We start from the raw sequence: 112,550 nt of genomic DNA, 5'->3' as shown, positions 1-112,550 counted from the left end.
CGAGCACCCAGAACAGCGGCGTGCGGACGAGCTCGGCGAACTCGGCGGTGTCGAGCCTGAGCAGGGCGACGACGAGCGCGGTGAAGCCGATCACGGTGACGCCCGCGAGGAACGCCCAGAGGGGCGTGCCGACGCGCGGTCCTGTGTCGCGGGTGTCGGTTGGGTCAGTCATCGGTAACAGAACCCCCATTAGGTCACTATGGGAGGGTACGACCTTAACCCCACTTCGCGAAACCAAGCGCGTACGTTCCGTCACGTCGCCTTCCCGGCATATACCCACCCAGCGTGTCATTAGCCCAACGCTACGTAGGCGGGGTTTCTTCCTTGAAGGCCAGCTCGGCGGCGGCTTCGGGGCCCTGTTCGAGCAGGGCGCGGAAGCCCTCGGCGTCCAGGATCGGCACCTTCAGCGAGAGCGCCTTGTCATACTTCGACCCGGCGTTCTCCCCCGCGACCAGGAACGACGTCTTCTTCGACACCGAGCCGGCCACCTTGCCGCCCCGCGCGGCGATGGCCGCGCCCGCCTGCTCGCGGGTGTGGTCGGGCAGCGTGCCGGTCACCACGAAGGTGAGCCCGTCGAGCGTCTGTGGCAGCTCCTCGACGTCCGCGGGCGGCTCGTCGCGCATGCGCACCCCCGCCGCCTTCCAGCGGGTGACGATCTCGCGGTGCCAGTCGACCTGGAACCACTCCCGGATCGTCGCCGCCACGCGCGGGCCGATGTCGGGAACCTCGGCCAGCTCCTCCTCCGAGGCGTCCATGACGGCCTCGATCGACCCCATCGCCTCGGCCAGCGCCTGGGCAGTGGGCGGGCCGACGTGCCGGATCGACAGCGCGACCAGGACCCGCCACAGCGGCGCCTCCTTGGCGCGGGCGAGCTCGTCCATCAGCAGGTGGGCGTTCTGGCTGGGCCGGCCGTCGACGTTGGAGAAGAACGAGACGACCTTCTCCTCGCCGGTCTTCTCGTCGAGCTTGGGCAGGCCGGAGTCCTTGTCGCGCACCACGGACCTGATGGGGACGAGCTGCTCCAGCGTGAGGTCGAACAGGTCGGCCTCGGTGCGCACCACCGGCTCCTGCGAGGGGATCGGCTGGGTGAGCGCGGTGGCCGCGACGTAGCCGAGGCCGCGGATGTCGAGGGCCGAGCGCCGCGAGGCGAAGAACAGCCGCTCGCGGATCTGCGCCGGGCAGCCGCGCGCGTTGGGGCAGCGCAGGTCGGCGTCGCCCTCGCGCTCGTAGGCCAGCTCGGTGCCGCACTCGGGGCAGTGGGTCGGCATCTCGAACGGCCGCTCGGTGCCGTCGCGCAGCGCGGCGACGGGGCCGATGATCTCCGGGATCACGTCGCCCGCCTTGCGCAGCACGACCGTGTCGCCGATGAGCACGCCCTTCTTGACCACCACGGCCGCGTTGTGCAGCGTGGCCCGCTCGACCGTCGAGCCGGACACCACGACCGGCTCCATCACCGCGAACGGGGTGATCCGCCCGGTGCGCCCCACGCCGACCTGGATGTCCAGCAGCTTGGTGTTGACCTCCTGCGGCGGGTACTTGTACGCGATCGCCCAGCGCGGCGCCCGCGAGGTGGAGCCCAGCTCGCGCTGGATGCGGAACCTGTCGACCTTGACCACCACGCCGTCGATCTCGTACGCCGGGTCGTGGCGGTGCTCGCGGTAGTGCTCGATGTAGGCGTTGACGCCGTCGAGGTCGTCGACCACCTTGTACAGGTCGCTGACCGGCAGCCCGAACTCCCGCAGCCGGTCGTAGACCTGCGACTGGGCCTGCGGCTCGGCCGCGCCCTCCCAGACGCCGACGCCGTGCACGAGCATGCGCAGCGGCCGCTGCGCGGTGACGCGCGGATCCTTCTGGCGCAGGGTCCCGGCGGCCGAGTTGCGCGGGTTGGCGAACGGCGCGACGCCCTGCTCGACGAGCTGCTCGTTCAGGATCTTGAAGTCCTCGACCGGGATGTAGACCTCGCCGCGCACCTCGACCAGGCTCGGCACGTCGTCGCCGGTGAGCCGGTGCGGGATGCCCTTGATCGTGCGCACGTTGGCCGTGACGTCGTCACCGGTGCGCCCGTCGCCGCGGGTGGCGGCCCGCTCCAGCCTGCCGTCACGGTAGACCAGCGCCACGGCCAGCCCGTCGATCTTCAGCTCGCACAGGTAGGGGCCCGGGTCGTGCTCGGCCAGCCGCTCGGCCCTGGCCGTCCACTCCGCCATGCCCTCGGCGTTGAAGACGTTGTCCAGGCTCTCCATCCGGGCCAGGTGGTCGACCTTGGCGAAGTCGCCGGCCGCCGGAGCGCCGACCTTCTGCGTGGGCGAGTCGGGCGTCTGCAGCGACGGATGCTCCCGCTCCAGCTCCAGCAGCTCGTTGAACCACGCGTCGAACTGGGCGTCGCTGACCGTCGGCTGGTCCTCGACGTAGTAGCGGTAGCGTGCGTCCTCGACCAGCTCGCTCAGCTCGGCGTGCCGCTCCAGCGCGGTCACGGGCACGCCCCCTGCCTGCTCGCTCACCCCGTGCACTCCCCTCCGTAGCCGCTCCAGCCTATTCGCTGCCAGGATCGTCCCGCAGCACGTCGGCGGCCCGCCGGCACGCCGCCAGCGCCGCCTTGGCGTAGGCGGGCGAGGCCCCGGCGAGCCCGCACGACGGGGTCAGCACGACCTGCCCGGCCAGCCGCTCCGGCGCGAACCCGAGCCGCCGCCACAGTTCCAGCGCCGGCTCGGCCACCACGCCCACGTCGGGCAGCCGCGCGTCCCTGCCGGGCACCACCCCGAGCAGCAGCCCGATCCCGGCCTCGACCAACTCGCCGACGGCGTCCTCGTCGCGCCGCCTGATCAGCGCCGCGTCCACCGAGACCGCCCGCACGCCGGCCCGGCGCAGCAGCGCGAACGGCGTCGACGGCGCGCAGCAGTGCACCACCGGGTCGGTGAAGGAGCGCAGCGACTCCTCCACCCGCCACTCCTCGACCGCCGCCAGCCGCCCGAACCCCGACGCCGTCGGCACCGTGCCCGCCAGCACGCCGGGCAGCCCCGGCTCGTCGAGCTGCAGCACGATCCCGGTCACGCCGGGCAGCCGCCGCCGCACCTCCGCGCAGTGGTCGGCGACGCCCTGGGCCAGCGAGGCGATCATGTCGCGCACGGCCCCCGGGTCGGACAGCACCTTGTCGCCGTGGCGCAGCTCGATCGCCCCGGCCAGCGTCCACGGCCCGCACACCTGCAGCTTGAGCGGCCCGGCGTAGTCGTGGCCGACCTCCTCCAGGCCGTCGAGGTCACGCCGGAGGTGGTCGAGTGCCCGCTGGTGGTCGCGGCCCGGCCGGCCGGCGATCCGCCACCCGGAGGGCTGGACCTCGACGGGCAGGTCGACGAGCAGCGCCGCCGTACGGCCCACCAGGTCGGCCCCCACCCCCCGCGCCGGCAGCTCCGGCAGGTAGGGCAGCCCCGGCACCTCCCCGAACACGACGCGCAACGCCTCAAGATGATCCTCGCCCGGATGCGACCCGACTCCGGTGGCTCCCCACGTCAGCATGGGACAAGCGTAGGCTCTCGAGGATGAAGCTCACGAAGTACGGTCACGCCTGCGTACGCCTGGAGAAGGACGGCAAGGTCCTGGTGGTCGACCCGGGCACGTTCACCGCCGATCCGGTGCTCGACGGCGCCGACGCGGTCCTGGTCACGCACGAGCACGCCGACCACCTCGACATCGACCGGCTGGCCGCCGCCTCGCCCGGCCTGGAGGTCTGGACCTGCGCGGCCGTCGCCGCCGAGCTGTCCGGCGTGCCGGTCCGGGTCCACGTGGTGGAGCACGGCGACGACTTCCAGGCCGCCGGTTTCTCGGTCCGGGTGTTCGGCGAGTGGCACGCCAAGAACCATCCGGACGTGCCGATCGTCAGCAATGTCGGGTTTCTCGTGGACGACGAGGTGTTCTACCCCGGCGACGCGCTGACGGTGCCGGGCGTCGAGGTGCCCACGCTGCTGGTGCCCACCAACGCGCCGTGGATGAAGCTGTCGGAGATGGTCGGCTATCTGCGGGAGGTGCGGCCCGCACGGGCGTTCTCCACTCATGACGGGCTGCTCAACGACTTCGGGCTGGGCCTGGTCGACAACTACCTGCGGCTGGAGTCGGACGTGCAGAAGGCCGACATGCGGCGGCTGAAGACCGGCGAGTCGGTCACGCTCTAGGCGGCCGAGGCAATGGTGGCGGAGCCGATCACCGTGGCGCCCGAGTAGAGCACCGCGGCCTGGCCCGCCGCCACCCCGGTCGCGGGCCGGTCGAGGTCGATGACCAGACCGCCGTCGCGCTCCTCGAAGCGGCACCCGTAGACCTCGCCGTGCGCCCTGAGCTGGACGGTCAGCTCGCCGTCGGGCTCGGGGCCGTTCCACACCGGGCGCTCGCAGGAGATCGAGGTGACCTCCAGCGCCGAGCGGGGGCCGACGGTCACCGTGTTGGACACCGGCTCGATCGACAGCACGTAGCGCGGCCGGCCGTCGGGCGCGGGCCGGTCGATGCGCAGGCCCTTGCGCTGGCCGACGGTGAACCCGTGGGCGCCGTGGTGGCTGCCGACGACCTCGCCGCCCTCGTCGACGATCGGGCCCTCGGCCGAGCCGAGCCGCTTGGCCAGGAAGCCGCGCGTGTCGCCGTCGGCGATGAAGCAGATGTCGTGGCTGTCGGGCTTGTCGGCGACGGTCAGGCCGCGCCGGGCGGCCTCGGCGCGCACCTCGGCCTTGGTGGAGCCGCCCAGCGGGAAGATCGCGTGGCTGAGCTGCTCGCGGGTGAGCACGCCGAGCACGTACGACTGGTCCTTGCCGGCGTCGACGCTGCGCGAGAGCACGCCGTCGACGAGCTGGGCGTGGTGGCCGGTGGCGACGGCGTCGAAGCCGAGCGCCAGCGCCCGGTCGAGCACCGCCGCGAACTTGATCTTCTCGTTGCAGCGCAGGCACGGGTTGGGGGTGCGACCGGCCGCGTACTCGGCGACGAAGTCCTCCACCACGTCACGCTGGAAGCGCTCGGCCATGTCCCAGATGTAGAAGGGGATGCCGATCACGTCGGCGGCGCGGCGGGCGTCGCGCGAGTCCTCGACCGTGCAGCAGCCGCGCGCGCCCGTGCGGTGCGATTGCGGGTTGGCCGACAGGGCCAGATGCACACCGGTGACATCGTGACCGGCCTCGGCGATCCGCGCGGCGGCCACGGCTGAGTCGACGCCGCCCGACATGGCGGCAAGCACACGCATTCCCATGACCATCCCAGCGTACTTGCTGTGCGACCCGCGGCTGCCGTCTGGGAGTATCTACGGCATGCGACTGTTCGGGCGCAAGAACGGCGAGGACGACTCCGCCGAGCGCATCGCGGAATTCTGGCGGTGGTGGGAGGACGCCCGTCCCGGGCTCGACGCGAAGGTGGCCGCCGGCGACCGCGCCTCCCTCGCCGAGACGCTGGCCCCGGCCGTCAGCGCGCTGCACTCCGGCCTCGTCTGCGAGGTGGCGCCGGGCCGCAACGCCGTCCACGCGCTGGTCGTGACCGCCGCCGGTGACGCCGAGCTGCGGCCTCTGGCCCACCGCTGGGCGCTGGCGGCTCCGCCGGCCGACCTGGTGTGGGAGTTCCACCCGTCGCGGCAGGCCAACCCGCAGGCTGGTGAGCTCACGCTGGAGGCGGGCGGCTACGAGCTCGGGGTGGGCAAGCTGGTGCTCGGGCTGCGGGTGCCGCGCGGCGCGCCCCGGGTCGACGTGTCCGCCTACCACCCGATCTTCTCCGAGCTGGACGACGACGCCCGGCTAGACGCGGCGCTGCTGGCGCTCGACGCGGTGCTCGGCGAGGACGACGTGGCCCGCTGGGTGGGCGAGATCACCGCGGTGACGTTCCAGCCGATCGACGCGGTGCCCGCCGTCCACCTGCCCGCCGTGGTGGCCGACCTGGCCGCGGAGTTCGACGGGGAGCAGTGGGTGGCGCTGGAGGGCAGGACGGCCCGGGGCAAGCCGCTGACGGCGGCGGCCCGCTTCCCGCTGCGGCCGGTCGACTACCCGCTCTACGACGAGCACCTGGCCGTCACCCTGCCCTACGCCGGCCGCGACGCGGGCAAGCTGCCCGCCGGCGACTCCGTCGAGGCGCTGCGCGACTTCGAGGAGCGGCTGTCGCGCGTCCCGGGCGCGTGGGTGCTGGCCGCCCACCTGAGCGCCGAGGGGCACCGGATCTTCCACCTCTACGCCGACCCGGCGGGCGAGGTGCGCGGTCAGGTCGAGGAGCTGGCCGCGACGTGGGGCGAGGGCAAGGCCCGCGTCGACGTCGCCACCGACCCCGCGTGGAGCGCGGTGGCGGCGTTCATCAGCTGAGGCCGGCCCGGCGGGCGCGTTCGACGGCCGCCGGGAGCACCTCGATCAGCCGGTCGACGTCGGCCTTGGTCGAGGTGTGGCCGAGCGTGAAGCGCAGCGAGCCGCGGGCCGCCGCCGCGTCGGCGCCCATCGCCAGCAGCACATGTGACGGCTGGGCCACCCCGGCCGAGCAGGCCGACCCGGTCGAGCACTCCACGCCCCTGGCGTCTAGCAGCATGAGCAGCGCGTCGCCCTCGCAGCCGGGGAAGGAGAAGTGCGCGTTGCCGGGCAGCCGGTCGTCGGGGTCGCCGTTGAGCACGACGTCGGGGACGGCTCGCCGTACGCGCTCGATGAGGTCGTCGCGCAGGGCGGTGAGGCGGCGCTGCTGCTCGGCCTGCTCCTTGACGGCGGTGCGCACGGCGGCGGCGAGGCCGGCGATGGCGGGGGCGTCGAGGGTGCCGGAGCGCACGTCGCGCTCCTGGCCGCCGCCGTGCTGGACGGAGACCGGGGTGAGGCCCCTGGCCAGCAGCAGGGCGCCGACGCCCATCGGGCCGCCGATCTTGTGGCCGGTGAGGGTGAGCGCGTCGGCGCCGGACTCGGCGAACGACACCGGGAGCTGGCCGACGGCCTGGACGGCGTCGGTGTGGAACGGGATGCCGTGGTCGCGGGCGATGGCGGCCAGGACGTGGACCGGCTGGATGGTGCCGACCTCGTTGTTGGCCCACATGACGCTGATCATGGCGACGTCGTCGGGGTCGCGCTCGACGGCGGCGCGCAGCGTGTCGGGGTGGACGCGGCCGTGCTCGTCGACCGGCAGCAGCTCGACCTGGGCGGCCTGGCTGTCGGCCAGCCACTGGGCCGGGTCGAGGGCGGCGTGGTGCTCGACCGAGCTGATCAGCAGGCGCTGCCGGGGGCGGCGGGCCCAGTAGAGGCCCTTGATGGCGAGGTTGTCGGCCTCGGTGCCGCCGGAGGTGAACACGACCTCGCTGGGGCGGGCGCCGAGCGCGTCGGCGATGGTCTCGCGTGACTCCTCGACGACCCGGCGGACCTCGCGGCCGGCGGCGTGCAGGGAGGAGGCGTTGCCGACCCTGCCCAATTGCTCCGTCATGGCCTCGATCGCCTCGGGAAGCATGGGCGTGGTCGCCGCGTGATCAAGATAGGCCGACGGTCTGCTCACCCGGCTAGGGTATCTCGTTTGCTACTGTACCGTCCGGACGGTACAGTAGACGGCATGAGAAGGGACGAGCTGCTGGACGCCGCAGAGGATCTGCTCTGCGACCAGGGCTCGGCCGCGCTGACCCTGTCCGCCGTCGCCGACCGCGCCGGTGTGAGCAAGGGCGGCCTCCTCTACCATTTCGCGACCAAGGAAGCCCTGATCAAGGGCATGGTCGAGCGGCTGATCCAGGAGTTCGACGATCTCCTGGCCGCCCAGGACGACGCCACCTACACCGAGCGCTACCTCGGCGCCACGCTGGCCGCCGTCCGTCAGGGCAGGCTGCGACGATGGGCCGTCGTCACCGGCGCGTCGGGCAACATCTTCCTGCTCGCCCCGCTGCGTGAGGCGATGGCCCGATGGCACCGCGAAGAGCTCGCCGACGAGCCCGACCCGCTCGCCTCGCAGATCGTGCGCCTGGCCTGTGAAGGGCTCTGGGACGTGGCCAGCCACGAGCCGGAGCTCAACAGCGAGAGCGACCTGAGGGCCCTGGAGGCCCGCCTGCGGTCCATGCTCTGACCTTTCCCCCTTCTCCCTCCCCCCTTTTTCTCCTTTCCGTTCGTTCCCGCCCGGCTCGCGCGAGCCGGGCTTTTGTGAGGTGCCTTATGACGCGCGACCTGAGGATGGCCCGGTACGGGGCGGTCCTCACCTTCGTCCTGGCCGGTCTGATGGTGGGCACGATGACCGTGCGCATCCCCGCGCTGACCGACAAGCTCCATCTGTCGGAATCCATGGTCGGCACCATCCTGCTCGTGTGGGGGCTGGGCGCGCTGGTGACCATGCAGTCGATGCGCCGCGTCATGGCCCGCGCCGGCAGCCGGACGGTGTTGCGCGTGGGCGGGCCGCTGACCGCGCTCAGCCTGGTGGGGGTGGCGTTCGCGCCCGACCTGCCGGTGCTGCTCGGCGCGGTGACGCTGTTCGGCATGGCGTTCGGCATGGTCGACATCGCCATGAACGCCCAGGGCTCCACGGTCGAGCGCGCCTACGGCCGGCCGCTGATGAACGGCATGCACGCCGGCTGGTGCGTCGGCGCGATCGCGGCGGGCGGCGTCGGCAGCCTGTCGATCGCGCTGGGCCTGTCGTTCACCGCCAACGTGGCGCTGGTCGGCCTGCTCGCCCTGCCCGTGATGATCGCCGTCGGCCGGACCTACCTGCCCGAGGCCCCCGTCGCCGAGGGCGCGACGGCGGCCCGCCGCCGCATGCCGCCGGTCGTCTACCTGCTCGGCGCACTGATGTTCTTCGCGTTCATGGTCGAGGGCACGGTCGCCGACTGGAACGGCCTGTACATGCGCGACACCATGGGCGCGCCGGAGGCCGTGGCCGCGCTCGGCTACCCGATCTTCGAGCTGGGCATGCTGATCGCCCGGCTCACCGGTGACCGGCTGCGCTCCCGCTTCGGCGTGCGCGGCATGCTGACCGTCTCCGGGCTGGCCACGGCCGGGTTCTTCGCCGTCGTGCTGGCCGCGCCCGCCGCCGTGGTGGCGCTCGGCGCGGTGTTCTTCGTCGGCCTCGGCGTGGCGACGATCTCGCCGCTGACGCTCTCGCTGGCCGGCACCGCCACCCCCAACCCGGGCCCGGCGATCGCCCAGGCCGGGGCGATGGGCTACGCGGGCCTGCTGCTGGGCCCGGTGGTGATCGGCTTCCTGTCGGACGCCACGTCGCTGCGTACGGCGCTCGGCCTGGCCGTCGTGCTGGGCCTGCTGATCGCGGGCGCCGCCCGGTTCCTGCCCCGCCGGGAGAGCGCCGAGATCACCCCGCTGCCCACCAGGACCGAGCACGCGGCGGCCGCATGACAAATGTCACCGTCTGACCCCGCGATCCTCCCGGGAGATCGCTGAGAACGCACACTGCCGGGCGGGCCCCTCCGCCCGGCAGAGTGAGGTCCGTGAACACGACAGCGATCGAGGTGCGGGACCTGCACCAGAAGTACGGCGACTTCGAAGCGGTCAGGGGAATCGGCTTCGAGGTCGGCCGCGGCGAGCTGTACGCGCTGCTCGGCACCAACGGCGCGGGCAAGACGACCACGCTCGACGTGCTGGCCGGCTACGCGCCGCCGACGAGCGGCCAGGTACGCGTGCTCGGCCACGACCCGATCGGCGAGCGTGCCGAGGTGCGCCACCGGATGGGCATCGTGCTCCAGGAGGCGGGCTTCTACAAGGACCTCACGGTCGCCGAGACCGTCGACGCCTGGCGCCGCTGGACCCCGAACGCCCTGCCCAGGGGCGAGGTGCTGGAGCGGGTCGGGCTCCCCCACCGGGCGGGCGTGCGCGTCTCCCAGCTCTCCGGCGGCGAGAAGCGGCGCCTGGACCTGGCGCTGGCCGTGCTCGGCCGGCCCGAGCTGCTCTTCCTCGACGAGCCCACGACCGGGCTGGACCCCGAGGCGCGGCGCAACGTGTGGGAGCTGATCCGCGACATGGTCGCCGAGGGCACCACCGTCCTGCTCACGACCCACTACCTGGACGAGGCCGAGCAGCTCGCGCAGCGTCTGGCCATCATGCACGGCGGCCGGATCGTCACCGAGGGGTCGCTGGCCGACGTGGTCGGCGGGCGCGGCACCCGTGTCACGTTCCGGCTGCCCGGCGTCCTGCCCGGCGACCTGCCGTACGTGCCGGGCACGGCCGGGCGCTCGGTGACGCTGAGCGGCGATGCGTACACGGTGGAGACCCACCAGCCGCAGGAGGACCTGCGGGTGCTGCTGAGCTGGGCGCACCAGCACGGCAGGGAGCTGGACGGCCTGGAGGTCCGCAGGCCGACGCTCGAAGAGATCTTCCTTGAGGTGGCAGCGGCGGAGAGGGTGGCGGCGTGAACTGGTTGTCGATGGTGTGGGCGCAGGCGCGGCTCAACCAGACGGTCCTGCTGAGGCAGCGCGGCATGGCGTTCACGGTCCTGCTGCTGCCGCTGTTCCTGGCGTTCGTCTACACGAGCGGCCCGCAGGGGGCCGAGATGGTGAACGGCGTGCCGGGCGGGGTGTTCGCGGCGGTGAGCGCGATCGCGGTGGTGCTGCCGTTCTCGTACATGACGATCGCCACCGCCGTGGTGGTGCGGCGCGAGGAGCGCGTCTACAAGCGGCTGCGCGGCAGCGCGCTGCCCACCAGCGCGATCTTCGCCGGTGACATCGTGCACGCGACCATCCTGGGGGCGGTCCAGGCGGTGATCATTCTGGTGTTCGCCATGGGCGTGGCCGGCGCGCCGATGCCGAGCAACGTCCCGCTGCTGCTGCTCGCGTTCCTGCTGGGCGCCGCCGTGTTCGCCGCGCTGGCGATCGGCACGGCCGGGCTGATCCCCAACTACGAGGTGGCCCAGCTCGTGGCGCTGCCCGTGCTGTTCGTGAGCATGTTCGGCGCCGGGCTCATGTTCCCGGTGAGCGTGCTGCCCGAGTGGGGTCAGCGGGTCGCCGAGATGCTGCCGCTGTCGCCCATCGTGGCGATGATGCGCACCGCGATCCTGGGCCGCGACTTCGCCGCCGACGCCGCCCCCGCCGTGGGCTTCCTGGAGTCGTTCCAGGTGTCGGCCGTCGCGATCGGGATCGGGCTGCTGTGGATCGGCGTCGGCCTCTGGTCCACCCGCCGCTACTTCCGGTGGGACCCGCGCCGCGCATGACCGCCATAATGCGACGTGTGAGCGCGCCCGTCGTCAGCACCAGGGTCATCGCCGGCGTGGCGGTGGCCCTGTTCGCCGCTCCCATGGTGTTCTCCCTGGCGTCGGCGGTCGTCGCCTTCTCCACCGGCACCGCGGGCCGGTGGTGGCCGCTCACGCTGGCGATCCTGCTGGTGACGCTCCTCACGGTCAGCTACGCGCGGGTGCTGTGGGCGGCCTTCCTGGGCCGGCTGACGTGGCGGCACCGCCTCGACGTGGCCGCGATCGCGGTGATCGCCTACGGGGTGCCGCTGTTCGCCGGGGCCGGCTGGGTCGGGCTGCCGATGGCGTTCATCTCGGTGGCGTCCGTGGTGTTCGTCCGGCCCGCCGTGACCTGGACCGTCACGCTCGCCGCGATCGCCGTCACGCCGGTGCTCATCCTCCTCATCGGGATGCCGCTGCCGGTCGCCCTGCTGTACGGGCTGCTGGCCATGCCGACGATCGCGCCGATGACGTACGGGGTGGCCTGGCTCTGCCGCCTGATCGACGACCTGCGCGAGGCGCGGGCCGAGCTGGCGCGGCGGGCCGTGGACGAGGAGCGGCTGCGCTTCTCCCGCGACCTGCACGACACCCTCGGCCACACCCTGCACGCGATCGCGCTCCGCGCCGAGCTCGGCGAGCGGCTGGTCACGACCAGCCCGGAGCGGGCGGGCGCGGAGCTGGCCGAGATCCAGCGGATCGCCCGCACCTCCGTGCACGACGTGCGCGAGCTGGTGCGCGGCTACCGGGCCACGTCGCTGGCGACCGAGCTCGACGGCGTCGCCGCCGTGCTCGGCGCGGCCGGCATCCGCTGCGACAAGCCCGAGCTGCCCGCCGAACTGCCCGGCCACGTGCACGCGCCCCTCGGCTGGGTGGCGCGCGAGGCCGTCACCAACGTCCTGCGCCACAGCACCGCCACCTGGTGCGAGGTGACCGTCCACACCGAGGAGGGCAGCGTGCACCTGGAGATCGTCAACGACGGCGGCCCGAGCACCGGCCGCTTCAGCCGGGGCAACGGGCTGACCGGCCTGGCCGAGCGCATGAAGGCCGCCGGCGGCGCGCTGGAGGCCGAGTGCGGCGGCGGCCGCTTCCGCATCACCGCGTCGGTGCCGCTGTGATCAAGCTGCTCCTCGCCGAGGACCACCACCTGGTACGGGGCGCGTTCGTGGCGCTGCTGGGCACCGAGCCCGGCATCGAGGTGGTCGCCGAGACCGGCCGCGGCGACGAGGCCGTGCGCCTGGCCGTCGAGCTGCGCCCCGACGTGGCCATGCTCGACATCGACATGCCCGGCCTCGACGGCCTGGCCGCGGCCGAGCTGATCGGCGCGCAGGTGCCCGGCTGCCGCATCGTCATCGTCACCGGCCACGGCCGCCCTGGTTACCTGCGCCGGGCGATGGCGGCGGGCGTGCGCGGCTTCGTCGGCAAGGACAATCCGGCCACCACGCTGGCCAAGGTGATCAGGCAGGTGCACGACGGCGGTCGCTACATCGACCCCGAGCTGGCCGCCGACGCGCTGTCGAGCCAGGAGTGCCCGCTGACGCCCCGCGAGCTCGACACGCTCCGCGCCGCCTCCGGGGGCGCGCCGGTGTCGCGGATCGCCCGCCAGCTGAGCCTGTCGGAGGGCACGGTGCGCAACTACCTGTCCTCGGCGGTGACCAAGCTGGCCGTGGAGAACCGGCACGCCGCCGTCCGCCGCGCCCGGGACCTCGGCTGGCTCTGACACGACCGCCGGCTTCATACGGTCGTTGGCTTTAATGTGATCATGGAGAGAAACGTCCGCTTCGACGTCGACGCCTACGTGGCGCGCGTCCGGTCCTCGCCGTGCTTCATCTGCGCCATCGTCGCCGGCGACCCGGCCTACGACGCGGAGGAGATCGTCTACGAGGACGAGCACCACCTGGCGTTCCTGAGCCGCTACCCGACGGTGCCCGGCTACGTGCTGGTGAGCCCCAAGGCCCATCTCGAACACGCGGTGCGCGACCTGGACGAGGACGCCTACCTGGCTTTGATGCGCGTGGTCAGGAAGGTGGCGCTGGCCGTGGAGGCCGTCGTGCCGTCGGAGCGCACCTACCTGCTGACGCTCGGCAGCCAGCAGGGCAACTCGCACCTGCACTGGCACATCGCGCCGCTGCCTCCGGGCACCCCGTACGAGCAGCAGCAGTTTTACGCGCTCATGTCGGAGAACGGCCTCATCCCGTGGACCCGGGAGCAGGCGGCCGACCTGGCGCGGCGGTTGAGAGAGCACCTGTGAGCGAACCGGCGGGCCCCCGCGTGGGGAGCCCGCCGGGTCCGGTCACTTGCGCTTGTTCACCTCTTCGGTGAGCTGCGGGACGATCTGGTGCAGGTCGCCCACGATGCCGTAGTCGGCCAGCTCGAAGATCGGCGCTTCCGGGTCCTTGTTGATCGCGACGATGGTCTTCGCGGTCTGCATGCCGGCCCGGTGCTGGATGGCGCCCGAGATGCCCGCGGCGATGTAGAGCTGCGGGGACACGGTCTTGCCGGTCTGGCCCACCTGGAACTGGTGGGGGTACCAGCCGGCGTCGGTCGCGGCGCGGGAGGCGCCGACGGCCGCGCCAAGCGAGTCGGCCAGGCCCTCGATGACGGAGAAGTTCTCCGCCGAGCCGACGCCGCGGCCGCCGGAGACCACGATCGCGGCCTCGGTGAGCTCGGGGCGGGCGCCCTTCTCCTGCTTGACGCGCTCGACGATGCGGGCGGCCTTGGCGGAGTCGGTCAGCGCGACCGACACCTCCTCCTCGGCACCGGCCCCGGCGGCGGCCACGGGGGCCGTCGAGTTGGGGCGCACGGCGACGATCGGGGTGCCCTTGGCCACCTTCGCCTGGACGTTCACGCCGCCGCCGAAGATCGACTGCTCGGCCACGAAGCCCTCGCCGAGGCCGACGGCGTCGGTGATGACGCCCGAGTCGGTCTTGACGGCCAGCCGGCCCGCGATCTCCTTGCCCTCGGCCGTGGCGGCGACCAGGACGGCGGCCGGCGACTGGGCGGAGACGAGCTGGGCGAGCAGCTCGGCCTTGGGCGCGACCACGTAGCCGACGATCTCCTCGGAGCCGGCCACGTAGATCTTGTCCGCGCCGTATTCGGCGAGTTTGGCCTTGGCCTCGGCGGTGACGCCGGGGCCGGCCCAGACGGCGGACGGCGAGCCGAGCGAGCGGGCGAGGGTCAGCAGCTCCAGCGTGACCTTCTTGACCTCGCCGTCGACCTGCTCGACGAGAACGAGAATCTCCGACATATCAGTAAAACCCCCGTTCTCAGATGAACTTCTTGGACGCCAGGAAGTCGGCGACCTTCGCGCCGCCGTCGCCCTCGTCCTTGACGATCGTGCCGGCCGCGCGCGGCGGGGCGGCGGCGAAGTCGACGACCTGCGACCAGGCGGCGCCGAGGCCCACCTGGGCGGCGTCGATCTCGGCGTCGGCCACGGTCAGCGTCTCGACCGGCTTCTTCTTGGCCGCCATGATGCCCTTGAAGGACGGGTAGCGCGGCTCGTTGATCTTCTCGACCACGGACACGACGGCGGGCAGCGTGGCCTCGACCTTGTCGTAGCCGTAGTCGGTCAGCCGCTGGATGCTGATCGAGGAGCCGTCGACGTCGACCTTGTTGGCCAGCGTGAGCTGCGGCGTGCCGAGGCGCTCGGCCAGCATCGCGGGCAGCACGCCGGTGCGCGCGTCGGTGGACTCGGAGCCGAGGATGACCAGGTCGAACCCGATCTTCTTCAGCGCCTGCGCCATCGCGTAGGAGGTCGACAGCGCGTCGGAGCCGTGCAGCGCGTCGTCGGTCAGGTGGACCGCCTTGTCGGCACCCATCGCGAGGGCCTTGCGGATGGTCTCGGTGGCCTTGCCCGGCCCCATGGTCAGGACCGTCACCTCGCCGCCGTGTGCTTCCTTGAGCTTCAGAGCCTCCTCGACGGCATACTCGTCAAGCTCGTTCACCACGCCGTCGACCGCGTCACGGTCGAGCGTCTTGTCATCGGACCGCAGCTTGCGCTCGGTCGCCGTGTCGGGGACCTGCTTCACGCAGACGACGATGTTCATGGCCGGTGGCCGACCTCCCGTGTTCGCGTGCGCCACCGCGTCGTTGCGGCGGCGCCGGATGCATGCTGTCCAGACTGCCAGGTGCCCCGTGGCGTTGTGACATCGGGGCTCCAGCGGTCATGTTACGCATCAGTAGCTTGCGTGCAAACGCCAGCGACTCTCACCATACCGAACTTTATTCGGTCACGCGGAGAGCAGGAACACGACCCCCACCACCAGGGCCGTGCCCGCGAACAGCGCCAGCACCGGCGTGGTGAAGATCGCGCTCAACGCCACCGACAGCCCCAGCGCCCCCGCGATCCCCGCGAAGTCCGCCACGATCCGGCCCTTCCTGAACGGCCCGCGCGAATAGAGCCCGAACCCCGCGTCGATGACCACCACCAGCGTGAACGCCGACAGCAGGAACAGCGCCACCTCCGGCAGCGGCTCGCGCGCGGCGGCGGCCAGCAGCGAGACGAACACCCCCGAGCCGATCAGCCAGCGCCTGCGCACCCGCTCGCGGTGCCGGGCCCTGGCGACCTCCGCCGGCTCCTTGCGGGGCAGCCGCATCTCACGGGTGGACAGGTGATGCACATCACCCGCCGCGCGCCGCCGGGAGAAGCGCGGCTTCGCCGGCGCCTCCACCCCCAGCCGCTCGCAGATGCGCGCCGCCGTCGGCCGCGCCGCCGGATCGACGGCGAGGCAGTCACGCAGCAGCGGCTCCAGCCACCCCGGCGTGCCCTCCAGATCGGGCTCGTGATGGACCACCCGGTAGGCGACCGCCGAGGCGGGCCCCTGACCGTACGGCTGCCGTCCCGTGGCGGCGTAGGCCAGCGTCGCGCCGAAGGAGAACACGTCCGCCTCCGGCCCCGCCTGTCCGCCCTCCAGGACCTCGGGGGCTAAGTAACCGGGCGTGCCGACCACCGCGCCCGACGCCGTGACCGACAGGGAGTCGAGCGCGCTCGCGATGCCGAAGTCGATCACCACGGGCACCCCGTCGGCCATCATCACGTTGGCCGGCTTGAGATCGCGGTGCACCACCCCGGCCTCGTGCATGGCCAGCAGCGCGTCGGCCAGCCCGGTGGCCAGCGACCGCAGCTCCGCCACCGGCACCGGCACCGCGCTCAGCGGCCTGCCCTGCACGTAGCGGGTGACCAGGTAGGGGCGCGAGACGTCCAGCGAGGCGTCGAGCACCTCCGCCACGTGCGGCCCGCCCACCCGGCGCATGGTCTCGACCTCACGGGCCAGCCGCGCCAGCGCGCCCCCGTCGGTCACCACGTGCGGGTGCAGCACCTTGACCGCGACGGTCCGGCCGTCGGGATCGAGCGCCAGATGCACTTCGCCGAACCCGCCCGAGCCCAGCCGCGAAAGCAACTGGTAGGGGCCGAGGTGCTCGCTCATACCCCCTACTTTCCCCCCGGGCGGCTCCGGAGACACTCACGACCAGGGTGACAGGAAGCCGAGCCCCAGATCCTTCAGCAGGTCGCCGATCAACCCGGTGATGAGGCCCACCGCGCTGTCCTGGGCGCGTTCGGTCAGCTCGTTGATCACCGTCTCGGGTGCGCGCCACGGCTCCCACGACGGATCCTGGCCCAGCGCGAACATCACCGCGAACAGCGCCAGCGTGCCCACGGCCACGGTCGCGACCAGCGCCGCGCCCGGCGAGCGCAGGGTCGCCGTCAGCGTGCGGGTGACCGCCTTGCGCGGCGCCCCGCCGCCCGGCAGCAGGAACAGCCCGGCGGTGAACGCCCCGGCGGCGTAGGCGGCGGCCTCGTTGACGCCCATCCCGCCGCCCCAGCGCAGCACCCCCCACACGCACACGCCGAACAGGATCGACAGCGGCACCTGCGCCACGCTCACCAGCGCCGCCTTGACCAGCGCCCACGGCGTGCCGACGAGCACCAGCAGCGGATCGGCCGCGCTGCTGCCGCGCACCTGGCGGCGCTTGACCATGTCGCCGAACAGGTATTCGCCCATCCGGAACACCAGCGCCAGCACGATCGCGACCATGCTCACCACGACCGGCATCATCACGGCCAGCGCGACGAGCGACACCATCAGCAGCAGCCCGACGAACTGGCTGCCCACCAGATAGCGCTTGCGCTCGGCCGGCCTCGGCTGCGGCGGCGGCGTGTAGGGCCTGGCCTGCGGCTGCGCCGAGGGCCTGGTCGGCGGCGGCGCCGGATAGCCCGCGACCCGCTGGTCCGGCCTCGGCGCCGCCGGGGGCCGCGCCGAGATCGGCGCGGGGACGTAGGGCGGCGGCCTCTCCTCACGCGCCGGCGGGCGGCGGTCGTAGTCGACCGGCGGCAGCACGTCGGCGAACGACTCCATCACCCGCGTGCGGTTGAGCAGCCGCCTGGTGCGGCTCGGCGCCTCCGGCGGCGTCTCGTGGAACGTCGTCACCGACGGGTCCAGCGCCTTGGCCATCTTGAGCAGCTCGCGGGCGTCGGGCCGGTCCTCCGGCTCCACCTGGAGCGCCCGGCTCAGCCAGCCGCGCAGCCACACGGGCGCCTTGTCGAGCTGGGCCCGGCCCTCCATGATGTTGAAGCAGACCGCCTCGAACGTGCCCGTGCCGAACGGCGGGCCGCCCACCGCGGCGAAGAACACCGTCGAGGCCAGCGAGTGCACGTCCGCCTTCTGCGTGATGTCGGAGTCGCGGATGATCTCCGGCGCCAGATAGCCCGGCGTGCCGACGAACATGCCCGTCTGGGTCAGCCGCGTGGCGTTGACCAGGTGGGCGATGCCGAAGTCGATGACCAGCGGCTCCTCGCCCACCAGCATGACGTTGGACGGCTTGAAGTCACGGTGGATCACGTCGGCCGCGTGGATGGCCACCAGCGCCTGGCACAGGCCCTGCGCGAGCTTGATGATCTGACGCGCCTCCAGCGCGCCGTCGGCCAGCACGGTCTCCTCCAGCGTGCGGCCGGGGGCGAACCGGGTCACCACGTACGGCTGGCCGCCCACGAGCTCGGCGTCGAGCACCTCCGCCACGTACGGGCTGCGCACCCGGCGCATCGTCTCGACCTCGCGGGTCAACCGGTCGCGCGCCTTGAGGTCGGCGGCCACGTGCGGATGCAGGACCTTGACCGCGACCTCGCGGCCGTCGCCGTCGACACCGAGGTGGACAACCCCCATGCCGCCCTCGCCGATTCGCCTGACCAGACGGTAGGGGCCGAGCCGCTCCGGCGTCTGGGTGTCGCCGCCCGTGCTCATCGCAACCGTCCCCGCGTCATCCGTCGTCGCCCCCGTTCAGCTTCTCCAGCAGATCCGTCGCCGAGCCGACGTCGACCGGACTCCATACGGCCTCCCTCGCGTCGTCCCCGTACGTGCTGTAGGCGAGGATGAGGGAGAGGGCGGCCCCTGCCGCCAGGACTCCCGCCATCACCATCGCCGCTGTCCTCGAGGGTACGAGCGATGAGAGCGTCCTGCGCATCTGCCTTCCGGGGCCCTCCACCCCCGGGCCGGCGCAGACGGTCCACAGCGCCACCGCCGCCCCCCAGGCCAGCGCGTTCGACGGGTCCATCTTGACTACCACGGTGAGCAGGAGCGTAACGGGCAACCCCAGAATGAGAGCGTAAAGAACGAGCGCCAGCGTGATGCCCGCCGACTTGGCCAGCGCCTGCGGCAGCCCGAACACCCTGACCACGTCGAGGGCCGCCGCGCTGCTCGGGCGGCGCACGGTCAGCGACGGCTGGGCCAGGTCGGCGGCCCGCAGCAGCACCGCGACCGGCACCGCCACCACCGCCACCAGCACCGGGGCCAGCGCGGCCAGCACGATCATGATGATGAGCAGCATCGCGCCGGCCACCGCGTAGGCGGCCGACTGCTTGAGCGGCTGGCCCGGGAGCGCGCCCGGGATGAACGGCTCGCGCCGCGTCTGCGGCTCGGGCGGGAACTGCGCCTGCGCCGGGATGTAGGGCGGCGGCGGCACCGGGGCGCCGCGGCCGTAGTCGGGCGCCTCCGGGCGCACCCGCCGGGTCGGCACCTCGCCCTCCGGCGGGTGGACGGCGGGCGCCTGGTTCCACGGCAGGCTCTGCCGGCCCGCCTCGCGCTGCATCTGGCGCAGCTCCTCCGGGCTCACCCGGCGGGTCGGCCACGGGTCGCCCTGGCCGGGGAGCAGCGACACGTACTGCTGGTCGGCGGTCTGCGGCGGGGCGTGCGGCGGGCGTCCGTCGACGACCTGGCGCGGCGTCACGGGCGGCGTGGCGGCCTCCCACGGCTGCCGGTCCTGCCCGTGCGCTGCCACGTCGCTCCCGTACGGCCGCGCCACCGGCGCGCCCTGCGGGCCGCTGCCGTGGAGCGGCACCGGCGCGCCCTGGGGGCCGCTGCCGTGGGGGTGTCCTGCCGGTGCGTCCTGGGGGCCCGTCCCGTACGGGGGACGCGCGGGCGGTTCCTGCGCGCCCGTGACCGGAACGCCCTGCGGGCCGGTGCCGTAGGGCGGGCCGGGGCGGTCGGCGTAGGGCGGCGGCAGGTGCTCGCCCGTGCGCGGCGGCCCGTCGGGGCGCGGCACGGTGGAGATCTGGTCGGGCGCGCCGCCCGGCGGCCTGGGCAGCATGCGCGCGGTCTGCTCGGCCAGCTCGGCCGCCTTGGGGCGCTTGGCCGGATTGCGCTGGAAGGCGGCCTTGAGCAGCGGCTGGATCGCCTTCGGGGCGGCGCTGACGTCGGCCTTGCCGGCGGTGATGTTGTAGAAGACCATCTCCAGCGTGCCCTTGCCGAAGGGCGGCTGGCCGGTGCCGGCGTAGAGCAGGGTGCCGGCCCAGGCGTGGATGTCGACCTCGGGCCCGGCCTCCTGGCCCTCGATGATCTCCGGCGCCAGGTAGCCCGGCGTGCCGATGAACATGCCCGTCTGGGTCAGCCGGGTCGCGTCGACCGCCTGCGCGATGCCGAAGTCGATCAGCACCGGCTCACCGTCGAGGATGAGCACGTTGCCCGGCTTGAGGTCGCGGTGGATGACGCCCACCGAGTGCACGGCGGCCAGCGCCGCGGCCACCCCGTAGCCGACCTTGAGCAGCGCGGGCAGGTCGAGCGGCCCGTCGTTCTTGACGATCTCGTCGAGCGCGCGGCCGGGCACGTAACGCGTCACGATGTACGGCCGGTGACCGGTCACGTCGGCGTCGAGCACCTCGGCGATGTAGGAGCTGCGCACCCGGCGCATCGTCTCGACCTCGCGCGCGAGCCGTCGCCTGGCGACCTCGTCACCGGCGACCTCGGAGCGCAGGACCTTGACCGCCACCTGCCGCCCCTGAGGGTCGGTGGCGAGGTGGACCACGCCCATTCCGCCCTCGCCGAGCCGCCTGAGCAGCCGGTAAGGGCCGAGTCGGTCATCGTTCATGGCATGAAGCACCATACCGGCTTAATCCCCGCCCACGAGATGAACCACGAGGCCACATTCCCACTCGTACAACGTCCAGAAGGGCCTCATCGGTTTCCCAATCAACGGTCTCGAATTGGCTACGGTGACCGATCAGCCGGCCAGAGGAAGCACTTCCGCCTGCTTGAGCCCCGCCAGGGTGGCCCCGGCGACGGCGAGCTTGGCCCGCCGCACCCCGGCGCCGATGACCACCTGAGGGTGCTCGGCCACGTTGACGTCCACCAGGACCGGCCAGCCGTCGGGCAGGCCGAGCGGGGTGATGCCGCCGTACTCCATGCCGGTGAGCTCGACTGCCTCCGCCATCGGGGCGAAGCTCGCCTTGCGCGCGTCGAGGTGCTTGCGCACCACGCCGTTCACGTCCACCCGCATCGTCGCGAGCACCATGCACGCCGCGTAGCGGATCTCACCGCCGCGCTTGGCGGCGACCACCACGCAGTTGGCCGACTCCTCCAGCGTCACGCCGTAGCGTTCGCAGAACGCCGCCGTGTCGGCCAGCTCCGGGTCGATCTCGGCCACCCGTACGCCGTCGAGCTCTCCCACGGCCCGCGCCACCGGCTCGGCCAGCAGGTCGGGCCGGTCGGCGGCGGGCACCCAGTGCAACGTCATCCCCAACTCCTCGGTCGCTCTCCCAGGACCTTACGCCGGTCCCGGGAGCGGCATGCGACGTCACGGCGACCGCAGCACCCGTTGGTGCAGTTGCGTGACGGCGCCGCGGGCGGACTCCATGGCCCCCGCCTGCCAGGCGGTCAGCCGGGTGAGCCAGTCACCCGCGAAGTACACCCTTCCGCTGGGGCGTTGCAGAAGAGTGAAGGACGAATCAAAGTCGGGCCAGCGCACCCAGCCGCCCTGGATGTGCTCCTGGCGTTCCCAGGCGATGGAGACGCTGGACAGCACGCCGGTGCGGTACTTCTCGCCGTGGATCTTCTTGCCCTGGGTGAGCGCGCGGCGCCTGCGGTCCTCCGGCGTGAGCGCGCCGTAGAGCTCGGCGTGCGCGTCGGTGTTGTAGTAGCCGACCACGATGCCGCGCTCGGCGTGGTAGTCGTGCGACGGGTACCAGATGTGGGTGATGTCCAGGTCGGTCTCGGTGACGCCGCCGTAGATCCGGTCCTCCAGCTCCCACCAGCGGCTCGCGTACTCCAGGCCGATCTTGCCGGCGGCCACGGGGACGGGCCGCCGGAGCGCGGCGGTGACGGGTTCGCCCAGGTTGTGGGGGATCTTGGCCAGCAGGTGCGGCGGGAGGGTGGCGACGCAGTAGTCGGCCTTGACGCTGCCGCCGGCCCAGGCGACCTCGACGCCGTCGGGCAGGTCGGTGATGCGGGTGACGCGGGCGCCGGTGGTGATCCGGTCGGCGCCGACGGCCGCGACGAGCCGGTCGACGATCGCGTCCATGCCGCCGACGGGCTGGAACATGGGGGTGGCCTGGTCGTACCCGAAGTCGTTGGTGATCGCGCGGCCGGTGCCGGCGGCGAGGACCTGGTGCAGGGTGCCGGGCGGGGCGAGCGGGGTGCCGCCGTCCAGCGCCGGATATTTCACGAAACCGCGCCTGCCGGACCCCTCGTACTCCAACCGCGGCCCCAGGTCCCCGAACCGGCGCAGGAAGTCCAGCAGCACCTCCTGGTCGCCCTTCGACACCTTCCTGTCGAGCGCGCCGACATGGGTGGCCTTGGCGAGCAGCTCGGCGATGTATCCGTACATGTCGGCACGGGCCGTCCCGGACCGCACCGTCTGGCCGTTCGTGTGCACGTACGTCTGCGCGCTGCGGTTGACGAACGTCTCGATCGGGACGCCCAGCTCGCGGCAGTAGTCCATCGTGACCATCCACGGCGCGATCCGCGCCGGACCGGCGTTGAAGTAGCTCCCCTCGCCGAACCGCACCGCCTGCGCCGGCCCGTTCAGCTCGGTCAGCCGGTCGCCGCCCCGCAGCGTCAGGCTCCGCCCGCCCGCCTTGGGCCTGGCCTCCAGCAGCGTGCAGTCGTAGCCGGCCTTCCCCAGCTCGTACGCCGCCACCAGCCCCGCCACGCCCGCGCCCAGGATCACCACCTTCGCCGCCGCCCGGCCCTGAAGGGAGAAATCACTCTTCTTGGGCGGCGTGAACGCCTTGTCCTGCTCCGCCGGCGCCAGCCCCAGCGCGCCCATCGCCGCGTACATGGCCCCGGCGCCGCCCGCCGCACCGATCCCGACCAGCAGCCCGCGCCTGGTCAGCGCCGCGCCGTCCATCACACCTCGCCGCCGTCCCCGGTCCCTCGATCAGCCGTACGGGCCACTGCCGCACGCCACCTGACCGCCGATGGTGGCGAAGATGCCGAACAGCGCCATGATCTGGGTGTAGTCGTCCGTCGTGAACTCCGTGTGGCGAGGCCCCACCGTCTTCACCCCGGGAACCAGCGCCACAGCCGCCGCGATGGCCGTGGAGTTCCACTCCACCCCCAGCGTGTACGGAGCCTCCAAGGTGTAAGGCGTGAAGTCGCTCAACCGGTTGAGCGCCCTGACCGTCGCCTCACGAATCCGCTGCTGCGCGACGCTCGGCGGCAGCAGTTCGGCCGAGAACTTCCCGATCCCCTTCTTGACCGCCACCGTCTCCACATCGCCCAGCAGCTCCCGCGCCTCCTCACCCACGGCCTCGTCACCGGTCACCACCACCACCGGGACCCCGTGGTAACCGGCGCACGCCGCCACCACCCGCGTCTCGCCGCACACCTCGCCGTTGAGGTACACGTTCTGGATCTCCTTGCCCATCCACGTATGGTTGAGCACCCCGTCCGCCACGCCCGCCCGCGCGTGGTAGCCCACGAAACAGGCCGCCGCGAACGAGCCGTCCAGGCCCTGCGCCATCCGCTGCGACTTCCCCGGGCCCCGGATCAGGCTCGCCCTCGGGTCCAGCAGATCGATCCGCAGGTTCTTCGTCGACCCGTGCGCGTCGTTGACCAGCACGCTCTCCGCCCCGGCCGCGAACGCCCCGTCGATCGCCGCGTTGGCGTCGGCGGTCATCAGCTCACACCCGCGCTCGTAGCCGCGCTGCCCGGCGTGCATCTCCTCCGGGTCCGTCAACCCGGTCACGCCCTCCATGTCAACGGACAGATATACCTTCACGCCTTGCTTTCCTCTCCGCTCCCGAACCCGCCCACAGCCCCAGCCGGCCTAGCATCGCACCCCGGCCCCCAACACACCCACCCCATACCAGACCGCACCACCGCAAACCGGCCCCCACGGGCGCGGGCGCATCCCCATGCCCGAGGCGACAACGGCACCAGAGAGGCACGCGGCCCCCCGGGCCAGCCTGCCCCGGACGCGGGCCGTCCCCGCCGCGAGCACGCCGGCAGCAGGAGGCCGCGGACCACGCAGAAGGGGCGGCGGCCCGTCGCCGAGTCCCGGTTGGGCACCGGCCGGCTCGTTCGCTGCGTACGCGTGGGAGGGCAGCGCCGCGTGGGGGCGCACCTCTCGTCCCGTACGACGGCGGCCCCGAGGGGCGCGGCGACGCGGGGCCGACCTGCCGCACGCAGGCCGTCCCCGCCGCGAGCGCGCCGGCAGCCCGTGGCCACGTCCCGCGAGGGAGCGGGGCGCGGCGGCCGTCCTGCCCGTATGGGACGGGCGCAGCGGCAGCCGGTGGCCACGGCACACGCGGAAGCGGGCGGCGGGTCGTCGCCGAGTCCCCCGTGGGGCTGGGCACCGGCCGGCCCGTTCGCCGGGGGGCGTTCGGGAGGGTGGGGCGGCCGGGGTGTGGGGTGGCTGGGGTCAGGAGCCCCATGATTCCACCCGGTGGCGTTCCGGGTCGGTCATGAGGCCGACGTGGGTGGTCAGGAAGGCGGCCGCCTGGTCGCGCCAGGGGGGTGGGATCTCGTCCAGGGACGGGGGGTAGCAGTGGTCGAGCCAGCGGGTGGACTCCTCGGTGGCCTCGAAGTGGTCCAGGGCCTTGGCGAACATGGTGTGCTCGATGCCGGGGATGCGGGCGAGGCCGTACTCGATCATCTCCTGGCCGCCGTAGGGCGGCGGCTGGAGCCACTTCTTGGCTTTGCCGCTGGTCGGCGGGATGGGGGTGTCGAGGGGGCGGCGTTCGACGGCGGCCTGGATGATCTCCTTGTACAGGCACTTGGCGCAGTTGCGGCAGGGCCCGTCGGTGCCGATGAGGCACCAGCGGACGTAGTCCTTGAGGTCGGAGTTCAGGGCCAGGCGCATGGTGACGGCCTCGCTCACGCCGCCCACGGGGAGGACGATGTGCACGCCGGCGGCGGCGAAGAGGCGGCCCCACGCGCCGTGCGGGGCCCACATGGGGTTGTCGGGCGTGTAGCGCAGCAGGTAGCGGTCGCCGCCGAGCCAGCGTGAGCCGAGCTCGTAGCCGAAGGCGAGCCCGCCGAGGTCGAGGCGGTCGGCGAGGAGCAGGGCGCCGGCGGCGACGGCGTGGTGCTCGGGGTAGCCGGGCCGGGGTTCGGCGAGCGTGAACTCCAGGTCGGAGGAGACGGTGGTGAGGTCGCGCCCGGTCCGCGCGGCGAGTTTGGCGAGCACGTCGGAGCGGTAGTGCGGCCAGCGGTTCGGCACGCGGGGGTGCGGGACGCGGCGGAAGTGGACGAACGGCGCGTCGGGGTAGATCGCGGCGGCGGCCACGGAGTCGGCGCCGCCGCTGTAGGAGATGGCGAGGGCGCGTCCGGTACGGCGTGGCTCGGCGGCGACGGGGCCGGCGTCGACGCCCCAGCCGTCGTGCAGCGCGGCGGCGACGTCGGCGGAGACGGCGCGGTCGAAGGTGATCCGGCGGCGGGTCCAGGGGGCGACGACGGTCCAGGCGGCGACGGCGAACAGGTCGGGGTGGGCGTCGTCCGGCACGCCGGCGATCGTGCAGGTGTTGGTGGCGAGCTTGACCGGGTGCTCGTCGGCGGCCCGGCCGGTGATCTCGTCCTCGGGGTCGAGGCGGAAGGTGAGCCGTCCGCCGGTCCAGTTCACGCGCACGGGCGTGCCTCCGTTCCGCGGTCAGGCACGGCGCCGGGGCCCGCCGAGCGGAGTTCGTCGACGGCCTGCCAGAGGAGGACCTCGTTCTGCAGGAGCCCGTCGAGCGCCTGGGCGGTCTCGTGGGCCAGGCGGCAGGTGTCGGGGGCGGGCGGCGGGGGCGTCTCCTTGAGGCGTTTCACCTCGGCCCGGAGGGCGGCCAGTTCGTCGCGCAGGGCGCGGGTCTCGCGGTGGGCGTCCTGGAGGTCCCGGCGGTGGTCGGCGATCGGGACGTAGTGGGAGTCGAGCCAGGCACGCACCTTGGCACGCAGCCGGGAGGGGACCAGGACGCGCATCATGACACGCCACCATAGTGGCAAAAAGCCCCCCCAGACCCGCCCGCCCTGGCAACACCGGCATCACGGCGGCCGGGCGTGGCGGCGGCGGGCGGAGGGTGTTGACGTCGCGGCGCCGGGCGCTTACGTTTCCCGCTGACGGCGAAAATTATCGCCTTCATTCCGAAATTTTCGGAGGCCAGGCGTGATGTCACGAAGCGTTGTCGCGATCGGCCTGCTCGGGATCACAGCGGTGAACCCAGCGGTGAACCCAGTGGTGAATCCGGAGGGCCGGCCCGTCATCACGGTCCAGGAGCACGTCCGCCATCAGGAGATCGACGGGTTCGGGCTGTCGCAGGCGTTCCGGCGCAACGAGCTGGTCCGCGCCCTGCCCGAGGAGCGGCAGCGGGAGCTGCTGGATCTCTGGTTCGACCGGGAGAAGGGCGCGGGCCTGAGCATCCTGCGCCTGGGCATCGGCTCCTCCCCCGCCGGCAGCCCGTACGACCACATGGTCTCCATCCAGCCCGAGGACCCGGGCGGCCCGGACGCGCCGCCGCGCTACACGTGGGACGGCGAGGACAACGGCCAGGTGTGGGTGGCCAAGGAGGCCCAGCGTTACGGGGTGCGGCGCTTCTACGCCGACGCCTGGAGCGCCCCCGGCTACATGAAGGACAACGGCGACGACAGGAACGGCGGCACGCTGAAGCCGGAGTGGCGCGAGGCGTACGCCCGCTACCTGGTGCAGTACACGAAGTTCTACGCCCGCGAGGGCATCCGGATCACCGACCTCGGCTTCACGAACGAGCCCGACTACACGGCCCCGTACGCGTCGATGCGGTTCACCCCGGAGCAGGCGGCGCAGTTCGTCAAGGTGCTGGGCCCGATCGCCCGGGGCGTGCGGGTCGCGTGCTGCGACTCCTTCGGCTGGAGCGAGGCGAAGGCGTACACGGCGGCGATCGAGGCCGACCCGGAGGCGCGCCGGTGGGTGCGGACGCACACCGGGCACACGTACGCCAGCCCGGTGGACGGGCCGCTGCCGACCGGCAGGAAGACGTGGATGTCGGAGTGGAACCCCGGCGGCGGCACCTGGAACGAGAGCTGGGACGACGGCAGCGGCTACGACGGCCTCACGGTGGCCCGCGCGGTGCACGACGCGCTGACGCTGGGCGGGGTCAGCGGTTACGTGTACTGGTTCGGCGCCTCGCGGGGCGCGACCAGGGCGCTGACGCAGATCGACGAGGCGGCGGGCACCTACCGGGTGTCCAAGCGGCTGTGGGCGCTGGCGGCCTACAGCAGGTTCGTCCGGCCGGGCGCGGTCCGCGTCGGGGCGGAGTCGGCCGACCCGGCGCTGAAAGTTTCGGCGTTCCGCAACCCCGGCGGCCCGACGGTCGTCGAGGTGCTCAACACCGGCTCGGAGGCCGTCACGTGGCACGGCGTACGCGGCAGGGCGGCCGCCTACGTCACCGACGGCACGCACGCGCTCGACCCCCTGCCCGTCGCCGGCCGGAGCGTGACGCTCCTGCCGCGCGCCCTCACCACGATCGTGATCGGAGATCACCGATGAGAGCACTCGCCCTCGCCCTGGTCCTGCTGCTGGCCCTGCCGGGCACGGCGTACGCCCAGGGCGGGCACGACCCGCGTGACCTGCGTGACCTGGCGCGCAAGAACGGCATCAGGATCGGCTCCGCGGTGGACGTGGCCGCGCTGCGGGCCGAGCCGGACTACCGGGCCGCGCTCAACCGCGAGTTCAACCACGTCACCGCCGAGAACGCGATGAAGTGGGAGTCGGTCGAGCCGGAGCGCGGCGTCCACACCTGGGACGACGCCGACGCGGTGGTGCGCAACGCCCGCCGCCACGGCCAGAAGGTACGCGGCCACACGCTGGTCTGGCACAACCAGCTCCCGGCCTGGCTGACGGCGGGCGTCGAGGACGGCTCGATCGGCGCCGCCGAGCTGCGGGAGATCCTGCGCGAGCACGTCACCACGCAGGTCCGCCGCTACCGGGGCCAGATCCGGGCCTGGGACGTGGTCAACGAGGCGTTCGAGGACGACGGCACGATGCGGCAGAGCATCTGGCTCAAGCATCTGGGCCCGGGCTACATCGCCGACGCCTTCCGGTGGGCGCACCGGGCCGACCCGCACGCCAGGCTCTACCTGAACGACTACAACCTGGAGTGGAGCGTCCCCAAGATCGAGGCGACGCTGGCGCTGGTCAAGGAGCTGAAGGCGCAGCGGGTGCCGATCCACGGGATGGGCTTCCAGGGCCACCTGGGCATCCAGTACGGCTACCCGGGTGACTGGGCGAACGTGATGGGCCGCTTCGCCGAGCTCGGCCTGGAGATCGCGATCACCGAGCTGGACGTGCGGATGGAGCTGCCGGTGACGGCGGAGAAGCTGGCCACGCAGGCCGAGTATTACACCCGCGCGCTCACCGACTGCCTGAGCGTGCGGGCGTGTGCGGAGGTCACGGTGTGGGGCTTCACCGACCGGCACTCGTGGGTCCCCGAGTGGTTCGACGGGGAGGGCGCCGCGTGCCTGATGGACGAGAGCCTGGCCGGGAAGCCCGCCTACGACGCCCTGCTGGCGCTGGGGAAGGTCAGCGGCCGGTGAACTTGGGGGTGGATTTCTCGGCGAACGCGGTCATGCCGATCTTGGCGTCGTCGGTCGCGAACAGGCCGGAGAACTGCAGCCGCTCGATCTCCAGGCCGGTGTCGAGGTCCACCTCCAGCCCCTGGTCGACGGCCTGCTTGGCGGCCCGCAGCGCGACGGTGGGGCCGCCGGTGAAGGTCGCGGCCCACTCGCGGGCGGCGCGGTAGACGTCGGCGTCGGGGACGACCCGGTCGACGAGGCCGATGGCCAGCGCCTCGGCCGCCGGGACGTGCCGGCCGCTGAAGATGAGGTCCTTGGCGCGGGCGGGGCCGACCAGGCGGGGCAGCCGCTGGGTGCCGCCGGCGCCGGGGATGATGCCGAGCTGGATCTCCGGCTGGCCGAGCTTGGCCGACTCGCCGGCGACCCGGAAGTCGGCGCACAGCGCCAGCTCGCAGCCGCCGCCGAGCGCGTAGCCGGTGATGGCGGCGATGACGGGCTTGCCGATGCGGGCCACGGCGGTGAAGCAGTCCTGGAGGGTGCGGGAGTGGGCGGCCATGTCGGCGTAGGACATGCCGGCCATCTCCTTGATGTCGGCCCCGGCGGCGAAGACGCGCTCGCCTCCGTAGAGGATGACGGCGTGCGCGTCGGGGTCGGCGTCGGCGATGCGCGCGGCCTCGGCGATCTCGCGCTGGACCTGGCCGTTGAGCGCGTTCATCTTGGGACGGTCAAGCGTGATCGTGGCGATCTGGTCGGCCACCTCGACACTCACGAAATCAGCCATGAGCCGACCCTACTAGTTAACGTCTGAAAAATTCCTTCGCAAAACTCTCGCCGGAGAAGGAAAATGTTGAGACGCTGACGGGGTTACAGCACCCCCCAGTCAAGGAGCGGTACATGCGCAGAGCGCTGGCGATCGCCGCGGTCGCCATTCTGCCCTTAGTCAACCTCACCGGCGCCCGCGCCGCCGCCGAACCGGACGACCGGCAGGCCGCCTTCGCGGCCGCGGCCGAGGAGTTCAAGGTTCCGCAGAGCGTGCTGCTGGGCGTCTCCTACCTGGAGTCACGCTGGGACGCCCACGCCGGCCAGCCCAGCAACGACGCCGGCTTCGGGCCCATGCACCTGACCGACGCGGCCGCGTACACCGGGACGAACCACCACCACGAGGAGGGCGCGGAGGACGCGCGCGGCGACGAGAGCAGGCCGCTGGTCGTCCCCGAGCACCAGGCGGCGCCGGTGGAGATCCCCGCGTCGCTGCGCACGATGGAGAAGGCCGCCGAGCTCACGGGCGAGAGCCACGAGCGGCTGCGCACCGACCCGGCGGCCAACATCCGCGGCGGCGCGGCGCTGCTGGCCGAGTACCAGAAGGCGCTCGGCGCGCCGTTCAGCGACAATCCCGGCGAATGGTACGGCGCGGTCGCCCGGTACTCGGGGGCCGAGGAGGCCGAGGCCGCCAGGTTCTTCGCCGACGAGGTCTTCGCCACCATCGAGCAGGGCGAGCAGCGCGTCACCGACGACGGCCACCGGGTGAAGCTCGACCCGGTCCCCGGCCTGGACAAGGTCGAGAAGTGGCTGGAGAAGCTCGGCCTGCGCCCGCCGCGCCGCGACGGCGTCGAGTGCCCGCCGACGATCTCGTGCGAGTGGATCCCGGCCGCCTACGCCGAGCTGCCGCCCGACGACTACGGCAACCACGACCTGTCGAACCGGCCGCACAACCAGAAGGTCGACTACATCGTCATCCATGACATGGAGGGCTACTTCGGCCCGTCGATCGGCCTGGTCCAGCGGGCCACCTACGGCGCGAGCTGGCACTACTCGCTGCGCTCCTCCGACGGCCACATCGCCCAGCACATCAAGACCAAGGACGTCGGCTGGCAGGCGGGCAACTGGTACATCAACGCCAAGTCGATCGGCCTGGAGCACGAGGGCTTCCTCGCCGAGGGCAGCACCTGGTACACCGAGGCGATGTACCGCACGTCCGCCAAGCTCGTCCGCTACCTGGCGTTCAAGCACGGCGTGCCGCTCGACCGCGCGCACATCATCGGCCACGACAACGTGCCCGGCACGCTGCCGACCACCGTCCGCGGCATGCACGAGGACCCGGGGCCGTTCTGGGACTGGGCGCACTACTTCAAGCTGCTCGGCAAGCCGCTGCACCCGTTCGGCGGGCCCAACTCGGGCAGCGTCATGATCAGGCCCGACTTCGCCACGAACAAGCCGTACTTCTACGGCTGCGACCGCAAGAACCCCGAGGCCGCCTGCCCGCCGCTGCCCGCCGGCACCGTCTGGCTGCGCACCGAGCCGCGCGCCGACGCGCCGCTGGTCAAGGACATCGGCAAGCACCCCACGGGCGAGTCGCTCTACAGCGTGTACGACCACAGCGCGCGGGCCAGCACCGGCCAGCGCTTCGCCGTGGCCGACCGGCAGGGCGACTGGACGGCCATCTGGTATCTCGGCCAGAAGGCGTGGTTCCACAACCCGGCCGCCGCGCCGACCGCCATCCCGTCGATGGGCCTCGTCGTGACGCCCAAGCCGGGCCTGGCCACGGTCCCGGTGTACGGCAGGGCGTACCCGGAGAAGGAGGCCTACCCCGAGGGCATCCCGTACCAGGCGGTGACGCCGTTGCAGTACACGTTCTCGGCGGGCGAGAAGTACACGCTGTCAGGCACGGCGGCGGCCGAGTACTACCGGGCCGTCACCTTCGACCCGGCCGGCCACACCGTGGTCCGCGGCAAGACGAAGTATCTGCAGATCCAGTTCGGGCACCGGGTGATGTTCGTCAAGGCTGACGACGTGCGGGTGACGCTCGCTTAGTGAACTCCTCGACGGCGCGCCTGGTGCTCGCGAGAGCCTCCTGTGAGGAGTCGAACGTGCGCTGGGCGACGCCGACGAAGACGCAGTCGACGACGAGGAGCTGGCTGATGCGGCTGGCCAGCGCGCCGGGCCTGAACTCGGTCTCGCGCCCGGCCGAGATCAGCACGTGCTCGGCCAGCTCCGCGATGGACGAGCGGGGGTTGTTGGTGATCGCGACCGTGGTCGCGCCCGCCTCCCCCGCCCTCGTCAGCGGCTCGATCACGTCGGGCGTCTCACCCGAGGTGCTGATGCCGATCGCCACGTCGCCTTCCCGGAGCAGCACCGCGCTGGTCAGCGCCAGGTGGGCGTCCTGGAAGGCGTGGCTGGACAGGCCGATCCGCATCAGCTTCTGCGCCATGTCCTCGGCGACCAGGCCGGAGGCGCTCACCCCGTAGGCGTCGATCCGGCGGGCCCCGGCGATGGCGTCGACCACCAGGCCGAGCCGCTCGGAGGTGAGCTGGGCGACGGTGTCGTTGATCGCCTCGGTCTCGGCCCGCGCGACCTTCAGGATGACCTCCGACAGCGGGTCGTCGGGCGCGAGGTCACCGGGGACGAGCCGGTCCGGCTGGGCGGCGGCCGCCGCCAGGGCCAGGCGGAGCTGCGGGTAGCCGGCGAAGCCGAGCAGCCGGGCGGTGCGCACGATCGTCGCCTCGCTGGTGCCGGAGGCGGCCGACAGCTCGGTGATCGTGCTGCGCGCGACCGTCGCCGGATCCTCCAGGATCAGCCTGGCGACGGTGCGCGCGGCCGGGGTCAGGGACGGCAGCACGCCGCGGACCGTCGCCACCAGTGTGTCTGCCCGCAGGCCGTTCCCGCTGTCGTCCACAGTGCAGATTATGCCGCTGGTTCAGCACATTTCTACCGGGAGCCGCCCTACCGCAACGTCCCGTTGGTCATCCCGGCGGGCTCCTCCGGAACGGCGACCAACCCCAGCTCCGCGCTGGCGGCCACCAGCGGGTGGTGGGGCACGACGCGCACGGTGTAGCCGAACGCGCCGGTGCGGTCGAGCGGGACCACGCCGATGTAGTGGGCGCGACCGTCGTCGTCGACGCCGTCGGCGGAAAGCGCCAGGTAGGCGGGGTGCAGCAGCTCGTCGTGCGGGCCGACCCGGCCGTAGGCGGCCTCCACGCGGACGTCGCCCGGCTCCAGGTCGCCCAGCGCGACCGTGGCGCGCAGCTCCAGCGACGCGCCGACCTCCGGCGTGTCACCCACGCCGGACGCCTCCACGTGCTCCACCCGCACCCCGGGCCAGCCCTTGGTCACCTTGAGCCGCCAGGCCGCGAACGCCCTGGCCGGCGCGTGGTGATCGGCGGACAGCTCGCGCGCGGCCCGCGCGGCCGGGGTGTAGAGGTCGACCACGTAGTCGCGCAGCATCCGCCCGGCGAGCACCTTGGGGCCGAGCGAGGTCAGCGTGTGCTTGACCATCTCCATCCACCGGCGTGGCAGCCCGTCGCCCGCCCGGTCGTAGAACCGGTCGGACACCTCGTGCTCGATCAGGTCGTAGAGGGCCGCCGCCTCCAGCTCGTCGCGCCGGTCGGGGTCGCTGACGCCGTCGGCCGTGGGGATCGCCCAGCCGTTGGTGCCGTCGTACCACTCGTCCCACCAGCCGTCGCGGATGGACAGGTTGAGGCCGCCGTTGAGCGCCGACTTCATGCCGGACGTGCCGGACGCCTCCAGCGGGCGCAGCGGGTTGTTGAGCCACACGTCGCAACCCTGGGTCAGCAGCTGGCCCAGCGCCATGTCGTAGTCCGGCAGGAACACGATGCGGTGGCGCACCTCGGGCCGGTCGGCGAACTTGACGATCTGCTGGATCAGCTTCTTGCCGCCCTCGTCGGCCGGGTGCGCCTTGCCGGCGATCACGATCTGCACCGGCTTGTCGGGGTGGAGCAGCAGCTCGGTGAGCCGTTCGGCGTCGCGCAGCATGAGCGTGAGCCGCTTGTAGGACGGCACCCGGCGGGCGAACCCGATCGTCAGCACCTCGGGGTCGAGCACGTCGTCGATCCAGCCGAGCTCGGCGGGCGAGGCGCCGCGGTCGCGCCACGAGGCGCGCAGCCGCTCCCTGGCCCCTTCGACCAGGCGGCGGCGCAGCGTGCCCCGGATGTGCCAGATCTCCGCGTCGGAGATCTTCTGCACGCCCTCCCAGCCGCGCGCCCGCTCCAGCAGCGACGGCAGCTCGCGCCCGGCCAGCTCCATGAACTCGCGGCCCACCCAGGTCGGCGCGTGCACGCCGTTGGTGATCGAGCCGATCGGCACCTCGTCGAGGTCGAAGCCGGGCCACAGGTTCTTGAACATCTCCCGGCTGACCTCGCCGTGCAGCTCGGAGACGCCGTTGACGCGCTGGGCCAGCCGCATGCCCATGACGGCCATGTTGAACCGGCTCGGGTCGGCCTCGGCGCCGAGCGCCAGGATGCGCTCGACGGGCACGGTCGGCCAGGCGTTGTCGCCGCCGAAGTGGCGGGCGATCATGTCGACGGGGAACCGGTCGATGCCCGCCGGAACCGGCGTGTGCGTGGTGAACACCGTGCCGGCCCGTACGGCCTCCAGCGCCTCGTCGAACGAGAGCCGCGCCTCGGTCAGCTCGCGGATGCGTTCCACGCCGAGGAAGCCGGCGTGGCCCTCGTTGGTGTGGAAGACCTCGGGGTCGGGGTGCCCGGTGATGCGGCAGTAGGCGCGGATGGCCCGCACGCCGCCCACGCCCAGCAGCAGCTCCTGCATCAGGCGGTGGTCGGTGCCGCCGCCGTAGAGGCGGTCGGTGATGTCGCGGGCGGCGCTGTCGTTCTCGGCCACGTCGGAGTCGAGCAGCAGCAGCGGCACCCGGCCGACCTGCGCCACCCAGACCTGCGCGTGCAGCACCCGGCCGGCGGGCAGGCCGACGCGGACCTTGACCGGCGTGCCGTCGGCCTCCTTGAGCTGGCTCAGCGGCAGCCCGCCCGCGTCGAGCGACGGGTAGTGCTCCAGCTGCCAGCCCTCGGGCGAGAGCGACTGGGTGAAGTAGCCGTGGCGGTAGAGCAACCCGACGGCCAGGATCGGCACGCCGAGGTCGCTGGCCGCCTTCAGGTGGTCGCCCGCCAGGATGCCGAGGCCGCCGGAGTACTGCGGCAGGGCGGCGGCGATCCCGTATTCGGGCGAGAAGTAGGCGATGGCCCGGGCGGCGTCGGGCAGGGTCTGGTACCAGCGCGGCGCGGTCATGTATTCGCGCAGGTCGTCGGCGGCGTCGGCGAGCCGGCGCTGGAAGCGGCGGTCGGCGGCCAGCTCGGCCAGCCGTTCGTGGCCGACGGCGCCCAGCAGCGCGACGGGGTCGTGGCCGATCTGCTCCCAGAGTGCGGCGTCGACCTCGGCGAAGAGGTCCATCGTCTCCGGGTGCCACGACCAGCGCAGGTTGTGGACGAGCTCGCCGAGTGCGGCCAGCTCCGCGGGCAGGACGGTCCGGACGGTGAACCGGCGGATAGCTCTCACAATTTCGAACCCTATGGGCTAGGAGGGACCTCTGAGTCCTTCACCGGGAGGGAGGAACTTCAAACCCCTTCCAGGAGGAAGCATGAAGAGGGACTATTGGGGCAACTTCTTCCAATGTCAGTTCTCCCGGGGACACTCGGGGGTTCTATCCACTGCTGCCCGCAATTCACATGCAAGGATCGTTCCTGCCACGGAAAGCCTCCGGCGGTACCGAGTGTGCCGTCGCAACCTTTGAATGCGATGATCGGACGAATTCCCATCACGGACATCTCCCCCGTCGTCGACTGCGGGCAGTGGCCCGCCAAGGCGGTCGCCGGTGAGACCTTCGAGGTCTCGGCCACCGTCTTCAGGGAAGGCCATGACGCCGTGGCCGCCGGGGTGGTGCTCACCTCGCCCGACGGCCGCCGCGAGCGGCTGAGACGGATGCGCGAGCTCGCCCCGGGCACCGACCGGTGGGCGGTCGACGTCTGCCTGCCCGCCGAGGGCGAGTGGCTGTTCCGCGTGGAGGCGTGGAGCGATCCCATCGCCACCTGGCTGCACGACGCGGAGATCAAGATCCCGCGTGGCATGGACACCGACCTGATGTGCGAGGAGGGCGCCCGGCTCTTCGAGCGCGCCGCCAGGGCGGTGCGCCAGGCCGACTGCCCGGGGCCGAACGGGACGGGCCACCCGGCGGTCCAGGCCCGCACGACCGGCACGGCCGCCCCGGGGACCACTGCGGGAACCACCGCAGGGGCCACTGCGAGGACCACCGCCGGGAACGGGGGCGCCAACGGCCGCAACGGGGCCAACGGCGGCAACGGAAGCAACGGGGCCAACGGCAACGGCAACGGCGACGGGGCCTGCGGGCACCGGGCCGCGCTGCTCGCGATCGCCTCGACGCTGCGCAACGAGGAGCTGGACCCGCGGGCCAGGCTGTCGATCGCGCAGTTGCCGGAGACGGCCGCGCTGCTGGCCGCCCACCCGCTGCGCGACCTGGTGACCAGGGCGAAGCAGCACCGGATCAGGGTGGACCGGCGCCGGGCGCTGTACGGGTCCTGGTACGAGTTCTTCCCGCGCTCCGAGGGCGCCGTGGTGAGCGACTCCGGCATCACCAAGTCCGGAAATTTCCAGACTGCCGCCAAGCGCCTGCCCGCCATCGCCAAGATGGGCTTCGACGTCGTCTACCTGCCGCCGATCCACCCGATCGGCCACACGTTCCGCAAGGGCCGCAACAACACGCTCAGCCCGGAGCCCGACGAGCCCGGCTCACCGTGGGCGATCGGCTCGGAGGACGGCGGCCACGACGCGATCCACCCTGATCTGGGCACCATCGGCGATTTCGACGCGTTCGTCGCCAAGGCCCGCGAGCTGGGCATGGAGATCGCGCTTGACTTCGCCCTGCAGTGCTCCCCGGACCACCCGTGGGTCAAGGAGCACCCCGAGTGGTTCACGATCCGGGCGGACGGGACGATCGCCTACGCCGAGAACCCGCCGAAGAAGTACCAGGACATCTACCCGCTGAACTTCGACAAGGACCCCGAGGGCATCTACGCCGAGGTCAAGCGGGTGCTGCGGCACTGGATGGACCACGGCGTGCGGATCTTCCGGGTCGACAACCCGCACACCAAGCCGGTGGCGTTCTGGGAGCGGCTGATGGCCGACGTGCACGCCACGGACCCCGACGTGCTCTTCCTGGCCGAGGCGTTCACCCGGCCGGCGATGCTGCAGACGCTGGCCAAGATCGGCTTCCACCAGTCCTACACGTACTACACGTGGAAGAACTCCAAGTCCGACGTCGAGTCCTACCTGTCGGAGCTGGCCCACCAGACCTCGCGCTTCCTGCGGCCCAACCTGTTCGTCAACACGCCGGACATCCTGCACGAGTACCTGCAGCACGGCGGGCTGCCCGCGTTCAAGATCCGGGCCGTGCTCGCCGCGCTGGCCTCGCCGACGTGGGGCGTCTATTCGGGGTACGAACTCACGGAAAATGTCCCAGTACGCCCCGGTAGCGAGGAATACCTGGATAGTGAGAAATATCAGTACAGGCCGCGCGACTGGGCCACGGCCGAACGTGAGGGCCGCAGCCTCGCGCCTTTCATCACACAGCTGAATTTGTTCCGAAGAGCCCATCCGGCGCTCCAGGAATTGCGTAATCTACGGTTCCACATGGTCGACCAACCGGACATCATCTGCTTTTCCAAACGACTCCCGGGCGCCTATGACACGGCCACACGAAGGCACGGGCTGGGCGACGTCGTTCTGGCGGTGATCAATCTGGATCCGCACCACACCCATGAGGCCACGGTCGAACTCGACCTGCCCGCGATCGGTCTCGACTGGAACGCCGAGTTCGTCGTCGACGACGACCTGTCGGGCGAGTCGTACCGCTGGCGGCAGCGCAACTACGTGCGCCTCGACCCTCACATCCAGCCAGCCCACATTCTGACCGTCCGGGCCTCGCCACGGTAGAACTGAATTCAGCGGGGAGTCTTCAACGTGTGTGAAAGCGCCTCCCTCATGAGCAACCCTGGGGGTCGCTCATGAGCTCCACACCCATTCCCAACTCCTTCGACGAGGAGAAGCCGCGCGATCCGCAATGGTACAAGCGCGCGGTGTTCTATGAGGTGCTGATCAGGGGCTTCGCCGACTCCAACGGCGACGGCACCGGCGACATCAAGGGCCTGATCGGCAAGCTCGACTATCTCCAATGGCTCGGCGTCGACTGCCTGTGGCTGTTGCCGCTGTACGAGTCGCCGCTGCGCGACGGCGGTTATGACATCGCCGACTTCATGAAGATCCTGCCCGAGTTCGGGGATCTGGGAGACTTCGTGAAACTGGTCGACGAGGCGCACAAACGCGGCATGCGGGTCATCGCGGACCTCGTGATGAACCACACCAGCGACGCCCATCCCTGGTTCCAGGCGTCCCGCCACGACCCGGAGGGCCCGTTCGGCGACTTCTACGTCTGGTCGGACTCCGACAGCGCCTACTCCGACGCCCGCATCATCTTCATCGACACCGAGACCTCCAACTGGACCTACGACCCGGTGCGCGGCCAGTACTACTGGCACCGCTTCTTCCACCACCAGCCGGACCTCAACTACGAGAACCCGGACGTGCAGGACGCGATGCTGGAGGTGCTGCGCTTCTGGCTCGACCTGGGCATCGACGGCTTCCGCCTGGACGCGGTGCCCTACCTGTTCGAGGAGGAGGGCACCAACTGCGAGAACCTGCCGCGCACGCACGAATACCTCAAGCGGGTGCGCGCCGAGGTGGACCGGATCTACCCGGACCGGGTGCTGCTGGCCGAGGCCAACCAGTGGCCGTCGGACGTGGTCGAGTACTTCGGCGACCCGGTCGGCGGCGGCGACGAGTGCCACATGGCCTTCCACTTCCCGCTGATGCCGCGCATCTTCATGGCCGTGCGCCGCGAGTCCCGCTACCCCATCTCCGAGATCCTGGCCCAGACGCCGAAGATCCCGGAGAACTGCCAGTGGGGGATCTTCCTGCGGAACCATGACGAGCTGACCCTCGAGATGGTGACCGACGAGGAACGCGACTACATGTACGCCGAGTACGCCAAGGACCCGCGCATGCGCGCCAACGTCGGCATCCGCCGCCGCCTGGCGCCCCTGCTGGAGAACGACCGCAACCAGATCGAGCTGTTCACCGCCCTGCTCCTGTCGCTGCCCGGCTCACCCGTCCTCTACTACGGCGACGAGATCGGCATGGGCGACAACATCTGGCTGGGCGACCGCGACGGCGTCCGCACGCCCATGCAGTGGGACCCCGACCGCAACGCGGGCTTCTCCGACTGCGACCCCGGCCGCCTCTACCTGCCGGTCATCATGGACCCGATCTACGGCTACCAGGGGCTCAACGTCGAGGCGCAGCAGAAGAACGCGGGCTCGCTGCTGCACTGGACCCGGCGCATGATCGAGATCCGCAAGCGCCACCCGGTCTTCGGCCTGGGCGAGTTCGCCGAGCTCAACTCCTCCAACCCGAGCGTGCTGGCGTTCGTCCGCGAGCTGGGCGACGACCGCATGCTCTGCGTGAACAACCTGTCCCGCTTCCCGCAGCCGGTGGAGCTGGACCTGCGCAGATTCGTCGGCGTCTCCCCGGTGGAGACGATGGGCGGGGTGCCATTCCCGGCAATTGGCGAACTTCCGTATCTTTTGACGCTTCCTGGGCATGGGTTCTACTGGTTCACCCTCCCGCCGGCCATCACCCAGGAGGAGTAAGACGTGCTGGATGAGCTCCTTGCCGCATGGATCAGCAGACAGCGCTGGTTCGGTGGCAAGGGGCGCCCGATCGACTCCCTGTCGATCGAGTCGGACGTCGTCATCCAGTCCGGCGACCCCAGCCTGCGCCACCTGATCGTCTCCGTGTGGCAGGACGGCTCCCGCGAGCGCTACCAGCTCCTGCTCGGGCTGCGCACCGAGCTGCCCGACACGCTCAACCACGCCCTCATCGGCCCGTACGCGACGGGCGGCGCCGAATGGTCGGCCTACGACGCCGTCCACGACAACGAGCTGACCCACTGGATGCTGGAGTCGATGGCGGGCGGCACCGGCCAGGACGGCGTGCGGTTCCGCCACCTGCCCGGCGTCGAGATCGACACCTCGCCGCGCAGCCTCGTGCTGGGGGCCGAGCAGTCCAACACCTCGCTGGTCTTCGGCGACGCGTACATCTGCAAGCTTTTCCGGCGGCTCATTCCCGGCGTCAACCCCGAGCTGGAGGTCGTCACCGCGCTGGCCGAGCGCGGCGCGCCGCACGTCGCCCAGCCGTACGGGTGGATCGAGACCGACCTGGACGGCACGCCCACCACGCTGGCCATCATGCAGGAGTTCCTGTCGAACTCCACCGACGGCTGGGACCTGGCGCTGACCAGCGTGCGCGACCTGTACAACTCGCTGTCGGGGCTGTCGGCCGCCGACGCGGGCGGCGACTTCGCGGCCGAGGCGGCCAGGCTCGGCGCGGCCACCGCCGCCGTCCACCGCGAGCTGGCCGCCGCCTTCCCCACCGGCGTGGTCGAGATGCACGAGGTCAAGCGGATGGCCGAGGGCTTCAGGCGCAGGCTCGGCCGGGCGGTCGCCGAGGTGCCCGAGCTGCGCCCGTACGTCGGCGTGCTGGAGGCCGCCTACCACCAGGTCGAGGAGCTGACCACCGAGGTGCCCGTGCAGCGGGTGCACGGCGACTACCACCTCGGCCAGGTGATGCGCACCACCACCGACTGGGTGGTGCTCGACTTCGAGGGCGAGCCCGGCCAGCCGCTGGCCGAGCGCCGCGCCCTGTCCTCGCCGCTGCGCGACGTGGCCGGGATGCTGCGCTCCTTCGACTACGCCGCCCGCCACCTGCTCGCCGGGCACTCCGAGGCCGAGAGGCTGGAGCCCAAGGCCGAGGAGTGGTCCGCCCGCAACCGGTCGGCGTTCCTCGACGGCTACCTCCAGGGCGGCGGCCTCATCACGCCCGGCGACGCCGCCCTGCTGCGGGCCTTCGAGCTGTCGAAGGCCGTCTACGAGGTCGTCTACGAGGCCCGCAACCGCCCCGCCTGGATCTCCATCCCCCTTGCGGCCTTCCGCCACTGATCAGGCCCCGCGGCCGGTCAGTCGTGGGCCGGGGCGGGGGTGTCGGCGCTGAGGGCGGGGACGTGGCGGAGCACGGTGGCCGCCATGATCGCCGCCGCGAGGACGACGATGGCTCCCGCGCCCGCCGCGACCGCCAGCCCCGAGCCGAACGCCTCCCTGGCCGCGTCGGCGAGGGCGGCGGCGACGGGACCGGGCTGGCCGGACGCGACGGCGATCGCGCCGCCGAGGGTGTCGCCGGCCGCCTCGGCCGCCTCCGGCGACACCCCGTCCGGCACGGTGAGCCGCGCCGTGTAGACGGCCGCCGCGATGCTGCCGAAGATCGCCAGGCCGAGCGCGCCGCCGAACTCCTGGGCCGTCTCCGACAGGGCCGCCGCCGAGCCTGACCGCTCCGGCGGGGCGGAGCCGACGACCATGTCGGTGCCGAGCACGAGCAGCGGCGACGCGCCGAGGAAGAACAGCGTCTGCCCGGTCACCAGCGGCGCGAGACCCGGCTGGGTGAGCAGGAGCAGGCCGCCCGCGCCCAGCACCAGCCCGGCGGCGGCCACGTACCCGGGCCTGATGCGGCGCGCCAGCGGCGGCGCCGCCACGAAGCCCGCGACGACCGCCAGCGTGGACGGCAGCGTCCACAGCCCGGCCTCCAGCGGCGACAGCCCGAGGACGAGTTGCATGTACTGGCCGGCGAGCAGGCCCAGGCCGGGGCCGACCAGGATGACGAGCATGAGGCTGGCCAGCGAGCCGCTGAAGCGGCGGTCGGCGAACAGCTTGAGGTCCAGCAGCGGGGCGGGGATCGTGCGCTGCCGCCGGATGAAGACCACGGCCAGCGCCAGGCCGGCGGCGAGGGCGAGGATCGCGAGCGGGCCCGGCTCACCGGCGGCCAGCTCCTTGACGCCGTAGGTGGCGGCGAGGGCGGCCACGACCGACAGCACGACGCTCACCAGGTCGAGCCGGCCCGGGTCGGGGGCGCGGTACTCGGGCAGCAGCAGCGGCCCGGCCACGAGCAGCACGGCCATCACCGGCACGCCCAGCAGGAACGCCGACCCCCACCAGAAGTTCTCCAGCAGCGCGCCGCCGACCAGCGGCCCGATCACCATGCCGCCGCTGAACCCGATCATCCAGAAGCTGATCGCGGTGGTCCGCTGGGCCGGGTCGTGGAACATGTTCCGGATCAGCGACAGCGTGGACGGCATCAGCGTGGCCCCGGCGACGCCGAGCAGCGCCCGCGCGGCGATGAGCACCTCGGCGCTCGGCGCGTAGGCGGCCAGCGCGGAGGCCACGGCGAACGCGCCCGCGCCGATCAGCAGCAGCTTCCGGCGGCCGATGCGGTCGCCGATCGTGCCCATCGTGATCAGGAACCCGGCTATGAGGAACCCGTAGATGTCATTGATCCACAACAGTTGCGCGCCGGTCGGGCGCAGGTCCTCGCTCAGGGCCGGGGCGGCCAGGTGGAGCACGCTCACGTCAATGGACAGCAACAGGGTCGGCAGGATGAGGACGCCGAGTCCGATCCACTCCCGCCGGCCGGCACGTTCTATGTTCATGCATGGAACGTTAAGAACTCAATTGCGCTTGAGGTCAAGTTCTCCCGGATAAACCCAAGATTCCGCACTTTCGGTGATTGTCTCGGTGAAAGCGGGCAGTGGCTGGGTTGGACGGTCGTCGTAGGGCAGGGTTGGGAGCATGCCGATGAGGACAGAGCTCGACCGCCTCGCGGGCGGGGCGCACCATGATCCGCACTCGGTGCTGGGCGCGCACCCGGTTCCGGGCGGGGTCACGTTCCGGGCGCTGCGCCCGCTGGCCGAACGGGTCAGGGTGGTGCTGGACGACGGCACGGCCCACGACCTGAAACACCAGGCCCACGGCGTGTTCGAGACCACGGTCCAGGGGCTGGACAAGGTGCCCGCCTACACGCTGAGCGTCCAGTACCCGGGTCACGACCCGCACGAGACGCGCGACCCGTACCGCCACTGGCCGACGCTGGGCGAGGTGGACCTGCACCTGATCGGCGAGGGACGCCACGAGCGGCTGTGGGAGGTGCTCGGCGCGCGCGTGATGGAGCACCAGGACGTACGCGGCACCGCGTTCGCCGTGTGGGCGCCCAACGCGCGCGGCATCCGCGTCGTCGGCGACTTCAACCACTGGGACGGCACCGCCTACCCGATGCGGTCACTGGGCCGTTCGGGCGTGTGGGAGCTGTTCATCCCCGGCCTGGAAGCGGGCGAACGGTACAAGTACCAGATCCTGGGCGCCGACGGCGTGTGGCGCGACAAGGCCGACCCGATGGCCCGCCGCACCGAGGTGCCGCCGCAGACCGCCTCCGTCGTCGAGGAGTCGCTCTACACCTGGGAGGACGACGCCTGGATGGCCGCGCGCGGCGACAAGCAGGCGCGCAGCGGCCCGATGAGCATCTACGAGGTCCACCTGGGCTCGTGGCGGCCCGGCCTGTCCTACCTGGAGCTGGCCGACCAGCTCTCCGAGTACGTGGCCGACATGGGCTTCACCCACGTGGAGCTGCTGCCGGTGGCCGAGCACCCGTTCGGCGGCTCCTGGGGCTACCAGGTGACCTCCTACTACGCGCCGACGGCCCGCTTCGGCACGCCCGACGAGTTCCGCAGGTTCGTCGACCGGATGCACCAGCGCGGCATCGGCGTGCTGCTCGACTGGGTGCCCGCGCACTTCCCGATGGACGACTGGGCGCTGGCCCGCTTCGACGGCACGCCGCTGTACGAGCACGCCGACCCGGCCAGGGGCGAGCACCCCGACTGGGGCACGTACGTGTTCGACTTCGGCCGCAGGGAGGTGCGCAACTTCCTGGTGGCCAACGCCCTCTACTGGCTGAAGGAGTTCCACATCGACGGGCTGCGGGTGGACGCCGTGGCCTCGATGCTCTATCTGGACTACTCGCGGCGCGAGGGCGAGTGGACGCCGAACGTCTACGGCGGGCGCGAGAACCTGGACGCCGTCGAGTTCATCAAGGAGATGAACGCGGTCTGCTACCGGGAGGCGCCCGGCATCACGACCGTGGCCGAGGAGTCGACCGCGTGGCCGGGCGTGTCACGGCCGGCGCACCTGGGCGGCCTCGGGTTCGGCTTCAAGTGGAACATGGGCTGGATGCACGACACGCTGGAGTATCTCCGGCACGAGCCGGTCTTCCGGCAGTATCACCATCACCAGATGACGTTCTCCCTGATCTACGCCTATTCGGAGAACTACGTGCTGCCGCTCTCGCACGACGAGGTGGTGCACGGCAAGGGCTCGCTCATGGGCAAGATGCCCGGCGACGAGTGGCAGCGGTTCGCCCAGTTGCGGGCGCTGCTGGCGTTCATGTGGGCGCATCCGGGCAAGCAGCTGCTGTTCATGGGCGGGGAGTTCGGCCAGGGCTCGGAGTGGTCGGAGGAGCGCGGGCTCGACTGGTGGGTGCTGGAGTTCGACGGGCACCAGGGCGTGCAGCGGCTGGTGCGCGACCTCAACCGGCTCTACCGCGACACGCCCGCGCTGTGGGAGCAGGACTCGACGCCCGACGGGTTCCGGTGGATCGACGCCGACGACGCCCCGGGCAACACGTTCTCGTTCCTGCGCTACGCGGCCGACGGGTCCGCGGTGGCGTGCGTGGTCAACTTCAGCGGCGGGCCGCACGAGAGCTACCGGCTGGGCCTGCCGTACGGCGGGGAGTGGACGGAGGCGGTCAACACCGACGCCTACGAGTACTGGGGCAGCGGCGTCGGCAACATGGGCGCGATCGAGGCTGTCGAGGATCCCTGTCATGGGCTGCCCTACTCCACGACGTTGCGGGTGCCGCCGCTGGGAGCTGTCTGGTTGACGAAGCCCGCCTGAAAGTCTGGTGAGAAAGGGGCTCCGGCCCTATATCTGGGGGATAAATCGCCCTAAACTCCGAGATCATCCCCTTCTCGGAGGACGCCGGTGCGATTCCGCCCCCTGATCGTGTGCTCGCTCGTGCTCGCGCTGCTGCCCGCGGCGCCCGCCCTCGCCGCCGATCCGACGGCCGCACCGGTCCCGACCGCCGCCCCCAGCCCCGCTCCCAGCACTGCTCCGAGCACTGCTCCCAGCCCTGCTCCGAGCACCCCTGAGGAGAAGGTCGAGGAAGGGTTAGGCGTCGACGGCGGCACCGTGCGGGCCATCGTCGAGCTCACCCAGCCGATCCCCGCCCCGATCTCCGAGATCGGCAACGCCGAGGTGCTGCTGCAGCCCGAACGCCAGCCGTTCGTCGTCGTCGAGGGCACCGCCGAGGAGCTGGCCGCGCTCGCCGAGGACCCCAATGTCACCTCGATCCGCCGCGACCGCGCCTACCCGCCGTCGCTCGTCTCCAGCCTCCCCCAGATCGGCGCCGACAAGGCGCACGCCGCCGGCTTCACCGGCAGCGGGCAGAACGTCGTCGTCCTGGACACCGGCATCGACGCCGGCCACCAGGCCTTCACCGGCCGCATCACCGCCGAGGCCTGCTTCTCCGCCGTCGACCAGGGCGTCAAGTCGCTCTGCCCGAACGACCAGACCAGCCAGACCGGCCCCGGCGCCGCCGACGCCACGACCGCCAACTGCCTGGCGGGCGGCGTGAACCTGTGCGACCACGGCACCCACGTGGCCGGCATCGCCGCCGGCGTCGCGCCCCAAGCCGGGATCATCGCCGTCCAGGTGTTCAGCCGCGTCGAGGACATGGACGTGTGCGGCGAGCCCGTCTGCCTGCTGGCCTTCGAGTCGTCGCTGCGGCTGGCCATGGACCACGTGGCGTCGCTGACCGCCCCGATCGCCGCCGTCAACCTCAGCCTGGGCGGCATGCCGTCCGAGACCTCCTGCGACACCAGCGAGGAAGGCCAGGTCCTCAAGCCGAAGATCGACGCGCTGCTGGCCAAGGGCATCGCGACCGTGGTCGCCGCCGGCAACGAGTACTTCGAGGGCGCCTCCTACCCGGCCTGCATCACCTCCGCCGTGGCCGTGGGCGCCAACGACGACGGCGACGCCATCGCCGACTTCTCCAACCGGGGCGCGCTGCTCGACCTGTTCGCGCCCGGCGTGGACATCGAGTCGGCGGTGCCGGGCAACCAGACGACCGTCTACAGCGGCACCTCGATGGCCACCCCGCACGTCGCCGGGGCGCTGGCCCTGATGAAGGCCGCCTCGCCGCAGACGCCCATGCCGGAGCTGATCGACAAGCTCAAGACGACCGGCAGGCCGTACGTCTACCAGGCCAACGGCGTCCAGGTGCGCACGCCGCGCCTGGACCTGGCGGCGGCGCTCGCCGGGGCGGCCCCGCAGCCGGAGATCAGCCAGAACCCGCCGACGCTCCCCGGCGGGCCGGGTGACCCCGACTCGCCGGACCCTGATTCGCCGGACCCCGGCACCGATCCCGAGCCGGAGCCGACCGGCAGCGGCCCGACGCCCCAGCCCGACCCGGTGGACCCGGACCCGACGCCGGTCCCGCTGCCGACCGTCACGGTCACGGTGACGATCACCGCCACCCCGAAGGCGCCCGCGACCGTCTGCACGCGCGGAACCTCGGCCAAGCCGATGACCACCAAGCAGTGGGCCGTGGAGGTCTACCGGGGCACCGGCTCGATCGACGACGCCACCCTGACCTGCTACCTCAAGCTCGCGCACAAGGCCAGCAAGGTCTTCCCCGAGCTGACCAAGGCCTCGTCGCTGGGCAAGGCGTACCGGGTGCTCAAGGCGAGCAGGACGGCCAAGCAGCGGCTCGACAGCGCCCTGCTCACCGGCTGGCTCAACTGGGCGCACGGGATGAACAACACCAAGGTCCTCAACTCCTCCGAGAAGGTGCGGCTCTCCGCGAAGTCCACGAGCACCGCGCTCAAGAAGGCGGCCGCGAACGTCCTCAAGACTCGTTAATCACTCGGGAAACCCCGACATCACGCGCCCCAGGTGCGGGCATCTGTCCCGCCGTGAGACGAATGCTCCTGGTGGCTGCGGCCACGACCTCGGCCTTGCTCGCCGCGACGGCCGCCGGGCAGGCCGACACCGGTGACCCGGTGATCAGCCCGGCACTGATCGCCCAGCTCGACACGCACCAGAAGGTGCGCTCGATCGTCGAGGTCAAACCCGGGCAGAGCGTCACCGCCGTCGCCGGCGACGTCGAGAAGGGCTCCTCCTCCGCCCGGGTGCTGGAGTCCACCGAGTCGCCCACGTTCTTCGTCGCCGAACTCGACGCCGACGCGCTCGCCCTCCTCAGGAAGGACGCCCGGGTCAAGGCCGTGTACGAGGACGCGCTCAGCAAGCCGTTCCTGGCCGAGACCACCAAGGTGATCGGCGCCGACAGGGCCCACGCCGCCGGCTGGACCGGCAAGGGCGCCACCGTCGCCGTCCTCGACACCGGGATCGACCGCGACCACCCGTTCCTGGCCGGCCGGATCGTGGACGAGGCGTGCTTCTCCACCTCCGACGCGGCGAGCCAGGCCGTCTCCCTCTGCCCCAACGGCCAGGCCAACCAGACCGGGCCCGGAGCCGCCGACGCCGAGACCCGCCAGTGCCTGGACGGCGGCGCCAACCGGTGCGACCACGGCACCCACGTCGCCGGCATCGCCGCGGGCAAACTCGTGACCGGCGCCCCCGCCAACGGCGTCGCCCCCGAAGCGGGCATCCTGCCCATCCAGGTCTTCTCCCGCATCAACAGCGCCGTCGCCTGCGGCACCACGCGGGTGCCGTGCTTCCTGAGCTACACCTCCGACCAGAAACTCGCCCTCGAATACGTCGCCAGGGTCGCCAAGGAACGCAACGTGGCCGCCGTCAACATGAGCCTCGGCGGCGGCGGGCCGCACCGGCGGCACTGCGACGCCGACCCCGGAGCGGGCGCGCTCAAACCGCAGTTCGACCAGCTCATGGCCCTCGGCGCGGCCCCCGTCGTCGCCGCCGGCAACGACGGCTGGACCGACGCCGTCGCCTCCCCCGCCTGCGTCTCCACCGCCGTCACCGTCGGCGCCACCGACGACGCCGACCGCATGGCGCCCTTCTCCAACCGGGGCGTGCTGCTCGACCTGCTCGCCCCCGGCGCCGACGTCACCGCCTCCGTGCCCGACGACGCGTACGGGCTGATGAGCGGCACGTCCATGGCCGCACCCCACGTCGCCGGCAGCTTCGCGCTGCTGAAGCAGGCGTACCCGAACCTGACCGCCGCCCAGGCGCTGCAACGGCTCCAGACCACCGGCCTGCGCATCGACACCACCGCCCGCGTCGACGCCGCGGCCGCCACCACCGGCACACCGCAAGTGTGAGCGCACGCCCGGCTCCTGCCGCTTAGGGTGGCTTTCATGGACGCAGGCAAGGCGATCAGCGAAACCGTCGGCAAGCTCCGTCAGCGGCGCACCGCGCCCCTGGTGCTGGAGCTGGACCTCACCGAAGGCGTGATCGAGGGGCCGCCCGCGGACCCCCTCGCCGCGGTGCTGTCCATGCGCAAGCCACGCCTGTCCGACGTGCTCGCCGGGCTCAAGCGCGCCCGGCAGGACTCCCGCGTCAAGGCCCTCATCGTGAAGATCGGCGGCAACCCGCTCGGCCTGGCCACCGTCCAGGAGCTGCGCCAGGCCGTCGTCCGCTTCCGCGCCTCCGGCAAGCTGACCGTGGCGTTCGGCGAGACGTTCGGCGAGTTCGGCAGCGGCACCGTGCCCTACTACCTGGCCAGCGCCTTCGAACGCGTCTACCTCCAGCCCAGCGGCGACGTCGGGCTCACCGGCATCGCCCTGGAACAGCGGTTCGTCAAGGGCGCGCTGACCAAGCTCGGCGTCGGCTACGAGATGGGCCAGCGGCACGAGTACAAGACCGCCGCCAACACCTTCACCCACGACCACATGACCGAGCCGCACCGCGAGTCGGTCGGCCGGATCGTCGAATCCGTCACCGGCCAGCTCACCGCCGGCATCGCCGACGGCCGCCGCCTCGACCCCGCCAAGGTGCGCGAGCTGTTCGACCAGGGGCCGTTCATCGGCGCCGAAGCCCTCCAGGCCGGGCTGGTCGACGGCCTGGCCTACCGCGACGAGGTGTACGACGAGGTCAAGCGCGCCGCCGGCGACGAGGCCCACCTCCTGTACGTCTCCCGCTACGCCAAGGGCGCCGCCGTCCGCAAACTGCCCAACCCGACCGCCGACGGCATCGCGCTCATCCACGGCATGGGCCAGATCCGCACCGGCCGCTCCGGCCGCAGCCCGCTCGGCGGCAGCGGCGCCATGGGCTCCGACACGATCAGCGCCGCGCTGCGCGCCGCCCGGCGCGACGACCACGTCAAGGCCGTCGTGTTCCGCGTCGACAGCCCCGGCGGCTCGTACGTCGCCTCCGACACCGTCTGGCGCGAGGTCGTGCTCACCCGCAAGGTCAAGCCGATCATCGTCTCCATGGGCGACCTCGCCGCGTCCGGCGGCTACTTCGTCTCCATGGCCGCCGACGTCATCGTCGCCCAGCCCGGCACCCTCACCGGCTCCATCGGCGTCTTCGGCGGCAAGCCCGTACTGTCGGAGCTGCTCGAACGCATCGGCGTCACCTCCGAGACCGTCGCCGAAGGCGCCAACGCCGGCATGTTCTCCACCTCGCGCGGCTTCTCCCCCGAGCAGTGGGAACGGGTCAACGCCTGGCTCGACCGCATCTACGACGACTTCGTGGGCAAGGTCGCCGAAGGCCGCTCCCTCACCCGCGAACGGGCCCACGAACTCGCCCGCGGCCGCGTCTGGACCGGCGGCGACGCCCGCGACAACGGCCTCGTCGACGAGCTCGGCGGGCTGGAGGACGCGCTGGCCCTGGCCAGGAAGCGGGCCGGGCTCGCCGACGACGCGCCCGTACGCACCTACCCCCGGCTCAACCCGCTGGAGCGGCTGCGCGGGCCCGACTCCAGCGAGGACCGGGCGGCGGCGCTCACCCGGGTGCGGCTCGACGCCTGGGGGCCGCTGGCGCGGCTGTCGGCGGAGCTGGGGCTGCCCGCCGGGGGGCCGCTGTCGTTGCCGGGCTGGTACGTCATCCGCTGACCGCAAGGGCCTCACCGGTGGCGCGCTGCGCGCGTGGCCGGTTCGGGCCGTGTCTCCAGGGGGAGCCGGCTCCCCCTGACCCCCTTGGCAAGGGCCTCCGGCCCCCTGCACCCCCGGGCGTGAGGTGGTTTCCGCAGGCCCGGCCGTGCGCCGCTGCCGTGGCAAAAGAGCGGCAAGGCATCCGGCGTCGAACCCACGGGCAACCGGACCTGGCAGATCAGCCCAGGGGCCGGTATCGCCCTCGGAGCCGGACCAGGGGGTGCAGGGACGGGGTGACGTACGAGACGGCGAGGACCTGGGCGATGAAGAGCGTGTGGTCACCCGCCGGCACCACCTGGACGGTCTCCGCCTCCAGGGCGGCGACGCCGTCCTCCAGCACCAGGGCGTCCGAGTGCGGTCCGCGATGGTGGGGCGCGCCGGCGACGAGGTGGCGGGCGCTGGGCCGGCCGGGGGCGGCGAAGCGGCTGGCCATGGCGGCCTGGCCGGAGGAGAGCAGGGAGCACGCCCAGCGGTCCTGGCGGCACAGCACCTCGCTGAGGTAGCCGCCGCTGGACAGGCTGATCAGGACGAGCGGCGGCGCCAGGGAGACCGACAGCAGCGCCGAGATCGTCACGCCCACGTCGTCGCGGCCGTCGCGGACGGTGACGACCGCGACGCCGCCGGCGAGCTGGGCCATGGCCTCGGTGAACTCGCTCACGGCGAGGGCCTCAGGGGAGAGGCCCCCGCCGGGCGGGTCAGCCGAGGCCGTTCGCGCTCAGCCATTCCTTGGCCACCGTGGCGGGCTCGTCCTTGTTGACGGCGATCTTCTGCATCATGTCCAGCAGCGAGTCGGTCGTCAGCTTGGCGGAGATCGCGTTGAGGGTGGTGCGCACCGTGTCGGTGGCTCCGGCCTTGTTCAGGAGCGGGGTCACGTTCTGGGCGGGGAAGATGTTCTTGGTGTCCTGGAGGGGCACCAGGTTGTTGGCGGTGATCTTCGGGTCGGTGGAGAACACATTGCCGACCTGGATGGAGCCGTCCTTGATGGCGTCGGCCGTGGCCGGGCCGGTGGGCTTCCACTGCTTGAACTCGATGCCGTAGACCTCCTTGAAGGGGGCCTCCCAGCGCTTCTTGAACTCCGGCGGACCGCCCACGATCATGTCCTTCGACACCTTGGCCAGGTCTTCCATCGTGTTGATGGACTGCTTGGACTGGGTGTCCTTGCTGATCGACAGCGTGTCCTTGTCCTCGGCCGGGGAGGATTCGAGCACTTCGAGCTCGGCGGGGAGCTTCTCCTTCAGGGCGGCGTTGACCTCTTCGGTGGTCGCGGCCTTGTTCTGCTGGTCGATGAAGGCCAGCAGGTTGCCGTTGTACTCGGGCACCAGCGTCAGGCCGCCGCTCTTGACCTGGTCGTAGACGACCTCGCGGCTGCCGATGCGGGGCTTCTCCTCGACCGTCACGCCCTTGGCCTCCAGCGCCTGGGCGTAGATGGAGCCGAGCAGCACGCTCTCGTCGAAGTCGAAGGAGCCGATCACGATGGTCCCCCCGCCGCCGCCGGTGGCGGAGCCCGTGGGCGCCGCGCTCGTGGTGTCGAGCGGGTTGCCCCCGCCGCCGCCACCACCGCAGGCCGTCAAGGTGAGCGCCGCGGACAGGACGACCGCCGCGGTGCTGAACATGCGTCTCATTAAAATGTCCCCTTCTTGCGGGAGGTAGTACGAAAAATCAACGTGTCTTCAGTCGTTGGCTCACCCCCGGGGAGACCGTCACTCTCTGCGCGAGGGTGAACGCGATCTGCACCACGAGCGCGAACAGCACAATCAACACTGAACCCCCGACGACGCTCGCGTAATCCTTCGTCGCGAACCCGTCGATCACGAACCTGCCCAGACCGCCCAGCCCCGTGTAGGCGGCGACGGTCGTGGTGGCGACCACCTGGATGGCCGAGAGCCTGAGCCCGAGCAGGATGAGCGGCAGCGCGACCGGCACCAGCACCCGCCCGAGCACCTGGCCGCCGCGCAGCCCCATCCCGTACGCCGCGTCGCGCAGCTCGGGGTCCACTCCCCTGATGCCCTCGAACGTGTTGACCAGGATCGGCGGCACGGCCAGCAGCACCAGCGGGATGATCACCGGCCAGATCGACGCGGTGCCGAGCAGCAGCACGAACAGCACCAGCAGGCCGAGCGTCGGCAGCGCCCTGGCCAGGTTGGCCGAGACGACCACGAGCACCCCGCCCCGGCCGGTGTGGCCGATGAGCAGCCCGATCGGCACCGCGATCAGCATCGCCAGCGCGAGCGCCAGGGCCGAGAACTCCAGGTGTTCCAGCAGCCGTACGGGGATGCCGTCGAGGCCCGTCCACCGGGCGGGGTCACCGAAGAAGTCGATCAGCCAGTTCACGACGCCCCCCTCGCCCGCACCCACGGGGTGAGCAGCCGCTGGGCCAGGAGCAGCAGCCCGTCGGCGATGAGCGCCAGCGCCACGATGAGCACGATGCCGACGACGACCGGAGGCAGGAACGGGTTCTGGTAGGCCCGGGTGAACAGCATGCCGAGACCGCCCTCCCCGATCAGCGCGCCCACGCTCACCAGGCTGATGCTGGAGACCGCGACGACCCGCAGCCCGGCGATCACCACGGGCGCGGCGATGGGCAGCTCCACCTGGACCAGCCGGCGCAGCGGCGTGAAGCCCATGGCCACCGCCGACTGGCGGACGTGCGGAGGCACCGAGCCGATGCCGTCGACCACGGCCGGGATGAGCACGGCCATGGCGTAGAAGGTGAGCGGGACGATCACGGTGATCGGTGACAGCCCGGTGACCGAGATCAGCAGCATGAACAGCGGCAGCGACGGCAGCGCGTAGATCACGTTGAAGAGGCCGGCCGTCGGCTGGTAGAGCCACCGCCAGCGGACGCTGGCCAGCCCCAGCGGCAGGGCCAGCGCGAGCCCCAGCACGATCGGCACCAGCGACATGAGCAGGTGGTCGCCGAGCAGGTCCCTGATGCTGCCGACCCGCCCGGTGTCCCAGTTGCGCGCGATCCACTCCCAGAGTGAGGGCGGGCCGTCACCCATGGGCGGCCTCCGCCAGCGCCTCGTCCAGCGCCTCCCTCGTGGCCACGCCGACCACCTCGCCCCGCTCGTCCACGGCCACCGCGGTGCCCGACGGCGACAGCAGCGCCGCGTCGAGCGCGGTGCGCAGCGAGTCGGTGCCGAACACGAACGTGCCGGCGCCCTCGGGGGCGGGCAGGTCGGTGCGCAGCCGCAGCCCCTCGGTGGAGACGAACTGCAGCCGCCGGATGCCCCGGTCGCGGCCCAGGAACTCGCGGACGAAGTCGTCGGCCGGCTCCGACAGCAGCGTCTTCGGGGGGGCGAGCTGCGCCAGCTTCCCGCCCACCCGCAGCACCGCGACCTGGTCGCCGAGCTTGATGGCCTCGTCGATGTCGTGGGTGACGAACACGATCGTCTTGTTCAGCTCCGACTGCAGCCGCAGCAGCTCGTCCTGGAGGCTGGTGCGGACCACCGGGTCGACGGCGCTGAACGGCTCGTCCATCAGCAGCACCGGCGGATCGGCGGCCAGCGCCCTGGCCACGCCCACCCGCTGCTGCTGCCCGCCGGAGAGCTGGAAGGGGTAGCGGCCGGCCAGCCCCGGGTCGAGCCCGACGCGCTCCAGCAGCTCCATGGCCCTGTCGCGGGCCTTCCTGCGGTCCCAGCCGAGCAGGTAGGGCACGGTGGCGACGTTGTCCAGGATCTTGCGATGCGGGAACAGGCCGGCCTGCTGGATCACGTACCCGATGCCGCGCCGCAGCGTCGGCGGGTCGATGTCCTGGACCGGCTCCCCGTCGAGCAGGATGCGCCCTTCGGTGGCGTCGATCATCCTGTTGATCATCCGTAGTGACGTCGTCTTCCCGCAGCCCGACGGGCCGACGAACACGGTGATCTCGCCCGTGGGCGCCTCAAGGCTGAGGCGGTCCACGGCTACCGTTCCGTCTGGGTAGCGTTTGGTGACAGCGTCGAATGTGATCACGCGCGACCTTCCGCTTCGTGGCAGGGCCGCAGCCCCCCTGCCACGACCGCCGCATGATCTAACGGCAACCACCCTACGGCGATTGAACGTGGTCTGTCCCATCGGGAGGAGGTTAAGCGGTTCACTGACCTGCGATTCCGTACGAATTCGTGATCTGGTAGTGCGCCGGCCTGGGTGGAGTTGGCATGATTGCCTCCACATGCACAGACGCCGCACCCTCACCCGCAGCGTCCGCTTTTCCCAGTAAGAGGATCCGGTCACGTGACACACCCGCTCACCGGTCAGCACTCGCGCGCCGAGCTGATCGCAGAGCTCTACGACCGTCACGCCGCCGGGCTGTTCGCGTACTGCGCGGACCAGCTCGGCGACCCTGGCTCCGCGGCAGACGTCGTGGCGACCGTGCTCGCCGCCGTGCCGTCGCAGCCGCCCCCGCGTGCCGCCCTGTACGCCTACGCCCGGCGCGAGATCTTCCGGCGTGACGTCGTCTACGCGCCGCCCGTCGTCGACCCGCTCATCGACCCGGCCTCGGCGCTGGTCGAGCGGGCGCTGCGCGAGCTGCGTCCGGCGCAGCGCGAGGTGCTCGTGCTGGTCCAGGTGTGCGGGCTCAACCGGGAGGAGCTCGCCTGGGTGCTCGACGTGGCGCCCGACACCGCCGAGGAGCTGGCGGTCAGCGTGGCGCACCGGTTCACGCAGGCGCTCGGGCTGGCGCTGGGCGGCGCCGGCGGGCGCGTGTCCAAGCCGGTCGCCGACGTCTACGGCGCGCTCGCCGTCGCGCCGCTGCGCGACGTGCTCGGCCGCCTGCCGTGGCCGACGCCGCCGGCGGCACTGCGCGTCCACTTCGCGGGATCCCGTACGGCCGAGCCCGCGCCGATGTTCGTCAAGCCGCGCTGGCCCGTGCCGCCGACCTGGCCGCTGCCGCTGGGCGCCGCCGACCCGGCGAGCACCACGGGGATCTTCCCCGCCGAGCTGCTCGCGCCGCCGTCGCCGTCGCGGATGCCCGACCACGAGGCCACCACGGCGCCGATGCCCAGGCTGCGTGACCCGCTGGCGCCCTCGCCCGAGCGCACCGGCCGGCCGACGACCTTCCGTGCCTTCGAGGCGGCCCCGCCCGCCCCGTCCGGCCTGTCCACCCCGTTCGCCGCCTTCGAGGCCCGCCGCCCCATCGGCGGCGCGCCGGCCAAGGACCTGCTCGGGAGGGACGTACCCGCCAAGGACGCGCCGCAGGCGCGGCTGGAGCGGCCGTTCGTCATGCCCGCGCCGGTCCCGGCGGACGTGCTGGACGACGAGCCGGTGACCCAGGACCTGCCCGCCGTCACCGACGCCCGCGCCCCGCGCGAGGCCGGGCCGCTGTTCACGCCCCGGGCGCAGCCGAAGGAGCCGGTCTACCGGATGCCGCTGCCGCCGGAGCCGCCCGCCGCGCCGGACGCTCTCCCGGCGAGCACGACGGAGCCGGAGCAGGACTCGGTGAGCGAGCCGCAGGCCGGGCCCGCGCCGGCCCCGATCCGGACGCCCGCCCCGCGGAGGGCGTCCGGATCGGGCAAGGCCGCCCGGCGGCCCAAGGGGAAGAAGCGCCGCAGGCACCACGACTGGGCCTGGGAGCTCACCGGCTTCCTGATCTGCGTGGTCATCGCGATGATCGTGTTCTTCTCCGTCCCGATGATCGTCAGTCCGTGATCACATGGTGTTGACGATCAGCCCGATGTGCGTGAAGTAGTTCAGCGCCCCGAACAGCGCGAACACCACCCCGGCCACCAGCCAGCACACGCCCGTCACCGTCGCCGCGGGCCCGCCACGGGCCCGCAGCGCGAACGGGAACACCACGGCCCCGATGCCCACCAGCACGTACAGCCCGGAGATGAACGTCGCCTCCAGCATCGGCATGTCCGCGAACGCCCCGGAGATCGGCTCCTGCGGCGGCGCGGCGAACAGCGTGTACGTCCACCCGGCGGCGGCGATGCCGAAGCAGGCCAGCCCCATCGCGAAGGCGAACAGCGAGATCGGCCCCGCCACCCGCGCCACGTGCTCGCGCCGGTCCGCGGCCCCCTGCGGCGGCGTCCAGCGCTTCCACAGGTAGAGGGCGGCGGCCAGCAGCATCGCGCCGAACGCGAGCGACGGCTCGCCGAAGATGATGTTGTCGAACGGGAACCCCTGCCCGGCGAGCGGCCAGGTGAGCGTCATGTGCAGCCCGGTGAGCGCCAGCAGCGCGCCGAGCACGCCGAACGCCAGCGCCCACCCGTCGACGTGCTCCATCGGGTCGCCGCGCAGCAGCTTCCTGCCGAACCAGACCACGAGCACCAGCCCCACGCCCGCCGCGACGGCCATGATCGTGTTGTACGTGGGCATCTTCGTCCAGTCGATCTTCAACTCCGGCTGGACCAGCAAATATCCGATCATACAGGGATGACTACCCTGGGTGATCAGCCCGACACGCCGGACAGGATCAGCCCGCTGGTCGGCACCCCCGTTCCGGCCGTCACCAGCACGTTCCGCACGCCGTCCACCTGGTTGGCGGCGGTGCCGCGGAGCTGGCGCACGGCCTCGGCGATGCCGTTCATGCCGTGGATGTACGCCTCGCCGAGCTGCCCGCCGTGCGGGTTGACCGGCAGCCGCCCGCCGAGCTCGATGCCGCCGTCGCGCACGTACGCGGCGGCCTCGCCGCGCCCGCAGAACCCCAGCTCCTCCAGCTGCGTCAGGACGAACGGGGTGAAGTGGTCGTACAGGATCGCGGTCTGGATGTCGGCGGGCGTCAGCCCGGACGTCTCCCACAACTGCCTGCCGACCACCGACATCTCCGGCAGGCCGGTCATGTCGTCGCGGTAGTAGCTCGTCATCATCATCTGCCCGGCGCCGGAGCCCTGGGCGGCGGCGGTGACGACGGCCGGGGTGCGGCGCAGGTCACGGGCGCGCCCGGCGGTGGTGACGACGAGCGCCACCGCGCCGTCGCTCTCCTGGCAGCAGTCGAGCAGCCGCAGCGGCTCGGCGATCCACCGCGACGCCTGGTGGTCGGCCAGCGTGATGGGCCGGCCGTGGAACCAGGCCGCCGGGTTCGTCGCCGCGTGCCGGCGCATGGCCACCGCCACCCGGCCCAGGTCCTCGGACGTGGCTCCGTGGGCGTGCAGGTAGCGGCGGGCGAACATGGCCACCCACGCGGCGGGCGTCACCAGCCCGTACGGCACGTGCCAGCTCATCTCCATGCCCTGCGAGGACTGCTGCCCGGCGAGCCCCGCGTCCGGCCGGCCGAACCGGCGGCCCGAGCGCTCGTTGAAGGCCCGGTAGCAGACGACCGCGCGGGCCGCCCCCGTCGTGACGGCCATGGCCGCGTGCGCCACGGTCGCGCAGGCCGCGCCGCCGCCGTAGTCGACGCGGGAGAAGAAGCTCAGGTCGCCGATGCCCACCTCGCGGGCGACGGCGATCTCCTGGTTGGCGTCCTGCGTGAAGGTGACCAGGCCGTCGACCTCGGCCGGGGACAGCCCGGCGTCGTCCAGCGCCGCGAGCACCGCCTCGGCCGCCAGCCGCAGCTCAGAACGGCCCGAGTCCTTGCTGAACTCGGTCGCGCCGATGCCCGCGATCGCCGCGTCCAGGCGCGTCACGGCCGCACCTCCGGCAGCAGCAGGGTGACGGTCCCGGTGGCGTGGTCGCCGAGGCTGACGCTGCCCGTGACCCCCACCGTGACCTCGCCGTCCGCGAGCGCGGTGACGCCGCCCCGGAAGCTCAGCCGGTCACCCGCGTAGGCGGGCACGCCGAGCTTCACGTCGATCCGCCTGATCACCGCCTCCGGCCCGGCCCAGTCGGTCACGTACCGCTCGACCAGCCCCATCGTGGTCAGGATGTTGAGGAAGATGTCCTTCGCCCCCTGCCCCCTGGCGACCTGGACGTCATGATGGACAGGGGTGAAGTCCATCGTGGCCAGCGCGGTGGAGACGACCACCGTGGGCGTGAGGTCGAGCGACAGCTCGGGCAGCGCCGCGCCCACCTCGACCTGATCTCGCGTCAGCATCACGGCTCCCCGGGCGTCCAGACGGGCAGGACCAGCTCGTCGTCCATCGGCCGGTACGCGACCCGTACCGGCATGCCGACCGCCACCGACTCCGGCGGGCAGTCGATCACGTTCCCCACGATCCGCACCCCTTCGGGCAGCTCCACGACCGCCACCACGAACGGCGTCTCGCGGCCCGGCACCGGCGGATGGTGGTGGACCACGTAGCTGTAGACGACGCCCTCGCCGCGCGCCACCACGTGGGCGCGGTTCACCGAGTGGCAGCGCGGGCACATCGGGCCCGGCGGGTGGCGCAGCTCGCCGCAGTCGGCGCAGCTCTGGACCCGCAGCTCGCCGCGCCGCACGCCGTCCCAGAAGAACGCGGTGTCACGGTTCACCGAGGGCCGCAGCGGGTACGGCTCGGCCCGCTTCTCCGGCGGCCGGAACTTCAGCACCCGGAACAGCATCTCGGCCACCGGCTCTCCCTCGCCGGCGTACCAGGTGACGACCCAGGTCGCGAAGAACCCCTCGCCGAGCGCGGTCCGTTTGGGCCCGGCCAGGCCGGTGAAGCGAGTGGCGGGGGTCAGCAGCTCGCCGACGCGCACGTAACGGTGGTAGGTCTGTTCGCAGTTGGTCGCCACGACGCCCGTGTAGCCGGCCGCGTCCAGCGCGCCCATCATGACGCTGACCGGCGAGCGGTCGCCGGGCGCCGGCGCGGTCATCGTCCACACCTGCGCCATCGCGGGCGGGGCCAGGCCCCTGTCCAGGTAGACCGGGTTGCGGTCGCCCATCGCGGCCAGCCAGTGGCGGATCATCGGCACGTTCACCGGGTCGTCGGCCGGAGCCCCGGCCAGCTCGCCCAGCGCCGCCTGCTTGGCTGCCAGGTCCAGCAGCTCCTCGCCGGTCATCGGGGCGGCCTCGGCAGGCTCAGGCCGAGCATCGCGATCAGCTCCCGCTGCACCTCGTTGACGCCGCCGCCGAACGTCAGCACCACCGCGCCCTTGACCGCCCGGTCCGTCCGCTCGATCAGCTCGGCCGTCTCCGGATCGGCCGGGTCGCCGTAGCGGGCCAGCACGTCGCCGAGCAGCCGGCCGGCCTCCTGCATGCGCTCCGAGCCGTAGACCTTGGTGGCCGACGCGTCGGGGGCGCCCAGCCAGCCCAGGTCCATGTTGGCCGCGACCTGCCAGTTCAGCAGCTCGTTGGTGCGGAACCAAGCGCGCACCCGGCCGAGCGCGCGCCGTACGTCGGGCTCGTCCGCCAGCCCCGCGCGGCGGGCCCAGGTCAGGAAGCGGTCGTAGGTCTGGCCGAGGTTCCCGGCGGGGCCGAGCGTGACGCGCTCGTGGTTGAGCTGGTTGACGATCAGGTCCCAGCCCTTGTCCACCTCGCCCACCACCAGGTCCACGGGCACCCGCACGTCCGTGTAGTAGGTGGAGTTGGTGTGGTGGCGGCCGTCCATCGTGACGATCGGCGTCCAGGAGAAGCCCGGGTCGTCCGTCGGGACGATCATCATGGTGATGCCCTTGTGCTTCCTGGCCTCCGGGTTCGTGCGGGCGGCGAGCCAGACGTACTGGGCGTGGTGCGCGCCGCTGGTGAAGATCTTCTGCCCGTTGACGACGTAGTGGCCGCCGTCGAGCACCGCGGTCGTGCGCAGCGCGGCCAGGTCGGTGCCCGCCTCCGGCTCGCTGTAGCCGATGGCGAAATGGCACTCGCCGGCCAGAATGCTCGGCAGGAACCGCTCCTTCTGCTCCTTCGTGCCGTACTGCATGAGCGTCGGGCCGACCGTCTGAAGGGTGATGATCGGGTACGGGACTCCGGCGCGGGCGATCTCGTTGGCGAAGATCTGCTGTTCGAGCGGGCCGTGGCCGCCTCCGCCGTACTCCTTCGGCCAGCCGAGGCCCAGCTTGCCGTCACGGCCGAGGCGGCGGCAGTGCTCCAGGTACGCCTCGCCGAACGGGTCCTCGGCCAGCTTCGCCCGGTCCTCGGGGGTGAGGCAGCCGGCGAAGTACTCGCGCAGCTCGTCGCGGAGGCGGCGCTGCTCGGGGGTCAGGTCGATGTGCATCAGGCGAGCCCTCCGATCAGGTCGAGCTGGGCGTCGGCGCCGCCGAGCAGGTGCGTCAGGTGCTTGGCCTGGGCGAAGTAGCGGTGCAGCGGGTAGGTGACGTCCAGGCCGAGGCCGCCGTGCAGGTGCTGGCAGGTGTACAGCGCCCGCGCCGCCTCGTCGGCGTGCAGTGCGGCCACGGCCAGGTCCTCCTCGGCGGGCAGCCCGGCGTCCAGCCGCCAGGCGCCCGACCACATGGCCACGTCCAGCGCCCGGCCGGTGATGTAGACGTCGGCGATCTGCATGGTGACGGCCTGGAACTCGGCGAGCGCGCGGCCGAACTGCTTCCTGGTCCTGATGTGGGCGGTGGTCAGCTCCAGCGCGCCGGCCAGCACGCCGCTCGCCTGCGCCGTGACCGCCGCGGTGAACAGCCGCCGCACGTCGCCGGCCGCCTCCGGGCCGCCGACCCGCTCGGCGGGGCAGCGCTCCAGCGTGATCGTGGCGGCGGGCTCGCCGGTGGAGGTGAACTCGGGGGCGGCGGGCGGCGCGTGGACCAGAAACAGCCCCTGGTCGGCGGTGACCAGCACGTCGCCGCCGGGATGGGCGACCCCGGACTTGCTGCCCGTCAGGAACCAGCCCGCGGCCAGGTCGGCGGGCGCCCGCTCGGCGATGGTCACGGGCGGCGCGGTCAGCGGGCGGCCGGGCTCCCGGATCGCCACCGAGGCGGGGGTCTCGCCGGACAGGCGGCGCTGCTGCCCAGGGCTGCCGTGCCGGCTCGCGGCCAGCGTGCTGACCAGCGTCTCGCGTAACGGGCCCGGCGCGGCCCTGGCGCCCAGCTCGCGCAGGACGACCGCCATCTCGACCGGCCCCAGCCCGGCGCCGCCCGCGTGCTCGGGCACGCAGATCGCCGTCAGGCCCGCCTCGCGCAGCGCGTCCCACAGCCGGGCCGCGTCCTGCCCGTCCTCCCTGGCCAGCAGCTCCGCGGTGAGGGTACGCAGGTCCCGCTGGGTCTCGTCGAGGTTGAAGTCCATGCACCACCACCAAGCGCTCGGTCGGTAGAATGGCAAACTAGAACAGATTCTAATATCTGTCCAGAGGGGGCCCATTTCGACAAGTCCAGATATAGCCGTGTAACGCCAAAGACATGCATCTATACGGCTTGTTAGTGACTGGCGAGTAACAAGCCGGGTTATCGAGAAATCAGATAACGTGTTCTCATGCGCACTCCGCAGGCGGACGTCGCCACGCCCCCCGCCGACCCCGAGGGGCCGACGGAGCAACACCCCGCGCCCGGCGGCAACAGCGCCCGCTCACGCAGCCAGCACCAGCGCCGCAAGCGCATCGTCCAGGCCGCCGCGGCCCTCGCCTCGCGCGGCGGCGTCGAGGCGATGCAGATGCGCACGGTCGCCGAGCGGGCCGGCGTCGCCCTCGGCACCCTCTACCGCTACTTCCCGTCCAAGATGGACCTGGTCGTGGCCGTGGTCGGCGAGGAGATCGACCTCCTCGAAAGCAGCATCCAGCGCCGCCCGCCGAGCTCCCCCACCCCGTCCGGCCGCGCCGTCGACGTGCTGATGCGCGCCACCCGCGGCCTCATGCGCGAGCCCGAGCTGGCCGACGCCCTCATCAGGTCGCTGATCCTGGCCGAGGTCGAGACCCCGTTCGGCGACCGCATGACCGGCCTGCTGCTGCGCGTCTCGGCCGGCGGCCTCGACCCGGCGCGGGCGTCGGAGGAGCAGCTCGCCCTGGCCGGCTCCCTGTCGAGCATCTGGGTCCAGGAGCTGCTGGAGATGCTGCGCGGCCGGCGCACCTACGACCAGATCCAGCGCCGCATCGAGATCGCCTCCGACCGCCTGCTGAGCGACCTCTGACCTGCCCTTTCGCGTAGAAGAGGCGATCTGTCGGTGGCGTCGTCTATACAGGGGGTATGAGCGACAAGCCGTCCAACGAGGACTTCCTCCGGCAGGCTGACCCGATGCGCCGGGAGCTGCTCGCGCACTGCTATCGCATGATGGGGTCGGTGCACGACGCGGAGGATCTCGTCCAGGAGACCTATCTGCGTGCCTGGCGGGCCTACGACGGGTTCGAGGGGCGCTCGTCCCTGCGCACGTGGCTCTATCGCATCGCCACCACCCAGTGCCTGACCGCGCTCGACAGCCGGGGCCGCCGCCCGATGCCGACGGGCCTGGGCGCGCCCGCCACCGAGCCGAGCGCGCCGCTGGTGCAGCGGGGCGAGGTGCCGTGGCTGGAGCCGGTGCCCGACGGGATGGTGGGCGCGGGCGGCGACGACCCGGCCGCGATCGTCACCTCGCGCGAGAGCATCCGGCTCGCGCTCGTCGCGGCCCTGCAGCACCTGCCGCCGCGCCAGCGCGCGGTGCTGATCCTGCGCGACGTGCTCAAGTGGCGCGCGGCCGAGGTCGCCGAGGCGCTCGAGACCACGACCACCGCCGTCAACAGCATCCTGCAGCGCGCCCGCGCCCAGCTCGCGCAGGTCGCGCCCAGCCTCGACGACCGCCCGCAGCCGCTGACGCCTGAGCAGAGCGAGCTGCTCGACCGCTACGTGGCCGCGTTCGAGAGCTACGACATCAAGACGATCGTCGACATGTTCACCAAGGAGGCGATCTGGGAGATGCCGCCCTTCGAGGGGTGGTATCAGGGGCCTGACGCGATCGTCGAGCTCGTCGAGACCCAGTGCCCGGCCCAGGCGCCGGGCGATCTGCGGCTGGTGCCGGTGCGGGCCAACGGCCAGCCGGCGTTCGCCCTGTACTTCCGGGAGGGCGACGGCTATCGGCGCTTCTCGCTGCTGGTGATCGACTTCGACGGCCCGCTGATCAGCCATGTGGCGATGTTCTTCGACCTGGCGCTGTTCGAGCTGTTCGAGCTGCCGGAGAGCCTGCCCGCCGGGGCTTTCGCGGCTAACTAGAACCGGTTACAGTCGCCACCAGAGCATCGTTCTGGAGGTGGCTGTGGGCACACCCGTGATCGTCGAGGCCGTACGCACGCCGATCGGCAAGCGCGGCGGCTGGCTGGCCGGCCACAAACCGCAGCAGGTGCTGGCCACGGCGCTGAACGGCCTGCTGGCCCGCTCCGGCCTCGATCCCGCCGCCGTCGAGCAGGTGTTCGCCGGCTGCGTGACGCAGGCCGGTGAGCAGGGCGGTCACGTCGGGCGGCACGCCTGGCTCTACGCCGGACTGCCCTACCAGACGGGCGTCACGACCGTCGACGCGCAGTGCGGCTCCTCGCAGCAGGCCGTGCACCTGGCGGCGGCGATGGTCCGCGCCGGGGTGATCGACGTGGGCGTGGGCTGCGGGGTCGAGGTGATGAGCCGGGCGCCGCTCGGCAGCAACGTGTTACCGGCCCAGCCCCGGCCCGACGACTGGAGCATCGACCTGCCCGACCAGTTCACCGCGGCCGAGCGGATCGCCCGGCGGCGCGGGCTCACGCGCGAGCGGCTCGACTGGTTCGGCGCGCGGTCGCAGCGGCTCGCGGCGCGGGCCTGGGCGGGCGGCCGGTTCGCCCGGGAGATCGTGCCCGTCGGCGAGGTCAGCCGCGACCAGGGGCTGCGCGAGACCACCGTCGAGGGCCTGGCCGCGCTCAAGCCGGTCCAGGGCGAGGGCACGCTGCACACCGCCGGGACCTCCTCGCAGATCTCCGACGGGGCCGCCGCCGTGCTGGTGATGAGCGAGGAGGCCGCCGCCAGGCACGGGCTGCGCCCGAGGGCGCGGATCCTGGCCCAGGCGCTCGTCGGCGCGGAGCCGTACTTCCATCTGGACGGGCCGGTGGACGCGACGGCGAAGGCGCTCGCGGCGGCCGGCATGTCGGTGGGCGACATCGACAGGTTCGAGGTGAACGAGGCGTTCGCGTCGGTGGTGCTGTCGTGGGCGAGCGTGCACCAGCCGGACTTCGACCGCGTCAACGTCAACGGCGGCGCGATCGCGCTCGGCCACCCGGTCGGCGCGACCGGCGCGCGGCTGATCACCACGGCGCTGCACGAGCTGGAGCGCTCGGACTCGGCTACGGCCCTGGTCACGATGTGCGCGGGCGGCGCGCTGGCCACGGCCACGATCCTTGAGCGGATCACGTGACGGGACGGATCCCGAAAAATCATTCCCATCCACCCGCCCCCGCACCCACACTCGACGAAGACCACGCACGCACGACGGGGGCCACTCCAATGACACGAACGCGGCGCAGGCCGTTCACCGAACAGCGCACCCAGGACCTCGGCGGCGGGGTGTGGAGCGTGCCCGTGCCGATCCCCGGCAACCCGCTCGGCTACACGCTCGTGTACGCCGTCGAGTCGCCCAACGGCCCCCTGCTCGTCGACGCGGGCTGGAACCACCCCGACGCCTGGGCGGCGCTGTGCGACGGGCTGGCCGCCGCCGGCATGGCCGTGGCCGACGTCAGCGGCGTGGTCGTCACCCACTTCCACCCCGACCACGCCGGGCTCGCCGGGCAGGTCAGGCAGGAGTCGGGCGCCTGGATCGCGATGCACGAGGCCGACGCGGCGCTGGTCGCGATGATGCACGGGCTGGCCCGCGACGAGCACCGGGACTTCCAGGCCGAGATGCTGCGGCGGGCCGGCGCGGACCCCGAGGCGGTCGCGGCGGCGTCCGGCGGCAGGGGCGAGCCGCCCGCGCGGCCGGACCGGGAGCTGCGCGACGGCGACCTGATCGACCTGCCCGGCCGGAAGCTGCGGGCCGTGCACACGCCGGGCCACACCCCCGGCCACGTCTGCCTGCACCTGGAGGACGCCGACCGGCTGTTCACCGGCGATCACGTCCTGCCCGGCATCACCCCGCACATCGGGATCTACCCCTTCGACCGGGACGACGTCGACCCGCTGGGGGACTTCCTGGACTCGCTGCACCGGGTGGGCGAGCTCGGCCCGCTCGACGCCCTGCCCGCCCACGAGTGGACTTTTCCGGATGTGGCGGCACGGGCGGCCCAGATCCGCGATCATCACGAGGAGAAGCTCGAACGACTCCACGCCCAGCTCCGCGACCGGTCCGAGCCGCCGACCATCTGGGAGACCGCCGCCATGATGACCTGGAACCGGCCCTGGTCCGACCTGCCGCCGATGCTGCGCGGCCTGGCCGCCGGCGAGGCCGCCGCCCACCTGCGCACGCTGGAGGCCCGCGGCGCGATCCGCCGCGTTCCCGGCGACGGCGCCGTACGGTTCCAGGCCCTAGACTCCTAGACCTCCGATGTCCAGGGGGAAGAGCGTGGCGGTCACCGACGCGGCCATCGACCGGATCAAGCAGATGATCCTCTCCGGCGAGCTGGCCCCCGGCGACCGGCTGCCCAAGGAGGCCGACCTGGCCGAGCGCCTCGGCCTGTCACGCAACTCGCTGCGCGAGGCCGTCCGGGCGCTGGCCCTGATCAACGTCCTGGACGTGCGGCAGGGCGACGGCACCTACGTGACCAGCCTGGAGCCCCGGCTGCTGCTCGACACCCTGTCGTTCGTGCTCGACCTGCACCGCGACGACACCGTCATCCAGTTCTTCGAGGTGCGCCGCATCCTCGAACCCGCCGCCACCGCGCTGGCCGCCGAGCTGATGACCGACGAGGAGGTCGGCGAGCTGCGCGCCATCCTGGAGGCGCTGCCCGCAGATCCGACCATTGAGGAGCTCGTCGCCAACGACCTGGAGTTCCACCACCGCATCGCGCGCGGGTCGGGCAACAGCGTGCTGTGCTCGTTCGTCGAGAGCCTGTCCGGGCCCACCACCAGGGCCCGGATCTGGCGCGGCCTCACCCAGGAAGGCGCCCTGGACCGGACGCGCGAGCAGCACGCGGCCATCTACGAGGCCATCGCCGCCCGCCAGGCCGACGTGGCCCGGTCCTGGGCCACGGTCCACATAGCGGGCGTCGAATCCTGGCTGCGCAAGGCCCTGCCCTAGAGGCCCGGCCGGGTGGCCGGGCCCGGGCTAGTGGGCGGCCCGGCCCTTGAGGCTCAGGCCGGTCGGGAAGCTCGGCACCTTGCCGACCTCGTTCGACGCGATGACCTCCTCGACGCCCGGCATCGGGATCATCTGCCAGCGGCCCCACTCAGAGAAGCGGGTGTCGACCCTCTTCAGCCACGCGCCCTTGGGCGAGTAGTTGGTCGTCACGAAGCGCTGGATCACCCCGGAGGAGTTGGTCCAGAGCTGCCACTTGATCTTCGACTTGGCCTTGGCCTTCGACTTCACCCCGTCCACGTCCACGGCGTAGTGGTCGCGCGCCACCTTGTTCAGCTCGGCGTAGGTCACGTCACCCTGGAAGTGGTAGCCGCCCGAGACGGCCTTGCCCTTCGCGCCCTTCAGCGTGACCTGGAGGCTCGCCGGGTCGAACACGTCGATCGTCTGCTGCGTGGTCCAGAACTCGGGCGCGACCTGGCCCTTCGGGTAGCGGTAGGCGACCCAGTTCTTGTCCTTGGGCAGCGGGACGTCGGAGGTCGTGTAGAGGGCGTCGCCGCCGGCCACGGCCTCCGTCTCGTCCTCGGGGTCGGTGGCGTTCACGTCACGCACGGTCAGGTACGCGGCCACGGGCCCGCGGGTGCCGAACTGGATGCCGCCCTGCCGCCGGGTCGGCGGCTCGGCGTCACGCAGGCGCGCGACCTCGGTGAAGTCGACGCCCCGCTCGGCGCGGAACTGCTTCTTCATCGCCTGCACCGGGTCGGGCGCGGCGGCACTCTGCGCGGAGGCGGCAGTGGGGGCCAGCGTGAAGCTCGCGGCGGCCACCAGAACGATCCATCGTCTCATCGGGGGGTTCATCCTTATCGGGAAGTGCGGAACGGGCCGAGATCGAAGCCGGGCTCGTCGTAGGGCTGGTCCCAGAGCTCGCGCCAGGACATGACCTCGTCGGCCGGCGGCAGGGGTATGGTCATCCGCTGCCCCCACCCGGCGTAGCGGGTGTCGGCGCCGCCGCCGAGCCGGTTGCTCATCAGGCGGGTGACCAGGCCCCGCTTGTCGGTCCAGAGCCGCCAGGAGACCTTCCGCTTGGCGAACTCGCCGGCGACGTCCCCGCCGAACTGGGCGGCGTAGTGCTTCGGGGCCGCCTTGAAGAGGTCGCCGTACGTCACGGCCCCCTGATAGAGGTGACCGCCCGGCACGCTCTTGACCTTGGCGCCCTTGAGGATCGCCTTCAGGATCGCCGGATCGAGCGGGTTGATCGTCTGACTGCTGAGGAGCAGGCCGGGCACCGGGGTGACCTTGGTGCCCTTGTCGGGCTCGAACACGACCCACTTCTTGCCCGGGGGCAGATCCGGCGCGGAGAGGTGGAGCTGACCAGGCGTCATGATCAGCTCTACCTCGGTCCCCTGATCTTCGCCCTTCTTCTGAACGGCGGAGAACGTCATGTACGAGGCGACGGGCCCGCTCGCACCGAACTGGATCCCGCCCTTGGCGCGGACCCGGGTCACGGATGCGTCGCCCGTCATGCGGGACACCTCGGTGAAGGTGACGCCGTGTTCGGCGCGGAACTGCCTCTTCAGGGCCTGTACGGGGTCCGGCGGCGCGGCCTGCGCGGCGGCGGCGTCCGGTGCCAGCGCGACCAGTGCGGCGACCGCCAGGACGATCCAGCGTCTCATTGCACGTCTTCATCCTCATGGGGGGAAATGCGGATAGATCATCCTTGCAGAGCCATAACCGGGTAGGAGCCATTTGTGGCCGACAAACTTCACAAATACCGGAGCAAACGCGACGCCAGCCGCACCCCCGAACCCGTCCCCCAGGACGCGCCACGACCGCAGGACGGTGACGCGTTCGTCATCCAGGAGCACCACGCCCGTTCCCTGCACTGGGATCTGCGCCTGGAACGCGACGGCGTGCTCGTCTCGTGGGCCGTCCCCAAGGGCCTCCCGCCCGACCCCGGCACCAACCATCTGGCCGTCCACACCGAGGACCACCCGATGGAGTACCTCACCTTCCACGGCGAGATCCCCAAGGGCGAGTACGGCGGCGGCACGATGACGATCTGGGACCGGGGCACGTACGAGACGGAGAAGTGGTCGGAGCGGGAGGTCAAGATCGTCCTGCACGGGGAGCGGGCGGAGGGCAGGTTCGTGCTGTTCCGGACGGACGGCAAGAACTGGATGATCCACCGCATGGACCCGCCCGTGACCGACCCGTTCCCCGACGTGGCGCCGATGCTGCCGGTCCGGCGCAAGGCGCCGCCGCGCGACGCCGCCGCGTACGCCTTCGAGTTCGCCTGGGGCGGGCGGCGGCTGCTCGTCCCCATCCAGGGCGGGCGCACGGACGCGGCCAGGGAGCACCCGTGGCTGCGCCCGCTCGCGGAGTCGTTCGGCAGCCGCACGGCGGTGCTGGACGGCGAGCTGACCACGCTCGCGGGCGCGGAGGTGCTGGTCTTCTACGACCTGCTGTACGACGACGGGCACGCGCTGGTGGATCGCCCGTACCGGGAGCGGCGGGCGGCGCTGGAGGCGCTCGGCCTGTCGGGCGCCCGCTGGCAGACCGCCCCCTCCTGGCCGGGTGAGGCGGCCCCGGTCCGGCAGGCGGCCCGCGAGCAGGGGCTGCCGGGCGTCGTCGGCAAGCGCCTGGACTCCCCCTACGAGCCCGGCGAATCGGCGGCCTGGGTGTTCGTCCCCTCCTGACGCCGGACCAGGACGGCGAAGGCGAGGGCGACCAGCAGCGCGCTCACCCACAGCGGCGAGCGGAACCCGTAGCCCGCGCCGATGGCCAGGCCGCCCAGCCAGGGGCCGAGCGCCGCGCCGACGTTGAACGCCGCCGTGGCGAACGCGCCGCCCAGCCTCGGCGCGCCCGCCGCCGCGTACAGAACCTGGGAGATCAGCGTCGAGCCGACGGCGAAGGCGAGCGTGCCCTGGATGAGCACGAGCACCACCGCCGCCACCGGGCTCCCGGCGGCCAGCGCGAACACCACCCACCCGGCCAGCAGGCACGCGCCGCCGGCCGTCAGCAGCCGTGCGGGCCGCGTGTCGGCCAGGCGACCGGCGGCGGTCACGCCCGCGAACGACCCGGCGCCGAACAGCGCCAGCACGACCGGCACCCAGGCCGCCCCCAGGCCGGCGACCTCGGTGACCACCGGCGCCAGGTACGTGTAGGCGCAGAAGGTCGCCCCGTTGACCAGCGCGCCGAGCAGCAGCGTCACCCGCAGCCGCCCGTCACGCAGCACCCGCAGCTCCTCGCGCGCCCCCGAGGAGGCCGAGTCCGCGCGGGTCGCGGGCACGGCCCGCAGGATCGCCACGAAGGCGGGGACCGACACCAGGGCCACCGCCCAGAACGCCGAGCGCCACCCCCACACCTGGCCGAGCAGCGCCCCGGCGGGCACCCCCGCGACGCAGGCGACGGTGACGCCGCCGAGCAGGACGGCGGTGGCCCGGCCCTTGGCGTCCGGCGCGACCATGCCGGTCGCCGCCGACAGCGCCACGGCCAGGAACCCGGCGTTGGCCAGCGCCCCGGCCACCCGGGTGAGCAGCAGCACGTCGAAGCTCGTGGTGACCGCGCCGAGCACGTGCACGAGCGTGAAGATCGCGAGGAACGCCAGCAGCGCCCGCCGCCGGGGCCAGCGCAGGCTGAGGATCGCCATCAGCGGCGCGCCGACGATCATGCCGACGGCGAAGGCCGTGGTCAGCTGACCGGCGGCGGGAATGGAGACGCCCAGCTCCTGGGCGATGCCCGGCACCAGGCCGGACAGCATGAACTCGGACGTGCCCATGGCGAACACGGCAAGGCCGAGCAGGTATACGACGAAAGGCATGAAGAGGCTCCGCACCCAGAGGAAGATCGGCAGGACATGCGGCAGCGGTGATCCGGAGCTCTCACTCGTGACAGGAACGGCGAAAGGCCACCGGACGACCGGTGGCTAGTGTCTTGACGCCTCTGGGCTGGACATGCCGGGCAACCTAGCAGGGCCGCCCCGGTGGGGCCAACCGGTTTTTCGGATGGGCGATACTCGCCAGATGCTGATTTCCGAAATATCGCCCGACAGAGCCCTCTTCGAGGTGCAGCGTGCCGCCTATGCCGTCGAGGCGGAGCTCATCGGCGACGACCGCATCCCGCCCCTGCGCGAAAGCCTGGACGACCTGCTGGCCCAGCCACTGCGCTGGCTCGGCGCGCTGGACGGGGAGCGGCTGCTGGGGGCGATCGCCTGGACGGAGAGCGACGAGGAGGTGGACGTGGACCGGCTCGTGGTCGATCCGGCGGCGCACCGGCGCGGCATCGGCCGGGCCCTGGTCACCGAGGTCATCGCCAGGGCGGGCGAGCGGCGGATCGTGGTGTCGACCGGGCGGGACAACGTACCGGCCCGGACTCTGTACGAGAAGCTGGGATTCGTCCTGAAGAGTGAGTTCGAGCCGATCCCCGGGCTGTGGGTCGTCGGCTACGCGCGCTGAAGGTCCGCCCACAGGGCGTCCGGCACCGGGCGCCGCCACAGGGCGGCGTTGGCGCGCACCTCCTCCGGCGAGCGCGCGCCCAGCACCACGGCGGCGACCGCCGGGTGGCGCAGCGGGAAGGCCATCGCCGCCTGCGGCAGCGTCACCCCGTGCGCCTCGCACACGCGGGCCAGCCGGGTGGCGCGGGCGACCAGCCCGGCCGGGGCGGGCCGGTAGTCGTAGGCGCCCGACGGGGTGTGGGTCGCCAGCAGGCCGCTGTTGAAGACGCCCGCCGCCAGCACCCGGGTGCCGCGCGCCGCGCACTCCTCCAGCAGCGGCAGCCCCGACCGGTCGAGCAGCGTGTAGCGGCCGGCCAGCATCACCACGTCCACGTCCGTCTCCCGGACGAACCGCAGCGGCGCCCGCCACTGGTTCATGCCGACGCCGACGGCCTTGACCACGCCCTGGGCGCGCAGCTCGGCCAGCGCCGGGTACGCCTCGTCGAGCGCCTGCTCCAGGTGGTCGTCCGGGTCGTGGACGAGCGCCAGATCCACGTACGGGAGTCCGAGCCTGGACAGGGAGTCGTCCAGGGAGCGCAGCACGCCGTCACGCGAGAAGTCCCACCGCCGCTCGAAGGCGGCGGGGACGTCGAAGCCCTCGTCGTCGACGCCGCCACGGCCGGACGGGACGAGCAGGCGGCCGACCTTGGTCGACAGCACGTAGCCGGTGCGGCCCGCCAGCGCGGCGCCGAGGCGGCGCTCCGACAGGCCGAGCCCGTAGTGCGGCGCGGTGTCGAACAGGCGCACGCCGCTGTCCCACGCGGCCTCGACCGTGGCCCGCGCCTGCTCGTCACCGACCGCCTCGTACAGGTTGCCGATGGGCGCGGCGCCGAACCCGAACCGCGGCAGCTCGATCACCTGAACTCCTGGACCGGCCCGCCGGGCCGGAGCCGCAGCCCCTGCATGCCGCCGTCGACCGCGAGCGCCGTCCCGGTGGTGGCGCCGGCGTCCGGGCCCGCCAGGTACGCGATCGCCGCCGCGACCTCCTCCGCGCTGACCAGGCGGCCCATCGGCTGCCTGGCGCGCAGCGCCGCCCGTTCCGCCTCGGGGTCGTCGGCGGCGTCGAGCAGCCGGGCGACCCACGGCGTGTCGGCGGTGCCCGGGTTGACGCAGTTGACCCGGATGCCCTCGCGGACGTGGTCGGCCGCCATGGCGAGGGTCAGCGACTGCACCGCGCCCTTGGTCGCGCTGTAGAGGGCGCGGCCCGGCAGCCCGGCGGTGGCCGCCACGGAGCACGTGTTGACGATCGAGGCGTGCGCCGACCGGCGCAGGTACGGCAGCGCCGCGCGGGCCACCCGGACCATGCCGAACACGTTGACGTCGAACACCCGCCGCCACTCGGCGTCGTCGTTGTCCTCGACCGTGCCCTGCGCGCCGATGCCCGCGTTGTTGACCAGGATGTCGATGCCGCCCAGGCGCTCGGCCGCCTCCGTGACGGCCCGGCGTACCTGCTCGTCGTCGGTCACGTCGGCCTTGACGCCGACGAACGGCTCGCCGGGCGGGTCCAGGTCCAGGCAGGCGACGCGCATGCCGCGCCCGGCTAACAGGGTGGCGGTGGCCAGGCCGATGCCTGAGCCGCCTCCGGTGACGACGGCTTTGAGCGTCATGCGTCCCTCCAGACCGCGCCGCCCGGGTAGGTGTGGGCGGCGACCGACTCGGCGTGCATCGCGGCGCTGAACCCGGGCGCCGCAGGGGCCCCGTAGCGGCCGTTCTCGATCACCACCGGGTCGGTGAAGTGCTCGTGCAGGTGGTCCACGTACTCGATCACCCGCCCGTCCAGGGTGCCGCTGACGGCCACGTAGTCGAACATGGCCAGGTGCTGCACCAGCTCGCACAGCCCGACGCCGCCCGCGTGCGGGCACACCGGCACGCCGAACCTGGCCGCGAGCAGCAGGATCGCGAGGTTCTCCGGCAGCCCGCCGACCCGGGCGGCGTCGATCTGCAGGTAGGAGATCGCGCCGGCCTGGAGGAGCTGCTTGAACACGATCCGGTTCTGGACGTGCTCGCCGGTGGCGACCGGTACGGGGCTGACGCCCTCGGCGATCGCCGCGTGGCCGAGCACGTCGTCAGGGCTGGTCGGCTCCTCGACCCAGTGCGGGGCGTACGGCTTGAGCGCGGTCACCCAGTCGATGGCCGTCCCGACGTCCCAGCGCTGGTTGGCGTCGATCGCGATGGGGAAGTCCGGGCCGCACACCTCGCGGGCCACCTTGAGCCGGCGCACGTCGTCGGCCAGGTCGGCGCCGACCTTGAGCTTGATCTGGCCGAAGCCCTGGTCGAGGGCCTCCCGGCAGAGGCGGCGCAGCTTGTCGTCGGGGTAGCCGAGCCAGCCGGGCGAGGTGGTGTAGGCGGGGTAGCCGTCGGCCTGGAGGCGGGCGATCCGCTCAGCCTTCCCCTTTTCCGCCTTTTTCAGGATTTCGAGTGCTTGGCCGGGTGTCAGGGCGTCGCTGAGATAGCGGAAGTCGATCAGCGCGACGATCTCCTCGGGCGGCATCTCCGACAGCAGCAGCCACACCGGCCTGCCCGCCCGCCTGGCCTTCAGGTCCCACAGCGCGTTGACCACGGCGGAGATCGCCATGTGCATGACGCCCTTCTCCGGCCCCAGCCAGCGAAGCTGCGAGTCGTAGACCATCTCCCTGTAGAGCGCGCCCAGGTCCTCGGCGTCCCGGCCGATCACGTACGGCCTGAGCGCGCCGATCGCCGCCGTCTGCACGTCGTTGCCGCGCCCGATCGTGAACGCGAACCCGTGCCCCTCGAACCCGTCGTCCGTCCGCAGCACCACGTAGGCGGCCGAGTAATCAGGGTCGGGGTTCATCGCGTCGGAGCCGTCCAGCTCCCGCGAGGTGGGGAAGCGCACGTCGTGCGTCTCCATCCCGACGATCCGGTACGAGCCTCCCGCGCCCATGCCACCCCGCACTCATCGGATGTCTGTATCGCCATGCTGATCCCGTCCTCGGACACTGTCAAGGACCGGACCGTCAGCTTCCGTGAGACATCGGATCATCGCCTCCCCGTGCCGCACCCGCTCCTTGACGGTCGTACAGTGCCGTAATAGAACACGTTTCAGTACGGCTTTCCTGTACCAAGCGCTTGATAAGAGGGTGAACCGGGTGCACATCGACCTTGTCGACCAGGACCGCTACGCCACCGCAGGACCGCCCCACGAGCAGTTCGCCTGGCTGCGCGCCCACGACCCCGTGCACTGGCACGAGGGCGAACCGGGCTTCTGGGCCGTCACCCGTCACGAGGACGTCGTGCACGTGTCGCGGCACTCCGACCTGTTCTCCTCGTCGCGACGGCTGGTCCTGTTCAACGAGATGCCCGAGGAACAGCGGGCACTGCAACGCCTGATGATGCTCAACCAGGACCCGCCCGACCACACCCGGCGCCGCTCGCTCGTCAACCGCGGCTTCACCCCCCGGACCATCGGCGCCCTCGAACAGCACATCCGCGACATCTGCGACGACCTGCTCGACAAGTGCGGCACCGAAGCGGACTTCGTCACCGAAGTCGCCGCGCCCCTCCCGCTCTACGTCATCTGCGAGCTCCTCGGCGCCCCCGTCACCGACCGCGACAAGCTCTTCAGCTGGTCCAACCGCATGATCGGCGCCCAGGACCCCGACTACGCCGACACCCCCGAAGAAGGCGCCGCCGCCGCGGCCGAGGTCTACGCCTACGCCAACCAGCTCGCCGCCCAGCGCCGCGCCAACCCCAAGGACGACATCGTCACCAAGCTCATCCAGCCGGACGACAGCGGCGAGACCCTCGACGAGAACGAGTTCGACCTGTTCGTCCTCCTCCTCGTCGTCGCCGGCAACGAGACCACCCGCAACGCGGCCTCCGGCGGCATGCTCGCCCTCTTCGACCACCCCGACCAGTGGAACCGCCTCGTCGCCGACCCCACGCTCGCCCGCACCGCCGCCGACGAGATCGTCCGCTGGGTCTCCCCCGTCAACCTCTTCCGCCGCACCTCCACCGCCGACCAGATGCTCGGCGACCGGCAGATCAAGGAAGACGACAAGGTCGTGGTCTTCTACTCCTCCGCCAACCGCGACACCGCCGTCTTCCCCGACGCCGAGACGTTCGACATCGGCCGCGACCCCAACCCGCACATCGGCTTCGGCGGCGGCGGCGCCCACTTCTGCCTCGGCAACCACCTCGCCAAGCTGGAGCTCCGCATCCTCTTCGAGCAGCTCGCCCGCCGCTACCCCCGCCTCACCCGGACCGGCGAAGCCCGCCGCCTGCGCTCGAACTTCATCAACGGCATCAAGGAACTCCCGGTCAAACTCGCCTAACCGGCCGGAACACGGCCGCCGCCCGGAGAGGCGGGCCCGAGCCCGCCCCTCCCTTCAGGGTGCCCTCAACCGATCAAGGGTCCGGCCTCAGTCCCGCCGCGCGGGCAGGCCCGGCCGCTCGTCCGTCCAGCCGATCGCCTGGAACGAGGTGGAGTGGCGCAACTCCACCTGCCGCCCGTCGGCGAGATCGGTGGTGTGCCTCCGCACCTCGGCAAGGAGCAGCCCGCTGCCCGGATCCACCACGAGCTGAACCCGGGCGAACACGCCCGGCTCGATCTCCTCCCGGTAGCCGAGCGCCTGCCCGCGCCGCCCCTGCGGGTCCGTCACCTCCCCCTCGGCCCGGATACCGGGCAGAGACGCCAGGATCCGGTACGCGGACGCGCGCACCTCGGGCGACGCCGGCAGCTGGCTGATGATCTCCACACAGTCGCGCAGGAGGATGTGCGCCCTCGCCTCCTTCACGTCCATCCCGGATCCGGCCAGATCCAGCCGGCCGATGCCCTCTTCCAGGTAGCTCCGGAGCTTCCCGGGGTCGCTCGGCAGCGCCCGTACCTGCTTCCAGGTCAGCGGCCCCCCGATCAGGTGACCGGCCGTGCCCTTCCACTTGCCGTACAGCCGTTCGGCGGACCGCTCCCCCGCCGCCGTCCTCAGCGGCCGGGACGGGACGGAGAACAGGTTGTCCGTCCTCATGTCCTCGGTATATCGCCAGCTCGCGGGCGCCCCCGCGGCCCGCCACGCCTGCTCGTCCCGCGCGGTCGCGGGCTTGACCCCGAGATCCTGCCGGATGCGCCAGCTCCGCAGCTCCGGCCGTACCGCCAGCCACGTCTCCAGGGACCGGCTGCCCTCCAGCATGTAACCGCGCGTGGGATCGGGCAGCATCCACCGTGAGACGGTCGTGGTGCGCCAGTAGTCACCACTCGCCGGAGCCCGCTCCGTGGCGACGGCCGCGGCCAGCAGGATCTGCTGAGCGGTCGATCCGCCCGCCGGAGCCGACAGCGACGCACTCGGCTGCGGCATGCCCGGCTGGGACTCGCCCGGGTGGAACGCGCCCGGCTGGGACTCGCCCGGCTGCGGCACGACGGAGATCGTGCCGCCGGACAGCATCGCGGGGACCACGACCCCCGCCGCCACGGCGGCCGCGGCCACGCCGAGCAGCGCGCGGCCGGGAGCGCGCAGACGCCGCCGCCGCTGTTCGGGCACGCGCTCCAGCGACACGACCTCGGCCAGCAGCGCGTCCGCCCCCGGAGTGGACACCCGGCCGGCCAGCTCCTCGTCCAGCACGCGCGCCCGGCCCTTGAAGATCTCGTCGTTGTTCACCCTGACTCCTTCTCGATGAGCGTCCGCGACACGAACCCGGCGGCCGACGGGCGGGTCTTCTCCAGGGCCTTGGCGAAGCGCTTGCGGGCCCGGTGCAGGCGGATCCGGACGGCGTTGCGGGAACAGCCCAGCACCGTGGCGATCTCGCCGGGGTCGAGCTCCTCCCAGAGCGCCAGGGCCAGCAGTTCCCGATCACCGTCGGCCAGCATGCCCATCGCCTCGGCCACGCCGTCATGCCCACCGGACGGGTGGACGGGCGGGGCGTAGAGGCGTTCGAGCTCGGCGGTCAGCTCGGTGTGCCGGGTCAGCCTGCGCCGCTCGCTGCGGCGATGATTGGCCAGAACCCGGCGGGCCACGCCGTACAGCCACAGCCTGCCCGCCTCGCCGTCGGGCAACTCGCTCATCCGCCGCCAGGCGACCACATAGGTCTCGGCCACGACATCGGCGGCATCCTCCGGCGAGGCGCACCGCCGCACGGCATACCCGAGGATCTGCTCATACGTTCGCCGGTACACCGCCTCGAACCGGGACCGGTCGTCTCGTTCACTCACGCGTCATCCTCGTCAGGCCTTCCGAACGCTGCTGGCTTCCACCCCCTACGTGTCCGCGCGAACCACCAGAATTTCACCCACCCCCGCCCCACCCGCCTCACCCCACCCGACCACCCCCACAACCCGGGTGACCCCCGAGCCAAGGGCCCGCGAGCCGAACCCGCCCCACCGCACCGGCCGACCAACCCGGGGGGCGTACGGAGACGGGCTCTGGAACGACGGGGCCTGGGAAAGGCGGGCCCTGAGAGCGGGCCTGGAGGGTGAGACCCGGTGGATGCGGCCCCGAAGGCCGCAGCCGGGCACCGGGCCTGCCGACCGGCCCTGAGGGTGGGACCCTACCGACCCTCTGGGGCCCTGCCCACCAGCCCTGGACACGGGGCCTGGGGAGGGCGCCCGCGCCGCCCTGGGACGGGGGCCTGGGCACGGCCCCTTGGGGACGGCTCAGCGGGCCGCCAGGTTGGGGCGGGCTTGGAGCGCCGGCCCCAGGGGGCACCGCCCCGGGACGCAGACCGGAGGGCGCGGACCCGAGACGCGGACCCAGGGCGCGAGCACAGGGAGCGGGCCCCCCAAAGTGCCGGCCCCGAGGGCGGGACCTGAGGGCCGCACCCGCGCACTGGCCCCCGGGAGTGCCGGGGCCTGAGGAGCGGCGGGCGGCGGCGCCTACGCGGCGGAGGGTCCGAAGGTCCGAAGGTCTCGAGGCACCGGGGGGCCGGAGCCGGAAAGGGGCTGAAGGCCGAAGGGGGGCTGAAGGCCGGAGAGGGGCTGAAGGCCGGAGAGGGGCTGAAGGCCGGAGAGGGGCTGAGGGGCCGGAGGGCGGGCGTTCAGGGAGGAAAAACGGTGCGGCCATCGCGGGGAGACCTTCGGACAGCAGCGGTAGGACGAAGGAAGGAGGGGGCGATGGCCGCAGTCACATTGTGACGCCTGGGGGTGGCCCCGCGAAGCCGTTCAGCCATATTGACCTGCGAATATTCCCTGCGGCGGTGGTGAACGGGCGGCATTGGCGGGGTTTGCCCCGGCGCAACCGGCGTCAGTCCCGACGGGGGGTGTAGTAGCGGCGGCGTTGGTGGGGCAGGGCGGGGCGGCGGCGGAGGGCGCGGATGCGGGACAGGATGCGGATCGTCTCGTCGGGGGTGGGCCGCCAGCCTCGTTCGATGAGGGCGTTGGCGACGTTCTCCAGCAGGTCGGCGCTGTGGGCGGGGATGACGTCGCGGCCGACGACGATGATGCGCCAGCCGTGGTGGCGGAGCTCGTCGCGCCGGGTCTCGTCGTGGCGCCGGTCGGCCGGGGTGGTGTGGTGGGCGCGGCCGTCGTACTCGACGGCGAGCCGGTGCGGCTCCCAGCCGAGGTCGAGGTAGGCGTTGCGGCCTTCGGGGAGGGGGACGCGGATCTGGGTGGCGGGTCTGGGGAGGCCGCCGTCGACGAGGATGACCCGCAGCCAGCTCTCCCTGGGTGAGGCGGCGCCCCGGTCGGTGAGGGAGAGCAGGTCGTGGACGCGGTCGGACGGGGAGCGCCGCCACACGGCGTCGAGGTCGACCCCGGCGCGCAGGAACCGGTCCAGCAGGGCGACGGCGTCGAGCCTGGGCAGGTGGGCGGCGCAGTCGAGGGCGGTGCGCTCCGGGGTGGTGACGCGGACGCCGTCGTGCTCGGTGATGTCGCGGGCGGGCAGGCGGGTCACGTGGGTGACGCAGCCGGGGATGGCCACGTGGGCAGGGGCGATGACCTCGACGGGCCAGGCCGCCTCGGGGGTGGCGGTGCTCAGCGGGTGCAGGCCCCAGATGTGCGCGGCCGTCTGGCGGCACGCCACGGCCCTGGGGACGGCACGGGTGACGCGGCGGGCGCGGTCGAGCAGGGATCCGGCGCCCGTACGAGGGACGGTGCCGGCGTCCGTACGGAAGGGAGAGGGGCGGGGGCCAGGGGCGTTCACGGGCACCATGATGGGCCGGACCAGGACGCCCCCCGAGGCCAGAACGCGGTTCTGTGGACAACCCCGGGAGGCAACCTCCAGGCCCAGACCGTCAGCTCACCCAGAGGGGCTGCCAGGCGGGGATCTCGTGGTAGCGGCGCAGTTCGGCGAGCCCCGACAGGTTGCCCGCCCAGGCGGCGTACGGCGGCCGGTCGAAGCCGCTCTGCACCATCGTCAGCCGGGTCCGCCCCTCGCTGCCCTCCAGCTCCCAGGAGCTGATCCCCACGGGCCCCCAGTCGACGGTGAGGCGCTGCTCCGGCTCCAGCTCCAGGACCTTGGCCGGGTGCGGGTCGTTGTCGAATCCGCCCATGGCGTAGCGCCCGCCGACGTGCGGCTCGATCTCGATCGGGTAGCCGAACCAGCGCGTGACGGCCTCGCTGTCGATCAGCGACTCGAACACCGCCGACGGCGCGGCGTCGATCGTCACGGTGGCGCGCAGGTCGTCGGAGGTGAAGTCGACCTTGGGCGTGAGCTCGCGGCCCTCGAAGTGCTCGGCCAGGTTGGCCAGCGCGAGGCACCAGTAGGTCTGGAGCACGCCCCGGATGCTGCTCTCCGTCATGGCCTCGCGGTAGTCGAAGTGGGTCTGCGAGACGGTGACGATCGTGCTGTCGGGCGTCTCCTCCTCGACGGACAGCTCGGCCGTGGTCTCGACGCCGTCGAGGGTCCAGGCGACGCGTACGGTGTCGTCGTCGGCGTGGAGCAGGCGCTGGTGGGGCGCGTCGCCCTCGGGCGTGTGGCGCCCCCAGAAGGCGTAGCGCTCGGGCAGTGAGACCTCGGCGTGCTCGGCCAGCCACACGCGCAGCAGCGCCGGATCGGTCAGGGCGTTGCGGACCTCCTTGACCGGGGCCTGGACTCGGGCACGGAGGATCATCGGCTCACTCATCGTCGTCTTCCTTGGGATAGCAGGCCACGACGAGCTTGAAGGCGTCGCCTTCGGCTCCGCCGTAGCGGGTGAAAAGGTCTCGCAGGGTGTTCTGGAGGTCGTTGAGGAATTCCTGCCGGTTCTCTGGACGTACGCGGATCTCGCCCGACAGGCCGATCGACGGGAGCTCCGGAGCGGACCTGTCGAGGGCGGCGATGTCGGCCTGGACCTCCTCCATCAGGTCGAGGAGGTGGCCGAGGCTCAGCTCGTCGCGGGCCTTGGCCAGGCCGATGCGGCCGACCAGGCGCGGCGACAGCCAGTAGGAGCGGGCGCCGGCCTGGTAGATGCCTTCGTTGATGCCCCGGACCTTGCGCTCCGACACCAGGTCGACCAGCCCGGCGTCGACGAGGCGTTTGACGTGGTAGTAGACCCGCTGAGGCGTCTGGCCGAGCCGGGCGGCGACCTCGGTGCAGGTGCGCGGCTCGGCGAGTTGCCGCAGCACTTCCACGCGCTGCGGCTTGAGCAGGGCCTCGGCCTGCTCGATCGCTTCCAGGTACAGGACGTCTCTCATTGCAAAAATCACTCTTTACGTAAAAAACTTGCTTGTCAATAGGGCGCGCGGAGCGCGGGGTGGTTCCGGGGGCACTACGGCCACAGGGCGCGCGGAAGCGCCGGGCGGTTCCGGGAGGGCACTACGGCCAGGAACTCTCCTGGTCCGGGTCGCCGCCGTCGGTCAGCAGCCGCAGGTCGGACTCGACCATCATGGCCACGAGCTCGTCGAACGAGACCGTCGGCTCCCAGCCGAGCTGCACCCGGGCCTTCTTCGGGTCGGCGCAGAGCAGGTCCACCTCGGCGGGGCGGTGCAGGGAGCTGTCGGTGACGACGTAGCGCTCCCAGTCGAGCCCGGCCGCCGCGAACGCCGCCTCGGCCAGCTCGCGCACCGACTTCATGTGGCCGGTGCCGATGACGTAGTCCTCGGGCGTGCCTGCCTGCAGCATCAGGTGCATGGCCCGGACGTAGTCGCCGGCGAAACCCCAGTCGCGCCGGGCCTCCAGGTTGCCCAGGCGCAGCTCGGCGGCGAGGCCGAGCTTGATCCGCGCCACGCCGAGCGAGACCTTGCGGGTGACGAACTCGGCGCCGCGGCGCGGCGACTCGTGGTTGAACAGGATGCCGGAGACGGCGAACATGCCGTAGGACTCGCGGTAGTTCTGCGTGAGGAAGTGGCCGTACGTCTTGGCCACGCCGTAGGGCGAGCGCGGGTGGAAGGCGGTGGCCTCGTTCTGCGGCGTCTCGGCGACCTGGCCGAACATCTCGGAGGACGAAGCCTGATAAAAGCGGATCTGTCCGGAGCCCCGCGACCCTCGCGACACGCCCGAGCACACCCGGATCGCCTCCAGCATGCGCAGCACGCCCATCCCGGTGACCTCGGCGGTCAGCTCGGCCTGCTCCCAGGACATCGGCACGAACGAGATCGCGCCCAGGTTGTAGACCTCGTCGGGCTGAACGCGTTCCACCGCCGAGATGAGCGAACCCTGGTCGAGCAGGTCGCCGCGCACCACCTGGACGTCGGCCAGCAGCTTGCGGATCCGCGACAGCCGCGGGTTGGCCTGGCCGCGAGCCAGCCCCCACACCTCGTATCCCTGGCCGAGCAGGTGCTCCGCCAAGTAGGAACCGTCCTGGCCGGTGATGCCGGTGATCAGAGCGCGCCTGGCCAACGGGTCCTCCAACTGTGCCGCCGCATCCATTCGGATGGAATGTACTGCCATGCCCATGACCGCTCACCTAGAACACGTTCCACCGAACCACGCTCGGTCACGGCAACGTCGCAGTTCGCACGGCCTGTCGAAGCCGTTGTGAACAATTCCAGATGACCTACCGAATGGTAGCCTTCTCGGACTAAGGTCATCTTTCACGGTACACGCCCTTCCACAGGGCCTACCGGGCAGGAGAAAGGGGTGTCCGTGAGCGACTCGCTGCGGATCGCGCTGCTGTCCTACCGCAGCAAGCCCACCTGTGGTGGCCAAGGCGTGTACCTCCGCCACCTGACACGCGAGCTGGTGGCGCTCGGCCACCACGTCGAGGTGTTCTCCGGACCGCCCTACCCCGAGCTGGACGAGGGCGTCATCCTGCGCGAGGTGCCCAGCCTCGACCTCTACCGCGACGAGGACCCGTTCCGCACGCCGAAGCTCGCCGAGTACCGCGACTGGATCGACGTGCTGGAGGTCGGCACCATGTGGACGGCCGGCTTCCCCGAGCCGCTGACGTTCACGCTGCGCGCCCACCGCGAGCTGAAGAAGCGCGTCGGCGACTTCGACGTCGTCCAGGACAACCAGACGCTCGGCTACGGCCTGCTCGGCATCCAGAAGCTGTTCCCGGTGGTCGGCACCATCCACCACCCGATCAGCGTCGACCGGCGCATCGAGCTGGAGGCGGCCAAGGGCGCCAAGAAGCTGACCATGCGCCGCTGGTACGGGTTCGTAAAGATGCAGGCCAAGGTCGCGCCCCGGCTGAACCCGATCCTGACCGTCAGCGAGTCGTCGCTGGCCGACATCCACCGCGACTTCAACGTGCCGCAGGCCAACATGCGCCTGATCCCGCTCGGCGTCGACACCCGCTACTTCCACCCACGCCCGGACAAGCCCCGGCGCAAGGGCTCGATCGTGGCCGTGGCCAGCGCCGACTCCCCGATGAAGGGCGTCTCGACGCTGCTGCGGGCGGTCGCCAAGCTCGCCACCGAGCGCGACGTCAACCTGACCGTCGTCAGCAAGCCGACCCCCGGCGGGCCGACCGAGCAGCTCGTGAAGGAGCTGTCGCTGGAGGACCGGGTCCGGTTCCTGCACGGCATCTCCGACGACGAGCTGGGCGAGCTGATCGCCACCTCGGAGATCTCGGTCGTGCCGTCGCTGTACGAGGGCTTCTCGCTGCCGGCCGTCGAGCACATGGCGTGCGCCACGCCGCTGGTCGCCAGCCGTACCGGGGCGCTGCCCGAGGTGGTCGGCGACGCCGCCGTGCAGGTGACGCCGGGCGACCCGGAGGAGCTGGCCGCCGTGCTGCGCCGCCTGCACGACTCGCCCGAGGAGCGCGAGCGCGTCGGCAAGGCCGGCTACGACCGGGTCATGGAGCGCTACACCTGGACCGTCGTCGCGAAGAAGACCGTCGAGGCCTACCGCGAGGCCATCGCGGCCCGTCGTACCCGCTGACCTGCAAGGGAGATTCGCCCAGTGCTCACCGTGGACTTCGACCGCCTGCCCGTCGGGCCCGGCGTGCGCGTGCTCGACCTCGGCTGCGGCGGCGGGAGGCACGCCTTCGAGGTGTTGCGCCGCGGCGCCGACGTGGTCGCGTTCGACATGGACCAGGCCGAGCTCGACAGCGTGGCGGCCATGTTCGTGGCCATGGACAAGGCGGGCGAGGTGCCGCTGGGGGCCTCCGGCGAGACCGTCCAGGGCACCGCGCTGGACATGCCGTTCGAGGACGGCGGGTTCGACCGGGTCATCGCGGCCGAGGTGCTGGAGCACATCCCCGACGACATGGCGGCCATGCGGGAGATCTTCCGGGTGCTCAAGCCGGGCGGCACCGCCGCGATCACCGTGCCGAGCTTCCTGCCCGAGCGGATCTGCTGGGCGCTGGACGAGGACTACCACACGGCCCCCGGCGGGCACGTGCGCATCTACACGCTGGCGGAGCTGTCGGCCAAGCTGAAGGCCACCGGGTTCGTCATCGGCCCGCACCACCACGCCCACGGCCTGCACGCGCCCTACTGGTGGATCAAGTGCGCGGTCGGCGTCAACAACGACGACCACCCGCTCGCCAAGGCGTACCACGAGCTGCTGGTGTGGGACATCATGAAGCGCCCGGCCGCCACCCGCATCGCCGAGGCCCTGCTCAACCCGGTCATCGGCAAGAGCGTCGTGCTCTACGTCAGGAAGCCCGAGGCGTGATCCCGCGCGAGCGGGTCGTCCGCACGGCCGAGAGCATCGCGGCGATCCAGCAGGACGACGGCGGCGTGCCGTGGCCGGAGGGGCACGTCGACGCGTGGAACCACGTCGAGTGCCTGATGGCCATGACGGTGGCCGGGCTCGCCGGGCCGGTCGCGCGCGGCTACGACTGGCTGGCGCGCCACCAGCGCGAGGACGGCTCGTGGCCGATGAAGGTCACCGGCGGCGCGGCCGTCGAGCACGGCGGCGAGTCCAACCACGCCGCGTACGTCGCGGTCGGGCTCTGGCACCACCTGCTCGTGAACGGCGACGAGGACTTCGCGCGGGAGCGCTGGCCGATGGTCAAGGCCGCGCTCGACTACGTGGCCGGGCTGCAGACCGGGCGCGGCGAGATCGTGTGGGAGCGCGACGCGCACGGCCGGGCGGCCGACTACGCGCTGCTGACCGGCTGCTCCTCGATCCACCAGGGCCTGCGCTGCGGGGTGCGGCTCGGCGACCGGCTGGGCGACCCGCAGCCGCACTGGGAGCTGGCCGCCGACCGGCTGGCGCACGTGCTGGCCGCCCACCCCGAGGCGTTCGCCGACAAGAGCCGCTTCTCGATGGACTGGTACTACCCGGTGCTCGGCGGCGCGGTGCGCGGCGCGCAGGCGATGGAGCTGCTGGAGCGGGAGTGGGGCACGTTCGTGGTGCCGGGGCTCGGCATCCGCTGCGTGTCGGACCAGCCGTGGGTGACCGGGGCGGAGACGTGCGAGCTGGTGCTGGCGCTGGACGCGGTCGGCGACCGTGACCGGGCCGCGGCGCTGTTCGCCGACATGCAGCACCTGCGGCACGAGGACGGCTCGTACTGGACGGGCTGGCAGTTCGCCAACCGCAAGCACTTCCCGCACGAGCGGTCCGGCTACACGGCCGCCGCCGTCGTGCTCGCCGCCGACGCCCTGTCGGGCCTCACGGGCGGCTCGGGCCTCTTCCGCGACGTCGCCGCCACCTCGCCCGCGCCCGTGCGCGCCGACGTCTGCGGCTGCACCCCCGCCCGCGCCTGACTTCCCCGTACGAGCCGCGTTCCGAGGCCGCAAGGGGTTTTGCCGATCCTTTGCCCGGACAAGCCGAGCGGTTGCGGGCAATGGCGTATTGCGGTTACTAGGTTCGTGGGTGGCCGTACGAGGCGTCTTCGGGGGAAGCGTGGGCGACACGGGCACAACAACGTTCTTGGAGCAGGTCGGGACCGAGCCGACGCCGGCGCAGGTGCGCGGGTGGCGGAGGTATCTGATGAGGGATGCCTGCGAATCCGATCTGAGCAGGCGGAGGTTCCGGCTGACGCGGGGACCTTCCCGGACGGTCATCGAGAATGCCGAAAAGTCATATGTCTTCGGCTTCAATGCCGTTATTTCGGAGGAAATCGAGAAGATCGAGGATCTGCCGCACGACCAGCGGGCCTTCGCCTACGAAGGCGCCGGGGCCGCGTGCGCGGTGCTCGATCTGATCACACTGACCCGGGGCCGGCGCCTTCGCGAGCTACTGGCCGGCCCCGCCGCACATCACCCGTTCGCCGCCCACCTGGGCGCGGGCCGGGGCTACGCGCTGCTGCGGCTGCGCCCGGTCCGCGCCGGACGCCGGGCGCACCCGCTGCTGCGCTGGCTGGCCGTCGACGGGTTCGGGTTCGGGTGGAGCATGGCCAGGGCGGACCGGATGGTGGGCGAGCGGGCCATGCCCGACCTGCTGTCCCGGGCCCACTGCGCGCTCTTCGACCAGGGGCTCGGCAGGCTGCTGTGGTATCACGACTGCGCCTCGCCCGACGACGTGGCCGCGAGGGTGGCCTCGTACCCGGCGATCCGGCGGGCGGCGCTGTGGAGCGGCGTCGGCTTCGCGGCGGCCTACACGGGCGGCGCGGAGGCCGACGAGCTGTGGTGGCTCACCGACCACGCGGGCGCCGACGGCTTCCGCCCGCACCTGGCGCAGGGCTGCGCGTTCGCGGTGGCCGCCAGGGCGCAGGCGGGCCCGCTGCCCGACCATGTGGCGCAGGCGGTGCCGATCCTCACCGGCGGCGAGCCCGAGGAGGCCGCCGCGTGGGCCGACACCGCGCTGATGATCCTGGGCCACGATCCGCACACCCACGAGGACTACCAGGCCTGGCAGGCGCACACGCGCCGCCTCTGGGCGCGCCGCCACCAGGTCTAGATCCCGTCGGCCACCCGCTCCAGGACCCGCAGCGAGCCCTCGGCGCGCACCTCGGTGAACGCGCCGGACTCCAGCGCGCGCCGGTAGACGCGGTAGGGCGCCTGCCCGCCGTCGGCCGGGTCGGGGTAGACGTCGTGGAAGACCAGGGCGCCGCCGATCACCACGTGCGGCGCCCAGCCCTCGTAGTCGCGGGTCACCGGCTCCTCGGAGTGGCCGCCGTCGATGAACAGCATGCCCAGCGGCGTGGCCCAGAGCGCGGCCACCCGCTCGGACCCGCCGACGATCGCGATCACCTCGTCCTCCAGCCCGGCGGCCGCGATCGTGGCGCGGAAGGTGGGCAGCGAGTCCATCTTGCCGAAGCGCAGGTCGACGAGCGTGGGGTCGTGGTGGGCCCAGCCGGGCTGGATCTCCTCCGAGCCCCGGTGGTGGTCGACGGTGACGACCACGGACCCGGTCTGCCGGGCCGCCGCGCCGAGGTAGACGGCCGACTTGCCGCAGTAGGTGCCGATCTCGCAGATCGGCCCGCGCGGGCCGTAGACGCAGGCCGTCTCGAACAGCGCCAGGCCCTCCTGCGACGGCATGAATCCCTTGGCGTGCTCGGCTGCGTAACGCAGCGCGGGGGGCATCGTCATAGCCCTGCACCCTAGTCGAACCGAACAACATTCCGTCGCCCTCTTGCCCGGCATAATGCAACCTGTTCTACTGGCAGCGTGAATCAGCGCGCTCGCATCGCGATGCCGGACGACGAGGTCACCGCGTTGCTGGAGGGGGCCAGGAAGCTGCAACTGGCGACCATCAACCCCGACGGCACCCCGCACCTGGTGACCATGTTCTACGGGCTCGACGGCAAGGGCCGGATCACCTTCTGGACGTACGCCAAGTCGCAGAAGGCCCGCAACCTGGCGCGCGACCGCCGGGTGAGCTGCCTGATCGAGGCCGGCGAGGAGTACGCCGAGCTGCGCGGGGTCCTGATCTACGGCGAGGCCGTGCGGCTGGACGACCCGATGGAGGTCGGCATGGCCGTCGCCCGCAGGACGACCCCGGGCGTGGCGGACGACCTCCTGCGCCCCTATGTCGAGCAGACCGGCCGGAAACGGTTCGCGTACGCCGTGGAGCCCGGCAAAGTGGTCTCATGGGATCACCGGAGGCTCACATGAAGATCAACGTCGACTACCTGGTCTGCGAGGCCAACGCCGTGTGCATGGGGCTCGCGCCAGAGGTGTTCGAGGTGGACGACAACGACGAACTCCACGTCCTGCTGCCCGAACCGCCCCCCGAGATGCTGGACCGCGTGCGTCACGCGGTGCGGTCCTGTCCCAAAGCCGCACTTTCCCTAGAGGAATAGCCTGACAGGAGGAATCCCCCATGCGCGCCGCGCTTCTGCACGCCGTAGGCGATGACAAGCTCGAGATCCGCGACGACGTGACCCTGGCCCCGGTGGGCCCGGCGGACGTCCGGGTGCGGATCCGGGCGACGGGCGTCTGCCATTCGGACCTGTCGGCCATGTCAGGCGTGCTGCCGCAGCCCGTGCCGCTCGTCCCCGGCCACGAGGGCGCGGGCGAGGTGGTGGAGGTCGGCGCCCACGTCACCTCGGTCGCCCCGGGCGACCACGTGGTGATCAGCTGGCGCCCCGCCTGCCAGGAGTGCGACCTGTGCCTGGGCGGCCAGCCGTTCCTCTGCCCGAAGTACATGATCGAGTCGTTCACCAAGGGCAACTTCCGGTTCGGCGGCGACACCACGGCCTTCGGCATGGCCGGCTGCGGCACCTGGGCCGAGGAGATCGTGGTGCCCTGGCAGGGCGCCATCAAGATCGACCCGGAGGTGCCGTGGGAGGCGGCGGCGCTGATCGGCTGCGGCATCACGACCGGCGTCGGGGCCGTGGTCAACACCGCCAAGGTGCGGCCCGGCTCCACGGTCGTGGTGATCGGCTGCGGCGGCGTCGGCCTGTCGGTCATCCAGGGCGCGCGGGTGTCCGGCGCCAGGACGATCCTGGCCGTCGACCCGCTGGAGTCCAAGCACGAGCTGGCCAGGAAGGTCGGCGCGACCCACGCGGTCACCCCGGAGGGCGTCCCCGGCGCGCTGGCCGAGCTCACCGGCGGCCAGGGCTTCGACTACGGCTTCGAGGTCGTCGGCAAGGCCGCCACGATCCAGAGCGCCTGGCAGCTCACCCGGCAGGGCGGCGACGTCGTCGTGGTGGGCGCGGGCGCCACGGACGACATGGTGTCGATCTCCGCCTTCAGCCTGCTGTTCGAGGGCAAGAACCTGCTGTCCAGCCTGTACGGCGAGGCCGACGTGCGGCACGACTTCCCCTACTTCGCCAAGCTCTACAAGGCCGCGCAGCTCGACCTGGAGTCGATGATCAGCTCGCGGATCCGGCTGGCCGACCTCAACGACGCCGTGGCCGCGCTGCGGGGCGGCGAGGTGCTGCGCCAGATCGTGGTGATGGACTGACGCTCAGCGGTGCGCCCACAGGTCGCGCAGCAGCGCGACCTCGGCGCCGTGGTGGATGACCTCCCGGTTGATGTGGAGCACCAGGGTGGCCAGCGGCCGGTCGGCGTACGGGCCCTCCGAGGGGCCGACGGGCCGCGCCAGGTCGCGCGGCCCGAGCGAGCGCACGCCGCTCGACCAGCGCTCGTACGCCTCGTCGAGCTGCTCCAGCGCGCCCGCCGCCGTCGTCGCGTACGGGAACGTGCCGTAGTCGACGGCGGGGCCGCCGAACTGGGCGGCGGTGCGGGCGCCGAGGACGCCGACGATGACGTGGGCCAGCCGCCAGGCGATCGTGGTGACGGGCGCGGGCTCCGGCGGCGGGTAGGCCGTGTCGATGACGCCGTCACGGATGCTCCAGGAGCCGGGGGCCGGCTCCCAGAGATACTCCTCGTCGCTCAGGCCGTCGAGGCGGGGGCGGAGCTGCCTGGTCCAGTGCCAGGAGAGCTGCTCGTGCAGCTCGGCGGTCCAGTCGAGATCCATCCCCCCGTCCTACCCGATCTAGCGCCAGTAGACGACCGCCAGCGTGGGCGGCTTGACGCCCTGCTCCTTGTTCTCGGAGGCGGCGAACGCCCGCCAGTTCGTGGCCTCGCTCTCGTCGGCGCCGCGCAGCTGGATGCCGTGGTTGGGGGCGCCCTTGGCCCACGCCTGCGCGATGCCGGTCACGCCCCACGTCAGGAACCCGGGGCCGCCGGCGCAGGGCTCGGTCCAGGTGCGGCCGAGTCCTGCACGCGCGGTGGAGGAGCCCTCCTTGACCGTGGGGGGCTTGTTGTCCCAGTTGAGGTTGTTCTCGTCCCACGGGCCGGTGACGCGCTCGGCGGTGAGGCCGGAGCCGACGCGCAGGCCGCAGGCGTTGGTCTCGACGTTCCACATGCCGAGGCCCGCCCACAGCACCCGCTTGCCGGTGAACGCGCTGGTGTCGAACTTGACCAGGCTGCGCATCACGTCGCCGCCCTGGCCGTTCTCCCACGGCATGGTGCCCGCGATGATCATCGCGTCGCCGGGGTGCGAGGCCCAGGAGGTGGCCACGTCGGTGTCGACCTCCACGCCGGGCAGCGTGATCGTCGGGTCGACGGTCACCGGGTAGACCCGCTCCGGGTCCGACAGGAACTCCGCGTCCGGCGTGAGCACCAGGACCTTGGCGCCGTTCTCGGTCCGCACGGCGGCCTCGACCGGGGCGATGGCGTCGCCGCGCGGCTTGCCGCGCCCACTGGCGTCCCACATCACCGGCTTGGCGCCGGCCGCGACGACCTCGCCGGCGTCGCTCCTGAGCTCCAGCCGCCCGTCGGCGGCCTCGCCCAGCTCCACCCCTTCGGTCCGTACGGGGATCCGCAGCTCGATCGGCCCGGACGGCTTCGTACGGAGGACCACGTCGTGCCGGAAGCCCGTCGGCAGGACGGTCACCACCAGGTCGGCGCCCGGCCCGGCGGCGTCGGCGAACGTGGCGACGTTGCCCGCGACCTCGGGCGCGGGCAGCGCCTGCGGCCACTGGAGGGAGAACTTCCGCCCCTGCTCGTCGACCATCGCGGCCAGCGGGCCCTCGCCGCCGGCGGACACGGTGACGTCGGCCTTGGCGGCCTTCGGCTTGAGCACGCCGCCCTCGGCGACGAGCGTGGTGTCGATCGGCACCCACCGGTCGCCCTGCTTCACGTTGGACGGGCCGGAGGTGATGGTGGCGGTGAGGGTGCCGTCGGGGTTGGCGACGGTGGTGCTGTTCGCGTCGGTCAGGCTCGGCACGGGCACGGCCTGGCCGGTCTTGGCCGCCTGCGCGGAGGCGGCCTCCACGGCGGTGGGCGGCTCGGCCGCGTGAGCGGCGGGAACCCCCGAGAGAGCGGTTACGGCGGCGACCCCGAGCGCCAGTTTGCCGACAGTGCTCTTCATGACGGTGCGCAAATGGTTTCCTCACGTCAAGTGCCTGGCGACGTGCGACCGCGGAGGGGCGTAGTACGGTGTCACGCCCCTCCGTCCCCTGATCGCACGGCGTCACAGAAGTATCACGACCGCATATCAGGGTGAAATAGGAAAAAGAGAATGCGACCTAGATCACAAAGCGCTGAGTTACCGATTTAAGCGCACCGTCATAAAAAGGTTGGTGTTTAAAGCACTTTTTCCGAAATATCCATAAAAAGCACGGGCCGCGCCCCCGTACTGGACGCGGCCCGTGCAGGGAGAGGTCGTCAGCCCGACGAGAACGCCGCGTCGAACGCCGTCGCCGGCGGCGTGATCGCGTTGAGGTCACGGATGTAGGCCAGCGCCTCCCTGGCGCCGTCCAGCCGGTCCATGCCCGCGTCCTCCCACTCGATCGAGATCGGGCCCGCGTAACCGATCGAGTTGAGCGCCCGGAAGCAGTCCTCCCACGGCACGTCACCCCGGCCCGTCGAGACGAAGTCCCAGCCCCGGCGCATGTCCGCCCACGGCATGTGCGACGACAGCCGGCCCCGGCGGCCGTCCCCCACGCGCATCCGCGTGTCCTTGCAGTCGACGTGATAGATGCGGTCGGCGAAGTCCAGGATGAACGCCACCGGATCGAGGTCCTGCCACACCATGTGCGACGGGTCCCAGTTCAGGCCGAAGGCGGGCCGGTGGCCGATCGCCTCCAGCGTGCGGACCGTCGTGTAGTAGTCGTAGGCGATCTCGCTCGGGTGGATCTCGTGCGCGAACCGCACCCCCACCTCGTCGAACACGTCCAGGATCGGGTTCCAGCGGTCGGCGAAGTCCTGGTAGCCCGCGTCCACCATCGACGCCGGCACCGGCGGGAACATCGCCACCGTGTGCCAGATCGACGAGCCGGTGAAGCCCACCACCGTGTCGACCCCCAGCAGCGCGGCGGCCCGCGCGGTGTTCTTCAGATCCTCGGCCGCCGCCTGGCGCACCGACTCCGGATCGCCCGACCCCCAGATCCGGGCCGGCAGGATCGCCTTGTGCCGCTCGTCGATCGGATGGTCGCAGACGGCCTGGCCCACCAGGTGGTTGGAGATCGTCCACACCTTGAGGCCGTGCTTGTCGAGCTGGGCGCGCTTCTGCTCCACGTACGACGGGTCGGCGACCGCCTGCGCCACGTCGAAGTGGTCACCCGAGCAGGCGATCTCCAGGCCGTCGTAGCCCCACTCGGCGGCCAGCCTGCACACCTCCTCGAACGGCAGGTCGGCCCACTGACCGGTGAACAGCGTGATGGGTCTCATGAGTCCTCCACAGCGGTGAAACGGCTCCCGTCGGCCGCGCTCCGCTCGACCGCCGCGAGCACGCGCTGCACCCGCAGCCCGTCGGCGAACGACGGCGAAGGGTCGCGCCCCTCGGCGATCGCCTCCAGGAAGTCCTTGATCTCGTGCGTGAACGTGTGCTCGTAGCCGAGCCCGTGACCCGGCGGCCACCAGGCTCCGACGTACGGATGGTCGGGCTCGGTCACGAGGATGCGCTCGAAGCCCCGGCCGCCCTCGCTGAACCACAGCTCGTTCATCGACTCGAAGTCGAAGGCGAGGCTGCCGAGCGAGCCGTTGATCTCGATGCGCAACGCGTTCTTGCGGCCCGTGGCGAACCGGGTGGCCTCGTACGAGCCCACCGCCCCTCCCGACAGCCGCGCGGTGAACAGGGCGGCGTCGTCCACCGTGACCGTCCCCCGGCCCGAGCCGCCCCCGGCCGACAGGCCCGACGACGACTCCGGCAGCGGCCGTTCCTTGACGAAGGTCTCCATCAGCGCGGACACCCCGACGATGTGCTGCCCGCTGATGAACTGCGTGGCGTCGATGATGTGCGCGCCGATGTCGCCGAGCGCGCCCGAGCCCGCCTTGTCCTTGCGCAGCCGCCACACCAGCGGGAAGTCCGGGTCGACGATCCAGTCCTGCAGATACTGGGCCCGCACGTGCCGGATCTCCCCCAGCCTGCCCTGCTCCACGAGCTGCCTGGCCAGCGCCACCGCCGGGACCCGCCGGTAGTTGAAGGCCACCATGCTGCGCCCCGTCGCCGAGGCGGCCGCCTGCACCATGGCCTCCGCCTCGGCCACCGTGTTGGCCAGCGGCTTCTCGCAGATGACGTGCTTGCCCGCGCGCAGGGCGGCGATCGCGATCTCGGCGTGCGTGTCGCCGGGCGTGCAGATGTCGACCACGTCGACGTCCGCACGCGCGATCACCTCACGCCAGTCGGTCACCGCCTCCGCCCAGCCCAGCTGCTCGGCGGCCGCCTCGGTCGCCTCCTTCGACCGGCCGGCGATCACCCGCATCCGCGGCACGGCCGGCACGTCGAAGAAGGCGGCGACGCTGCGCCAGGCCTGGGAGTGGACGCGGCCCATGAAGGCGTAACCGATCATGCCGACGCCGACGGTTCTTGCTGACATGCAACCCCCGATCAGGATTCGAAGCCGAGGTCCAGATACTTCTCGACGTTCTCCTTGGTAATGGTCTCGGACGCGAGCGTGATGGACTGCGGAACCTGGTTCTCCACGAGGTCACTCATGCCCTTGCCTTGGGCGATCAGGCGCGCCAGTTTGATGGCCGAGGAGGCCATCGTGGGGCTGTAGGTGACCGTGGCCTGCAGCACCGACGTGCCCGACTGGATCTCCCGCATGGCGTTGGCCGACCCCGCGCCGCCCACCATGACGAACTCGTTCCGCCCCGCTTCCTTGATCGCCGCCAGCACGCCGACCCCCTGGTCGTCGTCGTGGTTCCACATCGCGTCGATCTTCTTGTGCGCCTGGAGCAGGCCGGTCGCCACCTGGTTGCCCGTCTCCACGGTGAACTTGGCGTCCTGCTTGGCCGTCACGCTGAACCCGTACGTCTTCAGCGCGTCCTCGAAGCCCTTGCTGCGGTCCTGGGTGAGCGGGAGCGTGGCGATGCCCTGGATCTCCACGATGACCGGGTTCGACACGCCCTTGTCCTTGAGCGCCTTGCCGATGTGGTGACCGGCGGCCACGCCCATGCCGTAGTTGTCGCCGCCGATCCACGTCCGGTAGGCGAGCTTGTCCGGGAAGACGCGGTCGAGGTTGATCACGGGGATGCCGGCCTCGGTCGCGCGCAGCGCGATCTGGTTGAGCTGCTGGCCGTCGTTGGGCAGGATGACCAGCGCGTTCACCTTGGCGGCGATGAGCGACTCGACGGCGGAGATCTGCTGGTTGATGTCGTTGGTCGGCTCGACCGGCTTGAACTCGATGTCGGGATACTGCTTGGCGGTGGCTTCGGCGTTCTTGGCGATGGCGGCGATCCAGCCGTGGTCGGCGGCGGGCGCCGAGAAGCCGATGACGACCTTGTCGCCGGGCTCGTCGTTGCCGCTGGCCGCCGGGGCCGGCTGCGGCGCGGCCGTGGTGGGCGAGGCCGACGGCTCGTTGCTGGTGCAGCCCGCCGCTAAGAGCGCGGCGCCGCCGAGACCGCCGACGAGGAATCCCCTGCGCGCGACGTTGTTGCTCATGGTGCTCTCTCCTTCAGGTTTCGCCGCTGGAGAAGGACGGCGACGACGATGATCAGGCCCTTGGCGATCAGCTGGTCGCTGGTGTTGAGGCCGTTGAGGATGAACAGGTTCGTGATGAGCGTGAAGATGAGCAGGCCCAGGATGGAGCCGATGATCGTGCCGCGGCCGCCGGTGAGCAGGGTGCCGCCGATGATGACGGCGGCGATGGCGTCGAGCTCGTACAGGTCGCCGTGGGTGGACGAGCCTGTGGTCGTGCGCGCCATGATGAGGATGGCGGCGATGCCGCAGCACAGCCCGGACAGGGCGTAGAGGAGCATCGTGTGCCGCCGGACGTCGATGCCGGCGAGCCTGGCGGCCTCCGGGTTGCCGCCGACGGCGTAGGTGCGGCGGCCGAACGTGGTGCGGTTGAGCAGGATCCAGCCGAGCACCACGACCAGCGCGAAGATGTAGACGAGCAGCGGGATGCCGAGGATGCGGGTGGTCGAGAGGGCGGCGATCGCGCCCTCGCCGTCGATGAGCTGGGTCTTGCGGTCCGACATGCGCTGGGCCAGGCCGCGCGCCGCCACCAGCATGGCCAGCGTGGCGATGAACGGCACGAGCCGCCCGTAGGCGATGAGCAGGCCGTTGACCAGCCCGGTGCCGGTGCCGACGAGGATGGCGCAGACGGCCATGACGACGGGCCCGAACTCCTGGGTGGCCACGGTGGTGGCCCAGACGGACGCCAGGGCCATGATCGCGCCCACGGACAGGTCGATGCCGCCGCCGATGATGACGAAGGTGGCGCCGACGGTGATCACGCCGATGGTGGCCGCGAGCGAGAGGATGCTGACGAGGTTGGAGGCGGTGGCGAAGTTCTCCGGCCGGGTGACGAGGCCGACGACGACGAGCAGGCCGAGGGCCACGAGCAGGCCCAGGTGGCGGGCTCCGGTGAGGGAGTTCAGGGTGGCGCGGGCCGGTGGTGGCGCGGCTCCGCCGGTCTCGGGGACCGCCGCGGGCGGTCTTCGGGCGTCGCTCATCAGGCCGCTCTCCCATTCATGATCATGTCGAGCACGCGGTGCTCGTCGAGTTCTCCGGCGGCGGCCTCGTGGATGACCGCGCCTTCGCGCACCACCAGCACGCGGTCGGCCAGGCCGAGCACCTCGGGCACCTCGCTGGACACCAGCAGGACGCCGATGCCCTGGTCGGCCAGGTCGCGGATGACCGCGTACAGCTCCGCCCTGGCGCCCACGTCCACGCCTCTGGTCGGTTCGTCGAGCAGGAGCAGGCGGCGGCTGCCGAGCAGCCAGCGGGCGAGCACCGCCTTCTGCTGGTTGCCGCCGGACAGGGTCTTGACCGGCCGTTCGGGGTCGGGCGGCCGGATGTCGAGCGCTTTGACCAGGCGTTCGGCTTCGGCGCGCTCCCGGGCCCGGTTCATCCAGCCGAACCTGGCGAAGCCCGGCAGGCTGCCCAGCGTGATGTTGGCGGTGACGCTCTGGTCGAGGAGGAGGGCCTGGGCCTTGCGTTCCTCGGGGGCCAGGCCCATGCCGCGGCGGACGCTGGTGACGACGCCGCCGCGGCGTAACCGCTTCCCGGCGAGCACGACGCTGCCGGAGGCGGGACGCGCGCCGTACACCGCCTCGAGGATCTCCGAGCGGCCGGAGCCGACCAGGCCGGCCAGTCCGACGATCTCGCCGGCGCGGACGCTGAAGCTGACGTCGTGGAAGGCGCCGGGCGAGGTCAGGCGCTCGACCTCCAGCACCTGGTCGCCGGGGGGCCGGGCGGCGCGGGGCGGGAAGACGTACTCGACGTTCCTGCCGGTCATCAGCGAGACGATGCGGGAGGTGGGGGTGTCGCGGGCGGGCAGGCCGACGGCGACGGTGCGGCCGTCCTTCAGCACGGTCACGCGGTCGCCGATCTCGCGGATCTCCTCCAGCCGGTGGGAGATGTAGACGACGGCCACGCCCTGGCCGGTGAGCTCGCGGATGATGCGGAAGAGGTTGGCGACCTCGTCGTGGGCGAGGGCGGCCGACGGCTCGTCCATGATGATCAGGCGGGCGTCGTGGGAGAGCGCCCGCGCCATCGAGACGACCTGCTTGGCCGCGGGTGAGAGCCTGCCGACCTCGGTGGAGGGGCGGATCTCGCCGTGGCCGAGACGTTCGAGCACCTGGCGGGCGGCGCGGTGGCCGGCGCCGGTGTTGACGAAGCCGAGGCGGGCGTGCTCGTGGCCGAGGAAGATGTTGTCGGCGACGCTGAGCCCGTCGACCAGGTCGAGCTCCTGGTAGATGGTGGCGAAGCCGAGCCGGATGGCGTCCATCGGGCCTGACGGGCGCACCTGCGCGCCGTTGAACTCCACGGTGCCCTCGTCCGGCTGGTGGACGCCGGCCAGGACCTTGATCAGTGTCGACTTGCCGGCGCCGTTCTGGCCGAGCAGGCAGTGCACCTCGCCCGCCCGCACGTCCAGGTCGACCCCGTCCAGCGCGCGCACGCCGGGGAACTGCTTGACGATCCCCCTCATGACGAGCATCGGGTTCCCTTTCAGGCGATCTCCCGCAAGGTCAGGCGTTGACGATGCGGTTGATGTTGTCCGGTGACAGGTAGTGCTCGATCGCGAGAATCCCGGCGCCCAGTGCGGCGGCGTTGATCCCCATGCGGCTCGGCACGATCGACAGGTGGTGGGTGGCCAGCGGCAGGGAGCGGCGGTAGACGGTCTCCCTGATGCCGGCGAGCAGGTGTTCGTGGACCCGCGAGAGGGCGCCGCCGATGACGATGACCTCGGGGTTGAAGAAGTTGACCAGGCTGGCCAGCACCTCGCCGATGAGCCGGCCGGCCTCTCTGACGAGCCGCAGCGCCTGGGTGTTGCCGGCCTGGACGAGCGCGACGACGTCGGCTCCCGACTCGGCGGCGACGCCCAGCTCGGTGAGGCGGCGGGCGACGGCGGCGCCGCCTGCCACGGCTTCCAGGCAGGCGCTGTTGCCGCAGCGGCAGCCCGCCTCCTCGTGGCCGTTGACGCGGATGTGGCCGATGTCGCCGGCCGAGCCCTGCGCTCCCCTGTGGAGGGTGCCCTCGGCGACGATGCCGCAGCCGATGCCGGTGCCGACCTTGACGAACAGCAGGTGGCGGATGTCGCCGAAGGCGTTGCGGTGCTCGCCCAGGGCCATGACGTTGACGTCGTTGTCGACGAGGACGGCGGTGCCGCCGAAGTATTCAGGGATCGGGTACTCGTTCCAGCCGGGCATGATCGGCGGGTTGTTGGGCCGCCCGGTGGCGAACTCGACCGGGCCCGGCACGCCCATGCCGATGGCCCGCAGCGCCGCCCTGGGCCGCCCGGCCTCGGCGAGGAGCCGGTCGAGGCGGCCGTCGACGTGCGCGAGCACGGTCTCGGGGCCCTCCTCGATCAGCAGGGAGTCCTCGCACTCGGCGAGCACGTCGCCGGACATGTCCATGAGGGCGATGCGGCAGTGGGTGGCGCCGAGGTCGACGCCGGCGAAGGCGTGCTCCTCGGTGTGCAGGCGGAGCTGGCGGGGCGGGCGTCCCCCGGTCGACTCGCCGCTCTCGGTCTCCTCGACCAGACCGCGCTCGATCAGCGCGTCGACGCGCTGGGAGATCGTGGATCGGGCCAGCCCGGTGAGCCGGGCGAGGTCGGAACGGGTCGTCGCGGAGCCTGCGCTGATCAGCGTCAGGACGTCGCCGGGCGAGCCCGGGGCGGGGGTCATGCCGCGACAATAAGATCACTCATCCGGCAATTCAAGAGTGCGAGCCGCCCAAACTCGCCGTACTTCTGTCGATGATCGAACAAAGCCCGATTTTTCGGCATAAAACAGGGCACCGACCCGTACGGATCGGCGCCCCCGAACGTGAACCCGCCGGCGCAGCGCCTGCTAGAGCATCGCCTTCATCGAGTCGCCCGCCGTGAGCACGTACGGCTGCTCGGCCATGACGGACGCCCAGTTGTCCGCCAGCGCCTCCGGCGTCAGGTCGTCGCTCTTCCAGCCGGGCCCCTCGGCCACGAACACCCGCGCCACGCGCCCGCCGCCGACGCTGAAGACCTCGCCGCTCGCCTCGCACGAGTCGTGCACCAGGTAGGCGACGAGCGCGCTGACCCGCTCGGGCGTGAACTTCGCCTCGAACTCGGCGGGCAGCAGCGCCTCGGTCATGCGCGTCCAGGCGATCGGGGCGATGGCGTTGGCCTTGATGCCGCTGCGCGCGCCCTCGATGCCGAGCGTCTTGGTGAGCCCGACCAGGCCCATCTTGGCGGTGGAGTAGTTGGCCTGGCCGAAGTTGCCGAACAGGCCGGCGGGGCTGGAGGTGTTGACGATCCGCCCGTAGCCGGCCTCCTTCATGAACGGGTAGGCCGCCTGGCTGACCAGGTAGGAGCCGCGTACGTGCACGGCGAGGACGCTGTCGAAGTCCTCGACGGTCATCTTGCCGAACGACTTGTCACGCAGGATGCCGGCGTTGTTGACGACAATGTCGATCTTCCCGAACGCGTCGACGGCGGCCTGCGCGATGGCCCTGGCGCCTTCGGGGGTGGCGACGTTGTCGGTGCTCGCGACGGCCTGGCCGCCGTTCTTGGTGATCAGCTCGACCACGTCGGCGGCCGGGCCGCTGGAGGCGCCGGTGCCGTCGAGCGCGCCGCCGAGGTCGTTGACGACGACCTTGGCGCCCCGCTCGGCCAGCAGGAGCGCGTGGGAGCGGCCGAGGCCGTGCCCGGCCCCCGTGACGATCGCGACCCTGTCATCGAACCGAAGCATCGAACCTCCAGCCAGGAGAACAACATTCTGGTAGGAGCACCATAACCCGAGCCGGGGCGTTCAGCCGAGCAGCTTGGCGACGGCCCGCAGCCCGTCGAGCACCTCGGCGGCGCTGGGCGCGCTGTCGGGGTCGCTCAGGCACTGCACCATCACGCCGGTCATCAGCGCGACCTGGACCGTGCCCAGCGTGCGCGCGGACCGCTCCGGCACCGTGTCCTCCGGCACGCTCTCCAGGATCGCCGCCATCCCGGCCCGCCCCTGCCGGGTGCCCTCGGCGAGCGCCGGGCGCAGCTCGGGCTGACGCTGGGCCTGCATGAACAGCTCGACCGAGGCCAGCCACAGGTCCGGATGGGCACTGAAGTCGGCGAGCAGGCCCTCCCACATGCGCGCGTAGTGCTCGGCCGCCGCGCCGCCGGACTCGGGCACGAGCGCCCGGCCCATGGCGTCGCCCCACTCGTCGAGGATCTCGAACAGCGCCTTGTTCAGCAGCGCCTCGCGCGACCCGTAGTGATAGCCGATGGCGGCCATGCTGACGCCGGCGGCGGAGGCGATGTCGCGCACGCTGGTGCGGTCGTAGCCCTTCTCGCGCAGGCACCGCTTGGCCCCGTCGAGCAGATCTTCCCGGTTTCCCATGCCGGGCAGCATAGCAACCGTGTCATGCGACCGCCTTAGGCGAACGACTTGCGCGATCGCCCAAATGCCCGTACCGTCGTCTGCAGATCACCACGAGACGGGAGAAACACCCAGATGACCCCCTCCTACGGACGGCTCGCGGGCGTGCTGGCCGCCGGCCTGCTCGCCACGGCGACCCCCGCCCTGCCCGCCGCCGCCGCGACCGCTCCCGTCGTGGTCGGCACGGCCGCCGGCGAGGTGCGCGGATCGGCCGCCGCCGGCGTCCGCTACTTCCAGGGCATCCCGTACGCCGCGCCGCCCGTCGGCGACCTGCGCTGGACCTCGCCCCGGCCGGCCGCGTCGTGGACCGGCGTGCGCGACGCCACCCGCCCCGGCCCGGCCTGCGCCCAGCCCACCGGCTACCCGATCGGCGTGCCCAGCGAGAACGAGGATTGCCTCTACCTCAACGTCACCACCCCGGCGAAGGCGAAGGGCAAGCTGCCCGTCGTCGTGTGGATCCACGGCGGCAGCCTCATGTACGGCACGGGCGACATGTACGGCCCGGCGCGGCTCGCCTCGGCGGGGGCGGTGGTCGTGTCGATGAACTACCGGCTGGGCGTCATGGGCTTCCTCAGCTCCCCCGCGCTCGGCGGATCGGGCGGCTTCGGCCTGGAGGACCAGCAGGCGGCGCTGCGCTGGGTCCGGGCGAACATCGGCGCGTTCGGCGGCGACCCCGGCAAGGTGACGATCATGGGCCAGTCGGGCGGCGGCTACGCCGTCTGCGGCCACCTGGCCTCGCCCGCGTCCAAGGGCCTGTTCCACCGGGCGATCGTGCAGAGCGCCCCCTGCGCGACGGGCGGATCGCGGACCCGCGCCGCCGCCGAGGCCGAGAGCGCCAAGGTGATCGAGAAGGTGGGGTGCGAGGAGGCCGGCGACGTCGCGGCATGCCTGCGCGCGGTGCCGGCTGCCGACCTGCTCGCCGCCTACGGCGCCTTCGCCGAGCCGCGCCCGGTCGCGGGCACCGCGCTGCTGCCCCGCACCCCCGCGCAGGCGCTGCGCGACGGCCGGTTCAACCGGGTCCCGGTGCTGGTCGGCGTCAACCACGACGAGGAGCGCGGCATGGTCGCCGGCGCGGAGCTGGCTCCCGGCGGCCGGCCCATGCGCGCCGGGGAGTACGCGCCCGCGATCCGAGCACAGTTCGGCGCCGACGCCGCCGCCGTGCTGAAGCGCTACCCGCTGCGGGCCCACGGCTCGGCCGGGGCGGCGCTGGCCGCCGTGCGCACCGACCACGCCTGGGCGGCGCCCACGCTCGACACCGCCCGGCTGCTGTCACGCTGGACGCCCACCCGGATGTACGAGTTCGCCGAGAAGGACACGCCCTGGTTCGCCGGCTACCCCGCCACGAGCTTCCCGGTGCGCGCCCAGCACATGGCGGAGCTGCCGTACCTGTTCGACCTGAAGCTGTTCGAGAAGCTGCCGCCCCGGCAGGCGCGGCTGGCCGAGCGGATGACCGGCGCCTGGGTGCGGTTCGCGGCCACCGGCGACCCGGGCTGGGCGCGGTTCGCCGAGCGCGACCGGCACGTGCGCTCGCTCACGGCCGGGACGTGGAAGCGCGCCGCGTTCGAGCGCGACCACGCGTACGCGTTCTGGACGGGGCTCAGCCGCTGACCCAGCGGTCCGGCTCGCCGGGCTCCCGGCGGGCCCGGCCGCGCGCCTCCAGCCACACCAGGTGGGCCAGCGTCTCGTTGTTGGCCGCTCGGCGCATGAACGCCGGGATCGACTCCCACGGCCGCGACCACGTCAGCCGGGTCGCCGCCTCCCAGCAGCTCACGCCGTCCGACGCGGCGAGCACGCCCTCGATCTCGGCCAGCCGCTCCTCGTGGTGGGCCATCACGTGGTCGACCCGCCCGGCCAGCTCCAGGAAGCGGTACTCGTGCGCGGGCAGCACCTCCTCCACGTCCAGGGCGCGCACGGCGGCCAGCGCGCCGAGGTAGTCGGCCAGCGGGTTCGGCCCCGACTGCGGGTGCACCGCGACGATCGGCGTGATCCTGGCCAGCACGTGGTCGCCGGAGAACAGCAGCTTCCTGGACGGCGAGGTGAAGCAGAGGTGGCCCGGCGAGTGCCCCGGCGTCCACAGCGCGCGCAGGTCCCAGCCGGGCAGGCCGAGCCGGTCGCCGTCCTCGATGAGCCGGTCGGGCTTGGCCGCCGACACCAGGTGCCTGATCATCATCGACGCGCCGGCCAGCTCGTCCAGCGTGGCCGGGGGCACGCCGCAGCGCGCCAGCAGCGCCCGCTCCCGGGCGACCAGCGACTCGATGGCGGCCTCGTCGTAGCGCTCGTGGACCAGCTCGGCGTCCGCCGGGTGCAGCCCGATCCACGCCCCGGACGCCTCCCGGACGCGTCCCGCCAGGCCGTAGTGGTCGGGGTGGATGTGGGTGACGAGCACCGCCTTGACGTCGGTGATCGCGTAACCGGCCACGGCTAGCCCGGCGACCAGCGCGTCGTACGCCTCGTCGGTGTTCCATCCGGCGTCGACGAGGGCCACGCCGTCGTCGCATTCGAGCACGTACACCAGGACGTAGCGCAGCGGGTTGATCGGGATGGGCACCGGCACCGACCACAGGCCCGGCCGCACCCGCTCCACCTCGGGGATCGTCCCGCCCGTCCATGCCGCACGCTGCTCCTCGCTGGAAGGAGTCACCACGAACTTCGCCATGCCCGAGATTCTGCCCGGCGTTCCGGAAGCATGTTCTACTGGGGGCATGAAACGTGAAATCGCCGATGACGGGCGCTTCGTCAGGCAGCCGAACCGTTTCACCGACCGCCTCGGCCCGCCCGAGCCCGGCCGCTACCGGCTCTACGCCTCCTACGCCTGCCCGTGGGCGCAGCGGGCGCTGATCGTGCGCCGGCTCCTGGGCCTCGAGGACCTGCTGGACGTGACGATCGTGGACCCGATCCGCGACGAGAAGGGCTGGCGGGTCCCCGGCGGCATCTACCTGTCAGAGCTCTACCTGGCCACCGACCCGGACTTCCGGGGCCGCTACACGGTGCCGTGCGTCTGGGACGCCAAGGAGGGGCGGATCGTCACCAACGACTTCCCGCGGATCACCCTCGACCTGGAGACCACCTGGAGCCGCACGCCCGACCTCTATCCCGAGGCGCTGCGCCCCGAGATCGACGCCATGAACGAGCGCGTCTACCACGGTCTCAACAACGCCGTCTACGAGGCCGGGTTCGCCACCGCCCAGGAGGCGTACGAGGAGGCCGTGGGCCGCGTCTTCGCCACGCTGGACTTCCTGGAGGAGCGGCTGACGGGCAGGGAGTTCCTGTTCGACGCGCTGACCGAGAGCGACGTGCGCCTCTACACGACGCTGGCCAGGTTCGACAGCGTCTACTACGGCCACTTCAAGTGCTCGGTGCGCCGCCTGACCGACTATCCGGCGCTGTGGTCGTACGCCAGGAGGCTGTACGCGATCCCGGCGTTCGGCGAGACCACCGACTTCGACCACATCAAGCGGCACTACTACGTCACCCAGACGAACATCAACCCGAGCCGGATCGTACCTGTGGGGCCGGAGCTGGACTGGTCCGCGGCATCCTGACGAACAGCAGCGCCGAGGCCATGATCAGGCAGGCGGCCACCGACCAGGCGGCCACCGTGCCCGCCCCGGTGGCCAGCGCGCCGAACCCCAGGTTGGACGCCGCGGCGCCGCCTTGCAGGGCGAGCGAGCTCGTCGAGGTGACGGTGTTGCGCCGCCCGGCGTCGACGGCCTTGTGCGTCATCTCCAGGCAGAGCAGGCCCGCGACGGCGAGCCCGGCGAACAGCACGACGTAGGCGGTCGCGGCGGTGATCAGCCCGGCCGCCCCGCCGAGGCCCGCGGTCGCGGCCAGCGCCCCGACGGAGGCCGAGGTCAGCACGGTCCCCGCCACGGCCCCGGCCACCGGCGACGGCCCTCCCGCACCGGTGACGCGGCCCGCCAGCCGGGCCGCCCGGGGCGCCATCGCGCTCCCGAAGGCGCTCCCGGCGAACCCGAGCGCCGCCACGATCGCGTACGCGGTGCTACCTTCCTCGGCGGTCCCGGCGAGCTCGGCCAGCCGTCCGGGGGTGAGCAGCTCGACGGCGGTCAGCGCGACGCCCGACCCGGCGGCGACCAGCATGAGCCGGCGCAGCACCGGCGCCCCGGCCACCAGGCGCACGCCCTCGCCGACGGTCGCGGGCACGCCGCGCAGCAGCCCGCGCGCCGTCACGGCGGAGGCGTGCTCGCGGGCGGGCTCGGGCAGCGCGAGCAGCGCCACCACCAGCAGGACCGCGGCGGCGACGGCGCCGCCGGCGGCAGGGACGGCGAGCGGGGGCAGCGGTCCGGGCGGCACGAGGAGGGGGACGAACCCGCCGGCAAGCACGCCCACGCAGAGCGCCACAGACTCCATCGCGCCGCCCCTGGCCAGCCCGCGCCCCAGGTCGGCGTCCGGCCCCTCCAGCTCGTGCAGCGTGTCGACGTACCAGGCGGTGGCGGGACCGCTGGACAGCGCCCGGCCCACGCCCTTGAGCACCGCCATCGCCAGGAACATCCACACCGTGGTGGAGACCGCCATCAGCGCGAGCGCGGCGAGCGTGAACGCGGCGGAGGCGGCCAGCACGACGCGGCGGCCCGCGACGTCGGCCAGCCCGCCCGTGGGCAGCTCCAGCGCGATGGTGACGACCGAGAACACGGTCGTCACGAGCCCGACCTGGGCGAGGCTGAGGCCCCGCTCGGTCATGAGCAGCACCATGACGGGCAGCATGAGCCCCAAGGGCAGCCACGTCAGGAAGTTGACCAGCATGTAGCGCCGCAGCGCCGAGCGGGGGGTCACGTCTCGTCCTCCTCCTCCGGACGGCGCGGGAAGCCGCCCACCCACACGTGCACCTGCTCGGCGTCGGGCGCGCCTGCGTAGCGGGCCCCGAGATCCTCCAGCAGCTCGTCCACCCGCTCGTGGAGCTCGCGCAGGGCCGAGGCGGGCAGCCGGACCAGGCTGTCGCTCAGCCCGGCCGCGCGCACCCACGCGTCGGCCCACTCGCCCTCGTCGAACTCCCGGACCCGCTGCTCCAGCACCGCCACCTGGCGCAGCCGCATGATCTTGACGGCCTCGCGGCCCTCGGGGCTGGCCGACATCTCCAGGTTGTCCCAGGAGGTGTAGCGGTGGCGGGAGCGCCAGCGCCGCTCGCGGCCGTCGCGCCGGTCGGGGTCCTCTTCGATGAAGCCGTACTTGGCGAGCTCGCGCAGGTGGTAGCTGGTCGAGCCGGAGCTCTCCCCCACCACCCGACCCAGCTCGCTGGCGGTGGCCGGCCCGTCGGCGCGCAGCAGGCCCAGCAGCCGCACCCGCAGCGGGTGCGCCACGACCTTGAGCACCTGCGGATCGCTGATCTTGAACTCGTCCTCCATGCCCTGACGATAAACCGCAAAGACAATTTTGCAAAGAGCTTTTTGCGGTATGGCCGCCTTCTAGACTGAGGCGCATGCTTGACGACATCACGGTGGACGAGGCGGTCCTGGCGCTGCGCCCCGACTTCGCCGTCCTGGCCATGACGGCCCACGGCCTGCGCAACGGCCCCACCGACGACCTGACCCGCGGCTGGCTGGCCGAGGCGTCCGCGCACAAGGTCCAGCCGGCCAAGATCGACGCCTGGAAGGACGCCTACCGCGCCTTCGGCGCCAAGCCGCAGCGCACCCGGCCCTCGGTCGACGCGCTCACCCGCAGGCTCCCGCTGCCGGAGATCAACCAGGTCGTCGACGCGTACAACTCGATCAGCGTGAAGCACGCGCTGCCCATCGGCGGCGAGGACCTCGACCGCTATTCCGGTCCGCCCCGGCTCGTCAGGGCGACCGGCGAGGAGGCGTCGGAGGAGGCGCTGGGGCAGCCCGAGCCCGGCGAGGTGATCTGGCGCGACGACCTGGGCGTCACCTGCCGCAGGTGGAACTGGCGCCAGGTGGTCCGCACCCGGCTCACCGAGGAGACCACCAACGCGATCTTCCTGCTGGAGCGGCTGGAGCCGATGTCGCTGGAGGAGCTGAAGGAGGCGGGCGAGGAGCTGGCCGATCTGCTCACCCGGCTGTCCCCCGACGTCCGGATCGCCTCCAGGCTCGTCGTAGGCGGGAACTAAACCTCCGTTCCCGCTGTTGATACCAAACGGTAATGTTGACGGCACCACCTGGATTGACTGGGGGCGCGTGACCTCTCGGGACACTCCTGAGAGGATCAGGCGAGGCGGCAGCGGCTCGCGGGCGCGCGCCGTCGGTCCGGGCGAGTAGCCTTGGACAGGTTCTCTAACATCAACGCCGATCTGCGGAAGAGGGCGATTTGCGCCGTGTCGTCTGAGTCGTCGCGGACAAACCCGCTGGCAAGCTTTGGTCAGAATGAGTGGCTTGTCGACGAGCTGTACCAGAAGTATCTCCAAGATCCCGAGTCTGTCGACAAGGCTTGGTGGAACTTCTTCGCTGACTACAACCCTGATTACGGACCGGGCCGTACCCCGGTCAGGGAGGCGGCGAACGGCACTGCAACCGCGCCCGCTTCCGCTCCGGTCAAGGCGCCGCCACCGGCGCCCGCCGCGAAGCCCGCCGAGAAGCCCAAGCAGCCCGTCACCCAGGTGCCCAAGGGCGCCGAAGAGGTGAAGCTGCGCGGGGCGGCGGCCCGCACGGCCGCCAACATGGACACCTCGCTGACGGTCCCCACCGCCACGAGCGTCCGGGCCATCCCGGCCAAGCTGCTCATCGACAACCGCATCGTGATCAACAATCACCTCAAGCGGGGTCGCGGCGGCAAGGTCTCCTTCACGCACCTGATCGGTTTCGCGATCGTCAAGGCGCTGAAGAGCATGCCGGAGATGAACTACTCCTACGCCGAGGTCGACGGCAAGCCGACGCTGGTCAAGCCCGAGCACGTGGGCTTCGGCCTGGCCATCGACGTCCAGAAGAGCAACGGCGAGCGCCAGCTCCTCGTGCCGTCCATCAAGGCCGCCGAGGACATGGACTTCCGGCAGTTCTGGATGGCCTACGAGGAGGTCGTCCGCAAGGCCCGCGCCGGCAAGCTCGGCGTCGACGACTTCACCGGCACCACGATCTCGCTGACCAACCCCGGCACGATCGGCACGGTCCACTCCGTCCCGCGCCTGATGCCCGGACAGGGCACGATCATCGGCGTCGGCGCGATGGAATACCCGGCCGAATACCAGGGCGCGTCCCCCGACACGCTCTCGCGCCTGGCCGTCTCCAAGGTCATGACGCTCACCAGCACCTACGACCACCGGATCATCCAGGGCGCCCAGTCGGGCGACTTCCTGCGCACGATCCACCGGCTGCTGCTGGGCGAGGACGGCTTCTACGACGAGATCTTCGAAGACCTCCGGATCCCGTACGAGCCGGTCCGCTGGGTGCGCGACATCTCGGCCTCCCACGACGAGGACGTGGCCAAGTCGGCGAGGGTGATAGAGCTCATCCACGCCTACCGGGTGCGCGGCCACCTCATGGCCGAGACCGACCCGCTGGAGTACAAGCAGCGCAAGCACCCCGACCTCGACATCCAGTCGCACGGCCTCACGCTGTGGGACCTGGAGCGCGAGTTCGCCACCGGCGGCTTCGGCGGCCGGCCGCTGATGAAGCTGCGCGAGATCCTGGGCGTGCTGCGTGACTCCTACTGCCGCACCGTCGGCATCGAGTACATGCACATCCAGAACCCCGAGGAGCGGGCCTGGATCCAGGCACGGGTGGAGAAGCCCTACGCCTCCCCCGAGCGTGACGAGCAGCTCAACATCCTGAGCAGGCTCAACACCGCCGAGGCGTTCGAGACGTTCCTGCAGACGAAGTTCGTCGGCCAGAAGCGGTTCTCGCTGGAGGGCGGCGAGTCGCTCATACCGCTGCTCGACTCCGTCATCAGCGACGCCGCCGACGAGGGCCTCGACGAGGTCGTCATCGGCATGGCCCACCGCGGCCGCCTCAACGTGCTCGCCAACATCGTGGGCAAGTCCTACGCGCAGATCTTCGGCGAGTTCGAGGGCAACATCGACCCGCGCACCGCGCACGGCTCCGGCGACGTGAAGTACCACCTCGGCGCGACCGGCACGTTCACCGCGCCCAGCGGCAAGACGATCACCGCCTCGGTGGTCGCCAACCCGTCGCACCTGGAGGCGGTGGACCCGGTCCTGGAGGGCGTCGTCCGCGCCAAGCAGGACCTGCTGGAGCGCGGCGAGGAGGGCTTCACCGTCCTGCCCGTGCTCGTCCACGGCGACGCGGCCTTCGCCGGCCAGGGCGTCGTGGCCGAGACGCTCAACCTGTCGCAGCTGCGCGGCTACCGCACCGGCGGCACCGTGCACGTGGTGGTCAACAACCAGGTGGGCTTCACCACCTCGCCGGCCTCCTCCCGGTCCTCCGTCTACGCGACGGACGTGGCCCGGATGATCCAGGCGCCGATCTTCCACGTCAACGGCGACGACCCCGAGGCCGTGGTGCGCGTGGGCGAGCTCGCCTACGAATACCGCCAGGCGTTCCGCAAGGACGTCGTGATCGACCTCATCTGCTACCGCCGCCGCGGCCACAACGAGGGCGACAACCCGGCCTTCACCCAGCCGCTGATGTACGACCTGATCGACGCCAAGCGCTCCACGCGCAAGCTCTACACCGAGGCGCTGATCGGCCGGGGCGACATCACGGTCGAGGAGGCCGAGTCGGCGCTGCGCGACTACCAGGCCAAGCTGGAGCAGGCGTTCACCGAGACCCGCGAGGCGGCCAAGAAGCCGCTGGAGGCGGGCGCGATGCGGGTGCCGCCGACCGAGGTCGTCAAGTGGTCGCACGCCGACACGCCGACCGCGATCAGCGACGAGACGCTCAAGCGCATCGTCGACACCCAGCTCAACCTGCCGGAGGGCTTCACCGTCCACCCGCGCCTGGCTCCGGTGCTCCAGCGCCGCGGCCAGATGGTCGAGCAGGACGCGATCGACTGGAGCATGGGCGAGACGCTGGCCTTCGGGTCGCTGCTCATCGACGGGCACCCGGTCCGCCTGGTGGGCCAGGACTCCCGCCGCGGCACCTTCACCCAGCGCCACGCGGTGCTGGTCGACCGGGTGACCGGCGCGGAGCACACCCCGCTCAAGTCGTTCAACGAGGGCACCACGAAGCTCTACATCTACGACTCGCTGCTCAGCGAGTTCGCGGCGCTGGGCTTCGAGTACGGCTACAGCGTCGTGCGTCCCGACGCCCTCGTGGCGTGGGAGGCGCAGTTCGGCGACTTCGTCAACGGCGCCCAGACGATCATCGACGAGTTCATCTCGTCGGGCGAGCAGAAGTGGGGCCAGCGCTCCGGTGTCGTGCTGCTGCTGCCGCACGGCTACGAGGGCCAGGGTCCCGACCACTCCTCCGCCCGCATCGAGCGGTTCCTCCAGGTCTGCGCGCTCGACAACATGACGGTCGCGCAGCCCACCACCCCGGCCAACTACTTCCACCTGCTGCGCTGGCAGGTCGAGTCGGGGCGGCACAAGCCGCTGGTCGTCTTCACGCCCAAGGTGCTGCTGCGGCACAAGCGGGCCACGTCCAAGGCGTCGGACTTCACCTCCGGCACCTTCCAGCCGGTGATCGGCGACACCACGGTCGATCCGGCCAAGGTGACGAAGGTCGTGATGTCGTTCGGCAAGATCTACTACGACCTGCTCGCGGCCCGGGAGAGCGCCGGCCGTGACGACGTCGCGCTGGTCCGGATCGAGCGGCTCTACCCCTACCCGGCCGAGGAGCTCGACGCCGAGCTGTCCCGCTACGGGGCCCAGGCCGAGCTGGTGTGGGCGCAGGACGAGCCGGTCAACATGGGCGCCTGGCCCTACCTGTCGCTCAAGCTGGCCGAGGACCCGCAGCTGCTGGGCGGCCGCCCGCTGCGGCGCGTCTCGCGTACCCCCAACAGCTCGCCCGCGGTCGGCTCGCACGCCGCCCACGACGCCGAGCTTGAGGAGATCGTGAAGCAGGTCTTCGGCTGACCGTCGCCGACCGCCTGAGTGAGCCCCCGCCCCGGCGGGGGCTCACTGCTCGATAGGGTCGGAGCGCGGGCGTGCGGACGCCCGGATTCCGGCCGCGGATCTCGCTTCGCGGCTGACGAGTTGACTGAACGGGAGCACCATGTATTTCACTGATCGGGGGATCGAGGAGCTGGTCGAGCGGCGGGGTGAGGAAGAGGTCAGCCTGCTGTGGCTGGGCGAGCGGCTGCGTGAGTTCGTCGACCTCAACCCGGAGTTCGAGACCCCGGTCGAGCGGCTGGCGACGTGGCTCGCCCGGCTGGACGACGAGGACTGACCCTGCTCCACAACGCGATACATCTTGAGTTTTCGACAGACGCGACATATCGTGTCTGTCGGTAGGAGTGTGTCGCCAGAGAGGCGGGATCATGCAGCAGTGGACGATTGAGGGCCCCGAACAGCTCACGTTCGGGGCGGTGGACTCGCTCGACGTGCGCATCGTGGCGGGCAGGCTGGCCGTGCTGGCGAGCGACGGGCCGCCGACCCTGGAGGTGGCGGAGTTCGACTCGGCCTCCCCGCTGATCGTCACGTACGACGAGGACACCCGCGAGCTGAGCGTCGCCTACAAGGACCTGACATGGGACGGGCTGCTCGGCTGGCTGCGGCGCGACCGCCGCCGCACGGTCGCGACGCTCGCCGTGCCGCGCCACTGCCGGGTCAGCGCCGGGGTGGTCACGGCGTCCGCCGTGGTGGCCGGGTTCGAGCGGACGACGCTGGTCAAGAGCGTGTCCGGGGAGATCGTGCTCGACGGTGTGAGCGGCGAGGTGAGCGCCACGACCGCCTCCGGGGCCGTGGAGAGCCGGGCGATGGAGGGCGACCTGTCGTTCAAGAGCGTCTCAGGCGAGCTGACCGTGGCCGGCGGCACGCCGCGCAGGCTGCGCGCCAACACCGTCTCCGGCCGCATCACCGCCGACCTGCGGCTGCGTCCGACCGGGCACGTCACGCTCAGCACCGTCTCGGGCGCCATCCTGGTCAGGCTGCCCGAGACAGCGCAGGCCGACGTCAGCATGAGGTCCACCTCCGGACGGCTGGTCAGCGCGTTCGACGAGCTGGCCGGCACGAACGGGCCCGGTATGAAGACGATGTCCGGGCGGCTGGGCGGCGGCATGGCGTCCCTGAGCGCGACGACCGTGTCCGGCGAGGTCACGTTGCTCAAGGGGGAGAAGCGATGAGTCCCGTCTTCGGTCATGGCCGGCTCCGGCTCTACCTGCTCAAGCTGCTGGAGGAGAGCCCGCGCCACGGCTACGAGGTGATCCGGCTGCTGCAGGACCGCTTCCTCGGCGTCTACTCGCCCTCCCCCGGCACCATCTACCCGCGCCTGGCGCGGCTGGAGGAGGAGGGCCTGGTCACCCACGAGGTGGTCGACGGCAAGAAGGTCTTCTCCATCACCGACAAGGGCCGCGAGGAGCTCAACGACCGCCTCGACGAGCTCGACGACCTGGAGGAGGAGATCGCCGCCTCGGTGCGCGACATCGCCCGCGAGGTCAAGGAGGACGTACGCGACACCGTCAGGTCGCTCCGCGAGGAGCTGACCAGGATGGCCAAGGACGTCCGGGTCGACGCGCGGGTCGACGTCCGCCGCCAGCAGGCCGAGTTCAGGCGCCTGCGGGAGGAGCAGGCCCGCCAGTGGCGCGAGCACGCCCAGCACTGGCAGGACGAGAGCGGCCGCCTCACCGGCGAGTGGCGGCGCATCTGGAGCGAGGTGTGGAGCACGCTCGGCGGCGCGCCCCCGTCGCGGGCCAAGCTCGACAACGAGCTCGGCGAGCTGCTCGCCGACTTCGTCGGCGGCGTGCGTGAGGAGGCCTCGCAGGCCAGCCTCACGCGCGAGAAGATCGACGAGCTGCGCACGGCGCTCGACGAGGCCGCCACCCGCGTCCGCGACACCCTCCGGTCATGATCCGGTACGGCCTGCGCCCACCGCTGCAGCGCCTGTCAGCCAGTAAAGACGATCTTGCCGAACACGTCGCCCTCGTCCATGGCGGCGAACCCCTCGCGGGCCCGCGTCATGGGCAGCGTCCGGTCGATCACCGGCCGGACGCCGGTCTGCTCCAGGAAGACGGCCAGCCGCTGGAGCTGGTCGCGGGTGCCCATCGTGGAGCCGACCACCGAGAGCTGCAGGAAGAAGACCCGGTTCAGGTCGGCGGGCGGCACGGCCCCGCTGGTCGCGCCGGAGACCACGATCCGGCCGCCCGGCCTGAGCGACTTGAGCGAATGGTCCCAGGTGGCCTGGCCGACGGTCTCCATCACCGCGTCGACCCGCTCGGGCAGCCTGGCGCCCGGCTCGAAGACCTGGTCGGCGCCGAGCTCGCGAGCCCGCTCCCGCTTGTCCCCGGACCGGCTCGTAGCCCAGACGCGATAGCCGCCCGCCCGGCCGAGCGCGATCAGCGCGGTCGCCACGCCGCCGCCCGCGCCCTGCACGAGCACGGTCGCGCCCGGCTCCAGCCCGGCCTTGTCGAACAGCATCCGGTAAGCGGTCAGCCAGGCCGTCGGCAGGCACGCGGCCTCCTCGAAGCTGAGCGCGGCGGGCTTGGGCACGAGGTTGCGGCACGGCACGGCCACCCGCTCGGCGAACGTGCCGTCGTAGGTCTCTGACAGCAGCGACCGCTTCGGGTCCAGCGTCTCGTCCGCGCCGGAGCCGATCACGGCGTGCACGATCACCTCGTTGCCGTCCTCGTCGACGCCGGCCGCGTCGCAGCCGAGCACGATCGGCAGCCGGTCCTGCCGGATGCCGACGCCCTTGAGCGTCCACAGGTCGTGATGGTTGAGCGCGGCCGCCCGCACCGAGACGGTCGTCCACCCGTCGGGCGCCTTCGGCTCCGGGTGGTCGCCGAGCGTCAGCCCGGCGAGAGGATTGTCGGGGTCGGTCTGTGTGGCGGTAACGGCGAACATGGCCGCACCCTACTTCAGAGTGATCCTGATCCCGTCGAGCGCCGCCTTCACGAACCCCGGGTCGCCCGCCGCCGCGATCCGCACCCCGCCCCGGCACACGCTGCTGACCGGACGGCCACGCCCCCGCACCCCGCGCGGCAACCGGTCCACCTCCGCGCACGAGGGAATCAGCACCACCATGTCGCTGATCCCGCCGCCGAACCACAGCTGCGGCCCCACCGGCTCACCCCGCACCCGCTCCCCCGGCTCCGCCATCCGCACCCGGTCCGTGCCCGACAGCGTCAGATAGCCGCCGGTCACCTCCCCGCGCACGTCCCCGGCCACCGCGACCCGCTGCGCGTAGTCGAGCCCGCCCGGCCTGTCGTACATCGCCATCCGCCACCGCCCGAACCTGAACAGCAGCACCTGCCCGTACGCGCCGCTGCCCGCCTGGCGCGGCCAGAGCGTCACATGCGGGGCGAACGCCCGGATCGGCTCCCCGCCCCTGGTCACCTCGGCCTCGCCGTTGTAGGGAGCGACGAGCTCCCGGTAGTCGCCGTCGACCCACACGCCCTGGAACGGCCGCACCCCCAGCCGGTCGAGCCCCAGTCGGGCCGGATAGCGCACCTCGGCCCGCACCCCGTGCGGGAACACCACCTCGATCGTCTCGCGCCCGTCCCGCTCCCGCGCCTCGGGGTGCAGCACGTTCGGCGCGCTCTCCACCCGCTTCAGCGACCGGATCGGCGCCGTCTCGCGGACCGGCTCCGGCATCGGGTCGCGGCTGGCCAGCAGGCTGACCACCGGCACCACCAGCAGCGCCAGCACCACCACGAGCCCGACCCAGCGACGCCGGCCGCGCTCGCCCGCCTCGATGACATCGAACTGATCGGCCACGACGGACCTCGCCGGGGGGTGGGCGTCTCTTCTTGTCCTCCAGTTCAGTTGAGCGGCGACCGCCAGCGCAACCCCTCGAACCTGGCGAAATCCTTGTCACAGGTCACGAATTCACAACCATGCTCAATGGCCAGCGCGGCCAGGTAGGCGTCAGGCACCAGCTTGCCCGCCGCCCCGGCCTCCCGGCACAGGCGGGTGAAGATCTCCCAGTGCCGCGGCCCCGCGTGCACGACCACCGCGTGCGGCTGGTTGCGGACGCTCGCCGCGAAGCGACAGGCGGTCGCGAAGCTCGTGGCTCCCGGTATCCGCGCGTTGGTGACGACGCGCAGGAAGCCGTTGATGACGAAGTCGCTCACGGCGTAGGCCTCGTCTCCGTGCAGCAGCTCCTGGAGCGCGGCGAGACATGGCTCGTGATGCTCCATGTCACGCCGCTGGGCGTTGACCAGCAGGTTGACGTCAAGCATCCGCATGCCGGCCTCCGAGGACCTTCTCGATGTCCTCCAGGTCGATCAGCTCCCTGATCTCCGTCCAGGTCAGCATCGGCCCTGCGGCCTCGCCGGACAGGGGGAGGTCGATCGGGGGCCGCTGCGTCGTTTCGGGGCGGTTGAGCAGTTGTCGCAAGGCATCCTCCATCACCGAGTTGAGACTGCGCCCGTTGCGGGCTGCGTACGCCTTCGCCTCGTTGAGGAGCGTTTCGTCGATGCGCACCGTGGTCCTCCGCATGACTCCAGCGTCCGCTGATGACATAAAAATGTCAACAGCACAGAGTAGCCACGCGCTCACGATTTTTGCATCGCCTTTACGGAATCACCACCGAGCGACATTCACCTTCCCGTCCGTCGTCACCCGGACGGCCTGC

General features: G+C 71.9%; 103 protein-coding genes (2 of these 103 cut by a window edge). 42 read left to right on the top strand and 61 right to left on the bottom strand.

The genetic code is table 11. The features are described from left to right. The 3 genes from AB0J53_RS24170 to AB0J53_RS24160 all read right to left on the bottom strand — a co-directional run. Nucleotides 1–172 carry the beginning of an EAL domain-containing protein gene (locus tag AB0J53_RS24170; RefSeq protein WP_364175980.1) on the bottom strand. It extends 1,889 nt beyond the left edge of the window, so only the first 172 of its 2,061 coding nucleotides appear in the window; it begins with the start codon at nucleotides 170–172; the stop codon falls past the left edge of the window. 130 nt (nucleotides 173–302) lie between these two features. Further along, nucleotides 303–2,507 (bottom strand): NAD-dependent DNA ligase LigA, encoded by a 2,205-nt coding sequence (gene ligA, locus AB0J53_RS24165; protein ID WP_364175977.1) that lies wholly within the window; start codon nucleotides 2,505–2,507, stop codon nucleotides 303–305. Nucleotides 2,508–2,529: 22 nt separating this feature from the next. Further along, nucleotides 2,530–3,510: a methionine synthase gene (locus AB0J53_RS24160; RefSeq protein ID WP_364175974.1), complete on the bottom strand. Its 981-nt coding sequence runs from the start codon at nucleotides 3,508–3,510 to the stop codon at nucleotides 2,530–2,532. Nucleotides 3,511–3,533: 23 nt separating this feature from the next. Here AB0J53_RS24160 and AB0J53_RS24155 point away from each other — a divergent pair, with 23 nt between their 5' ends. Beyond that, nucleotides 3,534–4,163, top strand: coding sequence for an MBL fold metallo-hydrolase (locus AB0J53_RS24155; RefSeq protein WP_219501046.1), 630 nt, complete (start codon nucleotides 3,534–3,536; stop codon nucleotides 4,161–4,163). Here the strand turns inward: AB0J53_RS24155 and mnmA are convergent. Then, a complete protein-coding gene (gene mnmA, locus AB0J53_RS24150) occupies nucleotides 4,160–5,218 on the bottom strand; it encodes a tRNA 2-thiouridine(34) synthase MnmA (protein WP_364175971.1) in 1,059 nt (352 codons plus the stop codon). The two genes, AB0J53_RS24155 and mnmA, sit on opposite strands and share 4 nt — an antisense overlap. A 58-nt stretch (nucleotides 5,219–5,276) precedes the next feature. Here mnmA and AB0J53_RS24145 point away from each other — a divergent pair, with 58 nt between their 5' ends. Further along, nucleotides 5,277–6,308: a DUF695 domain-containing protein gene (locus tag AB0J53_RS24145; RefSeq protein WP_364175968.1), complete on the top strand. Its 1,032-nt coding sequence runs from the start codon at nucleotides 5,277–5,279 to the stop codon at nucleotides 6,306–6,308. On the opposite strand, the gene AB0J53_RS24140 is transcribed toward AB0J53_RS24145, so the two are convergent. Then, entirely contained in the window at nucleotides 6,301–7,464 is a 1,164-nt protein-coding gene (locus AB0J53_RS24140; RefSeq protein ID WP_364175965.1) for a cysteine desulfurase family protein, read from the bottom strand. The two genes, AB0J53_RS24145 and AB0J53_RS24140, sit on opposite strands and share 8 nt — an antisense overlap. A gap of 54 nt (nucleotides 7,465–7,518) precedes the next feature. Between AB0J53_RS24140 and AB0J53_RS24135 the strand changes: the two genes are divergently transcribed. The 7 genes from AB0J53_RS24135 to AB0J53_RS24105 all read left to right on the top strand — a co-directional run bounded on the left by AB0J53_RS24135 (nucleotide 7,519) and on the right by AB0J53_RS24105 (nucleotide 13,366). Next, a complete protein-coding gene (locus AB0J53_RS24135; protein ID WP_219501043.1) occupies nucleotides 7,519–8,019 on the top strand; it encodes a TetR/AcrR family transcriptional regulator in 501 nt (166 codons plus the stop codon). Between the two features lie 86 nt (nucleotides 8,020–8,105). Next, nucleotides 8,106–9,293, top strand: a complete 1,188-nt coding sequence (locus tag AB0J53_RS24130) for an MFS transporter (protein ID WP_364175961.1) — start codon at nucleotides 8,106–8,108, stop codon at nucleotides 9,291–9,293. Between the two features lie 92 nt (nucleotides 9,294–9,385). Beyond that, on the top strand, nucleotides 9,386–10,306 hold the full coding sequence (locus tag AB0J53_RS24125; RefSeq protein ID WP_308125623.1) for an ABC transporter ATP-binding protein: 921 nt from the start codon (nucleotides 9,386–9,388) through the stop codon (nucleotides 10,304–10,306). Beyond that, nucleotides 10,303–11,100 carry an ABC transporter permease gene (locus AB0J53_RS24120; RefSeq protein WP_364175958.1) on the top strand — a complete coding sequence of 266 codons (798 nt, stop codon included), beginning with the start codon at nucleotides 10,303–10,305 and terminating at the stop codon, nucleotides 11,098–11,100. The genes AB0J53_RS24125 and AB0J53_RS24120 overlap by 4 nt, the downstream gene beginning before the upstream one ends. A 17-nt stretch (nucleotides 11,101–11,117) precedes the next feature. Beyond that, nucleotides 11,118–12,233 carry a histidine kinase gene (locus tag AB0J53_RS24115; RefSeq protein WP_364175955.1) on the top strand — a complete coding sequence of 372 codons (1,116 nt, stop codon included), beginning with the start codon at nucleotides 11,118–11,120 and terminating at the stop codon, nucleotides 12,231–12,233. Then, nucleotides 12,230–12,835, top strand: a complete 606-nt coding sequence (locus tag AB0J53_RS24110; protein ID WP_219501035.1) for a response regulator transcription factor — start codon at nucleotides 12,230–12,232, stop codon at nucleotides 12,833–12,835. The genes AB0J53_RS24115 and AB0J53_RS24110 overlap by 4 nt, the downstream gene beginning before the upstream one ends. A gap of 42 nt (nucleotides 12,836–12,877) precedes the next feature. Beyond that, nucleotides 12,878–13,366, top strand: a complete 489-nt coding sequence (locus tag AB0J53_RS24105; protein ID WP_364175952.1) for an HIT family protein — start codon at nucleotides 12,878–12,880, stop codon at nucleotides 13,364–13,366. 42 nt (nucleotides 13,367–13,408) lie between these two features. On the opposite strand, the gene AB0J53_RS24100 is transcribed toward AB0J53_RS24105, so the two are convergent. From AB0J53_RS24100 to AB0J53_RS24055, 10 genes are all read right to left on the bottom strand, one after another. Then, a complete protein-coding gene (locus AB0J53_RS24100) occupies nucleotides 13,409–14,362 on the bottom strand; it encodes an electron transfer flavoprotein subunit alpha/FixB family protein (protein WP_364175949.1) in 954 nt (317 codons plus the stop codon). Between the two features lie 19 nt (nucleotides 14,363–14,381). Then, complete coding sequence (locus AB0J53_RS24095) at nucleotides 14,382–15,161, bottom strand: electron transfer flavoprotein subunit beta/FixA family protein (protein ID WP_364175946.1); 780 nt, start codon at nucleotides 15,159–15,161, stop codon at nucleotides 14,382–14,384. A gap of 183 nt (nucleotides 15,162–15,344) precedes the next feature. Continuing rightward, the gene (locus AB0J53_RS24090; RefSeq protein WP_364175944.1) at nucleotides 15,345–16,541 is read right to left on the bottom strand and encodes a serine/threonine-protein kinase; all 1,197 of its coding nucleotides are present in this window, start codon (nucleotides 16,539–16,541) and stop codon (nucleotides 15,345–15,347) included. 36 nt (nucleotides 16,542–16,577) lie between these two features. Further along, entirely contained in the window at nucleotides 16,578–18,353 is a 1,776-nt protein-coding gene (locus AB0J53_RS24085) for a serine/threonine-protein kinase (RefSeq protein WP_364175941.1), read from the bottom strand. A 16-nt stretch (nucleotides 18,354–18,369) separates the two neighbouring features. After that, complete coding sequence (locus tag AB0J53_RS24080) at nucleotides 18,370–20,472, bottom strand: protein kinase (RefSeq protein ID WP_364175938.1); 2,103 nt, start codon at nucleotides 20,470–20,472, stop codon at nucleotides 18,370–18,372. 132 nt (nucleotides 20,473–20,604) lie between these two features. Then, nucleotides 20,605–21,123 (bottom strand): YbaK/EbsC family protein, encoded by a 519-nt coding sequence (locus AB0J53_RS24075; RefSeq protein ID WP_219501022.1) that lies wholly within the window; start codon nucleotides 21,121–21,123, stop codon nucleotides 20,605–20,607. Nucleotides 21,124–21,177: 54 nt separating this feature from the next. After that, complete coding sequence (locus AB0J53_RS24070; RefSeq protein WP_364175935.1) at nucleotides 21,178–22,728, bottom strand: FAD-dependent oxidoreductase; 1,551 nt, start codon at nucleotides 22,726–22,728, stop codon at nucleotides 21,178–21,180. A 30-nt stretch (nucleotides 22,729–22,758) separates the two neighbouring features. Beyond that, on the bottom strand, nucleotides 22,759–23,601 hold the full coding sequence (locus AB0J53_RS24065; RefSeq protein WP_219501020.1) for a M55 family metallopeptidase: 843 nt from the start codon (nucleotides 23,599–23,601) through the stop codon (nucleotides 22,759–22,761). A 642-nt stretch (nucleotides 23,602–24,243) separates the two neighbouring features. Beyond that, the gene (locus AB0J53_RS24060) at nucleotides 24,244–25,449 is read right to left on the bottom strand and encodes a DUF6395 domain-containing protein (RefSeq protein WP_364175932.1); all 1,206 of its coding nucleotides are present in this window, start codon (nucleotides 25,447–25,449) and stop codon (nucleotides 24,244–24,246) included. Continuing rightward, nucleotides 25,440–25,784 (bottom strand): hypothetical protein, encoded by a 345-nt coding sequence (locus AB0J53_RS24055; protein WP_219501018.1) that lies wholly within the window; start codon nucleotides 25,782–25,784, stop codon nucleotides 25,440–25,442. The genes AB0J53_RS24060 and AB0J53_RS24055 overlap by 10 nt, the downstream gene beginning before the upstream one ends. A 241-nt stretch (nucleotides 25,785–26,025) precedes the next feature. Between AB0J53_RS24055 and AB0J53_RS24050 the strand changes: the two genes are divergently transcribed. Beyond that, nucleotides 26,026–27,324 (top strand): glycoside hydrolase, encoded by a 1,299-nt coding sequence (locus tag AB0J53_RS24050; RefSeq protein ID WP_364175930.1) that lies wholly within the window; start codon nucleotides 26,026–26,028, stop codon nucleotides 27,322–27,324. Next, entirely contained in the window at nucleotides 27,321–28,370 is a 1,050-nt protein-coding gene (locus AB0J53_RS24045) for an endo-1,4-beta-xylanase (protein ID WP_364175927.1), read from the top strand. The genes AB0J53_RS24050 and AB0J53_RS24045 overlap by 4 nt, the downstream gene beginning before the upstream one ends. Here the strand turns inward: AB0J53_RS24045 and AB0J53_RS24040 are convergent. After that, a complete protein-coding gene (locus AB0J53_RS24040; RefSeq protein WP_364175924.1) occupies nucleotides 28,357–29,130 on the bottom strand; it encodes an enoyl-CoA hydratase-related protein in 774 nt (257 codons plus the stop codon). The two genes, AB0J53_RS24045 and AB0J53_RS24040, sit on opposite strands and share 14 nt — an antisense overlap. A 113-nt stretch (nucleotides 29,131–29,243) precedes the next feature. On the opposite strand from AB0J53_RS24040, the gene AB0J53_RS24035 reads away from it, so the two are divergent. Continuing rightward, entirely contained in the window at nucleotides 29,244–31,160 is a 1,917-nt protein-coding gene (locus tag AB0J53_RS24035; protein WP_364175921.1) for a peptidoglycan recognition family protein, read from the top strand. Here AB0J53_RS24035 and AB0J53_RS24030 read toward each other — a convergent pair. Together AB0J53_RS24030 and glgP are read right to left on the bottom strand one after the other, a co-directional pair. Then, complete coding sequence (locus AB0J53_RS24030) at nucleotides 31,126–32,022, bottom strand: MurR/RpiR family transcriptional regulator (RefSeq protein ID WP_219501009.1); 897 nt, start codon at nucleotides 32,020–32,022, stop codon at nucleotides 31,126–31,128. The genes AB0J53_RS24035 and AB0J53_RS24030 overlap by 35 nt on opposite strands. A gap of 47 nt (nucleotides 32,023–32,069) precedes the next feature. Continuing rightward, nucleotides 32,070–34,652 (bottom strand): alpha-glucan family phosphorylase, encoded by a 2,583-nt coding sequence (gene glgP / locus AB0J53_RS24025; RefSeq protein ID WP_364175917.1) that lies wholly within the window; start codon nucleotides 34,650–34,652, stop codon nucleotides 32,070–32,072. Between the two features lie 240 nt (nucleotides 34,653–34,892). On the opposite strand from glgP, the gene AB0J53_RS24020 reads away from it, so the two are divergent. From AB0J53_RS24020 to AB0J53_RS24010, 3 genes are all read left to right on the top strand, one after another. Then, nucleotides 34,893–37,103 carry an alpha-1,4-glucan--maltose-1-phosphate maltosyltransferase gene (locus tag AB0J53_RS24020; protein WP_364175914.1) on the top strand — a complete coding sequence of 737 codons (2,211 nt, stop codon included), beginning with the start codon at nucleotides 34,893–34,895 and terminating at the stop codon, nucleotides 37,101–37,103. A 71-nt stretch (nucleotides 37,104–37,174) separates the two neighbouring features. After that, nucleotides 37,175–38,875, top strand: a complete 1,701-nt coding sequence (treS, locus tag AB0J53_RS24015) for a maltose alpha-D-glucosyltransferase (RefSeq protein WP_364175911.1) — start codon at nucleotides 37,175–37,177, stop codon at nucleotides 38,873–38,875. Nucleotides 38,876–38,878: 3 nt separating this feature from the next. Next, nucleotides 38,879–40,222 carry a phosphotransferase gene (locus tag AB0J53_RS24010; RefSeq protein WP_364175908.1) on the top strand — a complete coding sequence of 448 codons (1,344 nt, stop codon included), beginning with the start codon at nucleotides 38,879–38,881 and terminating at the stop codon, nucleotides 40,220–40,222. A gap of 17 nt (nucleotides 40,223–40,239) precedes the next feature. Here the strand turns inward: AB0J53_RS24010 and AB0J53_RS24005 are convergent, their stop codons facing one another. Beyond that, nucleotides 40,240–41,760 (bottom strand): MFS transporter, encoded by a 1,521-nt coding sequence (locus AB0J53_RS24005; protein ID WP_364175905.1) that lies wholly within the window; start codon nucleotides 41,758–41,760, stop codon nucleotides 40,240–40,242. Nucleotides 41,761–41,905: 145 nt separating this feature from the next. On the opposite strand from AB0J53_RS24005, the gene glgB reads away from it, so the two are divergent. The 4 genes from glgB (at nucleotide 41,906) to sppA (ending at nucleotide 49,191) form a co-directional block, all read left to right on the top strand. Continuing rightward, on the top strand, nucleotides 41,906–44,053 hold the full coding sequence (gene glgB / locus AB0J53_RS24000; protein ID WP_357590340.1) for a 1,4-alpha-glucan branching protein GlgB: 2,148 nt from the start codon (nucleotides 41,906–41,908) through the stop codon (nucleotides 44,051–44,053). 87 nt (nucleotides 44,054–44,140) lie between these two features. Continuing rightward, on the top strand, nucleotides 44,141–46,078 hold the full coding sequence (locus AB0J53_RS23995) for a S8 family serine peptidase (protein WP_364175902.1): 1,938 nt from the start codon (nucleotides 44,141–44,143) through the stop codon (nucleotides 46,076–46,078). Nucleotides 46,079–46,140: 62 nt separating this feature from the next. Further along, nucleotides 46,141–47,457, top strand: a complete 1,317-nt coding sequence (locus AB0J53_RS23990) for a S8 family serine peptidase (protein WP_364176461.1) — start codon at nucleotides 46,141–46,143, stop codon at nucleotides 47,455–47,457. Nucleotides 47,458–47,493: 36 nt separating this feature from the next. Next, on the top strand, nucleotides 47,494–49,191 hold the full coding sequence (gene sppA, locus AB0J53_RS23985) for a signal peptide peptidase SppA (protein WP_219500989.1): 1,698 nt from the start codon (nucleotides 47,494–47,496) through the stop codon (nucleotides 49,189–49,191). Between the two features lie 217 nt (nucleotides 49,192–49,408). On the opposite strand, the gene AB0J53_RS23980 is transcribed toward sppA, so the two are convergent. From AB0J53_RS23980 to AB0J53_RS23960, 5 genes are read right to left on the bottom strand one after another with little or no spacing between them, the layout of a single operon-like run. Beyond that, the gene (locus AB0J53_RS23980; protein WP_364175899.1) at nucleotides 49,409–49,888 is read right to left on the bottom strand and encodes a flavin reductase family protein; all 480 of its coding nucleotides are present in this window, start codon (nucleotides 49,886–49,888) and stop codon (nucleotides 49,409–49,411) included. Nucleotides 49,889–49,925: 37 nt separating this feature from the next. After that, complete coding sequence (locus tag AB0J53_RS23975; protein ID WP_364175896.1) at nucleotides 49,926–50,843, bottom strand: ABC transporter substrate-binding protein; 918 nt, start codon at nucleotides 50,841–50,843, stop codon at nucleotides 49,926–49,928. 46 nt (nucleotides 50,844–50,889) lie between these two features. Beyond that, nucleotides 50,890–51,561 (bottom strand): ABC transporter permease subunit, encoded by a 672-nt coding sequence (locus tag AB0J53_RS23970; RefSeq protein WP_364175893.1) that lies wholly within the window; start codon nucleotides 51,559–51,561, stop codon nucleotides 50,890–50,892. Continuing rightward, complete coding sequence (locus AB0J53_RS23965) at nucleotides 51,558–52,232, bottom strand: ABC transporter permease subunit (protein WP_364175890.1); 675 nt, start codon at nucleotides 52,230–52,232, stop codon at nucleotides 51,558–51,560. Before AB0J53_RS23965 ends, AB0J53_RS23970 begins: the two co-directional genes overlap by 4 nt. Then, nucleotides 52,225–53,184 (bottom strand): ABC transporter ATP-binding protein, encoded by a 960-nt coding sequence (locus AB0J53_RS23960; protein WP_364175887.1) that lies wholly within the window; start codon nucleotides 53,182–53,184, stop codon nucleotides 52,225–52,227. Before AB0J53_RS23960 ends, AB0J53_RS23965 begins: the two co-directional genes overlap by 8 nt. Nucleotides 53,185–53,445: 261 nt before the next feature. On the opposite strand from AB0J53_RS23960, the gene AB0J53_RS23955 reads away from it, so the two are divergent. Next, entirely contained in the window at nucleotides 53,446–54,858 is a 1,413-nt protein-coding gene (locus AB0J53_RS23955) for a hypothetical protein (protein WP_364175885.1), read from the top strand. On the opposite strand, the gene AB0J53_RS23950 is transcribed toward AB0J53_RS23955, so the two are convergent. From AB0J53_RS23950 to AB0J53_RS23925, 6 genes are read right to left on the bottom strand one after another with little or no spacing between them, the layout of a single operon-like run. Continuing rightward, on the bottom strand, nucleotides 54,859–55,578 hold the full coding sequence (locus AB0J53_RS23950; RefSeq protein WP_364175883.1) for a DUF981 family protein: 720 nt from the start codon (nucleotides 55,576–55,578) through the stop codon (nucleotides 54,859–54,861). It lies immediately after the preceding gene. Between the two features lie 23 nt (nucleotides 55,579–55,601). Continuing rightward, nucleotides 55,602–56,765, bottom strand: a complete 1,164-nt coding sequence (locus AB0J53_RS23945; RefSeq protein ID WP_364176458.1) for a lipid-transfer protein — start codon at nucleotides 56,763–56,765, stop codon at nucleotides 55,602–55,604. A gap of 5 nt (nucleotides 56,766–56,770) precedes the next feature. Next, nucleotides 56,771–57,181 (bottom strand): MaoC/PaaZ C-terminal domain-containing protein, encoded by a 411-nt coding sequence (locus tag AB0J53_RS23940; RefSeq protein WP_364175880.1) that lies wholly within the window; start codon nucleotides 57,179–57,181, stop codon nucleotides 56,771–56,773. After that, the gene (locus tag AB0J53_RS23935) at nucleotides 57,181–58,068 is read right to left on the bottom strand and encodes a bifunctional MaoC family dehydratase N-terminal/OB-fold nucleic acid binding domain-containing protein (RefSeq protein WP_364175877.1); all 888 of its coding nucleotides are present in this window, start codon (nucleotides 58,066–58,068) and stop codon (nucleotides 57,181–57,183) included. Before AB0J53_RS23935 ends, AB0J53_RS23940 begins: the two co-directional genes overlap by 1 nt. Beyond that, nucleotides 58,065–59,219, bottom strand: coding sequence for an acyl-CoA dehydrogenase family protein (locus AB0J53_RS23930; RefSeq protein ID WP_364175875.1), 1,155 nt, complete (start codon nucleotides 59,217–59,219; stop codon nucleotides 58,065–58,067). Before AB0J53_RS23930 ends, AB0J53_RS23935 begins: the two co-directional genes overlap by 4 nt. Then, the gene (locus tag AB0J53_RS23925; protein WP_364175872.1) at nucleotides 59,219–60,229 is read right to left on the bottom strand and encodes an acyl-CoA dehydrogenase family protein; all 1,011 of its coding nucleotides are present in this window, start codon (nucleotides 60,227–60,229) and stop codon (nucleotides 59,219–59,221) included. The genes AB0J53_RS23930 and AB0J53_RS23925 overlap by 1 nt, the downstream gene beginning before the upstream one ends. Before the next feature lie 186 nt (nucleotides 60,230–60,415). On the opposite strand from AB0J53_RS23925, the gene AB0J53_RS23920 reads away from it, so the two are divergent. The 5 genes from AB0J53_RS23920 to AB0J53_RS23900 all read left to right on the top strand — a co-directional run bounded on the left by AB0J53_RS23920 (nucleotide 60,416) and on the right by AB0J53_RS23900 (nucleotide 65,095). After that, nucleotides 60,416–61,066 (top strand): TetR family transcriptional regulator, encoded by a 651-nt coding sequence (locus AB0J53_RS23920; RefSeq protein ID WP_364175869.1) that lies wholly within the window; start codon nucleotides 60,416–60,418, stop codon nucleotides 61,064–61,066. 56 nt (nucleotides 61,067–61,122) lie between these two features. Beyond that, entirely contained in the window at nucleotides 61,123–62,118 is a 996-nt protein-coding gene (locus AB0J53_RS23915) for a sigma-70 family RNA polymerase sigma factor (protein WP_219500966.1), read from the top strand. A 43-nt stretch (nucleotides 62,119–62,161) separates the two neighbouring features. Further along, nucleotides 62,162–63,280: a steroid 3-ketoacyl-CoA thiolase gene (locus tag AB0J53_RS23910; RefSeq protein WP_364176455.1), complete on the top strand. Its 1,119-nt coding sequence runs from the start codon at nucleotides 62,162–62,164 to the stop codon at nucleotides 63,278–63,280. A gap of 89 nt (nucleotides 63,281–63,369) precedes the next feature. After that, complete coding sequence (locus AB0J53_RS23905; protein WP_364175866.1) at nucleotides 63,370–64,395, top strand: MBL fold metallo-hydrolase; 1,026 nt, start codon at nucleotides 63,370–63,372, stop codon at nucleotides 64,393–64,395. Nucleotides 64,396–64,402: 7 nt separating this feature from the next. Further along, nucleotides 64,403–65,095, top strand: a complete 693-nt coding sequence (locus tag AB0J53_RS23900) for a FadR/GntR family transcriptional regulator (protein WP_364175863.1) — start codon at nucleotides 64,403–64,405, stop codon at nucleotides 65,093–65,095. A 27-nt stretch (nucleotides 65,096–65,122) separates the two neighbouring features. On the opposite strand, the gene AB0J53_RS23895 is transcribed toward AB0J53_RS23900, so the two are convergent. Further along, complete coding sequence (locus tag AB0J53_RS23895) at nucleotides 65,123–65,935, bottom strand: hypothetical protein (RefSeq protein WP_364175860.1); 813 nt, start codon at nucleotides 65,933–65,935, stop codon at nucleotides 65,123–65,125. 14 nt (nucleotides 65,936–65,949) lie between these two features. Beyond that, nucleotides 65,950–66,762, bottom strand: a complete 813-nt coding sequence (locus tag AB0J53_RS23890) for a hypothetical protein (RefSeq protein ID WP_364175857.1) — start codon at nucleotides 66,760–66,762, stop codon at nucleotides 65,950–65,952. Nucleotides 66,763–66,837: 75 nt separating this feature from the next. Between AB0J53_RS23890 and AB0J53_RS23885 the strand changes: the two genes are divergently transcribed. Continuing rightward, nucleotides 66,838–67,785 (top strand): DNA polymerase ligase N-terminal domain-containing protein, encoded by a 948-nt coding sequence (locus AB0J53_RS23885; protein ID WP_219500950.1) that lies wholly within the window; start codon nucleotides 66,838–66,840, stop codon nucleotides 67,783–67,785. On the opposite strand, the gene AB0J53_RS23880 is transcribed toward AB0J53_RS23885, so the two are convergent. Continuing rightward, on the bottom strand, nucleotides 67,740–68,909 hold the full coding sequence (locus tag AB0J53_RS23880; RefSeq protein ID WP_364175853.1) for a Cmx/CmrA family chloramphenicol efflux MFS transporter: 1,170 nt from the start codon (nucleotides 68,907–68,909) through the stop codon (nucleotides 67,740–67,742). The two genes, AB0J53_RS23885 and AB0J53_RS23880, sit on opposite strands and share 46 nt — an antisense overlap. A gap of 202 nt (nucleotides 68,910–69,111) precedes the next feature. On the opposite strand from AB0J53_RS23880, the gene AB0J53_RS23875 reads away from it, so the two are divergent. Continuing rightward, nucleotides 69,112–69,543, top strand: a complete 432-nt coding sequence (locus tag AB0J53_RS23875; protein ID WP_364175850.1) for a GNAT family N-acetyltransferase — start codon at nucleotides 69,112–69,114, stop codon at nucleotides 69,541–69,543. Here the strand turns inward: AB0J53_RS23875 and AB0J53_RS23870 are convergent. From AB0J53_RS23870 to AB0J53_RS23860, 3 genes are read right to left on the bottom strand one after another with little or no spacing between them, the layout of a single operon-like run. Further along, complete coding sequence (locus AB0J53_RS23870; protein ID WP_364175848.1) at nucleotides 69,531–70,439, bottom strand: aldo/keto reductase; 909 nt, start codon at nucleotides 70,437–70,439, stop codon at nucleotides 69,531–69,533. The two genes, AB0J53_RS23875 and AB0J53_RS23870, sit on opposite strands and share 13 nt — an antisense overlap. Next, on the bottom strand, nucleotides 70,436–71,188 hold the full coding sequence (locus AB0J53_RS23865; protein WP_364175845.1) for an SDR family oxidoreductase: 753 nt from the start codon (nucleotides 71,186–71,188) through the stop codon (nucleotides 70,436–70,438). The genes AB0J53_RS23870 and AB0J53_RS23865 overlap by 4 nt, the downstream gene beginning before the upstream one ends. Continuing rightward, the gene (locus AB0J53_RS23860; RefSeq protein ID WP_364175842.1) at nucleotides 71,185–72,483 is read right to left on the bottom strand and encodes an L-fuconate dehydratase; all 1,299 of its coding nucleotides are present in this window, start codon (nucleotides 72,481–72,483) and stop codon (nucleotides 71,185–71,187) included. The genes AB0J53_RS23865 and AB0J53_RS23860 overlap by 4 nt, the downstream gene beginning before the upstream one ends. A 205-nt stretch (nucleotides 72,484–72,688) precedes the next feature. On the opposite strand from AB0J53_RS23860, the gene AB0J53_RS23855 reads away from it, so the two are divergent. Continuing rightward, nucleotides 72,689–73,873: a cytochrome P450 gene (locus AB0J53_RS23855; RefSeq protein WP_364175839.1), complete on the top strand. Its 1,185-nt coding sequence runs from the start codon at nucleotides 72,689–72,691 to the stop codon at nucleotides 73,871–73,873. 87 nt (nucleotides 73,874–73,960) lie between these two features. Here AB0J53_RS23855 and AB0J53_RS23850 read toward each other — a convergent pair whose 3' ends face one another. The 6 genes from AB0J53_RS23850 to AB0J53_RS23825 form a co-directional block, all read right to left on the bottom strand. Further along, nucleotides 73,961–75,190 carry a CU044_5270 family protein gene (locus AB0J53_RS23850; RefSeq protein ID WP_364175836.1) on the bottom strand — a complete coding sequence of 410 codons (1,230 nt, stop codon included), beginning with the start codon at nucleotides 75,188–75,190 and terminating at the stop codon, nucleotides 73,961–73,963. Then, complete coding sequence (locus AB0J53_RS23845; RefSeq protein WP_364175833.1) at nucleotides 75,187–75,741, bottom strand: RNA polymerase sigma factor; 555 nt, start codon at nucleotides 75,739–75,741, stop codon at nucleotides 75,187–75,189. The genes AB0J53_RS23850 and AB0J53_RS23845 overlap by 4 nt, the downstream gene beginning before the upstream one ends. A 1,027-nt stretch (nucleotides 75,742–76,768) precedes the next feature. Next, on the bottom strand, nucleotides 76,769–77,665 hold the full coding sequence (locus AB0J53_RS23840) for a hypothetical protein (protein ID WP_364175830.1): 897 nt from the start codon (nucleotides 77,663–77,665) through the stop codon (nucleotides 76,769–76,771). A 91-nt stretch (nucleotides 77,666–77,756) separates the two neighbouring features. After that, nucleotides 77,757–78,587 (bottom strand): SRPBCC family protein, encoded by an 831-nt coding sequence (locus tag AB0J53_RS23835; protein ID WP_357590273.1) that lies wholly within the window; start codon nucleotides 78,585–78,587, stop codon nucleotides 77,757–77,759. Further along, nucleotides 78,580–79,137 (bottom strand): helix-turn-helix domain-containing protein, encoded by a 558-nt coding sequence (locus AB0J53_RS23830; protein WP_364175827.1) that lies wholly within the window; start codon nucleotides 79,135–79,137, stop codon nucleotides 78,580–78,582. The genes AB0J53_RS23835 and AB0J53_RS23830 overlap by 8 nt, the downstream gene beginning before the upstream one ends. Nucleotides 79,138–79,258: 121 nt before the next feature. Further along, entirely contained in the window at nucleotides 79,259–80,281 is a 1,023-nt protein-coding gene (locus tag AB0J53_RS23825) for a GDP-mannose 4,6-dehydratase (RefSeq protein WP_364175824.1), read from the bottom strand. 240 nt (nucleotides 80,282–80,521) lie between these two features. Here AB0J53_RS23825 and AB0J53_RS23820 point away from each other — a divergent pair, with 240 nt between their 5' ends. The 4 genes from AB0J53_RS23820 to AB0J53_RS23805 all read left to right on the top strand — a co-directional run bounded on the left by AB0J53_RS23820 (nucleotide 80,522) and on the right by AB0J53_RS23805 (nucleotide 84,676). After that, a complete protein-coding gene (locus AB0J53_RS23820; protein ID WP_219500928.1) occupies nucleotides 80,522–81,766 on the top strand; it encodes a glycosyltransferase family 4 protein in 1,245 nt (414 codons plus the stop codon). 21 nt (nucleotides 81,767–81,787) lie between these two features. Beyond that, a complete protein-coding gene (locus AB0J53_RS23815; RefSeq protein WP_219500925.1) occupies nucleotides 81,788–82,504 on the top strand; it encodes a class I SAM-dependent methyltransferase in 717 nt (238 codons plus the stop codon). After that, nucleotides 82,501–83,541 carry a prenyltransferase gene (locus tag AB0J53_RS23810; protein WP_364175820.1) on the top strand — a complete coding sequence of 347 codons (1,041 nt, stop codon included), beginning with the start codon at nucleotides 82,501–82,503 and terminating at the stop codon, nucleotides 83,539–83,541. The genes AB0J53_RS23815 and AB0J53_RS23810 overlap by 4 nt, the downstream gene beginning before the upstream one ends. A gap of 226 nt (nucleotides 83,542–83,767) precedes the next feature. After that, complete coding sequence (locus tag AB0J53_RS23805; RefSeq protein ID WP_364175817.1) at nucleotides 83,768–84,676, top strand: DUF1702 family protein; 909 nt, start codon at nucleotides 83,768–83,770, stop codon at nucleotides 84,674–84,676. On the opposite strand, the gene AB0J53_RS23800 is transcribed toward AB0J53_RS23805, so the two are convergent. After that, nucleotides 84,673–85,302 carry a class I SAM-dependent methyltransferase gene (locus AB0J53_RS23800; RefSeq protein ID WP_364176452.1) on the bottom strand — a complete coding sequence of 210 codons (630 nt, stop codon included), beginning with the start codon at nucleotides 85,300–85,302 and terminating at the stop codon, nucleotides 84,673–84,675. The genes AB0J53_RS23805 and AB0J53_RS23800 overlap by 4 nt on opposite strands. A gap of 84 nt (nucleotides 85,303–85,386) precedes the next feature. Between AB0J53_RS23800 and AB0J53_RS23795 the strand changes: the two genes are divergently transcribed. Genes AB0J53_RS23795 through AB0J53_RS23785 form a run of 3 tightly spaced genes read left to right on the top strand, consistent with a single transcriptional unit; the run spans nucleotide 85,387 to nucleotide 87,127 of the window. Beyond that, nucleotides 85,387–85,833, top strand: coding sequence for a pyridoxamine 5'-phosphate oxidase family protein (locus AB0J53_RS23795; protein WP_364175814.1), 447 nt, complete (start codon nucleotides 85,387–85,389; stop codon nucleotides 85,831–85,833). Next, nucleotides 85,830–86,021: a ferredoxin gene (locus tag AB0J53_RS23790; RefSeq protein ID WP_219500917.1), complete on the top strand. Its 192-nt coding sequence runs from the start codon at nucleotides 85,830–85,832 to the stop codon at nucleotides 86,019–86,021. Before AB0J53_RS23795 ends, AB0J53_RS23790 begins: the two co-directional genes overlap by 4 nt. 20 nt (nucleotides 86,022–86,041) lie before the next feature. After that, nucleotides 86,042–87,127 (top strand): zinc-binding dehydrogenase, encoded by a 1,086-nt coding sequence (locus AB0J53_RS23785; protein ID WP_364175811.1) that lies wholly within the window; start codon nucleotides 86,042–86,044, stop codon nucleotides 87,125–87,127. A 3-nt stretch (nucleotides 87,128–87,130) separates the two neighbouring features. On the opposite strand, the gene AB0J53_RS23780 is transcribed toward AB0J53_RS23785, so the two are convergent. From AB0J53_RS23780 to AB0J53_RS23735, 10 genes are all read right to left on the bottom strand, one after another. Continuing rightward, complete coding sequence (locus AB0J53_RS23780; RefSeq protein ID WP_364175808.1) at nucleotides 87,131–87,643, bottom strand: DinB family protein; 513 nt, start codon at nucleotides 87,641–87,643, stop codon at nucleotides 87,131–87,133. 18 nt (nucleotides 87,644–87,661) lie between these two features. Beyond that, on the bottom strand, nucleotides 87,662–89,041 hold the full coding sequence (locus AB0J53_RS23775; RefSeq protein ID WP_364175806.1) for a DNRLRE domain-containing protein: 1,380 nt from the start codon (nucleotides 89,039–89,041) through the stop codon (nucleotides 87,662–87,664). Nucleotides 89,042–89,337: 296 nt separating this feature from the next. Continuing rightward, entirely contained in the window at nucleotides 89,338–90,342 is a 1,005-nt protein-coding gene (locus tag AB0J53_RS23770; protein WP_049566011.1) for a sugar phosphate isomerase/epimerase family protein, read from the bottom strand. Continuing rightward, the gene (locus tag AB0J53_RS23765) at nucleotides 90,339–91,490 is read right to left on the bottom strand and encodes a Gfo/Idh/MocA family oxidoreductase (protein ID WP_219500913.1); all 1,152 of its coding nucleotides are present in this window, start codon (nucleotides 91,488–91,490) and stop codon (nucleotides 90,339–90,341) included. The genes AB0J53_RS23770 and AB0J53_RS23765 overlap by 4 nt, the downstream gene beginning before the upstream one ends. Nucleotides 91,491–91,501: 11 nt before the next feature. Then, the gene (locus tag AB0J53_RS23760; RefSeq protein WP_219500911.1) at nucleotides 91,502–92,557 is read right to left on the bottom strand and encodes an ABC transporter substrate-binding protein; all 1,056 of its coding nucleotides are present in this window, start codon (nucleotides 92,555–92,557) and stop codon (nucleotides 91,502–91,504) included. Then, nucleotides 92,554–93,573: an ABC transporter permease gene (locus tag AB0J53_RS23755; protein WP_246644110.1), complete on the bottom strand. Its 1,020-nt coding sequence runs from the start codon at nucleotides 93,571–93,573 to the stop codon at nucleotides 92,554–92,556. The genes AB0J53_RS23760 and AB0J53_RS23755 overlap by 4 nt, the downstream gene beginning before the upstream one ends. Further along, entirely contained in the window at nucleotides 93,573–95,060 is a 1,488-nt protein-coding gene (locus AB0J53_RS23750) for a sugar ABC transporter ATP-binding protein (RefSeq protein WP_364175800.1), read from the bottom strand. Before AB0J53_RS23750 ends, AB0J53_RS23755 begins: the two co-directional genes overlap by 1 nt. A 31-nt stretch (nucleotides 95,061–95,091) precedes the next feature. Then, nucleotides 95,092–96,249 (bottom strand): ROK family transcriptional regulator, encoded by a 1,158-nt coding sequence (locus AB0J53_RS23745; RefSeq protein ID WP_219500909.1) that lies wholly within the window; start codon nucleotides 96,247–96,249, stop codon nucleotides 95,092–95,094. 165 nt (nucleotides 96,250–96,414) lie between these two features. Continuing rightward, nucleotides 96,415–97,287: an SDR family oxidoreductase gene (locus AB0J53_RS23740; protein WP_364175797.1), complete on the bottom strand. Its 873-nt coding sequence runs from the start codon at nucleotides 97,285–97,287 to the stop codon at nucleotides 96,415–96,417. Nucleotides 97,288–97,347: 60 nt separating this feature from the next. After that, on the bottom strand, nucleotides 97,348–97,920 hold the full coding sequence (locus tag AB0J53_RS23735; protein ID WP_364175794.1) for a TetR/AcrR family transcriptional regulator: 573 nt from the start codon (nucleotides 97,918–97,920) through the stop codon (nucleotides 97,348–97,350). 114 nt (nucleotides 97,921–98,034) lie between these two features. Between AB0J53_RS23735 and AB0J53_RS23730 the strand changes: the two genes are divergently transcribed. Beyond that, nucleotides 98,035–99,567: a carboxylesterase family protein gene (locus AB0J53_RS23730; RefSeq protein ID WP_364175791.1), complete on the top strand. Its 1,533-nt coding sequence runs from the start codon at nucleotides 98,035–98,037 to the stop codon at nucleotides 99,565–99,567. On the opposite strand, the gene AB0J53_RS23725 is transcribed toward AB0J53_RS23730, so the two are convergent. Then, nucleotides 99,557–100,615, bottom strand: coding sequence for an MBL fold metallo-hydrolase (locus AB0J53_RS23725; protein WP_364175788.1), 1,059 nt, complete (start codon nucleotides 100,613–100,615; stop codon nucleotides 99,557–99,559). The genes AB0J53_RS23730 and AB0J53_RS23725 overlap by 11 nt on opposite strands. A gap of 46 nt (nucleotides 100,616–100,661) precedes the next feature. On the opposite strand from AB0J53_RS23725, the gene AB0J53_RS23720 reads away from it, so the two are divergent. Then, nucleotides 100,662–101,501 carry a glutathione S-transferase C-terminal domain-containing protein gene (locus tag AB0J53_RS23720; RefSeq protein WP_364175785.1) on the top strand — a complete coding sequence of 280 codons (840 nt, stop codon included), beginning with the start codon at nucleotides 100,662–100,664 and terminating at the stop codon, nucleotides 101,499–101,501. On the opposite strand, the gene AB0J53_RS23715 is transcribed toward AB0J53_RS23720, so the two are convergent. Together AB0J53_RS23715 and AB0J53_RS23710 are read right to left on the bottom strand one after the other, a co-directional pair. Further along, the gene (locus AB0J53_RS23715) at nucleotides 101,443–102,750 is read right to left on the bottom strand and encodes an MFS transporter (protein WP_364175782.1); all 1,308 of its coding nucleotides are present in this window, start codon (nucleotides 102,748–102,750) and stop codon (nucleotides 101,443–101,445) included. The two genes, AB0J53_RS23720 and AB0J53_RS23715, sit on opposite strands and share 59 nt — an antisense overlap. Next, a complete protein-coding gene (locus AB0J53_RS23710) occupies nucleotides 102,747–103,319 on the bottom strand; it encodes a helix-turn-helix domain-containing protein (protein WP_364175779.1) in 573 nt (190 codons plus the stop codon). The genes AB0J53_RS23715 and AB0J53_RS23710 overlap by 4 nt, the downstream gene beginning before the upstream one ends. 74 nt (nucleotides 103,320–103,393) lie before the next feature. On the opposite strand from AB0J53_RS23710, the gene AB0J53_RS23705 reads away from it, so the two are divergent. The 5 genes from AB0J53_RS23705 to AB0J53_RS23685 all read left to right on the top strand — a co-directional run bounded on the left by AB0J53_RS23705 (nucleotide 103,394) and on the right by AB0J53_RS23685 (nucleotide 109,826). Next, complete coding sequence (locus AB0J53_RS23705; protein WP_364175776.1) at nucleotides 103,394–104,038, top strand: phenylalanine--tRNA ligase beta subunit-related protein; 645 nt, start codon at nucleotides 103,394–103,396, stop codon at nucleotides 104,036–104,038. Between the two features lie 204 nt (nucleotides 104,039–104,242). Beyond that, nucleotides 104,243–107,893 carry a multifunctional oxoglutarate decarboxylase/oxoglutarate dehydrogenase thiamine pyrophosphate-binding subunit/dihydrolipoyllysine-residue succinyltransferase subunit gene (locus tag AB0J53_RS23700; RefSeq protein WP_364175773.1) on the top strand — a complete coding sequence of 1,217 codons (3,651 nt, stop codon included), beginning with the start codon at nucleotides 104,243–104,245 and terminating at the stop codon, nucleotides 107,891–107,893. 139 nt (nucleotides 107,894–108,032) lie between these two features. Further along, nucleotides 108,033–108,206, top strand: a complete 174-nt coding sequence (locus tag AB0J53_RS23695; protein ID WP_193318541.1) for a DUF6104 family protein — start codon at nucleotides 108,033–108,035, stop codon at nucleotides 108,204–108,206. A gap of 91 nt (nucleotides 108,207–108,297) precedes the next feature. Next, entirely contained in the window at nucleotides 108,298–109,101 is an 804-nt protein-coding gene (locus tag AB0J53_RS23690) for a DUF4097 family beta strand repeat-containing protein (RefSeq protein WP_357590257.1), read from the top strand. After that, nucleotides 109,098–109,826: a PadR family transcriptional regulator gene (locus AB0J53_RS23685; RefSeq protein ID WP_219500889.1), complete on the top strand. Its 729-nt coding sequence runs from the start codon at nucleotides 109,098–109,100 to the stop codon at nucleotides 109,824–109,826. Before AB0J53_RS23690 ends, AB0J53_RS23685 begins: the two co-directional genes overlap by 4 nt. 35 nt (nucleotides 109,827–109,861) lie before the next feature. Here AB0J53_RS23685 and AB0J53_RS23680 read toward each other — a convergent pair whose 3' ends face one another. From AB0J53_RS23680 to AB0J53_RS23660, 5 genes are all read right to left on the bottom strand, one after another. After that, the gene (locus AB0J53_RS23680) at nucleotides 109,862–110,818 is read right to left on the bottom strand and encodes a zinc-binding dehydrogenase (RefSeq protein ID WP_364175768.1); all 957 of its coding nucleotides are present in this window, start codon (nucleotides 110,816–110,818) and stop codon (nucleotides 109,862–109,864) included. A gap of 9 nt (nucleotides 110,819–110,827) precedes the next feature. After that, entirely contained in the window at nucleotides 110,828–111,691 is an 864-nt protein-coding gene (locus AB0J53_RS23675) for a hypothetical protein (protein WP_364175766.1), read from the bottom strand. Nucleotides 111,692–111,735: 44 nt separating this feature from the next. Further along, nucleotides 111,736–112,161, bottom strand: a complete 426-nt coding sequence (locus AB0J53_RS23670; RefSeq protein WP_364175763.1) for a type II toxin-antitoxin system VapC family toxin — start codon at nucleotides 112,159–112,161, stop codon at nucleotides 111,736–111,738. Further along, a complete protein-coding gene (locus tag AB0J53_RS23665) occupies nucleotides 112,148–112,399 on the bottom strand; it encodes a hypothetical protein (RefSeq protein WP_364175760.1) in 252 nt (83 codons plus the stop codon). The genes AB0J53_RS23670 and AB0J53_RS23665 overlap by 14 nt, the downstream gene beginning before the upstream one ends. 99 nt (nucleotides 112,400–112,498) lie before the next feature. Beyond that, nucleotides 112,499–112,550, bottom strand: the end of a protein-coding gene (locus AB0J53_RS23660) for an acetyl-CoA synthetase (RefSeq protein WP_364175757.1). It continues 1,388 nt past the right edge of the window; only the last 52 of its 1,440 coding nucleotides appear in the window; its start codon lies beyond the right edge, outside the window — the gene reads right to left on this strand; its stop codon occupies nucleotides 112,499–112,501.

Source organism: Nonomuraea sp. NPDC049725 (assembly GCF_040674795.1).
Lineage (GTDB): Bacteria > Actinomycetota > Actinomycetes > Streptosporangiales > Streptosporangiaceae > Nonomuraea > Nonomuraea ceibae.
Note: the sequence above shows the minus strand (reverse complement) of the source record. Positions and strands in the feature narration are given on the sequence as shown.

What these genes read in the sequence shown, in the direction of transcription:
- AB0J53_RS24130 (WP_364175961.1), top strand. Translation starts at nt 8,106, where the DNA reads ATGACGCGCGACCTGAGGATGGCCCGGTACGGGGCGGTCCTCACCTTC.
- AB0J53_RS24080 (WP_364175938.1), bottom strand. Translation starts at nt 20,472, where the DNA reads ATGAACGATGACCGACTCGGCCCTTACCGGCTGCTCAGGCGGCTCGGC.
- AB0J53_RS23710 (WP_364175779.1), bottom strand. Translation starts at nt 103,319, where the DNA reads ATGGAGGACGAGTTCAAGATCAGCGATCCGCAGGTGCTCAAGGTCGTG.
- AB0J53_RS23895 (WP_364175860.1), bottom strand. Translation starts at nt 65,935, where the DNA reads ATGAGACGATGGATCGTTCTGGTGGCCGCCGCGAGCTTCACGCTGGCC.
- AB0J53_RS24155 (WP_219501046.1), top strand. Translation starts at nt 3,534, where the DNA reads ATGAAGCTCACGAAGTACGGTCACGCCTGCGTACGCCTGGAGAAGGAC.
- AB0J53_RS24040 (WP_364175924.1), bottom strand. Translation starts at nt 29,130, where the DNA reads ATGGCTGATTTCGTGAGTGTCGAGGTGGCCGACCAGATCGCCACGATC.
- AB0J53_RS23830 (WP_364175827.1), bottom strand. Translation starts at nt 79,137, where the DNA reads ATGAGAGACGTCCTGTACCTGGAAGCGATCGAGCAGGCCGAGGCCCTG.
- AB0J53_RS23930 (WP_364175875.1), bottom strand. Translation starts at nt 59,219, where the DNA reads ATGCACATCGACCTGACCCCCGAGCAGCGCCGCCTCCGCGACGAGCTG.
- AB0J53_RS24035 (WP_364175921.1), top strand. Translation starts at nt 29,244, where the DNA reads ATGCGCAGAGCGCTGGCGATCGCCGCGGTCGCCATTCTGCCCTTAGTC.
- AB0J53_RS23880 (WP_364175853.1), bottom strand. Translation starts at nt 68,909, where the DNA reads ATGCCTTTCGTCGTATACCTGCTCGGCCTTGCCGTGTTCGCCATGGGC.
- AB0J53_RS23800 (WP_364176452.1), bottom strand. Translation starts at nt 85,302, where the DNA reads ATGCCCCCCGCGCTGCGTTACGCAGCCGAGCACGCCAAGGGATTCATG.
- AB0J53_RS23720 (WP_364175785.1), top strand. Translation starts at nt 100,662, where the DNA reads ATGAAACGTGAAATCGCCGATGACGGGCGCTTCGTCAGGCAGCCGAAC.
- AB0J53_RS23755 (WP_246644110.1), bottom strand. Translation starts at nt 93,573, where the DNA reads ATGAGCGACGCCCGAAGACCGCCCGCGGCGGTCCCCGAGACCGGCGGA.
- AB0J53_RS24145 (WP_364175968.1), top strand. Translation starts at nt 5,277, where the DNA reads ATGCGACTGTTCGGGCGCAAGAACGGCGAGGACGACTCCGCCGAGCGC.
- AB0J53_RS23860 (WP_364175842.1), bottom strand. Translation starts at nt 72,483, where the DNA reads ATGGGCGCGGGAGGCTCGTACCGGATCGTCGGGATGGAGACGCACGAC.
- AB0J53_RS23950 (WP_364175883.1), bottom strand. Translation starts at nt 55,578, where the DNA reads ATGATCGGATATTTGCTGGTCCAGCCGGAGTTGAAGATCGACTGGACG.
- AB0J53_RS24160 (WP_364175974.1), bottom strand. Translation starts at nt 3,510, where the DNA reads ATGCTGACGTGGGGAGCCACCGGAGTCGGGTCGCATCCGGGCGAGGAT.
- AB0J53_RS23835 (WP_357590273.1), bottom strand. Translation starts at nt 78,587, where the DNA reads ATGAGTGAGCCGATGATCCTCCGTGCCCGAGTCCAGGCCCCGGTCAAG.
- AB0J53_RS24085 (WP_364175941.1), bottom strand. Translation starts at nt 18,353, where the DNA reads ATGAGCACGGGCGGCGACACCCAGACGCCGGAGCGGCTCGGCCCCTAC.
- AB0J53_RS23790 (WP_219500917.1), top strand. Translation starts at nt 85,830, where the DNA reads ATGAAGATCAACGTCGACTACCTGGTCTGCGAGGCCAACGCCGTGTGC.
- AB0J53_RS24100 (WP_364175949.1), bottom strand. Translation starts at nt 14,362, where the DNA reads ATGTCGGAGATTCTCGTTCTCGTCGAGCAGGTCGACGGCGAGGTCAAG.
- AB0J53_RS23685 (WP_219500889.1), top strand. Translation starts at nt 109,098, where the DNA reads ATGAGTCCCGTCTTCGGTCATGGCCGGCTCCGGCTCTACCTGCTCAAG.
- AB0J53_RS24135 (WP_219501043.1), top strand. Translation starts at nt 7,519, where the DNA reads ATGAGAAGGGACGAGCTGCTGGACGCCGCAGAGGATCTGCTCTGCGAC.
- sppA (WP_219500989.1), top strand. Translation starts at nt 47,494, where the DNA reads ATGGACGCAGGCAAGGCGATCAGCGAAACCGTCGGCAAGCTCCGTCAG.
- glgB (WP_357590340.1), top strand. Translation starts at nt 41,906, where the DNA reads ATGAGGACAGAGCTCGACCGCCTCGCGGGCGGGGCGCACCATGATCCG.
- AB0J53_RS24020 (WP_364175914.1), top strand. Translation starts at nt 34,893, where the DNA reads ATGATCGGACGAATTCCCATCACGGACATCTCCCCCGTCGTCGACTGC.
- AB0J53_RS24095 (WP_364175946.1), bottom strand. Translation starts at nt 15,161, where the DNA reads ATGAACATCGTCGTCTGCGTGAAGCAGGTCCCCGACACGGCGACCGAG.
- AB0J53_RS23805 (WP_364175817.1), top strand. Translation starts at nt 83,768, where the DNA reads ATGAGGGATGCCTGCGAATCCGATCTGAGCAGGCGGAGGTTCCGGCTG.
- AB0J53_RS23915 (WP_219500966.1), top strand. Translation starts at nt 61,123, where the DNA reads ATGAGCGACAAGCCGTCCAACGAGGACTTCCTCCGGCAGGCTGACCCG.
- AB0J53_RS23670 (WP_364175763.1), bottom strand. Translation starts at nt 112,161, where the DNA reads ATGCGGATGCTTGACGTCAACCTGCTGGTCAACGCCCAGCGGCGTGAC.
- AB0J53_RS23935 (WP_364175877.1), bottom strand. Translation starts at nt 58,068, where the DNA reads ATGACCGGCGAGGAGCTGCTGGACCTGGCAGCCAAGCAGGCGGCGCTG.
- AB0J53_RS23905 (WP_364175866.1), top strand. Translation starts at nt 63,370, where the DNA reads ATGACACGAACGCGGCGCAGGCCGTTCACCGAACAGCGCACCCAGGAC.
- AB0J53_RS23735 (WP_364175794.1), bottom strand. Translation starts at nt 97,920, where the DNA reads ATGGGAAACCGGGAAGATCTGCTCGACGGGGCCAAGCGGTGCCTGCGC.
- AB0J53_RS23900 (WP_364175863.1), top strand. Translation starts at nt 64,403, where the DNA reads ATGTCCAGGGGGAAGAGCGTGGCGGTCACCGACGCGGCCATCGACCGG.
- AB0J53_RS23965 (WP_364175890.1), bottom strand. Translation starts at nt 52,232, where the DNA reads ATGGGTGACGGCCCGCCCTCACTCTGGGAGTGGATCGCGCGCAACTGG.
- AB0J53_RS23740 (WP_364175797.1), bottom strand. Translation starts at nt 97,287, where the DNA reads ATGCTTCGGTTCGATGACAGGGTCGCGATCGTCACGGGGGCCGGGCAC.
- AB0J53_RS23750 (WP_364175800.1), bottom strand. Translation starts at nt 95,060, where the DNA reads ATGCTCGTCATGAGGGGGATCGTCAAGCAGTTCCCCGGCGTGCGCGCG.
- AB0J53_RS23690 (WP_357590257.1), top strand. Translation starts at nt 108,298, where the DNA reads ATGCAGCAGTGGACGATTGAGGGCCCCGAACAGCTCACGTTCGGGGCG.
- AB0J53_RS23875 (WP_364175850.1), top strand. Translation starts at nt 69,112, where the DNA reads ATGCTGATTTCCGAAATATCGCCCGACAGAGCCCTCTTCGAGGTGCAG.
- AB0J53_RS23890 (WP_364175857.1), bottom strand. Translation starts at nt 66,762, where the DNA reads ATGAGACGCTGGATCGTCCTGGCGGTCGCCGCACTGGTCGCGCTGGCA.
- AB0J53_RS23920 (WP_364175869.1), top strand. Translation starts at nt 60,416, where the DNA reads ATGCGCACTCCGCAGGCGGACGTCGCCACGCCCCCCGCCGACCCCGAG.
- AB0J53_RS23865 (WP_364175845.1), bottom strand. Translation starts at nt 71,188, where the DNA reads ATGACGCTCAAAGCCGTCGTCACCGGAGGCGGCTCAGGCATCGGCCTG.
- AB0J53_RS23745 (WP_219500909.1), bottom strand. Translation starts at nt 96,249, where the DNA reads ATGACCCCCGCCCCGGGCTCGCCCGGCGACGTCCTGACGCTGATCAGC.
- AB0J53_RS24070 (WP_364175935.1), bottom strand. Translation starts at nt 22,728, where the DNA reads ATGGACGGCGCGGCGCTGACCAGGCGCGGGCTGCTGGTCGGGATCGGT.
- mnmA (WP_364175971.1), bottom strand. Translation starts at nt 5,218, where the DNA reads ATGGGAATGCGTGTGCTTGCCGCCATGTCGGGCGGCGTCGACTCAGCC.
- AB0J53_RS23785 (WP_364175811.1), top strand. Translation starts at nt 86,042, where the DNA reads ATGCGCGCCGCGCTTCTGCACGCCGTAGGCGATGACAAGCTCGAGATC.
- AB0J53_RS23760 (WP_219500911.1), bottom strand. Translation starts at nt 92,557, where the DNA reads ATGAGCAACAACGTCGCGCGCAGGGGATTCCTCGTCGGCGGTCTCGGC.
- AB0J53_RS24005 (WP_364175905.1), bottom strand. Translation starts at nt 41,760, where the DNA reads ATGAACATAGAACGTGCCGGCCGGCGGGAGTGGATCGGACTCGGCGTC.
- AB0J53_RS24090 (WP_364175944.1), bottom strand. Translation starts at nt 16,541, where the DNA reads ATGAGCGAGCACCTCGGCCCCTACCAGTTGCTTTCGCGGCTGGGCTCG.
- AB0J53_RS23990 (WP_364176461.1), top strand. Translation starts at nt 46,141, where the DNA reads ATGCTCCTGGTGGCTGCGGCCACGACCTCGGCCTTGCTCGCCGCGACG.
- AB0J53_RS23975 (WP_364175896.1), bottom strand. Translation starts at nt 50,843, where the DNA reads ATGTTCAGCACCGCGGCGGTCGTCCTGTCCGCGGCGCTCACCTTGACG.
- AB0J53_RS24105 (WP_364175952.1), top strand. Translation starts at nt 12,878, where the DNA reads ATGGAGAGAAACGTCCGCTTCGACGTCGACGCCTACGTGGCGCGCGTC.
- AB0J53_RS23680 (WP_364175768.1), bottom strand. Translation starts at nt 110,818, where the DNA reads ATGTTCGCCGTTACCGCCACACAGACCGACCCCGACAATCCTCTCGCC.
- AB0J53_RS23725 (WP_364175788.1), bottom strand. Translation starts at nt 100,615, where the DNA reads ATGGCGAAGTTCGTGGTGACTCCTTCCAGCGAGGAGCAGCGTGCGGCA.
- AB0J53_RS23940 (WP_364175880.1), bottom strand. Translation starts at nt 57,181, where the DNA reads ATGCTGACGCGAGATCAGGTCGAGGTGGGCGCGGCGCTGCCCGAGCTG.
- AB0J53_RS23695 (WP_193318541.1), top strand. Translation starts at nt 108,033, where the DNA reads ATGTATTTCACTGATCGGGGGATCGAGGAGCTGGTCGAGCGGCGGGGT.
- AB0J53_RS23705 (WP_364175776.1), top strand. Translation starts at nt 103,394, where the DNA reads ATGCTTGACGACATCACGGTGGACGAGGCGGTCCTGGCGCTGCGCCCC.
- AB0J53_RS23770 (WP_049566011.1), bottom strand. Translation starts at nt 90,342, where the DNA reads ATGAGACCCATCACGCTGTTCACCGGTCAGTGGGCCGACCTGCCGTTC.
- AB0J53_RS24045 (WP_364175927.1), top strand. Translation starts at nt 27,321, where the DNA reads ATGAGAGCACTCGCCCTCGCCCTGGTCCTGCTGCTGGCCCTGCCGGGC.
- AB0J53_RS23925 (WP_364175872.1), bottom strand. Translation starts at nt 60,229, where the DNA reads ATGGACTTCAACCTCGACGAGACCCAGCGGGACCTGCGTACCCTCACC.
- AB0J53_RS23775 (WP_364175806.1), bottom strand. Translation starts at nt 89,041, where the DNA reads ATGAAGAGCACTGTCGGCAAACTGGCGCTCGGGGTCGCCGCCGTAACC.
- AB0J53_RS23780 (WP_364175808.1), bottom strand. Translation starts at nt 87,643, where the DNA reads ATGGATCTCGACTGGACCGCCGAGCTGCACGAGCAGCTCTCCTGGCAC.
- treS (WP_364175911.1), top strand. Translation starts at nt 37,175, where the DNA reads ATGAGCTCCACACCCATTCCCAACTCCTTCGACGAGGAGAAGCCGCGC.
- AB0J53_RS24055 (WP_219501018.1), bottom strand. Translation starts at nt 25,784, where the DNA reads ATGATGCGCGTCCTGGTCCCCTCCCGGCTGCGTGCCAAGGTGCGTGCC.
- AB0J53_RS23730 (WP_364175791.1), top strand. Translation starts at nt 98,035, where the DNA reads ATGACCCCCTCCTACGGACGGCTCGCGGGCGTGCTGGCCGCCGGCCTG.
- AB0J53_RS23765 (WP_219500913.1), bottom strand. Translation starts at nt 91,490, where the DNA reads ATGTCAGCAAGAACCGTCGGCGTCGGCATGATCGGTTACGCCTTCATG.